The organism is Leucobacter musarum subsp. musarum (assembly GCF_001273845.1).
GTDB classification, from domain to species: Bacteria; Actinomycetota; Actinomycetes; order Actinomycetales; family Microbacteriaceae; genus Leucobacter; species Leucobacter musarum.
This window is the reverse complement of record NZ_JHBW01000068.1, coordinates 1-115343: the sequence shown is the minus strand read 5'-3', so window position 1 is coordinate 115343 and position 115343 is coordinate 1. Positions and strand designations below refer to the sequence as shown.

The 115343-nt window shown below is 67.0% G+C and carries 88 protein-coding genes, 1 tRNA gene and 1 riboswitch (1 of these 90 running past the window's edge); of the genes, 43 read left to right on the top strand and 46 right to left on the bottom strand.

Annotated features, from left to right (window positions below; all coding sequences use genetic code 11):
* Together CH42_RS06545 and CH42_RS06540 are read left to right on the top strand one after the other, a co-directional pair.
* Nucleotides 1–172, top strand: the 3' portion of a protein-coding gene (locus tag CH42_RS06545; RefSeq protein WP_075205273.1) for a YkoF family thiamine/hydroxymethylpyrimidine-binding protein. It extends 578 nt beyond the left edge of the window; the window shows 172 of its 750 coding nt (coding positions 579–750); its start codon lies beyond the left edge, outside the window; its stop codon occupies nucleotides 170–172.
* A complete protein-coding gene (locus tag CH42_RS06540) occupies nucleotides 169–1509 on the top strand; it encodes an NtaA/DmoA family FMN-dependent monooxygenase (RefSeq protein WP_239683969.1) in 1341 nt (446 codons plus the stop codon). The genes CH42_RS06545 and CH42_RS06540 overlap by 4 nt, the downstream gene beginning before the upstream one ends.
* Nucleotides 1510–1549: 40 nt before the next feature.
* Here the strand turns inward: CH42_RS06540 and CH42_RS06535 are convergent, their stop codons facing one another.
* The 8 genes from CH42_RS06535 to CH42_RS06500 all read right to left on the bottom strand — a co-directional run bounded on the left by CH42_RS06535 (nucleotide 1550) and on the right by CH42_RS06500 (nucleotide 8000).
* Nucleotides 1550–2464 (bottom strand): MurR/RpiR family transcriptional regulator, encoded by a 915-nt coding sequence (locus CH42_RS06535; RefSeq protein ID WP_053352405.1) that lies wholly within the window; start codon nucleotides 2462–2464, stop codon nucleotides 1550–1552.
* 2 nt (nucleotides 2465–2466) lie between these two features.
* A complete protein-coding gene (phnE, locus tag CH42_RS06530) occupies nucleotides 2467–3312 on the bottom strand; it encodes a phosphonate ABC transporter, permease protein PhnE (protein WP_156322489.1) in 846 nt (281 codons plus the stop codon).
* On the bottom strand, nucleotides 3309–4121 hold the full coding sequence (gene phnE, locus CH42_RS06525) for a phosphonate ABC transporter, permease protein PhnE (protein WP_053352404.1): 813 nt from the start codon (nucleotides 4119–4121) through the stop codon (nucleotides 3309–3311). Before phnE (CH42_RS06525) ends, phnE (CH42_RS06530) begins: the two co-directional genes overlap by 4 nt.
* A complete protein-coding gene (phnC, locus tag CH42_RS06520) occupies nucleotides 4118–4969 on the bottom strand; it encodes a phosphonate ABC transporter ATP-binding protein (RefSeq protein WP_053352403.1) in 852 nt (283 codons plus the stop codon). Before phnC ends, phnE (CH42_RS06525) begins: the two co-directional genes overlap by 4 nt.
* Nucleotides 4970–5019: 50 nt before the next feature.
* The gene (gene phnD, locus CH42_RS06515) at nucleotides 5020–6033 is read right to left on the bottom strand and encodes a phosphate/phosphite/phosphonate ABC transporter substrate-binding protein (protein WP_053352402.1); all 1014 of its coding nucleotides are present in this window, start codon (nucleotides 6031–6033) and stop codon (nucleotides 5020–5022) included.
* An 8-nt stretch (nucleotides 6034–6041) separates the two neighbouring features.
* Entirely contained in the window at nucleotides 6042–6743 is a 702-nt protein-coding gene (locus tag CH42_RS06510) for an HAD family hydrolase (protein WP_156322488.1), read from the bottom strand.
* An 83-nt stretch (nucleotides 6744–6826) separates the two neighbouring features.
* Nucleotides 6827–7549, bottom strand: coding sequence for a hypothetical protein (locus CH42_RS06505; protein ID WP_053352400.1), 723 nt, complete (start codon nucleotides 7547–7549; stop codon nucleotides 6827–6829).
* A gap of 64 nt (nucleotides 7550–7613) precedes the next feature.
* Nucleotides 7614–8000, bottom strand: coding sequence for a hypothetical protein (locus CH42_RS06500; protein ID WP_053352399.1), 387 nt, complete (start codon nucleotides 7998–8000; stop codon nucleotides 7614–7616).
* Between the two features lie 31 nt (nucleotides 8001–8031).
* Nucleotides 8032–8148: riboswitch (SAM riboswitch) on the bottom strand.
* A gap of 113 nt (nucleotides 8149–8261) precedes the next feature.
* On the opposite strand from CH42_RS06500, the gene CH42_RS06495 reads away from it, so the two are divergent.
* Complete coding sequence (locus CH42_RS06495) at nucleotides 8262–8846, top strand: HPP family protein (RefSeq protein WP_053352398.1); 585 nt, start codon at nucleotides 8262–8264, stop codon at nucleotides 8844–8846.
* Here CH42_RS06495 and CH42_RS06490 read toward each other — a convergent pair.
* Entirely contained in the window at nucleotides 8843–9664 is an 822-nt protein-coding gene (locus tag CH42_RS06490; protein WP_053352454.1) for a glycerophosphodiester phosphodiesterase family protein, read from the bottom strand. The two genes, CH42_RS06495 and CH42_RS06490, sit on opposite strands and share 4 nt — an antisense overlap.
* A 64-nt stretch (nucleotides 9665–9728) precedes the next feature.
* Here CH42_RS06490 and CH42_RS06485 point away from each other — a divergent pair, with 64 nt between their 5' ends.
* From CH42_RS06485 to CH42_RS06465, 5 genes are all read left to right on the top strand, one after another.
* On the top strand, nucleotides 9729–10577 hold the full coding sequence (locus CH42_RS06485; RefSeq protein ID WP_053352397.1) for a helix-turn-helix transcriptional regulator: 849 nt from the start codon (nucleotides 9729–9731) through the stop codon (nucleotides 10575–10577).
* Between the two features lie 246 nt (nucleotides 10578–10823).
* Nucleotides 10824–11891, top strand: coding sequence for an iron-siderophore ABC transporter substrate-binding protein (locus CH42_RS06480; RefSeq protein ID WP_053352396.1), 1068 nt, complete (start codon nucleotides 10824–10826; stop codon nucleotides 11889–11891).
* Entirely contained in the window at nucleotides 11892–12944 is a 1053-nt protein-coding gene (locus CH42_RS06475) for a FecCD family ABC transporter permease (RefSeq protein ID WP_239683968.1), read from the top strand. It begins immediately after the preceding gene.
* Nucleotides 12941–13975 (top strand): FecCD family ABC transporter permease, encoded by a 1035-nt coding sequence (locus CH42_RS06470; protein ID WP_053352395.1) that lies wholly within the window; start codon nucleotides 12941–12943, stop codon nucleotides 13973–13975. The genes CH42_RS06475 and CH42_RS06470 overlap by 4 nt, the downstream gene beginning before the upstream one ends.
* The gene (locus CH42_RS06465; RefSeq protein ID WP_082309328.1) at nucleotides 13972–14868 is read left to right on the top strand and encodes an ABC transporter ATP-binding protein; all 897 of its coding nucleotides are present in this window, start codon (nucleotides 13972–13974) and stop codon (nucleotides 14866–14868) included. The genes CH42_RS06470 and CH42_RS06465 overlap by 4 nt, the downstream gene beginning before the upstream one ends.
* Before the next feature lie 63 nt (nucleotides 14869–14931).
* On the opposite strand, the gene CH42_RS06460 is transcribed toward CH42_RS06465, so the two are convergent.
* The gene (locus CH42_RS06460; RefSeq protein WP_053352394.1) at nucleotides 14932–21510 is read right to left on the bottom strand and encodes a beta strand repeat-containing protein; all 6579 of its coding nucleotides are present in this window, start codon (nucleotides 21508–21510) and stop codon (nucleotides 14932–14934) included.
* Nucleotides 21511–21793: 283 nt separating this feature from the next.
* Between CH42_RS06460 and CH42_RS06455 the strand changes: the two genes are divergently transcribed.
* The 5 genes from CH42_RS06455 to CH42_RS06435 are packed head-to-tail and all read left to right on the top strand — an operon-like array spanning nucleotide 21794 to nucleotide 26711.
* The gene (locus CH42_RS06455) at nucleotides 21794–22741 is read left to right on the top strand and encodes an ABC transporter substrate-binding protein (protein ID WP_053352393.1); all 948 of its coding nucleotides are present in this window, start codon (nucleotides 21794–21796) and stop codon (nucleotides 22739–22741) included.
* Nucleotides 22738–23817 carry a FecCD family ABC transporter permease gene (locus tag CH42_RS06450; RefSeq protein ID WP_239683967.1) on the top strand — a complete coding sequence of 360 codons (1080 nt, stop codon included), beginning with the start codon at nucleotides 22738–22740 and terminating at the stop codon, nucleotides 23815–23817. Before CH42_RS06455 ends, CH42_RS06450 begins: the two co-directional genes overlap by 4 nt.
* Nucleotides 23814–24878, top strand: a complete 1065-nt coding sequence (locus CH42_RS06445) for a FecCD family ABC transporter permease (protein WP_239683966.1) — start codon at nucleotides 23814–23816, stop codon at nucleotides 24876–24878. The genes CH42_RS06450 and CH42_RS06445 overlap by 4 nt, the downstream gene beginning before the upstream one ends.
* On the top strand, nucleotides 24871–25767 hold the full coding sequence (locus CH42_RS06440) for an ABC transporter ATP-binding protein (RefSeq protein ID WP_053352392.1): 897 nt from the start codon (nucleotides 24871–24873) through the stop codon (nucleotides 25765–25767). The genes CH42_RS06445 and CH42_RS06440 overlap by 8 nt, the downstream gene beginning before the upstream one ends.
* On the top strand, nucleotides 25764–26711 hold the full coding sequence (locus CH42_RS06435; protein ID WP_053352391.1) for a siderophore-interacting protein: 948 nt from the start codon (nucleotides 25764–25766) through the stop codon (nucleotides 26709–26711). Before CH42_RS06440 ends, CH42_RS06435 begins: the two co-directional genes overlap by 4 nt.
* A 56-nt stretch (nucleotides 26712–26767) precedes the next feature.
* Here the strand turns inward: CH42_RS06435 and CH42_RS06430 are convergent, their stop codons facing one another.
* Nucleotides 26768–27499, bottom strand: coding sequence for an AraC family transcriptional regulator (locus CH42_RS06430; protein WP_053352390.1), 732 nt, complete (start codon nucleotides 27497–27499; stop codon nucleotides 26768–26770).
* 212 nt (nucleotides 27500–27711) lie between these two features.
* On the opposite strand from CH42_RS06430, the gene CH42_RS06425 reads away from it, so the two are divergent.
* Genes CH42_RS06425 through CH42_RS16900 form a run of 7 tightly spaced genes read left to right on the top strand, consistent with a single transcriptional unit; the run spans nucleotide 27712 to nucleotide 35858 of the window.
* A complete protein-coding gene (locus tag CH42_RS06425; protein WP_053352389.1) occupies nucleotides 27712–28758 on the top strand; it encodes an ABC transporter substrate-binding protein in 1047 nt (348 codons plus the stop codon).
* 15 nt (nucleotides 28759–28773) lie between these two features.
* Nucleotides 28774–30711, top strand: coding sequence for a siderophore-interacting protein (locus CH42_RS06420; RefSeq protein ID WP_053352388.1), 1938 nt, complete (start codon nucleotides 28774–28776; stop codon nucleotides 30709–30711).
* A gap of 9 nt (nucleotides 30712–30720) precedes the next feature.
* Nucleotides 30721–31824: an ABC transporter substrate-binding protein gene (locus CH42_RS06415; RefSeq protein WP_053352387.1), complete on the top strand. Its 1104-nt coding sequence runs from the start codon at nucleotides 30721–30723 to the stop codon at nucleotides 31822–31824.
* Nucleotides 31776–32894, top strand: coding sequence for a FecCD family ABC transporter permease (locus CH42_RS16705; RefSeq protein ID WP_162231070.1), 1119 nt, complete (start codon nucleotides 31776–31778; stop codon nucleotides 32892–32894). Before CH42_RS06415 ends, CH42_RS16705 begins: the two co-directional genes overlap by 49 nt.
* Entirely contained in the window at nucleotides 32891–34030 is a 1140-nt protein-coding gene (locus CH42_RS06405; protein ID WP_156322487.1) for a FecCD family ABC transporter permease, read from the top strand. The genes CH42_RS16705 and CH42_RS06405 overlap by 4 nt, the downstream gene beginning before the upstream one ends.
* Before the next feature lie 50 nt (nucleotides 34031–34080).
* The gene (locus CH42_RS06400; RefSeq protein ID WP_053352386.1) at nucleotides 34081–34644 is read left to right on the top strand and encodes a SixA phosphatase family protein; all 564 of its coding nucleotides are present in this window, start codon (nucleotides 34081–34083) and stop codon (nucleotides 34642–34644) included.
* 50 nt (nucleotides 34645–34694) lie between these two features.
* Nucleotides 34695–35858, top strand: coding sequence for a DUF4031 domain-containing protein (locus tag CH42_RS16900; RefSeq protein WP_053352385.1), 1164 nt, complete (start codon nucleotides 34695–34697; stop codon nucleotides 35856–35858).
* Between the two features lie 65 nt (nucleotides 35859–35923).
* Here the strand turns inward: CH42_RS16900 and CH42_RS06390 are convergent, their stop codons facing one another.
* Both CH42_RS06390 and CH42_RS06385 read right to left on the bottom strand, forming a co-directional pair.
* A complete protein-coding gene (locus tag CH42_RS06390; RefSeq protein ID WP_053352384.1) occupies nucleotides 35924–37777 on the bottom strand; it encodes a DUF262 domain-containing protein in 1854 nt (617 codons plus the stop codon).
* A 150-nt stretch (nucleotides 37778–37927) separates the two neighbouring features.
* Nucleotides 37928–39544 carry an HNH endonuclease signature motif containing protein gene (locus CH42_RS06385; RefSeq protein WP_053352383.1) on the bottom strand — a complete coding sequence of 539 codons (1617 nt, stop codon included), beginning with the start codon at nucleotides 39542–39544 and terminating at the stop codon, nucleotides 37928–37930.
* A 190-nt stretch (nucleotides 39545–39734) separates the two neighbouring features.
* On the opposite strand from CH42_RS06385, the gene CH42_RS06380 reads away from it, so the two are divergent.
* The 3 genes from CH42_RS06380 to CH42_RS06370 all read left to right on the top strand — a co-directional run bounded on the left by CH42_RS06380 (nucleotide 39735) and on the right by CH42_RS06370 (nucleotide 42545).
* A complete protein-coding gene (locus tag CH42_RS06380) occupies nucleotides 39735–41030 on the top strand; it encodes a hypothetical protein (RefSeq protein WP_053352382.1) in 1296 nt (431 codons plus the stop codon).
* Between the two features lie 49 nt (nucleotides 41031–41079).
* Nucleotides 41080–41532: a DUF6389 family protein gene (locus tag CH42_RS06375; RefSeq protein ID WP_075205271.1), complete on the top strand. Its 453-nt coding sequence runs from the start codon at nucleotides 41080–41082 to the stop codon at nucleotides 41530–41532.
* Between the two features lie 74 nt (nucleotides 41533–41606).
* Nucleotides 41607–42545, top strand: a complete 939-nt coding sequence (locus CH42_RS06370; RefSeq protein WP_053352380.1) for a DUF6578 domain-containing protein — start codon at nucleotides 41607–41609, stop codon at nucleotides 42543–42545.
* Between the two features lie 427 nt (nucleotides 42546–42972).
* On the opposite strand, the gene brxL is transcribed toward CH42_RS06370, so the two are convergent.
* The 12 genes from brxL to CH42_RS06310 all read right to left on the bottom strand — a co-directional run bounded on the left by brxL (nucleotide 42973) and on the right by CH42_RS06310 (nucleotide 61860).
* A complete protein-coding gene (gene brxL / locus CH42_RS06365; protein WP_053352379.1) occupies nucleotides 42973–45102 on the bottom strand; it encodes a BREX system Lon protease-like protein BrxL in 2130 nt (709 codons plus the stop codon).
* Nucleotides 45102–47606 (bottom strand): BREX-1 system phosphatase PglZ type A, encoded by a 2505-nt coding sequence (pglZ, locus tag CH42_RS06360; protein WP_053352378.1) that lies wholly within the window; start codon nucleotides 47604–47606, stop codon nucleotides 45102–45104. Before pglZ ends, brxL begins: the two co-directional genes overlap by 1 nt.
* Before the next feature lie 81 nt (nucleotides 47607–47687).
* Nucleotides 47688–51221, bottom strand: coding sequence for a BREX-1 system adenine-specific DNA-methyltransferase PglX (gene pglX / locus CH42_RS06355; RefSeq protein WP_053352377.1), 3534 nt, complete (start codon nucleotides 51219–51221; stop codon nucleotides 47688–47690).
* A gap of 9 nt (nucleotides 51222–51230) precedes the next feature.
* On the bottom strand, nucleotides 51231–54779 hold the full coding sequence (gene brxC / locus CH42_RS06350) for a BREX system P-loop protein BrxC (RefSeq protein ID WP_053352376.1): 3549 nt from the start codon (nucleotides 54777–54779) through the stop codon (nucleotides 51231–51233).
* Complete coding sequence (locus CH42_RS06345) at nucleotides 54776–55384, bottom strand: DUF1788 domain-containing protein (RefSeq protein ID WP_053352375.1); 609 nt, start codon at nucleotides 55382–55384, stop codon at nucleotides 54776–54778. The genes brxC and CH42_RS06345 overlap by 4 nt, the downstream gene beginning before the upstream one ends.
* A complete protein-coding gene (locus tag CH42_RS06340; RefSeq protein WP_053352374.1) occupies nucleotides 55381–55998 on the bottom strand; it encodes a DUF1819 family protein in 618 nt (205 codons plus the stop codon). Before CH42_RS06340 ends, CH42_RS06345 begins: the two co-directional genes overlap by 4 nt.
* Before the next feature lie 76 nt (nucleotides 55999–56074).
* Nucleotides 56075–56272, bottom strand: a complete 198-nt coding sequence (locus CH42_RS06335; RefSeq protein ID WP_053352373.1) for a helix-turn-helix domain-containing protein — start codon at nucleotides 56270–56272, stop codon at nucleotides 56075–56077.
* A gap of 216 nt (nucleotides 56273–56488) precedes the next feature.
* Nucleotides 56489–56563, bottom strand: a tRNA-Gln gene (locus tag CH42_RS06330).
* Nucleotides 56564–56713: 150 nt separating this feature from the next.
* A complete protein-coding gene (lysA, locus tag CH42_RS06325) occupies nucleotides 56714–58066 on the bottom strand; it encodes a diaminopimelate decarboxylase (protein ID WP_053352372.1) in 1353 nt (450 codons plus the stop codon).
* Between the two features lie 235 nt (nucleotides 58067–58301).
* Nucleotides 58302–58502, bottom strand: a complete 201-nt coding sequence (locus CH42_RS06320; RefSeq protein ID WP_053352371.1) for a hypothetical protein — start codon at nucleotides 58500–58502, stop codon at nucleotides 58302–58304.
* Nucleotides 58503–58601: 99 nt separating this feature from the next.
* Nucleotides 58602–60152 carry an APC family permease gene (locus tag CH42_RS06315; RefSeq protein WP_053352370.1) on the bottom strand — a complete coding sequence of 517 codons (1551 nt, stop codon included), beginning with the start codon at nucleotides 60150–60152 and terminating at the stop codon, nucleotides 58602–58604.
* 169 nt (nucleotides 60153–60321) lie between these two features.
* Complete coding sequence (locus tag CH42_RS06310; protein WP_075205270.1) at nucleotides 60322–61860, bottom strand: aminotransferase class I/II-fold pyridoxal phosphate-dependent enzyme; 1539 nt, start codon at nucleotides 61858–61860, stop codon at nucleotides 60322–60324.
* Between the two features lie 122 nt (nucleotides 61861–61982).
* Between CH42_RS06310 and CH42_RS06305 the strand changes: the two genes are divergently transcribed.
* The gene (locus CH42_RS06305; RefSeq protein WP_053352369.1) at nucleotides 61983–62918 is read left to right on the top strand and encodes a LysR family transcriptional regulator; all 936 of its coding nucleotides are present in this window, start codon (nucleotides 61983–61985) and stop codon (nucleotides 62916–62918) included.
* A 19-nt stretch (nucleotides 62919–62937) separates the two neighbouring features.
* On the opposite strand, the gene CH42_RS06300 is transcribed toward CH42_RS06305, so the two are convergent.
* The 6 genes from CH42_RS06300 to CH42_RS06275 all read right to left on the bottom strand — a co-directional run bounded on the left by CH42_RS06300 (nucleotide 62938) and on the right by CH42_RS06275 (nucleotide 68507).
* A complete protein-coding gene (locus CH42_RS06300) occupies nucleotides 62938–63621 on the bottom strand; it encodes a cation transporter (RefSeq protein ID WP_053352368.1) in 684 nt (227 codons plus the stop codon).
* On the bottom strand, nucleotides 63618–63977 hold the full coding sequence (gene cmtR, locus CH42_RS06295; protein WP_053352367.1) for a Cd(II)/Pb(II)-sensing metalloregulatory transcriptional regulator CmtR: 360 nt from the start codon (nucleotides 63975–63977) through the stop codon (nucleotides 63618–63620). Before cmtR ends, CH42_RS06300 begins: the two co-directional genes overlap by 4 nt.
* A gap of 93 nt (nucleotides 63978–64070) precedes the next feature.
* Nucleotides 64071–65099: a TerC family protein gene (locus CH42_RS06290; RefSeq protein WP_053352366.1), complete on the bottom strand. Its 1029-nt coding sequence runs from the start codon at nucleotides 65097–65099 to the stop codon at nucleotides 64071–64073.
* A gap of 209 nt (nucleotides 65100–65308) precedes the next feature.
* Nucleotides 65309–66877 (bottom strand): hypothetical protein, encoded by a 1569-nt coding sequence (locus tag CH42_RS06285; protein ID WP_053352365.1) that lies wholly within the window; start codon nucleotides 66875–66877, stop codon nucleotides 65309–65311.
* Nucleotides 66874–67503 (bottom strand): ABC transporter ATP-binding protein, encoded by a 630-nt coding sequence (locus tag CH42_RS06280; RefSeq protein ID WP_053352364.1) that lies wholly within the window; start codon nucleotides 67501–67503, stop codon nucleotides 66874–66876. The genes CH42_RS06285 and CH42_RS06280 overlap by 4 nt, the downstream gene beginning before the upstream one ends.
* Before the next feature lie 50 nt (nucleotides 67504–67553).
* Nucleotides 67554–68507: a Ppx/GppA phosphatase family protein gene (locus CH42_RS06275; protein ID WP_053352363.1), complete on the bottom strand. Its 954-nt coding sequence runs from the start codon at nucleotides 68505–68507 to the stop codon at nucleotides 67554–67556.
* A 32-nt stretch (nucleotides 68508–68539) separates the two neighbouring features.
* Here CH42_RS06275 and CH42_RS06270 point away from each other — a divergent pair, with 32 nt between their 5' ends.
* Complete coding sequence (locus CH42_RS06270) at nucleotides 68540–68926, top strand: GntR family transcriptional regulator (protein WP_053352362.1); 387 nt, start codon at nucleotides 68540–68542, stop codon at nucleotides 68924–68926.
* Between the two features lie 12 nt (nucleotides 68927–68938).
* Here CH42_RS06270 and CH42_RS06265 read toward each other — a convergent pair whose 3' ends face one another.
* Nucleotides 68939–71305 carry a glycosyltransferase family 2 protein gene (locus CH42_RS06265; RefSeq protein ID WP_053352361.1) on the bottom strand — a complete coding sequence of 789 codons (2367 nt, stop codon included), beginning with the start codon at nucleotides 71303–71305 and terminating at the stop codon, nucleotides 68939–68941.
* Nucleotides 71306–71607: 302 nt separating this feature from the next.
* Here CH42_RS06265 and CH42_RS06260 point away from each other — a divergent pair, with 302 nt between their 5' ends.
* Nucleotides 71608–73224 (top strand): chitinase, encoded by a 1617-nt coding sequence (locus CH42_RS06260; protein ID WP_053352360.1) that lies wholly within the window; start codon nucleotides 71608–71610, stop codon nucleotides 73222–73224.
* Between the two features lie 60 nt (nucleotides 73225–73284).
* On the opposite strand, the gene CH42_RS06255 is transcribed toward CH42_RS06260, so the two are convergent.
* The 3 genes from CH42_RS06255 to CH42_RS06245 form a co-directional block, all read right to left on the bottom strand.
* On the bottom strand, nucleotides 73285–75876 hold the full coding sequence (locus tag CH42_RS06255) for a DEAD/DEAH box helicase (RefSeq protein ID WP_053352359.1): 2592 nt from the start codon (nucleotides 75874–75876) through the stop codon (nucleotides 73285–73287).
* On the bottom strand, nucleotides 75873–77309 hold the full coding sequence (locus tag CH42_RS06250; RefSeq protein ID WP_053352447.1) for a DUF2130 domain-containing protein: 1437 nt from the start codon (nucleotides 77307–77309) through the stop codon (nucleotides 75873–75875). The genes CH42_RS06255 and CH42_RS06250 overlap by 4 nt, the downstream gene beginning before the upstream one ends.
* Nucleotides 77310–77382: 73 nt before the next feature.
* Nucleotides 77383–79239, bottom strand: a complete 1857-nt coding sequence (locus tag CH42_RS06245) for an ABC transporter ATP-binding protein (RefSeq protein WP_053352358.1) — start codon at nucleotides 79237–79239, stop codon at nucleotides 77383–77385.
* Between the two features lie 125 nt (nucleotides 79240–79364).
* On the opposite strand from CH42_RS06245, the gene CH42_RS06240 reads away from it, so the two are divergent.
* Entirely contained in the window at nucleotides 79365–80450 is a 1086-nt protein-coding gene (locus CH42_RS06240) for an NADH:flavin oxidoreductase/NADH oxidase (RefSeq protein ID WP_053352357.1), read from the top strand.
* On the opposite strand, the gene CH42_RS06235 is transcribed toward CH42_RS06240, so the two are convergent.
* Entirely contained in the window at nucleotides 80447–81277 is an 831-nt protein-coding gene (locus CH42_RS06235) for an SDR family NAD(P)-dependent oxidoreductase (RefSeq protein ID WP_053352356.1), read from the bottom strand. The two genes, CH42_RS06240 and CH42_RS06235, sit on opposite strands and share 4 nt — an antisense overlap.
* Nucleotides 81278–81389: 112 nt before the next feature.
* On the opposite strand from CH42_RS06235, the gene CH42_RS06230 reads away from it, so the two are divergent.
* The 3 genes from CH42_RS06230 (at nucleotide 81390) to CH42_RS06220 (ending at nucleotide 85086) form a co-directional block, all read left to right on the top strand.
* Nucleotides 81390–81974: a dienelactone hydrolase family protein gene (locus CH42_RS06230; protein WP_053352355.1), complete on the top strand. Its 585-nt coding sequence runs from the start codon at nucleotides 81390–81392 to the stop codon at nucleotides 81972–81974.
* A gap of 65 nt (nucleotides 81975–82039) precedes the next feature.
* The gene (locus CH42_RS06225; RefSeq protein ID WP_053352446.1) at nucleotides 82040–83302 is read left to right on the top strand and encodes a winged helix DNA-binding domain-containing protein; all 1263 of its coding nucleotides are present in this window, start codon (nucleotides 82040–82042) and stop codon (nucleotides 83300–83302) included.
* Between the two features lie 50 nt (nucleotides 83303–83352).
* Nucleotides 83353–85086, top strand: a complete 1734-nt coding sequence (locus tag CH42_RS06220; RefSeq protein ID WP_053352354.1) for a cation:proton antiporter — start codon at nucleotides 83353–83355, stop codon at nucleotides 85084–85086.
* Here CH42_RS06220 and CH42_RS06215 read toward each other — a convergent pair.
* Together CH42_RS06215 and CH42_RS06210 are read right to left on the bottom strand one after the other, a co-directional pair.
* Nucleotides 85083–85652: a nicotinamidase gene (locus tag CH42_RS06215; RefSeq protein WP_053352353.1), complete on the bottom strand. Its 570-nt coding sequence runs from the start codon at nucleotides 85650–85652 to the stop codon at nucleotides 85083–85085. The genes CH42_RS06220 and CH42_RS06215 overlap by 4 nt on opposite strands.
* The gene (locus CH42_RS06210) at nucleotides 85649–86143 is read right to left on the bottom strand and encodes an Lrp/AsnC family transcriptional regulator (protein ID WP_082309324.1); all 495 of its coding nucleotides are present in this window, start codon (nucleotides 86141–86143) and stop codon (nucleotides 85649–85651) included. Before CH42_RS06210 ends, CH42_RS06215 begins: the two co-directional genes overlap by 4 nt.
* A 186-nt stretch (nucleotides 86144–86329) precedes the next feature.
* Here CH42_RS06210 and ald point away from each other — a divergent pair, with 186 nt between their 5' ends.
* Entirely contained in the window at nucleotides 86330–87454 is a 1125-nt protein-coding gene (gene ald, locus CH42_RS06205) for an alanine dehydrogenase (RefSeq protein ID WP_053352351.1), read from the top strand.
* Nucleotides 87455–87471: 17 nt separating this feature from the next.
* Nucleotides 87472–87927, top strand: a complete 456-nt coding sequence (locus tag CH42_RS06200; RefSeq protein ID WP_053352350.1) for a hypothetical protein — start codon at nucleotides 87472–87474, stop codon at nucleotides 87925–87927.
* A 34-nt stretch (nucleotides 87928–87961) separates the two neighbouring features.
* Here the strand turns inward: CH42_RS06200 and CH42_RS06195 are convergent, their stop codons facing one another.
* The 3 genes from CH42_RS06195 to CH42_RS06185 all read right to left on the bottom strand — a co-directional run bounded on the left by CH42_RS06195 (nucleotide 87962) and on the right by CH42_RS06185 (nucleotide 93983).
* A complete protein-coding gene (locus tag CH42_RS06195) occupies nucleotides 87962–89143 on the bottom strand; it encodes an aminotransferase class I/II-fold pyridoxal phosphate-dependent enzyme (protein ID WP_053352445.1) in 1182 nt (393 codons plus the stop codon).
* 119 nt (nucleotides 89144–89262) lie between these two features.
* Complete coding sequence (locus CH42_RS06190) at nucleotides 89263–92937, bottom strand: TM0106 family RecB-like putative nuclease (RefSeq protein ID WP_193392075.1); 3675 nt, start codon at nucleotides 92935–92937, stop codon at nucleotides 89263–89265.
* Nucleotides 92938–93014: 77 nt separating this feature from the next.
* Nucleotides 93015–93983 (bottom strand): IclR family transcriptional regulator, encoded by a 969-nt coding sequence (locus tag CH42_RS06185; protein ID WP_082309322.1) that lies wholly within the window; start codon nucleotides 93981–93983, stop codon nucleotides 93015–93017.
* Nucleotides 93984–94170: 187 nt separating this feature from the next.
* Between CH42_RS06185 and fae the strand changes: the two genes are divergently transcribed.
* The 4 genes from fae to CH42_RS06165 all read left to right on the top strand — a co-directional run bounded on the left by fae (nucleotide 94171) and on the right by CH42_RS06165 (nucleotide 98588).
* Nucleotides 94171–94701 carry a formaldehyde-activating enzyme gene (gene fae, locus CH42_RS06180; protein ID WP_053352349.1) on the top strand — a complete coding sequence of 177 codons (531 nt, stop codon included), beginning with the start codon at nucleotides 94171–94173 and terminating at the stop codon, nucleotides 94699–94701.
* Nucleotides 94688–95653, top strand: a complete 966-nt coding sequence (locus CH42_RS06175; RefSeq protein WP_075205269.1) for an NAD(P)-dependent oxidoreductase — start codon at nucleotides 94688–94690, stop codon at nucleotides 95651–95653. Before fae ends, CH42_RS06175 begins: the two co-directional genes overlap by 14 nt.
* Nucleotides 95650–97119, top strand: a complete 1470-nt coding sequence (locus tag CH42_RS06170) for an NAD-dependent succinate-semialdehyde dehydrogenase (protein ID WP_053352348.1) — start codon at nucleotides 95650–95652, stop codon at nucleotides 97117–97119. Before CH42_RS06175 ends, CH42_RS06170 begins: the two co-directional genes overlap by 4 nt.
* Nucleotides 97120–97199: 80 nt before the next feature.
* Entirely contained in the window at nucleotides 97200–98588 is a 1389-nt protein-coding gene (locus CH42_RS06165; protein ID WP_075205276.1) for an MFS transporter, read from the top strand.
* Here the strand turns inward: CH42_RS06165 and CH42_RS06160 are convergent.
* Nucleotides 98585–99877, bottom strand: a complete 1293-nt coding sequence (locus CH42_RS06160) for an ATP-binding protein (RefSeq protein WP_053352347.1) — start codon at nucleotides 99875–99877, stop codon at nucleotides 98585–98587. The two genes, CH42_RS06165 and CH42_RS06160, sit on opposite strands and share 4 nt — an antisense overlap.
* Nucleotides 99878–100215: 338 nt before the next feature.
* Here CH42_RS06160 and CH42_RS06155 point away from each other — a divergent pair, with 338 nt between their 5' ends.
* The 3 genes from CH42_RS06155 (at nucleotide 100216) to CH42_RS06145 (ending at nucleotide 104258) form a co-directional block, all read left to right on the top strand.
* Nucleotides 100216–101835 carry a DEAD/DEAH box helicase gene (locus CH42_RS06155; RefSeq protein WP_239683965.1) on the top strand — a complete coding sequence of 540 codons (1620 nt, stop codon included), beginning with the start codon at nucleotides 100216–100218 and terminating at the stop codon, nucleotides 101833–101835.
* A gap of 209 nt (nucleotides 101836–102044) precedes the next feature.
* Entirely contained in the window at nucleotides 102045–103268 is a 1224-nt protein-coding gene (locus CH42_RS06150) for an MFS transporter (protein WP_053352441.1), read from the top strand.
* Between the two features lie 102 nt (nucleotides 103269–103370).
* Nucleotides 103371–104258, top strand: a complete 888-nt coding sequence (locus tag CH42_RS06145; RefSeq protein ID WP_239683972.1) for a DUF4349 domain-containing protein — start codon at nucleotides 103371–103373, stop codon at nucleotides 104256–104258.
* Nucleotides 104259–104262: 4 nt separating this feature from the next.
* Here the strand turns inward: CH42_RS06145 and CH42_RS06140 are convergent, their stop codons facing one another.
* From CH42_RS06140 to CH42_RS06130, 3 genes are all read right to left on the bottom strand, one after another.
* Complete coding sequence (locus tag CH42_RS06140) at nucleotides 104263–105627, bottom strand: flavin monoamine oxidase family protein (RefSeq protein ID WP_053352344.1); 1365 nt, start codon at nucleotides 105625–105627, stop codon at nucleotides 104263–104265.
* A 62-nt stretch (nucleotides 105628–105689) separates the two neighbouring features.
* Complete coding sequence (locus CH42_RS06135; RefSeq protein WP_053352343.1) at nucleotides 105690–106031, bottom strand: hypothetical protein; 342 nt, start codon at nucleotides 106029–106031, stop codon at nucleotides 105690–105692.
* A gap of 92 nt (nucleotides 106032–106123) precedes the next feature.
* A complete protein-coding gene (locus CH42_RS06130) occupies nucleotides 106124–107644 on the bottom strand; it encodes an APC family permease (protein WP_053352342.1) in 1521 nt (506 codons plus the stop codon).
* Nucleotides 107645–107762: 118 nt separating this feature from the next.
* Here CH42_RS06130 and CH42_RS06125 point away from each other — a divergent pair, with 118 nt between their 5' ends.
* Both CH42_RS06125 and CH42_RS06120 read left to right on the top strand, forming a co-directional pair.
* The gene (locus CH42_RS06125; protein ID WP_075205268.1) at nucleotides 107763–108668 is read left to right on the top strand and encodes an alpha/beta hydrolase fold domain-containing protein; all 906 of its coding nucleotides are present in this window, start codon (nucleotides 107763–107765) and stop codon (nucleotides 108666–108668) included.
* Nucleotides 108669–108856: 188 nt separating this feature from the next.
* Nucleotides 108857–110215: an NAD-dependent succinate-semialdehyde dehydrogenase gene (locus tag CH42_RS06120; RefSeq protein WP_053352340.1), complete on the top strand. Its 1359-nt coding sequence runs from the start codon at nucleotides 108857–108859 to the stop codon at nucleotides 110213–110215.
* Nucleotides 110216–110328: 113 nt separating this feature from the next.
* Here CH42_RS06120 and CH42_RS06115 read toward each other — a convergent pair whose 3' ends face one another.
* Nucleotides 110329–112233 carry an FAD-dependent monooxygenase gene (locus CH42_RS06115; protein WP_053352339.1) on the bottom strand — a complete coding sequence of 635 codons (1905 nt, stop codon included), beginning with the start codon at nucleotides 112231–112233 and terminating at the stop codon, nucleotides 110329–110331.
* Between the two features lie 143 nt (nucleotides 112234–112376).
* Here CH42_RS06115 and CH42_RS06110 point away from each other — a divergent pair, with 143 nt between their 5' ends.
* Nucleotides 112377–113153, top strand: a complete 777-nt coding sequence (locus CH42_RS06110) for an IclR family transcriptional regulator (protein ID WP_053352338.1) — start codon at nucleotides 112377–112379, stop codon at nucleotides 113151–113153.
* A gap of 215 nt (nucleotides 113154–113368) precedes the next feature.
* Nucleotides 113369–115258 (top strand): thiamine pyrophosphate-binding protein, encoded by a 1890-nt coding sequence (locus CH42_RS06105; protein WP_053352337.1) that lies wholly within the window; start codon nucleotides 113369–113371, stop codon nucleotides 115256–115258.
* Nucleotides 115259–115343: the final 85 nt, after the last annotated feature.

Here is a 115343-nt window from a genome sequence, read left to right as displayed (position 1 = left end):
CTCCGACCACTACGCCACCCGGCTCGACGGCGACCTCTCGGCGGTGCTCGAGACGGCCGCAAACGCGTGGATCGGCGTGGGCGCCACGGTGCAGCACGTCGTGACGCACCTTACGGTCTCGATCAATAGCCCGTCGATCGCGGGCATCCCGGCTCCCGAGCCCACGGTATGACCAGCACCGGCACCCGCACCGACACCAGCATCGGCCGCGGCATGCACCTGGTCGGCATGGTGAACCCGCCGACGAGCCAGTACTCCGAAAACTGGCGCAACCCGCTGGGTCGCACCGACTGGCTGAGCGGGGCGTTCTACGCCGACCTCGGGCGCACGCTGGAGCGCGGCTGCTTCGACATGATCTTCTTCGCGGATGCATTGGCGGTGCCCGAAGACGGTGCGGGCGAGTTCGCGACGACGCTGCGCACCGCGGGCAAGGGTGCCATCTATCTCGACCCGATCACGAAGGTGTCGCTCGTCGCGGGGGCCACCTCGCGCATCGGCTTGGGGGCGACCGTATCGACGAGCTTCATACCGCCGTACACGGTCGCCCGGCAACTGCTCTCCGTCGATCACCTGTCGGGTGGCCGCGCCGCCTGGAACATCGTCACCTCGACCACCGACGCCGAGGCGCGCAACCATGGGCACGACGGCATCGCTCCCCCGGCCGATCGCTACGATCGCGCCGACGCGGTGGTCGACACCGTGGTCGAGCTCTGGCGCAGTTGGGCACCCGAAGCACTGGTGCACGATCAGGCGACCGGCGAGTTCGCCGATGCCACCCGTGTGCACCGCGTCGCGGGGTCGCTCTCACGCGGTCCGCTGACCCTGCCGCAGAGCCCACAGGGGTTTCCGGTGCTCATGCAGGCGGGGTCGTCGCCGCGCGGCCGGGCGTTCGCGGCTCGGTGGGCCGAGGTGGTGTTCGCGATCGGCGACTCCCCCGAGGCGATGCGTGAGCTGCGCACCGAGATTCGGGATCGCGCGCGCCTCGACCACGGCAGAGACCCTGACGCGATCCGCGTGCTGCAGGGCGTGCAGCCGGTGGTCGGGTGGACCGATGCCGAGGCGCAGGCGAAGCTCGCGGCCCTCGTCGCCCAGATCGACCTGCCCGGCGCCCTCGAAAAGCTCGGTCGACTGCTGCACGCGGAGTCGCTCGACCCCGCGGCCCGGGCGACCGAGGTGCTCGCCGCCCACCGCGGGGCGACCGGCAGCGTCGGGTTCGAAGACATGCTCGCCGCAGTCAGCGAGCGGCGCGGGTTCACGGTGGCGGATCTCGCGATCGAGCAGGCGCTGAATCAGTTGCACCCGCAACTCGTCGGCTCGCCCGCAACGATCGCCGACGAACTGCAGTACCTGTTCGAGAGCGACGCCGCCGACGGTTTCATCATCATGCCGGCGCTCTATCACTCGTCGTTCGAGGACTTCGTGAATGGCGTGGTCCCTGAGCTGCAGCGACGCGGCATCTTCCGCACCGACTACTCGGGCGTCACGCTTCGGGATCACCTCGGCGGGTAGCGGCGCGCGCCCGGGGTCAGTCCGCGCTCCCCGCTCTGAGCTACTCCTCGAGCGCGCCCGCGAGCACGTCGAGCACCGCCGACCGCGCCGCCTGCCCGCGTTCGCCCCGCAGCTCGACGAACGCGTCGACGAGGTGCTCGGTGAGCAGCATGAGCGCGGCGCGCGAGGTGTGGATGAGTTCGTCGTGGAAGCTGCCGCCCACGGGCGGTACGACGAGCGAGACGTCGGCACCGCGGTCGACGGCGGAGCGCGCGAACGAGGTAATGGCGAGCACTTGGGCGCCGCTCCGCTTCGCGGCATCCATCGATTCGAGGGTGGCGCGGTTCGCGCCCGACCCCGAGAACACGACGCAGACCGAGCCCGCGCCGAGCTGACGCGCGGCGATCTGCTGCGCCATGGGGTCGGCGAATTGCTCGACCGAGCGGCCTGCCGAGTTCAGGCGCATGGCGAAGTCGAGCCCGAGCGGGCTCGAGAGCCCGTTCGCGATCACGAGCAGTCGGTCGGCGCGGTCGAGGGCGTGCACGAAGGCGTCGACCCCCTCGACGGTGAGTGCCGCCAGGGTGTCGTCGAGCCGTGCGGCGAGGCGGCCGATGCGCGAGCGCAGCGCACCGAGGATCGTGGCGTCGCCCGCCGCTGATCCGGCACCATCGCCCCCGCCCGAGCCGCCGCCGAAACCACCGGCGGACTCGGCCGCCGCGCCCTCGAGCGCGAGCTCTTGCACGAGCGCGACGCGCAGCTGCGGGTACCCCTCGTAGCCGAGCGATTGCGCGGCGCGGATCACGGTGGTGCGCCCCACCTCCACCCACTCGGCGAGCGACTGCGCGGTGCAGGCGACGGCGCGCTCGCGGTCGGCGGCGATCGCCTCGACCACGCGGCGCTCGGTGCGCTGCAGCGAGGGGGCGAGCGAGGCGATGCGTGCGCTGGGGCGCGCGTCGGGGGCTCCGTGCCAGGCCACCGTTACCTGCTTCCGTTCATGATCCGGCGCCGAATCGCGCCCGAGATCGTATCCATGAGCATCGTCGCCACGATGACGACGATCAAGAGCATTCCCACCGTGTCCCACTGCCGATAGTTGGTGTAGTTCGACAGCATACTTCCGATGCCGCCCGCCCCGACGAGACCGAGCACGGCGGAGGTGCGGATGTTGATCTCGAAGCGGTACAGCGCGAATGAGAGCAGCGCCGGAGCGACGGGGGGCCAAATCGCCCAGCGGGTCACCTCGGCGGTCGACCCGCCCGCGGCACGCACCGCTTCGGACGCCCCCTCGTGCGCCGACTCGACCGTCTCGTACACCCACTTGCCCTGGGTGCCGATGCCGGCGATGCCGAGCGCGAGTGCGCCGGTGAGCGGCGTGAGTCCGGTCACGGTGAGCAGTACGAGGGCGATGATCACCTCGGGCACCGCACGGATCACCGCGAACACCCCGCGCAGCAGCGCGCGCAGCCAGGCCGGGCCGACGGCGCGCGCGGCGAGCATGCCGAGCGGCACCGACACGATGACGCAGAGCATGGCGCCCATCCACGCCATCGAGATCGACCGCCAGGTCTCGAAAAGCGCCCGCGGCAGCTTCTCCCAGTTGGGCGACGCGAACATGAGTTCGAGGTAGTGCGCGATCTGCCCCGGCACGGCGGGGAGGTCGCTCCAGGTGATCTGCAGCGTGCCCCCGGCGACGAGGATCACCAGCCCCGCGACCACCGCCCACGCCGTGGGTGCGAGACGCGACGGTCGGGCCGGCAACTGCAGCGGCGCGTACGCCTGCATGGCAGGGCTTGCCTTGGGCCGAGTGTCGAGCGATGCGGTCATACGAGCCTCCGGCGGATGAGGTTGGAGAGCACTTCGATGGCGATCACGACGACGAGGATCTCGAGGATGATGACCGAGACATCGGAGTAGGCGTAGAACCCGCGGCGCTCGTCGAGCAGCCGCCCGATGCCGCCCGCGCCGACGATGCCGAGAATGGCCGAGATGCGCACATTGAGTTCGAGCGCGTAGAGCCACTGGTTCGCGAACAGCGGCCACGCCTGCGGAAGTGCTGTGGCGCGGTTGATCTGGAACTGCGTGCCGCCCGCGGCGCGTCCGGCCTCCATGTAGCGGTGATCCGCCGCATCGATCGCCTCAGAGACGAGCTTCACGACGATGCCGATGTTGAACAGGAAGAGCGTCACCACACCGGGCAGCGCGCCGACCCCGACCATCGCCACGAGCACGGTGGCGAAGACGAGGTCGGGCACCGCGCGATTGATGTTGTTGAGGGTGCGCACCAGCCCGCGAGTGACCCGGTTCGGGTTCGTGGGAGCCGCAGCCCAGAGGGTGAGCGGGATCGAGCACACCGCCGCAGCGGCCGCTCCCACGAGGGCCATCTGCAGCGTTTCGACGAGCGGCGCCCACGTGCGCGGCAGGAACCCGAAGTTGGGCTGCGCCAGCTGCACGAGCTTCGTCACGCCGTTGCGCCAGTTCTTCGCAATCGCGGCGAGGTCGAGCTCGATGCCGCCGATCGCCGGCAGACAGGTGAGCACGGTGAAGCCGACCACGGCTGCGATGATCAGCGCCGTGCGGAGCGTGTGGCGCGGGCGCGTCGGCAGGTCGAGGCGCGTTTCCACAGCGCTCGTCATGCCTGAGACCCCAGTCGGTCGCGGGGTTGAATCGGCCGGCCGTAGATCTGCTCGAAATCGGCGTCGGTGGCCGATGCCGCAGGCCCGTCGTAGACGACGCGGCCGTCGCGCAGCCCGATCATGCGGGTCGTGTATTGGCGGGCAAGATCCATGAGGTGGATGTTCACGAGCACGGTGAGGCCGCGCTCCGCGTTGATGCGCTCGAGGTCGGCCATGACGGCGTGCGCGGTGGGCGGGTCGAGGCTCGCGACGGGTTCGTCGGCGAGCATGACACTCGGCTGCTGCGACAGCGCGCGGGCGATCGCGACACGCTGCTTTTGCCCGCCCGAGAGCGAACCGGCGCGCACCCACACCTTGTCGAGGATGCCGACCGAGTCGAGCGCCCGCAGCGCGATGTCGCGATCCTCGGCGCTCGGCAGCCCGAGCAGCGTGCGATACGCGGGCGAGTGCGCAAAACGACCGACGAGGGTGTTGCGGTACACGCTCGTGCGCTCGGCGAGATTGAACGCCTGGAAGATCATGCCGATGTGCCCGCGCGCCTCGCGCAGCGCGCGACCGCGCAGCTCGGAGATGCGGTGCGGGCCGACGGTGACGCTGCCGGTGGTGGCGGTGCCGCCGGTGGTGCCGACGAGACCGTTGATCGTGCGAATCAGTGTGGACTTGCCCGATCCGGAGAGCCCGACGATCGAGACCATCTCGCCGGGCTCGATGGTCAACGACACATCGTGCAGGGCACGGGTACCGTTCGGATAGGTGACGGAGACCCCGTCGAGGGCGATGCGCCACGAGGCGGCGGCCGGCGTCTGCCGACCGCTCGCCCCGCGGTGCTCATCGAGTGAGTGTGTCATCGAAGTGCTTCGTGCTCCTGCGTGTGGTGGGGTGCCGCGCTGCCGCGACGTCAGTTCGCGAACTGCGTGAGGATCTCGCCGTAGCGCGAGATCTCGTCGTCAGCCGTCTCGCTGGTCCAGTCCGAGAGGCCGACGAGGTCGAACATCACGGTCTTCGCCTCGTCCGAGGAGTCGGCGTAGTCGTCCATCAGCTTCGTCAGCTGCTCGACGAGGTCAGCGGGGAGGGTGTTCGCGACCGCGACGCCACCGTTCGGAATCATCTCGGTGTACGCGAACGCGGTCACCGTGTCGGCGACGTCGGGCGCCTCGGCGGTGACCGTGGTGCGCGCGTCCCAGTAGCCGAAGCTGACCTCGGCGTCGCCATTCGCCACCGCGAGCACGGCGTTGTTGTTGCCCTCGACCGGCACCTGCGAGATGTCGGCGTCGGTGTCGATGCCCGCGTCGCGCATGGCGACGACCGGGTACTGGTAGCCCGCGGGCGACGTCGCGGCCTGCAGTGCGACCTTCGTACCCTTCGAGATCTTCTTCAGCGCGTCGATGCCGGCTTCGCCCTGGCCGGTCGCGTTCTTCCCGGCTTCTTCGATGCCGTTGCAGTACGAGAGCTCGATGTTGCTGGCGGCATACGTCGCCTTGACCGGGGCGGTCTCGCAGTACTTGTCGGGGTTATTGGTGTACGCGACCGAGGCATACGAGGTCGCCCCGAAGCGCACATCGCGCAGCACGAGTTGGGCGTCGTACTGGTTCATGGCCTGGTAGAGCGAGCCGGCGTCGGTGATGACGACCTGGGCCTGGTCGGCGCCGAGCGCCTCGACCGTCGCGGCGTAGTCGCTCGCGACGACGCCCTCGACCTCGATGCCGAGACCGTCGGAGAGGTACGTCGTCAGCGGGTCGAGCGCCTCAGCGAGATCTTCGCCCTCGACCGAGGGAACGAGCGACACCGTGATGGAGTCGGGCCAGGCCTGCGCTTCGTCGGTGGCCGACGCCGAGGAGTCGCTGGCGCTGCAGCCCGCGAGACCGAGCGCGGCGACGGTGAGGGCGCCGATTGCGAGAACGGATGAACGCATGGGTGGGGTTACCTTTCGATGCCGGATCCCGCGCCGAGCGGCGCGGAGGTGCTGGAAGCCGCGAGCGCGGCCCAGGTTTCGATCTCGGCGCGCAGCTGCGCGAGCGAGGCTCCGCGCAGCGTCACCGGAACAGTGGAGGTCGCCGCGGTCGCGCCCACCAGCGCGGTATCCGCGCCGAGGGTGATCGCCGGAACGAGGTCGTATTCGGCGATGTCGCCGATCGCGAGCACCGGGCCGTCAGCGAGGAGTCGCTCGACGAGCGGCGCGAGCCCGGCAGGCTTGCCGACGGTGAAGTGGCGCTCGTCGAAACGGTGCTGCACGCCCCACGACGCGAGCACGCGGCCGATGCCGGGCTCAGGAGCATTCGTTGCGAGAATCAGACGCGCCGAACGCCCCAGCGTTTCGAGCATGTCATCGAGTCCGTCAGCGGCGTCGACGGGTGCGCTCGCGGTACCGAGCAATTCCCGGCTCTCGGCGTACGCGCGCTGCGTTGCCTCTGCGGTGACGCCGTCGGCGACTGCGAGCGATCCGACGATGTCGTACCCGTCACGGAAGGCGCTGTCACCCGCGTCGTAGCGAGCGAGCTCGGCTTCGACCCGATCGAGGTACCCGGCTGCGGCGGCCGCGGCGACGCAGTGCGCATACGCGCGCACCGGGCCGTGACCGACAGCGAGGGTGCCGTCGAAGTCGAATACGATGCTCGGTGCCATGTGCGCTCCTTGAGTGTTTGGACGATGCATCCAAAGTTACGGAGCGATATGGACGAAACGGCCATCGGCACATGAACAGACCGTTACGAGTCGATGGCGGCATTCCAACGCGCGGTGGGTTCGCCCTCGAATTCGGCGATCAGCGCCGCGACGTCTCCCCCGAACGGGAACGCCGTGATGAGTTGCAGGGGCGCGCCCACGGTCGGTGCGATGCCGTAGATGAGCGCCGGCGATCCGCCGCTGGTGAGCCCAGCCGCATCCGCGAAGCCAGCCGCCCCCGAGGCGCCGACAGGCTTCGCGGCGTCACCAGCGACCTGCGCGAACACGACACGACTCGCACGGTCGCCGATGAGGGCGTTTCCCTCCGGTGTGCCCGGAGCAGGCGAGCGCAGCGCCGGCAGCGCGACCCGCGACAGGCGTTGCAGCGGGGTCGAGCCGTCGTCGGCTCCGCGCGTGAGGTGGAATGCCTCAGACGCGAGCCCGAATGCCTGCGCTACCTCGCCGTGCAGCCAGCGGTCGCGCTTGAACCCGAACGGGGTCGGCACCTCCGAGAACCAGTACCCGTAGACGTGCATGACGCCGGCGTTGCCGACCGGGAACTCCGCCGAAATGCCCGCTGCGGTGTGCAGCACCTCGAAGAGTCCCCGGTCGAACGAGGCCACGCCGGTGTGCTCATCGATGACCGTCGATCGCCCCCAATCGGCGAAGCGCCCGGCCGCCGCATCGTCGCTCACGCAGGCGAGCACGAAGTCGAGATCGGACGGGGCTTGCTGCGCATCCGGTGGGGTCTGGCGGCGTTCAATCACCCCACGATGATGTCACGCACGTCCAGCCTCAACCGCACGTCCGGCCTCAACCGCACAGCCAGCCTCAGCCACGCCGCACGTCGCCCGGGCTGAACGTGCGCGACCCGAGCGCCTTCCGCAGCTCGCGGTACGACGTAGGCGTGACGCCGTTGCCCTCGAGTTCGCGGGCGCGCGCCGGGTAGCCGAAGACCGCGGGTAGGCCGCCCGCTTCGAGCTGCAACCAGGCGCGCACGCGCACCTCCGATCCGGGATGCACGAAGCCGTGCGGCTCGTATTGGAAGAGGTTCCAGCACCACGCGATGGCACGCCCGCGCGTGAACCCTTCCCACGGGCCGTCGGTGATGCGGAGTTCGGCGTCGATCGACGCGGCCGCGCCGGCCACGCGAGCATCGACCAGGGCGACGCGATCCGGCGCCGCCGCAGTGAACTCAGGAAATGTTGCCGTTGACATGGGGATGATCCCCTCTCTGGGGCACGCCACCCCATCGATCTTGCACCGCGAGATCTCGCGGGCCCGTTCTTCCCCTGGGACACCCGGGAATCGATGGATTCGGGTTGTCGTGCGGCCAGCCAGGTACCTACGGCCGCAACTCGTGAACGTGCTGCCAGCATAGCCGCGCACTCAGACATTCGTGGCGTGTGACCGCGGATGACCTGGCGGCAGCCATGATCCTCGGCCGCAACTCGCCGAACGGTACAGTGAGTGCTACTTATGCTCCGATCATTCTTCGTCCGTTCGCAGGCGCGCGTCTCGTGGCTGCGCATCGGGTTTGGTGCGCTGACCGGCGCTGCGGTGGTCGCGCTCATCAGTGTCTATGGCGGTACTCTCGGGCACCCGTTGCTCGTCGCAGCGTTCGGCTCATCGTGCGTACTCGTGTTTACGCTGCCCGACTCCCCGCTTTCTCAGCCAATCAACGTGCTGGGCGGCCACATCGTCGCTGCCGCTGTGGGCATCGGCGCGAGCTTAGTGATGCCGATCGCCCCGTGGAGCCTCGGAGTCGCCGTCGGCGTCGCGTTGGCGGCAATGGCGGCGTTGCGCATGACGCATCCGCCTGCCGGCGGTACCCCTATCGCCATCATGCTCGCCAATGAGCAGTGGTGGCAGTTAGTTCCGCTCATCTTGGGCGGCGCCGGCATCATTGCGCTCGGTGGAGCGCTGTACCGGGCTGCGTTCTCAGCGATCGCTCGCCACCGCGATCGTGCCCTGGTGCGCGCCGAGGCAGAGCGCAAGCGCGCCGCTGCCGAGGCCGAAGAGGACGCACAGATTTCTGCGGCCGTCACCGTCCCCGAGAACTAGCCGCCCCGCAGCGCCGCGACGGCGACGTCCGTGCGATCCGACACCACGCCGTCGACCCCGAGTGCCGCCAGCCGCCGCATCGTCGCGGCATCGTTGATCGTCCAGACGTGCACCTCGACGCCGTTCGCGTGCGCTGCGGCGATGAGGCGCGGGCTCAGCACGCGAATCGGCCCCTGCCGCTCGGGAATCTGCAGCGCATCGAAGCCCACGAGCGCACGCGCGGTGAGGCGTCGCGAACCGAGCGCCACCGCGAGCAGCACACGGATGAGTGCACCTCGACCCGGCGACGTGGCAGGCAGGGTGGCGGGCAGCGTCGCGGGCCGTTCCAAGCCCGCCGCCTCGATCGCCGCACGACGAAACGTCTCAGAGAAGCTGGTGACCAGCACGCGTTGGGCGTGCGGGGCGACGATACGCCCGAGCGGCACCGCGACGGCGGCCGCCTTAACGTCGATATTCCAGTGCGCGTTGGGGAACTCGGCGAGCGCCTGCTCGAGCGTGAGCAGGCCGCCGCGGTCGGCAAAGATGTCCGCGAGCTCGGCGACATCAACCTCGGTGATCAGGCGTGGATCGCCCGCGACGCGACCGAGGTCGGCGTCGTGGGCGAGCACGACGACACCGTCGCGGGTGATGTGGCAGTCGGTTTCGAGCAGGTCGGCCCCGGCGGCGAGCGCGGCAGCGAATGCGGCACGGGTGTTCTCGGCGATGCCCTGCGTGGCGAGCTCGGTCGACACGAACCCCCGGTGGGCGATCACGCGCGGATGCCGCGCCCCGTCGAAGTAGGGGTGCGGGTCGCGCGGGTGCGGCGTCGAGTGCGGCATGGGTTCACCGTACCCGCTCACGCCCGCACCTCCCTATCAACGCCGCGTTTGGTAACGTCGCTGCGTGACCACCAGCTCCCCTCGCCCGATCGGCTCGCGCTCACCGCGCACGGCGGCCGCGATCGAGCGCCGCGAGCTGCCGAGTTTCGCCGCGGGCGAGCTGAGTATCCCGTTCGAGCACTACGGCATGACCGAGGCGCTGACCGCAGACACCTACTGGGAGCCGCACTCGCATCCGACGCACGAGATCCTTTGGAACGACCGCGGCATGTCGGTGGCGACCGTCGACGGCAGCAGTTGGACCATCGGGCAGCAGGTCGGGCTGTGGATTCCGGCCGGCACCCTGCATACGGGGCACGCGCCGAGCGGCACCGTGTACCGCACCGCGCACTTCGACATCAGCGCGTTCGCTGCGTATGCCGCGCACCCCGAGGCGATCGCATTGACGCCCCTGCTACGCCTGCTGCTCGAGCGGCTGGCCGACAGCACGACCGCGGGTTCGACCCTGAGCCCCGAGTCGCGCCGGCTCACCGAGGCGATGGTGCGCGATGTGCTCGCCCCGGCGCGCGCGAGTCTGACCGTGCACATTCCGACGAGCGCGCTGCTCGCGCCGATCGCGCGCGCAGTGCTCGATGCTCCGGGCGAGGCACCGGCACTCGGTACGTGGGCAGCTGACCTCGGGGTCAGCGAGCGCACGATCGCCCGCGCGTTCCTCGCCGAAACCGGCCACGGCTACACCGCCTGGCTGGCTTCGGTGCGGGCGCAGTGGGCGATGCTGCTGCTGAGCGACGGCCTCCCGGTCGATGAGGTGGCGGATCGCGCGGGCTACGCCTCGGTCAGCGCATTCGGGGCCGCATTCCGTCGCACCACGGGCATCACGCCCAGTCAGGCGCGCGGGTTCGTCGGCGACTGACGGCGGCAGCGCGCGCACCCGTGTCCATTTTGCGCGATCCCGCGTCACTTTCTCGCGATTGCGCCACCTGCCCACGAGTTCATATGATGAAGTCAAGCCTTCCCTCAGCAGCTCGGATCGCCCCGGCATTCGCCCGTCACGCACGCATGCGCCCGACTCCGGGCGCCGTGCACCGCGAAGTGCTCGGGCAGCGCGCCGGGCCGGAGGGCATCGTCATGTCCCCCATCGAAAGCGGGTTTCCCACCCATGTCTGCTTCACCCCGTCGACTTCTCACGGCCGCCGCCCTCGCCGGCGCGGCGCTGCTCGCGCTCACCTCGTGCGCATCCGGCTCATCGGCCACCGATGCGGCGTCGGATTCCGTCATCGAAGCCCCCACGCCGACGAACGAATTCCCGCTCACCATCGAGCACGCGCTCGGCACGATCACCCTCGACGAGGCTCCGGAGCGCGTCGCGACCGTCAACTGGGCCAATCAGGAAGTTCCGCTCGCGCTCGGCGTCGTGCCCGTGGGCATGGCCAGCGCCGACTGGGGCGATGACGACGGCAACGGCGTGCTGCCCTGGGTCGAGGATCGCCTGGAGGAGCTCGGCGCCGACACCCCGGTACTCTTCGACGAAACCGATGGCATCGACTTCGAAGCTGTCGCCGACACGAACCCCGACGTTATTCTCGCCGCGTACTCCGGCCTGACGCAGGAGGACTACGACACCCTCAGCGAGATCGCGCCGGTCGTCGCCTACCCTGAGGCACCCTGGTCGACGTCATGGAAGGACGTCATCCGCTACAACGCACTCGGCATGGGACTCGAAGAAGCCGGCGATGAACTCATCACCTCGCTCGAGAACGAGATCGACGAGACGGTCGCGAAGCATCCCGACCTGGCCGGTGCCTCGACGATGTTCGTGACGCACGTCGACACGACCGATCTCAGCACGGTCAACTTCTACACCTCGAACGACACCCGAGCGGCATTCTTCACCGATCTCGGACTCACCGAGCCCGCGGCCGTCGTCGAAGCATCGAAGTCGGGCGAGTTCTCGGGCAGCATCAGCGCCGAGCAGGTCGACCGCTTCGACGATGTCGACCTCATCGTGACCTATGGAGACCAGGAACTGGTCGATACCCTCGAGGCCGACCCGCTGCTGTCGCAGATGCCCGCGGTCAAGAACGGCGCGATCGTCTTCCTCGACGGATCCGGCCCGATGGGCACCGCGGCGAACCCGGCCCCGCTCTCGATCTCGTGGGTGCTCGACGACTACGTCACGCAGCTCGACGACGCGCTCGCGGGCAAGACCGCGAAGTCTGCCGAGTAATTGAGCGTTCTCACACGCGGCCCGCAGGGCCCCGGTTCGGCCGTCGCCATCGTGCGGCGGCCGAACCGCGTTCGCGTGCTCTGGCTCGTCGCGGCGATTGCGGTGCTGGCGGGCCTCGCCGTGCTCTCAGTGGTCGTGGGCTCGCGTGCGGTGAGCCTCGATGACATTCGCGCGGCGTTCACCGGTTCGGTCGACGGGCTCGGCGCCGCGGCGGTATCGAAGCGCATCGCGCGCACCGCGCTCGCGATCCTCGTCGGTGCCGCACTCGGTCTCGCCGGCGCTGCGATGCAGGGCGTGACGCGCAACCCGCTCGCAGACCCGGGGCTGCTCGGCGTCAATATGGGGGCCTCCCTCGCCGTCGTCATTGGCATGGCCTGGTTCGCGATGTACCAGTTCACCGCGTTCATCTGGGTCGCGATTCTCGGGGCGGCAGTCGCGGCGACCTTCGTGTACATCGTCGGATCGCTCGGCCGCGGCGGCGCCACTCCCCTGAAGCTGGCGCTCGCCGGGGCTGCGACCTCCGCCACGGCCGCCTCGTTCATCGGCGCGGTCGTGCTGCCCCGCGGCGACATCGCGGGCGGCGTGCGATCCTGGCAGATCGGCGGTGTCGGCGGTGCGAGTTTCGAGCCGATCATGCAAGTTCTCCCCTTCCTCGCGGTCGGCGCGCTCATCTGCATCCTCTCGGCCCGCTCGTTTAACGCGCTCGCGCTCGGCGATGAGCTCGCCTCCGGTCTCGGGGAACGCGTCGCCGTGATCCGCGGCGTCGGCGCACTCGGTGCCGTGCTGCTCTGCGGCGCTGCCACGGCCGTCGCGGGCCCCATCGGCTTCGTCGGGCTCGTCGTGCCGCACGCCTGCCGCCTGCTCGTCGGCGTCGACTATCGCTGGCTCGTGCCGTTCTCCGCCGTCGTCGGCGCCGCGCTGCTCACCGCCGCCGACGTTGTCGGCCGCGTCATCGCCCGACCCGACGAGATCGACGTCGGCATCATCACCGCACTCATCGGCGCCCCCGTCTTCATCTGGATCGTGCGCCGGCAAAGGATTCGAGAGCTATGAGCACGAGTGCCATCACCGCGGTCGCGACGCAGCGCCGCACGCGGAGCCACCGTCGCGGCCTGGTCATCGCCGTCCTGGCGATCCTGATCGCCGCCGTCTTCGTCGTGAGCCTGCACCTCGGCCGCACCGCCTACTCCACGCCCGACGTGCTCGGCGTGCTGCTCGGGCACGATGTGCCGGGTGCGTCGTTCACGGTCGGGCGCCTGCGCCTGCCGCGCGCCGTGCTCGCCCTCATCGCGGGGCTCTGCTTCGGGCTCGGCGGCGTCACGTTCCAGACGATGCTGCGCAACCCGCTCGCAAGCCCCGACATCATCGGCATCACCGCGGGCGCCGGCGCGGCCGCCGCGTTCGCCATCATCATCCTCGGGTTCACGGGCGCACGGGTATCGACGTTCGCGATCGCGGTCGGTCTGATCGTCGCGCTCACCATTTACCTGCTCGCGTTTCGGCGCGGGGTGGCGGGCACCCGACTCATCCTGATCGGCATCGGGATCGCCGCAATGCTCGATTCGGTGACGTCGTACGTGCTCGAGAAGGCGCCGCAGTGGGAGCTGCAGGAGGCCATGCGCTGGCTGTCGGGCAGCCTGAACGGCGCGCGCTGGCAAGATGTCTCGCCCGTGCTCATCGCGTTCGTCGTGCTCACACCGCTGCTCTACGCCCAGGCCCGCAACCTGTCGCTGCTGCAGCTCGGCGACGACACCGCATCGGCGCTCGGCGTGCGCAGCGAGCGCACCCGCATTCTGCTCATCGTCGCGGCCGTGGGGCTCATCGCGTTCGCGACTGCCGCGGCGGGCCCTATCGCCTTCGTCGCATTCCTCGCCGGGCCGATCGCCGTGCGCATCATCGGGCCGTACGGGTCGCCATTGATTCCTGCTGGGCTCGTCGGCGCGCTGCTCGTGCTCGTCGCCGACTTCGTGGGTCAGTTCGCATTCGACACGCGCTACCCCGTGGGCGTCATCACCGGCGCGCTGGGCGCCCCCTATCTCGTCTATCTCATCATCCGCACCAACCGCGCAGGAGGATCGCTGTGACGATCGACCACACTCTCGACGTCGACGCCGTTTCGCTGGGCTACCGAGACTGCGAGGTCATCACCGGCCTCAGTCTGACCGTGCCGCCCGGCGAGATCACCGTGATCGTCGGCGCCAACGCGAGCGGCAAGTCGACACTGCTGCGCGCGATGTCGCGACTGCTCGCGCCGCGCGAGGGCCAGGTGCTGCTCGACGGCGCCTCCGTGCACCGGATGCGCGCCAAGGAGCTCGCGCGCGCACTCGGGCTGCTGCCGCAGTCGCCGATCGCACCCGAGGGCATCACGGTCTCCGACCTCGTCGGCCGCGGCCGCAACCCGCACCAGAGTCGTTTCGCCCGGTGGAGTCACGACGACGACTCCGCCGTCGCCGAAGCACTCGAGGCCACCGACACGCTTTCGCTCGCCGACCGCGCCGTCGACGAGCTCTCGGGCGGGCAGCGGCAGCGCGTGTGGATCGCGATGGCGCTCGCGCAGCGCACCGACGTGCTGCTACTCGACGAACCGACCACGTTTCTCGATGTCTCGCACCAGGTCGAGGTGCTCGACCTGCTCACCGATCTGAACCGATCGCGCGGCACGACCGTCGTCATGGTGCTGCACGATCTCAACCTCGCCGCACGGTACGCCGACCACCTCGTCGCGATCGCCGACGGCACCGTGCACGCAGCCGGCTCGCCCGATGAGGTACTCACCGAGGCACTCGTCGCGTCGGTGTTCGGCATGCCGAGCACGATCGTCACCGACCCCGTCTCAGGGCGGCCGCTGATGCTGCCGCGCGGGCGGCACCACGTGCGCGACGGGGTGCCGGTCGACAGCGCAGTGGTCGTCGGCCCCGCGAGCACTGAGACCGCAGCAGTCGCCGACACGAGAACCGAGACCGGCACGCTCAGCTGACGCCCACAACGCACGCGGCCCGCGCGTCCGTTCAGGATCCGCGTGCCGCGTGCGATTCAGCGATCAGTGCACGCGCCGCCGTCGAACGACGAGCACGGCACCGGCTGCGAGCAGCAGCGCGCCGAGCGCGACACCACCCATCACGCCCGATCCGCCGGTTGCGGTGAGGCCACCCGTGCCCGCTCCGCCGGCGGATCCCGATGCTCCGGTCGAGCCGCCTGCGCCCGAACCCGATGCACCCGCGCCGCCATCCGAGCCCGAACCCGCAGCCGTGCCGCTGCCCGTCGCATCGTTCGACCCGTCGGTTCCTGCCCCGGCACCGCCTTCAGTATCGGCATCGGCATCAGCTTCAGCACTCGCACCAGCACCGGCTTCGGCCGGCAGCGCCGAACCGGTGACCTCGGCGGTCGCCACCGCGATGTCGGCGTTGAATGACGAGACGACGATCGTCGCGGATTCGCTTGGCTCGAGCCCGGAGACTCTGACGAGCGCACCCGAGCGATCGAGCTGCGGCACCGTGGCGGCAGCAGTGGCGCGTGGGGCTTCGGCTGCCGCCGTCGGCGTGTTCGCACCGTTTGCCGCGACGCGCGCCGCACGATCGAGCTCGATGCCCGCGGGCGCGACGGTGTACTCGAGCGATTCGTCATAGTTCTCGATGCGGAACTCGAACCCGTCGACGAGCGACTGCGTCGTCGTCAGAATCGGCGCATAACCGCGCTCCTGAGCACGCCCCTGGGCGGTGCTGCTTGCACTGGTCGAATCATCGCGCATGACCGCAACGGCAACGTCTGCCGTTGCGCCCGCCTGTAGGCCACTGACAATGAGCAGCGAACCGTCCAGTCGCGCCGACACTCCTTCGACACCCTCGACGGCGTCGACCCGGTACTGGGCGTCGGCGTCGAAGTTGCTGATCTGCGCCGTGTAGCCGTCGGGCGTGCGCACCGCAGTGCCGAACTCGGGGGCGATGCCTGCGAGCAGCGCGGCCCCCGTCACTGACGCCGTGGCCGGCGCGGAGCCCGAGAGCTCGACGGTGACGGCGATCTCCGCGCCTTCGCCCGCGGCGAGGCCCGTGACCGACAGCTGCGAACCGTCGAGTGCTGCGTGCACCCCATCGGGCAGCTGCGCGTCATCGACGGCGTAGCTGGCCGCCGCGTCGAAGTTCGTGATTTCGACCGTGTAGCCGTCCGGCGTGCGCACTGCGGCACCGAACTCGGGCGAGATCCCCGCGAGCAGCGCGACGCCGGTCACCGACGCCGTCGCCTCCGTCGAACCTGCGAGCTGCACGCTGACGGGCACTGTGAGGCGTTCCCCAGGCTGCAGACCGGTGACGGTGATGACCGACCCGTTCCGCACCACCCGAACCGCGGCGTCGAGCGCCGTCGTGTCGAAGGCATAGCTGCCGGCGTCGACGAAGTTGGTCACCTCGACGGTAAAGCCATCGATAGTGCGCACGACCTCACCGAACTGCGGCGCACTGCCGGTCGACAGCGCCGACGCCGTGAACGTCTCGCTTCCGACCGCGTGATCGGCCTGGTTCGCTTCGATCAGCACCGTCGCGGTTGCGCCCGCCGGAAGCCCGGTCACCGTCACCGTGCCGGTCTCGGCGTCGAATACGACCCGAGCACCTTCTGGCGCATCAGTGAACGAGACGACGTAGTGAACCCGGGGGTCGAGATCTTCGAGCGTGACCACGTACCCGTCCACGGTGCGCGTCTCAGGCCCGAAACGTACCTCGGGCGCCGCCTCGAGCGCCGAGCCGGTCGCCGTCGCAAGAGCATCGGTCGAACCGGCGCGCGACACGGTGACGACGGCACTGCCCTGCGCACCAGCGTCGAGCCCGCGAACGGTGAGCGTCGCTCCGTTCAGAATCACCTCCGCCTGCGGGCTGAGCACGGTCGGCAGCACGGTGTACACGGCGTCGGCGTCGAAGTTCTCGATGTCGACGGAGAAACCGTCATCTGTTCGCGTGACGGAGCCGAACGTCGGAGCGACTCCCGTCGCCAGCGACCGGCCCGAGAGATCTGCGCGGGCGGCAACCGCACCGTCTCGGTGCACGGTGACGGGCACGGTCGCCGAGGCGTCAGGTGCGAGTCCGGTGACCACGACGGTGTCGCCGTCGAGCACGGCTGCGGCGCCGCTCGGCAGCCCGACCAGTTCGAGGTCGTAGCGGGCGGCGGCGTCGAAGTCGCTGATCACGGCGCTGAACCCGTCGACGGTGCGCTCGGGATCACCGAACGTGGGCGCGATCCCCGCGTCGAGGGCGGTGCCGGTCAACCGGCTCGAAGCCGGAGTGGCTCCCGACTTCGCCACGCCCAGAGTCACCTCGAGAGAGACGCCCGGCTGCAATCCGGTGACGCGCAACTTCCCGTTGTCGATGCGCGCGTTGATCGATGCATCGGAACCCGGCCACGTCACCGTGTACGTCGCTCCCGCGTCGAGGTTGGTGATCGCGGCTTCGAAACCGTCTGCGAGACGCACGACTTCCCCGAAGACTGGGGCGATACCCGCGTCGAGTGCGGTGCCCTGCACCGTCGCCGTCGCATCGAGCGCCCCTGAGCGCGTGACCCGCACTTCGACCGAGGCGGGAGTGCCGGAGGCAACGCCGGTGACCGTGAGCAGACCGCTCGCGTCGACCGTACCCGACACGTCGCCGCTCGCGGTCACCGCGTACTGCGCGGTCGAAGCGAAGTTCGTGATCGGCACCTGGAACCCGTTCGCCGTGCGCGTCACCGCGCCGAAGGTCGGCGCCGTGCCCGCGACCGCGGGCGTGACGGCGACGCGCGGGTTCGAGCGCTCGGAGTAGAGCTTGTCGGTCACTCCGGTCTGCGTCGCCTCGGTCTGCAGCGAGACGTAGTACGTGGTGCCGTTCGTCAGACCCGAGATCGTGCAGCTCGTGTTCGCGGAGGAGCAGGTCTGCACGGTCGCTCCGCCCGAGACCGCGTTGAAGGCCGTTGCGAAGTAGTTCGAAATCGCGTTGCCGTTCAAGTCGGCAGGTTGCCAGCTCACGACGGCGCTGTTCGTTCCGGGAGCGACGGAGATGCCGGTGGGCACCTTCGGGTATCCGTACGGGGTCGCTGTCACCGTGTTTGACGCTGCGCCGGCGCCGGCGATGGTCAGGGCGCGCATCTGCACCGAGGTGGCGGTGCCGTTCGTGAGCCCTGAGATCGTCTTCGACGTACCGATACCGGGCGACGCCTGCCACGTGGTGCCACCGTCGACGGTGTACTCGTACCCGGTGATCGTCTGGCCGTTGCCACTCCCCGCGGTCAACGTCAGACGCAGGAGACCGTCACCGCGCGCCGCGAGGGCGATGGTCGGTGCGGCGGCGCGGGCGAGCGGCGTGACGGCGGGGCGCGGTGACGACTCCGGGCCGGCGCCCGCCGCATTTGTCGCGGTCACGGAGACCGTGTAGGTCTCGCCATTGGTGAGCGCGGTGACGGTGAACGGCCCCGTGTTCGCAATACCGCGGTGCTGCGCGGCACTGCCATCGGCCGAGGTGATCGTGACCGTGTAGTCGGTGATCGGGCTTCCGCCATCGAACTCCGGGGCCTCCCAGCGCACGGTGGCCGTTGCGGATCCGCCAACCACCGACACGTTGCGGGGTGCCCCGGGCACCGTGCGCGGCGTCGACGTGCGCATGGCCGCATCGCCCGCGCCGATCGCGTTGACCGCGCGCACCGCGACGGTCACGGGAGTGCCGTTCGGCAGGCCGGTGATCAGTGCTTCACCTGACAGACTGCGCGTATCGATCCAGGTCTGCCCGCCGTCGATCGAGTACTCAATGGCGGTGAGTGGCGCACCGCCGTCGCCTGAGAACTCCGCGTGGACGCCGACGGTGCCATCGCCCGGAACGAGCGTCACGGCCGGTGCGGGCGGTGCCGATGCCGGCGCTGCAGTGAGCACATTCGACGCACTGCTGGTGCCCGCCGCGTTCACGGCGCGCGCTTGCACCGTGTAGGCCGTGCCGTTCTCGAGCCCGCTGATCGTGAATGATCCGGCCACGACCTCCACCCCGTGCCACGTCGCGCCGCCGTCGACGCTGGCCTCGATCGCGGTCACGGTCGATCCCCCGTCATTTGCGACCGAGAAGTCGACCGAGAGCGACCCGTTCGCCCGCGCCACGCGGGTGAGGTCGGGGGCGCTCGGCGCGGATGCCGGCGTCGCCGACACTGCGGCAGACGGAGCGCCCTCGCCCTGCGAATTCACCGCGCGCACCCGCACGTCCACGGCGACACCATCCGCGAGTTCGGTGATGACGAAGCTGGGGGTCAGGCTCGGCGTGCGCTGCCAGGTCGCCCCCGAATCGAGTGAGTACTCGTAGTAGTCAACGGGCACGCTGCCGCGATCGGCGGGCGTGAAGTCGACCTGCACCGCTCCGGGTCGCGACACGACCTGATCGATCACCGGAGCCCCTGGAAGCGCGACGGGAACCGGCCCGTTGCGCGTAGCACCGGCCGAAGCGGGGCCGGAACCGACCTCGTTCACCGCACGGATGACGAAGGTGTATTCGACGTCGGCGTCGAGCGTTGCCCCCGAGCTCGACTCGGTCAGTTCTGCGGGCGACTCGGTCGCGCCGAGTGCGCGCCAGGTGAGCCCACCATCGGTGGTGTAGTCGTATGCGGTGATCGGTGCGCCGCCGTTCGAGGCGGGCGCCGCGAACGCGAGTTCAAGCTCACCCGTACCGGTGTCACGCACGCGGGTGATGGCGGGGGCACCGGGCACTCCGGCCGGAGCGGCCGTCACCTCGACTGCTTCGCTCGCCCCGATCGCGTTGACCGCGCGCAGCAGAATGCGCTGCTCGGTGCCATTTTCAAGACCGCTGATGCTCTGCGGCGCGCTCGGCGAGAACGTCTCCCAGCGCGCTCCCTCGTCGAGCGAGTACTCGACCGAGGTGATGGGTGCACCACCCGAGGCTCCGAGTTGCCATGACACGACGATCGAGCCGTCACGGCGTTCGGCGGCGGCATCGATCAGCGCTGCCGGCACACCGGGCGCGCTGACGATGATGGGTGAGGAAGCCGCACCGGGGCCCGCAGCATTGACGGCGCGAAGCTCGATCGAGGCCTGCGATCCTGCCGCAATGCCCGCCACCGCGACCGGGCTGGTCGTCGATCCCGTCGATGCCCACATGCCGCCGTCGACGCGCACCTGGTAGTCGGTGATCGCCGTGCCTCCGTCGAATCCTTCGGTGAACGCGATCGCCGCGGAGCCGCCCTCGACTGCGGCACTCGTGACCGTGGGCGCACCCGGCACCGCACGCGGCGTCGCCGTGGCCGGGTCACTCGTCTCGCCGATGCCGACAGCGCTCGTCGCGCGGATCTCGATGCGCGCCGAGACGCCGTTGGTCAACCCTGAGATCACCGCGGGGCGTGCCGTGGTGTCGAGCTGCACCCACGAACCGCCGTCGACGCGGTACTGGTAGCCGGTCGCCGCAGCACCCGACTCGGGAGCCGCGAACGTGACAGCGAGCCCGCCATCCCGCGCTTCGAGCTGCTCGATGCGCGGCGCCGACGGAACCGCGAGCGGCGTGACCGTATTCGAGAGCGTCGAGTACGTGCCGATGCCGGCCGGGGTCACCGCTGCGACCTCGAACCGGTAGGCAGTGCCGTTCGTCAGGCCGGGCACGGTGACGACGGTGTCGGTCGACCCGGTGAGGATCGGCTCGGTCCATGCAGTGCCGCCAACGGGGGTGACGCGCACGGCGTAGCCTTCGAGCGGCCCCTGACCAACGCTGGTCGGAGCCGTCCAGCTGAGCGCGGCGCTGCCCGAGCCGGCGACGGCCTGCGGCGCCGTCGGCGCACTCGCAGTGCCGGTCGTGTACGAGATCTTGATCGAGCCGTTCGCCGAGTTCGATGCGACGTACTCGATGGACTCCGTGAGTCCCGGCTGCGACGCCGTGGAGTTCTGTCCGAGCGAGCCGCCGTACCCGAACCACTCGTTCGAGGTGCCGGCACCGAACTCGATCGCTCCGTGCTTGCCGCCGATCGCGCCGCCGCCGCCCGCGCCGCCGCCGCCGCCGTCGTCGTTGTTGCAGGTCGACGCCGCGCAGGCGTCTGCGGCATTCTGCCCGCCCTGCCCGTCGGTGGAGGTCGGGTCGACCGTGCGCGCGACGAAGACGCTGTCCGCAGCACGCCCGCGCGTCGGTGCGTACTGGCCCGAGCCGCCGTTGCCGCCGCCACCACCGGCGACGATGTCGATGTCGCCGATACGCAGCACACTGGCAGCGCCACCGGCACCACCCTGCCCTGACGAACCACGCGATCCTGCGTTGCCGCCGCGGCCACCGTTGTAGCCGTCGAGGGGGTTGTTGCCGCCGACCGCGGCGGCCGTCGACGCGTTCGTGGTGCTGGCGCCGGTCGCGCCGCCCTGGCCGGGAACGACGGTCAGTGTCGAGCCCGGCACGACGTCAACGGTGCCGGTCACCAGTCCGCGAAACGTACCGATATCGGGAGCGGGCGTGGCATCTTTGCCGCCATTGCCGCCCTCGCCGCCGCGGATCTCGACGTCGATCGACGTCACCCCGGCCGGTACGACCCACGACTGCGCAGTCGCCGAGTACGCGAACGAGACGACCTGCGTCTGCGGAGCACTGTTGCCGGCCGCGGCACTCGCGATGAGCGCCCCTCCGACCAACGCGACCACTGCCGAACCTGCGAGTATGCGCTTTCCGCGCACGCCTGTACTACCCACCCTTGTGACACCCCTCCAGTGCTCCAAGGCCGTCCCCAGGCAGGCGCCTCGGACTCGGAGAGTTACATGCAGAACGATCTAACACTAGTGGGACGCCGTTCCGTTCTGCACCGTGTTCACGAAAATGTCGTCTGACGAATCGCGCACACTTCACTTCGCGCCTTCATCTGATCTTTGTTAGGGTCGGATCGGTGCGCCGGGGGAACGGCGCACGTCTCGACCGAAAGGCCTCTTCATGCCCTCGATTCGTACGCGCCGCGCTGCCGCCGTCACCGCCGCAGCCGCTGCCGCCGTTCTGCTCGTCTCCGGTTGCGCCGCTTCCGGAAACGCCGATGCATCGGGTGCGGGGGACGCATCCGACACCGCCGCCGGAACACACGCGATCACACACGCTCGCGGCACCACCGAGGTGCCCGACGCCCCGCAACGCGTCGTCACCCTCGAACCGCTCGAGCTCGATACCGCCGTCGCACTTGGCGTCACTCCCGTCGGCGCTGCAGTCGCCAGCAACGTGGCCGGCGTTCCGGAGTACCTGGGCGTCGACGGCGTCGAGCCGGTCGGCACCGTGCCCGAACCCAACCTCGAGGCCATCGCCGCGCTGCAGCCCGACCTCATTCTCGGCACCGAATCACGGCATTCAAGCCTGTACGACCAGCTCGAGAGCATCGCCCCCACCGTCTTCATCGGCACCCAGGCGGATCCCTGGCGCGACAACGCCGAGCTCATCGGCGAGGCGCTCGGCCAGCAGGCCGAGGTCACCGCGCTCATCGACGACGTCGACACCCGCTGCACCGCGATCGGCGACGAGTACGACGTCGACGGCGCCACCGCGCAGATCGTGCGCCCGCGCGACGAGACCACGCTCAGCCTGTATGGCCCTGTATCGTTCGCCGGCAGCCTCATCGAGTGCGCCGGCTACATGATTCCCGACCGGGAATGGGAAGACGGGTTGCAGGCCGACATCTCCCCCGAGAACATCGTCGACGCCGCGGCCGATGAGGTCTTCGTCACCACGGCCGACGTCGACGACCAGTCGACCATTCCCGGCGCCATCACTGAAAACGCCGACGCGTTCCCGTCGGTCACCCTCGTCGACACCAGCACCTGGGTCGCGGGCGTCGGCCCGAAGGGCGCGCAGGTCGTGCTCGATGACATCGAGAAGTTCCTCGCCGCGGCACAGTGATCCGCCGCAGTTCGGTGGGCGACCGCACCGGCACGATCCACCACCGACCAGCTCCCGACCGACGACCGACGACCTCCCGGTATTCCTCGCGAGCGGCGTGGGGCGCGATCGCGCTGCTCGCCGCCCTCGCGCTGGCGGTCGTGCTCTCGCTGGCCGTCGGCGCGAATGCCCTCTCACCACGAACGGTACTCGAGGCCCTGCGGGGTGACGGCACGACCGAAACCTCATACGTCGTGTTCACGCTCCGCGTTCCGCGCACAGTTGCCGGCGTGCTCGCGGGCGCCGCGCTCGGCGTCGCCGGCGCGCTGATCCAGGCGTTCACCCGCAACCCGCTCGCCGATCCCGGCATTCTCGGAGTCAACGCGGGCGCCGCGCTTGCCGTGGCGATCGGCGTCGCGTTCCTCGGGCTGCAGGGCGCCGCCTCATTCGTCTGGCTCGCGTTCTTCGGCGCACTCGTGGTCACGGTGTCGGTCTACCTCATCGGTTCCTCGGGACGGGGCGCGGCCGATCCGATTCGTCTCACGCTCGCAGGGGTCGCACTCGGCGCGGTGTTCTCGGGAATCACCACGGGCATGACCCTCAGCAACCCTGATGCGTTCGACCAGATGCGCAGCTGGAATGCGGGATCGCTGCTCGGTCGCGGCTTCGACGTCTCGGGCCCGATTGCGCCATTCATCGTCGTCGGGCTCCTGCTCGCTCTGCTGCTCACCCCGGGACTCAACGCGCTCGCGCTCGGCGACGACGTCGCGAAGTCGCAGGGCGCGAATGTCACGGCGATTCGCATCGGCGTCATCGCAGCCGTCACGCTGCTCGCCGGTGCCGCCACGGCGCTCGCCGGTCCCATCGCGTTCGTCGGGCTCATGGTGCCGCACATCGTGCGCTGGACCTTCGGCGTCGACCAGCGCATCATCGTGCCACTCTCAGCCCTGCTGGCACCGGTGCTCGTGCTCTTCGCCGACGTGCTCGGACGCATCATCATTGCTCCGGCGGAGGTGCCCGTCGGCATCGTGACCGCCGTGATCGGTGCACCCGTGCTGATCGCACTCGCGCGCCGCAGAAACGCGAGCGCACTGTGAGCGGGGCAAGGCACGACCGTTCGATCGACATCGGATACCGCCGCATCGTGCTGCAGGCCGGGCCATTCGCGGCGACGGTGCGCACACGCGGTCTCGTCGTGGGCGCGCTCGCGGTGGGAGTCATCGCGGTACTGCTCGTGCTCGCACTCGGCCTCGGCACGTTCGCGGTCGCTCCCGCCGACGTCGTGCGCACGCTGTTCGGCGGCGGCAGCCCGCTCGAGCGCACCGTCGTGCTTGAGTGGCGGTTGCCTCGCGCCCTCGCCGCGATCACGATGGGCGCGCTGCTCGCGATCGCCGGCGCGCTCTTCCAGACCGTCACGCGCAATCCGCTCGCGAGCCCCGACATTCTTGGCCTCTCGAACGGCGCGTTCACCGGCATGCTGCTCGCGCTCGTGTTCGTGTCGAGCGGCTGGCCCGCGCTCACCGTCGGTGCACTCGTCGGCGGCATCGCCACGGCCGCGATCGTCTGGACACTGTCGCTCCGGGGCGGGGTCCAGGGCTTCCGCTTGATCGTGGTGGGCATCGGCGTCTCGGCGATCCTCGCTTCGATCAATACGTGGATGCTGCTGCAGATCGAACTCGAGACCGCGATGTTCGCGTCGTCGTGGGGCGCCGGATCGCTCAACGGAGTCACCGCCCCACCCCTCGCGGGCGCGGTGCTCGCCGCGGTGCCGTTCGTGGCCGCCGCTGCGCTGCTCACTCCCCAACTGCGGCAACTCGATCTCGGCGACGACATGGCGGCGGCGTCGGGGGTGCGCCCGAATACGGTGCGCACCGCCGCACTCGTCATCGGCGTCGCTCTCGTCGCGGCGGCGACCACGGTCGCCGGTCCGGTCGCGTTCGTCGCCCTCGCGGCACCCCAGATCGCCCGGCGCCTTACCGGCACCCCATACCTGTCGCTCACCGCGTCGGCGCTCATCGGCGCCCTGCTGCTCCTCGGCTCCGACCTCGTCGCACAGCACGTGCTGCCGGTCGCGCTGCCCGTCGGCGTCGTCACCGTGTCGGTCGGCGGCGCCTACCTCGTCCTCATGATCATTCTGGAGATTCGCCGCCGTGCCTGATTTCACTCCGCCCCTCCCCGATTCGTCGCGCCCCGCTTCCTCGCGCCTCAAGGCCGACGCCATCACGCTCGGCTACGACCGCACCCCGATCGTCACCGACCTCAGCGTCGCGATCCTCCCAGGGTCGTTCACCGTAATTCTCGGCCCGAACGCCTGCGGCAAATCCACGCTGCTGCGCGGTCTCTCGCGCCTGCTCGCTCCGAGCAGCGGCCGCGTGGTGCTCGACGGGCGGGCGATCTCGGAGTACCCCGCGAAAGAAGTTGCGCGGCGCCTCGGGCTGCTGCCGCAGAGCGCGTCGGCTCCCGACGGCATCACCGTGGCCGATCTCGTGGCGCGCGGCCGGTTTCCGCATCAGAAATTCATTCGGCAGTGGTCCGATGCCGACGAGCGCGCCGTGCACGAGGCGCTCGAGGCCACCGGCACACTCGATCTCGCACCGCGCCCGGTCGACGCGCTCTCGGGCGGGCAGCGGCAGCGTGTGTGGGTGGCGATGGTGCTCGCGCAACAGACCGACCTGCTGCTGCTCGACGAACCGACGACCTTCCTCGACGTCGCCCACCAGGTCGAACTCATGGAGCTGTTCGCCGAACTCAATGCTGACGGGCGCACCGTCGTGGCAGTGCTGCACGACCTGAACCATGCGGCCAGGTACGCGAGCCACATCATCGCGATGCGCGACGGCGCGATCGTGGCCGAGGGCTCCCCCGCCGAGGTCATCACGAGCGAGCGCGTGCACGAGGTGTACGGCCTGCCGAACATGGTGATCGAAGATCCGGTGACGGGCGGGCCGCTCGTCGTGCCACTGCGCGGGAGCGCGGTGCGCAGCGGCCGGGGCACAGGCACAGGCACAGGCCCGGGAGCAGAACCGAGCGTGGGAGCGCACGCGTGAGCAGCCCGCAGCCGCCGCTCGGCGAGCGCCCGTGGGCCTACAGCGCGTTCCCCGTGACAGTGGGGGCGATCCGGCGCCTCAGCCCAAATTTTTTGCGCGTCACGTTCTTCGGCGAAGCGCTGCAGCACTTCGCTCCGTGGGGTCTCGACCAGCGCATCAAGCTGGTGCTCCCCCTGCCCGGAGACGCGCCGCGCGACTTTCGGCTGGCCGAGTTCGGGCTGCTCGAGCAGCCCACACCCCACCCGTCCGACTGGTATCAGCGCTGGCGCCTGCTGCCCGAGGGCGAGCGCAATGTACTGCGGACCTACACCCCCGCGGCGACCCGCCCCAAGGTGCGCGAGCTCGACGTCGACGTATTCATCCACGAGCCCGCCGGCCCGGCTTCGGCGTGGGCGCTCGCCGCTCGGCCCGGGGATCACCTCGTCATCACCGGCCCAGATGCGCGTAACGGCTGGACGGGGTACGGCATCCACTGGCAGCCCGATGCGCACGATCGCTTTCTCATCGTCGCCGACGAAACCGCTTTCCCGGCCGCCCGCAACATCGTCGCGTCGCTGGCGCCGGGGGCCGAGGCCGACCTGCTACTCGACATCGACGACGCCGCCGATGATCTAGTCTCAGGCGATCTCGCGGTGGCCGGCGCTGTATCTGCTTTAGGGAGCACCGAAACCACCACCCCTGCTGCCACCGTGCGCCTCGTCGTCGCCGAGCGCGGCACGACCACGGGGCCCGATGATCTCATCGGTGTCGAGCGGGCCGTTCGTCGCTGGGGCGCGGAACACGGCGCGGCCGCCCGAGACGACCCGCGCTGGTACGTCTGGCTCGCCGGCGAGTCAGGGGCGACGACCCGCATCCGCCGGTATCTCACCAGCGAACTCGGCATCGCGAAGGATCGCATCGCGTTTCTCGGCTACTGGCGCATCGGCGGGGCGCTCGTCGGGTAGCGCGCGTGGTCGGCGGGTAGCACGGGTGACGCTGCGTGCTCGTCGGGTGACGCTGGTCACACGGCGTGCGGCACCGCTTCACCGAGGCCGGCACGGTACTTCGCCGGCGTCGCTCCGAAGTGCGCTTTAAACACCCGCCGAAACGCGCTCACGTCGGTATAGCCGACACGATGCGCAATGGTCTCGATGCGCTGAACGGAGCTCAGCAGCGTCGCGGCGGACTCCATACGGTTGCGGATCCGCCACTCGCGCAGGGTGACGCCGGTCTCGCGCACGAACGCCCGTTCGATCGTGCGCAGCGAGACGTGCGCGGCTGCGGCGAGCGCCGCGGCCGGTCGCCGGTCGCCGGGATTGGCGCGCAGCGCCGAGGCGACCGCCGCGGCTTCGGGCGTGCGCGGCATGGTGAGGGCGCTGGTGATCGCGGGCTGCAGCTCGATGAGCGCGAGCAGCTGCCGGCTGAGGTCGATGTCGGGTTGAAGCGCAGTCTGCTGCGCCTGGATGCACGCGAGAAACAGGGTGGAGAGATCGTCGTCGACGCGAAACACCGTGACGCGCTGCAACGTGGTCTCGGTGTCTTCGAGCCCGAAGAACATGGGCAGCAGCACCGAGTTCTCGTGCACCTGCAGCGCGTGTCGCGTGCCCACCGGCACCCAGACGGCGGTGCCCTCGGTGAGTACGTGGCGTTCGGTGCCGGCACGCACATCCGAGCTGCCGCGCGCTTGCCACAGCAGCAGGTGGTCGCCGTGGTGCACGCGCGCCGTCAGCCGCACCGCAGGTATCTGCACCATGGGGCGTGTGGTCGCGCGACGACGTGCACCTTCCGTTCTCATTCGTCACTCTCCTCCCAACTCCATGCCTGTGCGCACTGCCGCAGCCCGCACATGTGGTGACGTATCCGGCACCAATGGTGTCGTATTCTGCACCATGCAGAAGTTTAGTGTTTCCTAACCTAGATCACACGTATGCTGGCCCGTCGTGGGCCGCGTCCCCGAAAGGCACCGTGAAACTTCTCCCCGCAACCCGCACCATCGCGCTGCTCGCACTGAGCGCACTCGCGCTCACCGCCTGCGCCGGTCAGGCCGATGCCGCACAGAGCACGTCTGCACAGAGTGATGCCGTGCTCCTTCCCGCCGCCGAGGGAGACACCGCGTATCCGCTGACGCTCGACACCGAATACGGCAGCTCGACGCTCGACGAGCGCCCGCAGCGCATCGCCGTGATCGGCGGGCTCGGCGACCAGGAGTCGACCCTCGCGCTCGACATCGCACCCGTAGTCACGTCAGACAACGACGGCTACTTCTGGAACGACGGCACGCGGCTCGACGAGGTCGAGACGTTCATCGACCCGTGGGCCGACAGCTTCGCCTTCGAGAAGCTGCTCGCCGCGAAGCCCGACCTCATCGTGGCAAGCACGTACGGCAATCTCGAGAACGACTACGAGCGGCTGTCGAGCATCGCCCCGGTACTCGCCGTCGCACCGAGCGGCGATTTCGCCTGGGATTGGCGCGAACTCGTGCGCGGCGTCGGCGAGGCCACCGACCTCTCCGAGCGCGCCGAGCAGCAGATCGACGAGACCGAGAGCCGCATCACGCAAGCGGCGCAGGATCACCCGGAGTTCAGCGGCAAGACCGTCGGCATCGTGATCAACCGTGGGCAGGAGACCGGCCTCCAGTTCGTGAACATCGACGGATCGCCCGCCGAGGAGCTCCTCGACGAACTCGGGTTCGCGAAGCACCCGCACGTCGAGGAGCTGAGCAGCTTCGACTGGGGCGAGATCAGCCTCGAAAACATCGGGCTCGTCGATGCCGACGGCTTGCTCATCGCTCGCCACGGCGGCGAGGGCACCGTTGCGGAGGCGACCACCTGGCTCGAGAGCAATCAGCTCTACCAGCAGCTGGGCGCCGTGCAGGCGGGCAAGGTTGCATTCGTCGATCCGAATCCCGAGACCGACGGCCTCGACCTCGCGTGGGCCTTCGCCTACCCGAACGTGCTGGCCAATCGGTGGACGGTCGATCAGCTGACCGACGCGTTCGCCGATCTCTACTGAGCAGAAGGTACCTTCATGGCTCACTCGATACGCCCCCTGTCGATCTATCCGATTACCACGCGCACGCTCGAAGTGCTGCGCGTCGCCGACGTCACCCCAGGCATGCGCCGAGTGACGCTGGGCGGCGCCGACCTCGCCGCGCACACTGCCAATAACGGGTTTCCCGTCGCCGCATTTCGCTCGGACGGGTTCGACGACGAGTTCAAAGTGCTGCTGCCTCACCCCGATGCCGCCGAGATCGTCGGGCCGACCCAGGCCGACGGCGTCTTGAACTGGCCCCGCGGCGACGAGCACCTCGTGCTGCGCACCTACACGGTGCGCCGGTGGGATCCGGAGGCCGGCGAGCTCGACGTCGACTTCGTCGTGCACGGCACCGGCGCCGCCTCCACCTGGGCCGTCGAGGCACAGGTCGGTGACCGCCTGCAGATCGCGGGCCCCAAGATGTCGGCGCCGCACCCCGTGGGAGCCGACTGGACGCTGATCGTCGGCGACGAGACCGCGCTCCCCGCGATCGCCCGCTGGCTCGACGAGTGGCCGACCGGTGCTCGCGCGCAGATCTTCATCGAGGTCGCCGTCGAGGCGCACCGCCAGCCGCTGCCGTGCCCCGACGGCGTCGAGATCACCTGGCTCAGTCGTGACGGTGCCGAGCCTGGCACGACGTCGCTGCTGTTCGACGCGATCCGCGCCGCCGAGTGGTGGCCGGGCACCCCGTTCGCCTGGGTCGCCGGCGAAACGCTCACGCTGATTCCGATTCGTCGCTGGCTGCGCGGCGAGCGCGGTCTCGCGAAGGCGCAGGTCGAAGTGACCGGGTACTGGCGGCGGCAGTCGGGGGCAGTTGAGCACACCGTGGCTGGTGCCTCGGCGCAGGTCGCGGTCGACCGCGAGACCGCACCGTCTCCCGGAGCAGCCGCCACTCTTGAGACTGACACTGCCGATACCGCAGACACGCTCGCGGATGCGCTCGATCCAAGCGACCGCTTCCACGAGCTCACCGAGCTGCTGCCGGCTTTCGCGGTGAGGATCGCCGCAACCATCGGGCTGCCCGCCGCGTTCGGCGGCGCCGTGCGCACCCTCGAAGCGCTCGCGGGGCGCACCGGAGCCCACCCGCACGGGCTCGCCAAACTGCTGCGCTACCTGGAAGCGCTCGAGCTCATCGAGACGGTGGAGCCCGGAACGACCTACCGCCTCACCGAGCTCGGCAGCGAACTCGACGACGAAGACACTGTCGAAGATCTCGATCTCGATGGTCTGCGCGCGCAGCGGGAACTCGGCGGCGCACTCGCGCTGCTCTCGGCGGTGCGTACCGGCACCGGTGATTTCACGGGCTGGTTCGGCACCGACTGGCGATCTCACGCGTCGCGGCCGGGCACCGCGCTCGACGACCGCGTCGCGGGTGAGGCGCAGGAGGCCGATTACGTGGCCAGCGCACTCGCGGAGTCGCCAGCGTTCGACGACTGCTCGAGCGCCGCGCTCATCGGCCCCGGCACCGGCGTGCTCGCCGCGGCCCTGGTGGCGCACCACGCAGAGCTGCGGGTGACCGTGCTCGCGGCGCCCTCCGAGATCGCCGTGCTGCAGCGTCTGCACGACGCCCACGACCGCATCGCCTACGAGCCCGCCGGCAGCTTCGCGACACCCGCGAACCCCGCCGACCGGGTGCTGCTCGCGACGGTGCTGGCTCCGCTCGCCGATGCCGACGCCGAGTTGACGCTGCAGCGGGCCGCCGCCGCGGTCACCCCTGGGGGCGCGCTGCTCGTGCTCGAGGAGCCGCTCGATCTGGACCTCGCCGACGAGCACGAGTTCGAAGACGATCTCATCGACTTCGCACTCACGGGCGGCGGTGCGCGCACCGATCCCGAACTGCGCGCACGGTTCGCCTCGGCGGCGCTCCCGGCTCCCGACCGACGCACGGTCGGCTGGGGCGCCGCGCTCTACTCCATCGCTCTTCCCCAATAAGGATCCAACATGCTGCACCACTCACCGATCAATGCCCCGGGTACCGCGTCGCCCGTCGCGCCCCGCACCGCGCGACGCAGACGGGGCTTTGCCGGTCTCGCCGCCGTCGCCGCGGCAACGCTCCTGCTCGTCGGGTGCGCCGGGGCCGCATCGAGCGACACCGGCGCTGGCTCTGGCTCCGGCGCGCCCGATGCCCCGTTGCTCCCCGCAGCCGAGGGCACGACCGAGTACCCGCTCACGCTCGACACACCGTTCGGCGAAACCGTGCTCGAGCAGCGCCCCGAGCGCATCGCGATCGTCACAGCATCCACGATCGACACCGATGCGCTCATTGCGCTCGGGGGTACTCCGGTGTTCGCGCCGTCCACGGTGGAGCGCAACGCCTGGATCTCTCCCGAGACCATCGAGGGCATCGAAACCCTCTGGGATTCGGAGGCCGGTGCCGAGGTGTCGGCTGAGCAGGTCGCCGCCAGCGATCCCGATCTCATCGTGGCGCTCTACGCCACTGATGCGGTCGACCGCACCCGATTCAAGCAGTTGAGCGCCATCGCGCCGGTGCTGTACGCCGAAAGCGACTCGCTGTCGTGGCAGCAGACCACCGCCGAGCTCGGAGCCGCGCTCGACCTGTCGCAGGCGGCCACGGATGCGGTCGACGCAGCCGAAGACGCCGTCACATCAGCACGTGCCGAGCACCCTGAGTTCGCCGGGAAGACCGCGACGCACGTCATCGTCTACGAAGAGGAGTACGGCGTCGCGTACGCCAGCGCTCCCGGAACCGACACCGCCGCGCTCTTCGAGCAGCTCGGCTTCGCACTGCCCGAGCCGGCGGCACGCTTCGTCGACAACGATGTGGTGAGTGGCGAGCTCATCTCGCTGATCGACGCCGGCTTCTTGCTCGTCAGCACGTTCGACGCGGGCACCGAGACGTACGTCACCGAGTCGCCACTGTTTACCGCCGTTCCCGCCGTCGCCGAGGGGCGGGCCGTATTCGATGCGGCAGACCCCGACACCGGCACAAATGCGTTCGCGTGGGGCCTGAACGTGCAGAGCGCGCTGAGCGTGCCGTGGCTCATCGACCGCCTCACCGGGTTCGCGGAACAGGCCGTCTCCTGAGCTCCGAAACCACTCCTGCGCGAGCATCAGCGCAGGCCCCCGCTGCTCCCGAGGCGCCCGCACCAGCACGGCAGCGCGTCGGCGGCCGCCTGCTCGCGCTGCTCGTCACCGTCGGCGCGCTCATCGTCGTCGTGCTGCTCAGCCTCGCCGTGGGCGCGAACCCGCTCGGGCTGCCCGAGGTCTGGCGCGGGCTCTGGCATCCTGACTCGAGCGAGGCCTCGATCATCGTGTGGACCCTCCGCATTCCGCGCACCGTCGTCGGCATCGCCGCGGGCGCCGCGTTCGGGCTCGCGGGCGCGCTGATTCAGGCGCTCACGCGCAATCCCCTCGCTGACCCGGGCATTCTCGGCGTCAATGCCGGGGCTGGGTTCGCGGTGACGCTCGGCGTCGGCGTCTTCGGCGTCTCAAGCATCTCGGGCTACATCTGGTTCGCGTTTCTCGGCGCCATCGCTGCGACGGTGCTGGTCTCGCTCATCGGCGGCACCGCACGCGGCGGCGGCTCGCCCGTCACCCTGGTGCTCGCCGGGGTCGCGCTCTCGGCGGTACTCACCGGCATCTCCACGTTTCTCACCCTCATCGACGAAGACACGTTCCGCGCGATCCGCTCGTGGGGCGTCGGATCAATTGCACGCACAAGCCTCGACGACGCCCTGCTCGTGCTCCCCTTCCTCGGGGCCGGGTTGCTCGTCGCGGCAATCGTGGCGGGGCCGCTCAACGCACTCGCCCTCGGCGACGACCTCGCTTCGTCGCTCGGCGCACACCCGCTGCGCACGCGGGCGCTCGGCATCGTCGCGGTGACGTTGCTCGCCGGTGGCGCGACCGCATTGACCGGCGGCATCGCGTTCGTCGGCCTGATGATCCCGCACATTGTGCGCTGGTTCACGGGCCCCGATCAGCGATGGATCCTGGCGATCACCCTCGTCGCAGCGCCCGTACTCGTACTGGCAGCCGACGTGCTGGGCCGCATCATCGCGCGCCCCGGCGAGGTCGAGGTCGGCATTGTCACCGCGGTGATCGGCGCACCGGCGCTCATCGCGCTCGTGCGGCGCGGAAAGACGAGCGGGCTGTGAGCGCGGAGTCGGCCTCGGCACGAGCCGCCTCGGTCCCGACGGCCCCGGCACCAGCCGCCCCGGCACTGTCGACCCAGACGCAGGCCATCGACCCCGGGTACGCCTACCGCGACCTCCGCTGGGGGCGCGTCGTGGCGCTGCGCGTGCGCACCCGCAGCATCGTGGTGCACAGCGTGCTCTTCGTCATCGCCGTGGTGCCCGCGGTACTCGCGATCGGGATCGGCGACTACCCGTTGTCGCCCGCGCAGGTCGTCGAGGGGCTGTTCGGCGGGGGCGAGGAGTTCACGCGCACGATCATCATCGAGTGGCGCCTGCCTGTAGCAATCGCGGCGGTGGCATTCGGCGCACTGCTCGGTGTGGGCGGCGCGATCTTTCAGTCGCTGACGCGCAACCCGCTCGGTTCCCCCGACGTCATCGGGTTCGACGCCGGCGCCTACACCGCTGTCGTCGTCACGATTCTCTGGATCGGCGCATCGGGCTACTGGATCGTCGCGGGCGCCGCGATCGTGGGCGGGCTGGCGACGGCGGTCGTCGTGTACGCGCTCGCGTTTCGGCGCGGGGTGCAAGGCTTCCGCCTAATCATCGTCGGCATCGCCGTGTCTGCGCTACTCGGGTCAATCAATGCGTACCTCATCACGCGCGCGGATCTCACCGACGCGATCTCCGTCGGGTTCTGGGGCGCCGGATCACTCACGCGCGTCACCTGGCCCAGCCTGGTGCCGTCGCTCGCCCTCGGGATCGTGATTCTCATCGGCGCGGGGGTGCTCTCGCCGGCGCTGCGGCAGCTCGAGCTCGGCGATGACGCCGCCCTCGCGCAGGGCGTCAGCGTGGGCCGGGCACGCGCGGGATTGCTGGTCGCCGGGGTCGCCACGTCGGCGCTCGTCACCGCTGCCGCCGGACCCATCGGATTCATCGCACTCGCCGCACCCCAACTCGCGCGGCGGCTCACCCGCAGCCCGGGCGTCTCGCTCATGGGGGCGGCGACTATGGGCGCGGCGCTCCTGTCGTCCGCGCATCTACTGTCACTGTCGCTCGCCCAGGTGTACCGTCCGGTTCCCGTCGGACTCATCACCGTGTGCGTCGGCGGGCTCTATCTCATCTGGCTGCTGTTCCGCGAGACCCGGCGCCGAGCGTAACTGGTGGTGTGCGCACTTCGCCACCCAGTGTTCCCCCGTATCCTGGCCGCATGGTCACGCTCATTCTCGTTCGTCACGCGAAGTCCGACTGGGGCGACCCGGGTCTGCCCGACCACGATCGCTCACTGAATGCCCGCGGGCAGCGCGATGCGCCGGTGATGGCGGATCGCCTGGCCTCACAGCTCCGCGCCCTCGGCGGGCCGGTGGATCGCCTGATCTCCAGCACCGCGCTGCGCGCCCGCACGACCGCCGCCGTGTTCGCCGACGCGCTCGACGTCGAACTCGAACTCGACCCGGAGCTCTACCTCGCCAGCCCCGAGACCCTCACCGGCGCGGCCGTCTCCGCTGGAACCGCGGCCGATCGCGGCGGCGACTCCCCCGCGTCGACCGTGCTGCTCGTCGCTCATGAACCCGGGCTCTCCGAGCTCGCCGCGCGCCTCACTGGGGGTGGCATCACCGAGATGCCGACGTGCGCGGTCGCCCGCATCACCTGGGGGCACGGGGCGGGTGCCGACGGGCACCCCGAACACCTCGAGCACGAATCCTGGACAACCGCCGTCTCGCGCGTCGCCGATGCGTGGGAGCTCGATACGCCGAAAACGCCCGCGGCGTAACCGGCCTATCGTCCGGCGATAGCCGCCCACCACCGCAGTACGCTGAACGCATGGCGATCCTCATCGACCCGCCGGCCTGGCCCGCGCACGGCACCATCTGGAGCCACCTCGTCTCTGACACCAGCTACGACGAGCTGCATGCGTTCGCCCGGCGGCTCGGGTTTCCGCGGCGCAGTTTCGACCTCGACCACTACGACGTGTCAGCCGCGAACTACGACCGTGCGGTAGCGCTGGGCGCGCTGCCGGTGTCGGGTCGCGAGGTGGTGCACCGCCTGCGCAACACCGGACTGCGCGTGCGGCAGGTCGACCGCGCCGCGGTGACCCCGGTGCGGCGGCAGCAGTACCTCCGCGACGAGTGGGCCCTGCTTGGCGAGTTGCTCACGCACGGAACCGAACACATACAGCGTGCGCAGGATCGCCCGGACGTACCTCCCCACCCCGCGTGGGCCGCACTCGGCGAGTCACTTCTGGCGCGCTGGAACGAGCCGCACCGCAGCTATCATTCAGAGCGCCATCTCGAAGACGTGCTCCTCGCACTTGATCATCTCGGGTCGCGCGGCGAGCACATCGCGCCCGAGACCCTGCTCGCGGCGTGGTTCCACGATGCGGTGTACACCGGAGCGGTGCCGGCTGCTTCATCTCAGACAGACGCGCCGCCGGCCGATGTTGCTCAGAACGGCGCTGCTCAGACTGGCGCGGCTCAGGCTGGCGCCGCTCAAACTGGTGGCACCCAGGTCCCCACAACTCAGACCGGCGAACCCCGTACTGACGAACAGCAGTCCGCCGACCTCGCCGTCACCGAGCTCACGCGACTCGCCACGGAACCGTCTTCCGCGCACACCGTGTTTTCCGCGTTCCCGGATCTCACTCCCGACGTCATCGAGTCCGTGCGCGCGCAGATCATCGCGACGACGCCCGTGGTCTCCGTTCCTGACACGGATGCCGCTGGCGATCCACTGCCGCCCCTCGCGCACCTGCTCGACGCCGACCTCTGGATCTTCGCATCTCATCCCACACGCTACGCCGAGTACGCGGCCGCTGTGCGGGTGGAGTACGCCCACGTGCCTGACGAGGCCTTCGCCCGCGGGCGTGCGGCGATCCTGGACACCTATCTCGCCCGCCCACACCTGTACGCCACCCAGGCCGCCCGTGATCTCTGGGAACATCGAGCCCGCGCGAATGTGGCACGCGAGATCGCCGCGCTTCGGGACTGACTCCGGGCATTGCAGAGACATGCCGCGACTCACACTCACCGCGGCGAAGCGCTGGTGCTGGACCGCTAGTTGATCGAGATATCGAGTTCCGACACCTCTTCAGCGACCCGCGATGGCTCGAATTGGGACGAGTCTTCCGCAGCCAGCCCGTCCTCGACATCTCGGGGCACGTTTTTACCCATCGCGGCCGCAACGAGATCGCACAACCGGGAACGCCGCACACTGAAAAACTTCGCGAAGTCGTCGGTTCGAAGCTCTCGGGCAGGAACCAGGTGAGCTTCAAGAAGCACATCGAGCCGATCGCTCTCGATCTGTGCTTTGCGTTCAATGTGAGAGAGGTAGATCGACGGCGCGACACCCCCGATCGTGCGGTTGGTAACTGCCGAAATCGCGGTCTTATTGACGATGCTTTCTCGATGTTCACTGTCAATGCCATGGTCGTCACACCAACGCTTCGGGAAGATGTGGTGAATGTCTACGGCGGCATTCGCATAGTGGGCTTGGTCGAGGGCTTTGTCCTCCATCCAATCACGCGCACGATTTCCCAAAAGCAGGGCGTAGATGGCCTTATAGGCTGCAGCGTTTCGGGTTCTTAGAGAGTGCAGTCGTGACTCAACAAAGGTCGCATCGTTGACCGTGTTGGGCGTGCCTGCGCCCGTGTCACCATTTGCCCAATTCGGCACTTGCTCGACGTCGCGAACGAACCGAGTTTCGATCGTGCTGCCGTAGAGCTCCCCGAGGATCCCGCACCAGAACCATCGCACGATCTTTTGCCGTGGTTCGATGAGATCGGCGTCTTTCCCCATGATGACGCGAATAACCGCCAACGGAACGAGCTGCTTCGGATATGGAAGAAAACGCGAATCGAATATGTGACGATCGGCCAAGAAGTTTGCTGCCCATTCGAATGCGTCACGCAGCGGCTGCACCCATTCCAAGTACTCTGCGAGCGAGAGTTTCAGCACGTCTTCGCGTTTCGCTGTGATTGCTGGACGGCGACTGCCAGTGTGCTCCATGTTGCGCTTGCGCGATGCGAGCAGTGTCACCGCTTGCAAGAAGTCCGTATTCTCAATTCCCGTAAGCACGGGATGAACGGCGAACATCTCTTGTGTGACTTTCCAATCGTCATTGAGACGAAAGTCTGTTCCGTGCTGAGCGAAATACTCGGCGTCGCCAGCGAAGGTCGCCGTGAGCAGTTCGAACACATTGAGAGGCAGCCCGCCAACGTTCACCTTCTCGAAGACTGTCGCAACCGCGGCTTTGCTCGTTTCTTGATCAAGCTCGATCGCGGGAATGTTGTAGGTGCCCACGGGCTTCACAATGAGATCGTTGAAGGCGATCAGTGCATCGCGGTCCGGATACGCGAGCAGCCAACTCATCGCGTCTCCGAAGAGCAGGCTGACCGGAAACAGTCCGGCTTCGCGTTCCTTTTCCGGAGTCGATACATCACGCACGACGTCACGATTGAAGTTCGTGCGCTCGACGCCGTCGCCCGGCAGCGAGAGCACCGCCTCATCGAGTCGTTCGTGGCCTTGGATTGCAGTCTGGATGTCAATGTAGTACTTGCGGTCCATGAGCTTTCCACGGCTGTCCATCGTTCGGACAACGCCTGACCCCGTCAGGGCTTGAGTCAGGGAAGTCAAACGCTGCTGACCGTCAAGAAGGAGCGTTTCAGGTGCTACCGTTGCTGTCGATTCAGCTCCCTCAACTGGCCGAGGCTTAAAGCGAATCTGATCGTTGCCCGTTTTCAGAAGCATCACGACACCAAGCGGGTGTCCACTCAGAACGGTGACGAGTAGCTGACGGATTCGTTCGTCTTCCCATTTGTATCCTCGTTGGAAATCAGGGAGTTGGATCTTGCCCGATGTTGTGCGCTTCAAATAGTCACTCAACTCATACAACGGAGCCTGGAAACCCACGGGATATCCCTCCAAACGGGAAATTTGAATCACAAACCAATACGCACATCGAGCTTACCGAAACACCAGTGTTCGCCGTCGTTTACCTATGTCGATCTGGGTCCCGGCTGCATGAAGGTGGCGCTCCTTTCCTTCGGCCGGAGTGCGTGGTCAAAAAGGATGCTGAGAATCCTGGCCGGTCACCCCGCCCGAGTTTTTCGAGGGCAAACCTGTCCACGGTCGTTCGCCTTGCAACGCACGTCTTGCTCCGCCCGCAGTTATCTGGGGGTTATCGTCCCCGTCATCGTCGTCTCCGCTTCGAACTCGCGCGAACCTCACCCGGCTCGGTGGCCGGTCGGGGATCTTGCGACCCGTCGGGCTCGTCCAGAGTAAGTCGCCGCCATCGCGCTGCTCCACGAGCCACCCGGTGTGATGTTTGAGCGTGTGATGCCCGCGGCACAGGTGCGCCAGGTTGTCGGTGGCGGTCGCCCCGCCCAGCGCCGCATCGACAGTGTGATCAAGATCGCAGCGAGAAAGCGGAACCCGGCACCCGGGGAACCGGCAGTGCTGGTCGCGGGCACCGAGTCGACGCCGCATCTCTTCGCTCGGACGGTATCGGTTGACCGAGAGAACGCTTCCGGTCGTGGACTCGACCGTGACTCGCTCCCAGACGGGCGTTTCGGCCGCAATTTCTCGAGCGCTGCCAACCGGCACGGGCCCCGCACCGATGAGCTCCGCGACGTCATGATCGCGCTCGGCGCCTCGCCCTTCACGACCGTTCGTCGCGAAGCTCGTTCCCAAGCCGGCACCAACTTCAGCCGCGACCCCTGCAAGCCCCTCGACCGGAACGATCACCTGCACGCGCGCACGCATCGACCCGGCGGTCGATTTCGAGCAGTCGACCTCCATCAGGTCAGAGTTGAGGAGCAGTGAGACGAAGACGTCGGCACGCACCTCATCGCGCCGCCGCACGGGTGCATCCGGCGCTTCGCCGACCTCATGCACCGAATCCTGCGCCTCACCGTCGACCCGCGCAGCTTCCACACGCTGCGCCTCACGAGCGATACGCGTCAGCCGATCGTGAATCGCGAATGCCTCAACGGTCGGCAGGTATGCGGTGAGGTCAGACATGCCATCTTCACGCTCGTGCACCATCACGCGCCGCTCGCGCGCGGCCTCGCGGTGTCGTTCGTCGAGAGATTCGACGGCATGCTGCTCAGCAATGCGGCGCGCGATCGGTCGTAACCGGTTCACAGATTCGACGCGCGCGTGCGTCAGCACTTCGGCTTCGTAAGCTGAGCGCCGCGCGACGACGTCGGGGGCGGATCCAGACCCGACGCGCACCCCAGCGTCGGCAATCACGCGCGCATGACCGACGGTGATCTCGCCGATTGCCAAGGCTTCGTGCACCGCGAGATAGTCGTGCCGCACACGCCAGGCAGTATCAAGTTGCGATTCGGCGGTACGCTCACTCGCGCCGAGCACGCCGGCGAGGTCGGCTCGCAGTGCCCGATACTCGAGCTCTCTGTTGCGCGAACCCGCATCGCAACGGGATGCATCGTTGCCAGCGCCCAAACCAGTCGCCGCTTCAAGTGCTGCGTTCAGCAGTTCGAGGCGGGCAGCGTCGAGGGCGCGCTGCTGCTGCTCGAGCCGCTCGATCCACCACATAATCTGCGTCACCGCACCCGAGCCAGCGCCCGCCCCGGAGGCGCCCGGAGCACCCGCAGCCGCGTCAGGCATCGCGCTCAGCGAGAGCGATGCAAGCGGTGCGATGGTGACGGATGCCATACGTTCACTCAACCAGCAGCCACCGACATTGAGCACACGTGCGAATAGAGCGGGACAGAAACGAAGAAAATACCTATCGCGGACGACGCATTCTGAGCGCGCTCCACGACCCGTCACACCTTGGAAGTTGCAACGTCAGCCCTTAACGTAGGTTCTGCGAGGTGTCTCCACCTCAGAGAGCAGAAGCAACGTGAGCCACGACATCGAGCTGGTCAGCGACGGCGATGGCGTCGCCCTCTTCGGCGACCCTCGCGAGGTCGAACGCTTCCTCTCTGCTGCAGGCGTGCCGTCGCGGGAATTGTCGTTCCGCGCGCCCGTGAGTTCTGCCCTGCATGCGAGTTCCAGTGTTGCGCAAGCGGGTTCTCAGATTGCGGCGAACTCGGGACGCTGGGTGAAACTGACCGAGGAATCCGCGAAAGCACTCAAACTCGGTACTGCGATGAAAGGCTCGACCGAAGGTATCAGCCGCGCCATCGTCACCACCAGCAAGGGTAAAGTCACGAAGATCCTGGAGTTCGTGAAGCCGGGCTCCGTTGGCTCGATGCTCACGAACCCGGCGATGCTCGCGGGTGCTGCTGGGATCATGGCGCAGCTGGCAATGCAGCAGACGATGGAAGAAATCACACAGTACTTGAAAATCATCGACGAGAAAGTCGACGATGTACTGCGCGCTCAGAAGGATGCGGCGCTGGCTGAAATGATCGGCGTCGGTCTCGTGATCGATGATGCGACGTTCAAGCGTGAACATGTTGGTCGAGTTTCCGAGGTGACCTGGTCCAGCTTGCACGGTGCTGCGCAGACCATCGCCACTACGCAGTCGTACGCGCTACGCCGCTTAGACGCCCTCGCCGAGAAGCTCGAAAAGAAGCGCAAGGTCGGCGAACTCGCCCGACTGACAGAGGATGCGGAACAGCAGGTCGAGGAATGGCTCGCGGTACTCGCGCGCTGCTTTCAACTTCAAGACGCTCTCGCGGTGCTTGAACTCGATCGTGTTCTGGACGCGTCCAGTGACGATTGGGACGGACACCGAGAAGCTATCCGCGCAGGTCGAGCGCGTCGCCGCGATCTCATTGCCACGACGACTGAACGTCTTCTAGAAAGGATGGATGCCGCCGCTGACGTCGCGAACACGCACGTGATTCTGCACCCGGTCGCGGCGAAGTCGGTCGTGCATGCCCGCAACGAAATCACTGAGGATGTTTCAGAGTTCAACGGGCGTATCGGCATCGAGATGAACCGGGAGGCGCTTGAAGCCAGGAGCTGGGGTGCAGCCGTGGGCGAAGCAAAGGATCGAGCGGTGGCAACCGGGGCCGGAGGCGCCTCCGCAGTCGGCAGGCTTGGCCGGACGTTGGTGCAGAACGCCGCGGCCGCTGCCGAAGAGGTCTCGCAGCGGGTTACCGGGCAACGATCACGATCGCAGGCCGAGTTACCGGAGGCCGAGTTGCCGGAATCAGGCAGCGAAAACGCCGAGCGTTCAGTTCACTGAGTTTCGCACGCACTTTCCACTCACCCCGGCCATCTCATACACTGCCCACATGCCACCAGCACCCACCCCAGCCCACTACCCCGCCGCTCTCCGCGAGGTGCTCGACACCATGGCCCCCGACGCGCAACGCAGACTCGCGATCGTCGCCGACGCCGCACGCGCGGCGGGCCTCACCGAGGTCGTGCTCGACGTGTTCGTCGACGACGACGCCGAGGGACCGTTCGACATCTGGGCCCGCTTCCCCGAAGAGTCGGTATTCGAAACCCAGCACCGCGTAGGCGACGAGCGCCAGATCATCGGCGTGGAGTGGACGGAAGACGGCTGGGATCCCGACGTCCCGCCATCGCCTCGCGGTTGGGGGCGCATCGAGCTCGAACACGCGGTGCTCACGGCGGTGACGGGGTGGATCGCTCAGCTGCTGCCCGAGGCCAGCGCCGACCAGCTGTGGACGCTCGAAACCCCCGACGGCGCCACCGACCCCATCGAGCTGCGCGCGCAGTGACGGGACGCAGGGCCCGCCGTGCCTGCACCCCCCCCACCCAGGCCACCACTCAACCCGTCCGTAGACTCGAACGCATGCGCATCGAAGTCATGGTCAGCGGGTGGGAGCAGGTCTGCTGCGGCGACGCGTTCGCGATCGGTGACGAGATGAGATGGAATCTTGTCGCGGCGGATCCGGCACACACCCCCGCGGGAGCTCTCCCCCGTTTCACCGACGAACGCCACGACGAGACCCCCGACGAGGTGCCGCACTGGTCGGTTGCCGGCACCGTGATTGCGATTCAGGGCATCACCTATCCGGATCTCGCGGTCCCCGGCGAACCGATGACATTCGAGCGCGACTCCGCACACCCGCGGGTGACGAGTCTCGTCAATGTCCCGGGGTCAGATGCAGATACGGCAGATCACCACCACTCCGAATACCTCGTCGAACTCGAAGTGCCCGACTCCACCGAGCTCCCCACCTACGTGGAAAGCACGAGCGCCCGCGAATGGCGAGAAGCCCAAGAACGCCACCGCGCCCGCGATCTCGCTCGGATGCTCGACCCCGTTGGCCAGATTCTCGAGCAGGCCGCGGACTTCGCCGAGGCAACCTTCGGTGACGTGACGACGATCAGGCGCGGCTCCGATCGCTCGGCGCTCTCGATCGTGCCGCATCGCGAGGGCGCGACCGCCGTGCACTGGGTACGCACGACGGGCGATTCCGACAGCATCGGACTGCACGTCGGCGACGGCGAGTGGTGGCGCGACGCCAACGTCGAGAACGCCGCACTTGCCCGCGAGTTCGTCGAAGCGGCGGCGGCCGGGCCGGTGTCAGAGTTGGTCGTCGATCACGGCGACGGGCGCGCGTACTTCGAGACTCAGGTGCGCTCGGCTGACGGCCGCGAATGTACCGCCCGAGAACACTTCACCCCGCTCGGCGCGAACGCCACCGGCACCGGAGTTGTCGTGATGGCGCGAATGGACCAGATCGAGCGCATGCAGCGCGGGGGGGTGCACTATCTGGCGTGGTAGTTTGAGCCGCCTACTCAGTGTCAGCCTTTGAGGTCACCCCAGCAACACCGGTGCCATTCCCTCGATGCCTGCACCAAGGGATATCGCGCACAGTCAAGAAAGCTTCATCCCTACAACTCACAGTCGGAAGTTCGCGAATGCTTTGCATTCTCTGGCATCGTCTCCTCGCTTGGAGGCATTCCGTTCCAGATCAGGAAATGCTGATTGATCTATTGAAAATCCTCCGGCCCCAGAAATCTAGCCACATAACGACTGCTGATGGAATTACCTTGGCAGAGGCCCAAGTACCAACTGTTTGTTGCCACTGTGGGCCGATTTTGGAGCTTCGGAAGACTACTCCAACGACCATTCTCGTGACACTAACCAGAGCTTATTCATGACTAGCCTTACAGGGGGCGACAATCACCTTTCACATAGGACTCCAGCATCAACTGTCCGTGCGAATGTAGGTCACACCGAAGGCTTTCACCTGGCGGAACTCCTGCCGCGTCGTCCCAAAGTCGAACCAGCCGCCGTCGGACTTCTGGAAGATGTCGAGTCCGCGGCCGAGGTTGATCCGCCAACCAGTGCCGGTACGGATCCATCTATCGTGTCCGCCGGGGTCTTTCCCAACGTCGACCTTGATACCCTGCTGCGCTGCGCCGTTCACGATCTCACTGAGCATCTGAAGTTGGCGCTTCTGGTACTCCGCGTCATCTTCGAGCAGGGTGAAGAGTTTGAACGTGACTTCGTCCGCGGGGTCTTTCGCCGCAGCAATCAGAGCCAGCAGCTCCACGAGGTTGCGACCCTGGTGAGGTTGGCGGATGTACGGATCATGGAACTCGATCTCGGCCGCACCTTGCAGGTAAGGCATCAACAGGTTCTCATAGGAGACGCCTCGCTGGTTCTCGACGAAGTCACGCTGCCCCTGGAACAGCTCCACTGGTATCGACTCCGGTGACGTCCCGCGGTCGGGCACGACCGCGGGAGCCTCTGCCGGGGGCTCAACACCAGCGACAACAGGCCGACCACGATAGTAGTGCGACGGGTACTCTTCCTCTTCCAGCGTCGTGACAGCGGTCCATCCCGAGGCTAGCGACATATACCCAAAGTTCACGACGGCCATCGTGTCGTCGATCCGGAGGATCTGGTCCTTGACGCGCTTTCGTCCCTCGATCGCGAAGCGCAGTATCTCCTCGATCTCTTCAGGCGTTGCCTGCTCATGCGGGTAGAGCAACTTCATGAGACCCGAGAAGGTCTTGTGGATGCCGTCGCGATCTCGGGTCGAGATATCCGAGCCGAGCGTGAAGTACTGCTGGTACCTATCGGAGTAGTCCAAGTTCCGCATCGACTTGAGCACTTCCGCGATGTAATCGACGACGAACCCGTAGCCGTTCGAGAACATCTCGCTGCGGATCGTGTCGACTTCCCATCCCGGGATGTAGAAGTGCAACCGATCGAGGAACGCCGAGTCGTGGTAGCTCTCAGGCAGCTCGTCGAACAGGTCGGAGTGCTTAAGCATGTAGGGCACCGTGTGTGACGTGTTGCCGACGAACACCATCGATGCTTCGGCGCCCAGCGTCTCGACGCCACGAGAGAACGACTTGTTGGCCATGTAGTTCTTCATGATGTCGACGAGCGCCTTATCGGTGCGCTTCTTCTTGCCCGCGAACTCGTCAAAGGCCACGACGTCCCAGTACCCGACAAGGCCGAGGCGACCGTTGGCGTTGTTGACGAACAGCTTGGGTACGGTGACCTCGCCGCCGGAGATCAGCATGCCGTGTGGCGAGAACTCCGAGTAGATGTGCGATTTGCCGGTGCCCTTCGGACCGAGCTCAACGAGGTTGTAGTTCCGCTCGACGAAAGGGATCAGACGGATGAGCTGCAGCAGCTTGGCACGTCGCCCGAACGTCTCAGGGTTGAAGCCGATCGACTGGATGAGCAAGTCGATCCACTCGTCGGTGGTGAACTTCGCACGGGACTCGAGGTAGCCCTGGTAGTCGAAGTTCGACATCTGGATAGGCTTCAGGCTCCCGAGAATCCACGGCACGACACGGGCATCTTCGTTGTGGGAGTACTCGATGTCGCAGAGGCCCCACACCCCACCAACCAAGAGCTTCTGATTCGCGTTGACGGTACTCGCCTCGACGATCACACCGCTGATGCCGAGGTTCGCGAACGACGCCTGGTAGACGTCGTCCTTCTCGTTCAGCGTGACGCTGACCTTGTCGATAATCCGGAATCGACCCTTCTCACGGATCTTCGACTTGACCAGTTCCGACTCGTTGCGATGCACGTAGTGCTGGGCGAGGATGCTCCGCACCTTATCGATGCCCGCTTGGATCGTCGCCTCGTCGTCGGATGCCGCGTATTGCCCGAGCAAGTATTCCAGCACGTACGACGGCACGATCGCGTTGCCTTTGACAGCCTTGACGAGATCCTTGCGAACAACGGCGCCAGCGAAATGCTCGTTGATCTTCCGGTCGAGTTCACTCTCCGGGACGATCTCCTGCGTGACCTCGCTATCGGCCGCGTCCGCTAGAGGCAGGGCTGCGGTCAGGTCGATGTCGTCGCTCATCAGAAATCCCATCCGTCGTCACTCGCGAAGGCGCGCTTCACCGTGTACGGCACACCTCGATACTTCTTCCACTGGTCGGTTCCTTCGATCGGTTCCGACAGCCGGAACTCAACACTCTGGTTATTTGCGCTGTCGGCGTCCTTACTCAGCAAGAGCGTCACACGTTGGAACCGGTCGCGTCCTTCCGCGCTGTCCGAGTCGAAAGTCATCTCCTGCTCGTTCGAAATCAGCTGCTCCCCGAAGTAGAGCCCAGCGCGCAGCCGCCGCGCGGGCCGGTTCGGCTCCACCTTGGTCGACTGGTACAGCTTCACCACGACCTGCCCGGTCGTGATCTTGTCAGACTCCGGATGGATATCAACGTTGACGGACTCGACTGTGTCGCTGCGACCCTTGTTGATTGAGATGACGGGCACGACGATCTCCTGCAGTGACGCTCCCCCATGCACGAACTGGAACCCGGCACCGGGCTGCACGATGCGCTGAATCGAGTTCGGAATCTGCACCTCTAGGTCGCTCGAAAGCCCGATCTGCTCCGGCTGGAATGTGCGCAATGCTGGATCTTGTTTCAGACCTCGTCCGAGCACGTAGCGTCGCTTCTCAGCCACGATCTTCTCACCCTGCGGCTTCACGGTGAGGTTGAACTGTGGCGCCAGCTTCGACCGCTGGTACAAGAAGCCGTGGTCTGCGGTCACGAAGATATTCGTCGCGTTCGCGCTCGCGAGCTTCTTGATGATGTCGAGCAGCTCGCGGATCGCGTCCGCTGCGGCAGCGAATGTGCGATGCTCCGACACCGCCTTGTCACCGGTGGCGTCGATCGTGTCGTGGTAGACGTAGAGCACCTGGTGGGATGCGTACAGATCTCGGCGCTCGCCCGGCTTCATCTCGATGAAGGTCTTAGCCTGGATCGCTGCTCCGCCAACAGAGCCAAGAATCTTCGTCCGGTTCGCAGTGCCGTCTGACTTCTGCCCGTCGACGAACACGGGATCGCCGTTTGGCGAATGTGCCAGCGTCTGGTTCGGCAGCAGAGACGCCATTCCCAACTGCGTATAGCTCGGAAGCACGCCCAGCATCGCTTCGATCTTGGCCTCGAACTTGTTCTCACCACGGATGCTCGAAGTGAGCTCTTCAGCGACCTCGTAACGCAGAGCATCCGAGACGACGACGACTGCCTTCTTACGACCTTTAAGGACCTTGGCTACGTAGTGCTCGTAGAACAATGATTGCGCAGGGACGTTCATAGCGCGCCAACGCTCGACCCCGTCGACCTGCGCCTGCCAGCTCGCGCCGAGCTTCGCCAGGAAGTCGGTAACGTACGCGTTCTCCACAAGGTCACCCAACGCTTCGAGCGGCTGTTTGAACTCCGCGGTCAGGTAAGCATGGGTGAACAGTCGGTAGAGCTGATCGATGCGAAACCACTCATCGCGATACCGCGTCAGCCCGTCGTCAAAGGATGCGACCTCGAGTTTCGCGGTTCGGATCGCAGGGATCAACTCTGCCGCGGCGCTCAGTCCGTCGTATAGCGTCGCGTAGTCGTCGGACCAGAAACTTTCGCGGCGTCGCGCGCTGATCGTGTCGAGGACGTCTCGCGTCGACATCCTCTGCGACACGATGCTCTCGACGAGACGGTGGATAACTTCACGCTCGGATGCCTCGAAGACATCTGAGTCTTGGAGCGTCTCCCAGGGCAGCTGCGTAGTGACGTCCTTGTAGCTGAGGTCGTCTTCAATCTTTCGCGCAAGTACCTTCATCGCGGGCGCGCTCCGCTTGGAATCACGGAAGCTGCGGAAGTCGATGGCAAGATTTCGTGCCTTGTTCGAGGAGGCGGTGTCAAAGCCCTCGGCAGCGCGCTGGAACATCCAAAGAGCGAAGCCCGCGATAGTCGGGGCCTCCGTTGCATAACCGTAGATGTGCTCGGCGCCGCCCCAATGGAAGTCAGCAAGCTCGTGCTTCCGAAGGGCATCGATCCCGGCAGCGCTACCGTCTGCGTACTGGATCAGTAGCGTGCGGGTGAGCTCGGAGAAGCTGTGCTCCTTCTGCCCTAGCAACGCCGCGCACATCTTCGCACGTACGACAGTCGGGTCATCTCCAGGCGAGAGCAGTGCGCGGAACCTTGACACCAACCTGCTGTCCCCGAAGAACCTGGAATGCTGCGCAACGAGCTCGACGGCACCCGGTCCAGTCAGGCCGAGGGTAGCCACCATAAGCGCGCTGCGGTCTGCGGTGAAGATCGGGCCGTTCGCGAGCTCAATGTCCAGCAGCCAGTTCCCCACGCCCTCGGGCACGCTGCCGGTGCGATAGATCAGGAACTTCGACACCTTGTCCTCGCGCAAGATTCGATGTTTGACGGCGAACTCGTTGCCGGCAACGCACAGCACCCTGACCCCGACGGGCAACTGACCTTCGAGCTCGTCAGTATAACTGCCGTCAGCGTCGTGCCATACAACGATGCGCGCGCCTTCGAAACGATCCGCGAGGTGATCAGCAATGGTTGGCGTCTTGCTCATTCGTCGTCCTCGTCGTCACGGCCAATACCGACTTCACGGTCTGTGACGTTCTCCGGCCGTTTCGTCTGGGCGCGCTCACAGTCACCCACCGCTCGCCTCCAGCGCTGCGATCTTCTTCACCGCTGGACGCAACTTCGGGTAATTCACTTTCACGCCATCATCAAGATCGATCGCAACCTGCTTAGTTGCGATCGGGTAGAGCACGTCATGCTCGTAGTCGCGCAGCTCGGCAAGCACCCTACGGAGTCGATCGGCCTCCTTCTGATCCTTGACTGACCCGCCACCGACGGCAGCCACTTCGGCCTGTTGAAGGGCGACCGTAAGCTTCGCTTCATACTCGCGCAGGTACTCGTTGAGCACCGTCGAGGCCGTCGACGGGGTGTAGCGGTGCAGGTAGATCAGTGCATTGAACGCCCCCTTTGGGCTAGAGAACATCCAGTAAATCGGTCGCTGCTTGTATCGCTGGACGTGATCGTCGTAGAATTTCGACTTGCCCGACTTCGTGATGAAGTAGTCGCGCATCGTCTTCACTCCCAACGACTCTTCCACGAAGCGCAGGTTCTCCTCGAAGTGTTCTGCACCAAACGCCGTCCGCAGGAACTCACGGAACCGTTCGACGATGTCATCTTCGAACCACCCATCATCAACGAACGGGATCACGTTGTCAGCATCCGGCCGGAACGATGGCGATGAAATCTTGGCGCGATAGTCCTGAAGCGTTGAACCCTGATCCGCGAGGATCAGACCGGGCACGTCGAGGCTGTAGCGACCGAACATGCAACCAATCGAGTACGCGACCAGATCAACCATCATCTCGTAGTGTCTGCGAGCTTCCAGAGCCGAAGGTGCCTTATCTCGTCCGAACCGAAATGCGTCATTTCCGTTGAGAGCAATTCGTTCCAATGGAACATCAATCTCGACTTCGCCTTCAAGCCGATAGTGTGACGCAACCAAGCCGTTAATGAGCCTCTCACTCGAACGCAGTTCATTAGTGCGCCTGAGCGCCTGATTCCGCGCCGCCGCGACGCTTGCCGCCAGATTTTCCGATCTAAAGGACGCAGTCACCAACTCGTTCTTTTGAAATCCAGGCGCCGTCTCAGTCATTTGCCAATCAGTCTCGGAGATTTCGACGCAATTGGTAACCAAATCCACTAGCTCTCCGTCAGCAAGACTCACATCGAACGGCAACTTGCCGATAGCACCCTCGCCGTAATCTATCGTGGACGATATCGCGGACAGGAGCGCAGAACTGACCGTGGAATTCAGGAATCCGAGAGCCGCCGCGGCCAAAGCAGGGCTCGCCGCGTATGCTATTGCCCCCTTCGATTCCGATATAGCACCAGGTCGGCTCAACCTAAACGAGCTTGGGCCCGACGAAATTGTGCCCCAAGTGACTCCTCCCTTGAAAAGCCAGCCAAGATTCTGTGGCCTTGAGCGCTGACGACCTGTAACGGGGTCACGGAAACCCTTGATCTCTTCACCGTCGCGTGCCCAATTGACCACATACTCGTCGTTCCCATACCAACGCCGGAACTGGCCGCCCTTCTGACAAGGGAACCATCTAAACGACGATTGCGCCGCGGAGTCTCTAGTGCAACCATCACCTATCGATGCCTTCGAAACTTCGAACCAGTAACGCAGGAAGCGATCATTGTCGCCTGTCTTGATGCCTTGCTTTGGCGGGACTGACCGGCTCAAAGCGGGGTACGCGCTGAACCCATCTCTCAAAGGCTCAGGCAGCCAGTAGGCGATAGGAGCGCCCGGAATCCTCGCAAGATCATTGGTCGAACATTCAAACCAAGCCGAGCTGCTCTCGCGAAGCCGCAAGGCCTCAAGCACCTGACGACCTTTTGCGTCGACTCCCGTCACCGACGTGCGTACGAACACGGCCTCCGATAGCGCAGCACCGGCAACTGTAAGCACGAAGGCCGAGTTTGCTCCAAATTTGGATGGCAGGTTACCTGAGTCCCGCACGTGAACCATGCTCGCGAATGATGCTCTCGCAATTAGGTCCGTACGCAGCTTCTCAAACGACTGCAGGAACATCCAAGTGTCTCCAGTCACCGCTGCGACGATGCCGTGCTCATGTGCAAAGTCCATTGATCTCCGCACAAAACAAGCATAGAGATCCTGCCGGTACTCCGGGTATTCAGCCTTTACAAACTCTGTCAGCGACGCACCCATATTGCCAGAGCCCATGTATGGCGGGTTTGCCACGACTGCAGCGAACTTTTGCGCAAGGAATCCCGCTTGCATTACGACGGTCTGAGCCTTCTCAAGAGTTGGACCCCATAGCAGGCCTGCTTCATCAGTCGTAGACTGCAGCCGATCAACCATGTCGGACGTGACGCCCGACTGTGCCCCAACTAGCGATCCGCGGGTGTCGGCTTCTTCAAAAATGGTCCAGAATGTTTCCCGCACATCCGCGCCACTGTCGAGCGTTGCCAAATGGTCGAGTTCGTCGGGTCGGAACGAAACCGGCTCAATCACGCAGATCTTCGCCTTCGTACCTCGGCCAAAGAACCGACGATCCTTGTCTCGCGCCTTCATTGTGAGAGCAAACGCAGCGAGCGCACCCGCACGTGGATCGATCTCAGCACCGCGGAGATTGTGAGACAGGATCAAGCTCGGGATCTCAGAGGGCGCATAGCCTGACTCCTCGTAGATCGCGTAGAGCAAATCGAATGCGTACGTGAGCATGTGGCCTGAACCGCAAGCGGGATCAAGAACAGTGAGTTCCTCTGGCCTCGAGATTTTCAAGAACTCGATCTCGTCACCGACGGGTGCAATGAAATAGTCCATGTGCTCTAGCAGTCTGGAAGACGGGTGATTGAGCACCCACAACCGGCCAATGGCGTTCTCGACGAGGTATCGGACGATCCAGTGCGGCGTGAAGAGTTGGGTGGCCGCGGGGATCTCCGCCGCCCCCGCGAGCTTCCGATCGTCGCCCTTAGCGCTAAACCCGTCGAACACTTCCTGCTTTCTTTCGGAGATGTAGAACTGGTAGAGCCAGCCGATGACCTCGACGTCGTCACAGACGTCTTCGGTGAGCACGTTACGGGCGCGGGCCACGATGCCGCCGTCGGCGAGCAGACCCGCGGGAACAAGTAACTCGGTGTAATCGCCTTCGCGCTCGAACATGAATGGCATGGACTTGTGCCAATATCGGCAGTACTCGGTGAGTAGCAGCGCGTACGCTTCGCCTTCCGCATCGGTGCTGCGGCGAGTGCCATCGAGCAGGCCGAGAATGGCGCCCCTCGCAGCGGAGCTCGTGACGACATCAGCATCGATGTCTCCGCGCTTCGCATCGGCGAGGATCTCGGGCTGTCCGTGTGCTTGGCCTTGCGCGGGCGAGACGATCCCCGCGCCTGTGTAGCCCTTCGCATCCATGAATCGCAGTGCTATGAGTCGGTTGAACCAGGTGTAGGCCACCTTGTCGATCACGTGCTCGTGGCCGTGCGCCGCTATCTCGGTTTCGAGTCGGCGCACTGTCTCCGCTCGTTCAGTCCGTGCGACGGATCCGAGGGCGAGCGCTGCCGACGCCTGCGCCGAGACCGCGGCGATCAGTTCGCGGCGTGCGGCTTTCGCGAAGCTCTCTAGGGGTTTCGTGTCCATGCCTGTTCCTTAGAGAGTAATGCGCTTGTTGTTGTGGATCGTGTTGACGAGCAGCGAGCGGAGCTCGTCGAGGTAGGTATCGATGTCGTCCTCGGTTTCGAGCAGTCCCCCGGCCATCGGAAGCGAGAGTTTCTTGATAGAGATGCTCTGTTTGAGTGGTTGCATCGGAGGGACGGTGCCGTGCGATGTCGGCTCAACGCCGGGTTCCGCTGAAGGGGCCGGGTCCGGCTGCGGCTGTCGCGTCGATTCCAGCTCGTCCAGGATGGCCGGGTAGGTCGTGTCGGCGAACTGCGCCGCGAGATTGCGGATCGCCGGGATCTGCGTCTCCTGCTGCACTCGCGCCCGCGCAGCGTCGGCCTTGCGTGCCACAGACCCACGTGCGGCCTCGGTCGCAGCCTCAAAAGCGGCGCTTACCGGCACCTGCTTCCAGTAGTCGTTGATCGATCCGATGGCAGCGTCTCGTTCCATGGAAACGATGCCGTTCAGCTGCGCCTGTAGTGCGGCAATCGCCGTTCCGAGCTGCGTCGTCCTGTTGCCTCGGAAGATATGTGGATCCTCGAGTGCGGTCTCGACTCCGTCCGAAACGCTCGCCGTAAGAAACGCAAGGTTCGTACGGTTGAGCTGCATGAACTTAGTCGCCCCGTCATAGATGCTGCGCTGGTTGCCGTTGAGGAATGCCTTGATCGGATCGATCGCGTTGTCCTTCGCATCAAGGAGCTCATTCGCAGTAGTGTCAGCCTCGTTGAAATGTTCCAGGTACCAGTCTGCATTGTTTGCCGTCAGTCCGCTCAGCAGTCGGATTGGCTCGTCCAACTGATCGATGAACGGATACGCGGCAGCACCGGACCTCAGTGCTTTCAGTTCGGCGAGCTTGGAATCGAGATGCTCCTTCCCGATACGGCCAAGCTCGGCAGTGTCCTTCGTGAGGCTTCCGTCGTCGGTGAACTCGATGACGAACTTGCGGAAAGCGTTTACGATCTTCTGGTCGTAGACCCGTTGTGGGGCGACGACGAGATTCGGGTATCGCTGCGTGTTGCGCAGCGTCCCGGTGATCTCGGTGCGGGCGAGCGTTTTGCCGTCGAGCTGCAGTTCGATCTTCGACTGTCCGGCGAGGTGTGCAACCACCGCCGCGATTGACCACTGGTCCCAACCAAAAGGCTTGGCGGAGTACCTATCGACGAGCTGCTTCATCGTGACCATCTCATGCCGCTTGCTACGCATCTCCAGGTGCCCGAGCACATCATCGGCGGGCACTTCCAGGATGCTGAGACTCTCGTCGAACATGCCGCCTGCTGGGTTTACCAGTCCGTTCAGACTCTGCTCGCTGAAAGTCTTGCCGCCCAGCATGTTCAGGTTGGTGTACGTGGCCGCAATGACCTTCGCGAAGCCGTCGTTGATTCGGGTCTGTGCATCGCTGGCGGTAACGTCGATCACTGCAGCGTTGTGGATCAGCGTCGCGCTGCCGACCGCGGTGCGGAGCCTTTCGATGATCTCCTTCTCGCGCTCGGCGTTCTGGGTGCCCTTCTCGCCGAGGATGCGGGTTTCGATCGCGGTGCGACTCGACCCCTGCGCACGCTTGACGTACTTCTCGGTCTTCAGCAGCAAACGAAGATCAGCGAGGATCCGATTCGTTTCGGCATGGAGAACAACGCGCAGTTCATCGAGGCCCGCGCTGTGCGCTTTGATCTGGTCCAGGCTGAACTCAGTCTCGGGGCTAGTGAAGTGCAGCGCCAGCTCGTGCTGCTTGCCATACGGGGTGCCATCAAGTTTGTACCCGAATGAGAAATTCTGACCGTTCTTCGCGACGGTCTTTGTTGCCTTCACGACCGACTCTGAAAGAAGCTTGTTAAGCTTCGCGGAGACTTCCGAGTTATCGATGTCGACATCCTTGATCTCCTGCTCGATCTTCTGCTCTTCGTTCGTCAGGTAGTCGTACAGGTCGCCGTTGCGCTGAATGTACGTCTGCGCTTCGAGTGCGTTGAGGGCTTCGTTGACGTCCTTGCCAAGCTGGATGAGATCTGTACCGAATCGGTCGTAGACCAAGACGGTGAGGTTGCGAGCTGTGGCCTTGAAGCTGTCGACGTACTTGACCAAAAACAGTGCTTTCAAGAGGCGCACTGCGAGCGCACTGAGCTTGCCGCTCCCGGTAGCGCTCTCGGCGTTGATAATCGCCCGCTGATTTGCAGACTTCAGTGAGGCACGGATGCCCTCGAACATCTGGTCAAACGATGCCAAGGATCCGAGCGGACGATCGGCAAGGTGAGTTGCGACCTGTTGCACGACGCCGAGCATCGACCGCTCACCGACGGAGCTGTTGCGTCCTTCGAAGATGTTGTGGTCGCTGATGCCCTCGATCGCGGCTTGAAAGAGCGGGAACTGGTACGTCACGAATGGGTACGTACCGACGAAGCGTGACTCGTCGCGATAGTTCGGGTAGTGGCGACCTTCGACGAAGTCGAAAAGTGTCTTGAAGTTCGCGTGCTCGGCGTCGTACACCGTAGCGACTTCACCGGCAGCGGCATCCGTCTTTGCGAGGAGACGCTTGCGGATGACCTCTTCGACGTCCTGGCTAGTGAGCTTGAGCCGGTTCTTGAAGCGAGCTTGAATCTTGGAGAAGTCGTTCGCCTGCTGCTTGGTCCGGTCACCGCCGACCTTCTCCATGTCTTCCTGCGAGGTTACGAAGATCCACGCGCGGCCGTTGCATTTCGTGGCAAGTGACTCGGCGATGGTTTGCAGGTTCAGCATGAGCTGCGTGTTCGTGCCAATGAACTGACCGACCTCGTCGACGAAGAAGTTCAGCCGGAATCCCGCTGGTTGCTCTTCAAGCCACGCCGCGACCTCTTCGGCGAAGTCATCGATCGACACTGAGTAGTTGGCACTGTACTGGCGGATGATACCTGAGCTCTCGGCGCCGTTCACTTCAGCGAAAGCCTTGTCGATATTTCCTGTTTCGAGCGCAGCCTGTTCGCGGCCTCGCGCCCAATCGATTCCCGCAGCGCGCGCGAACGCCGTTTTGAAGTCGTCATACTGGCCGCGCGAATCAAGGTCCCGCTCGAATCGAGCAATGTGACCCTGGTTGCCGTAGTACCCCCGCGCTTCGTCGAAGATCTTTACGAAGACCTTCAGCAAGGCGTCGTTCTGATCCTTGGAGATCAGGGTGGCCTTCTGATCGATGTTGAACAGGAGGCTGCGCGCCTGAATGCGATCGGCCTTCTCGATCAGGGCTGGCAGGAACCCGTCGTCAGCCTTGGAACGGAACTGCTCCGACACGAGGGCACGTGGATAATCATGGCCCTCAATGTTCCCGAGCAAATGCGCCAGCATCTTCAGCAGGTGCGATTTACCAGATCCGAAGAAGCCCGAGATCCACACGCCGTTAGCATTCGTGTAGTTCGTGTAGGCCTCGAGTACATGATCAAGGCCTTTGGCGGCTTCATTCGTGAGAACATACTCCTCGACCTCGGTCGCGAGGTGCGAGGTGTCATCCGCCTTGATAACGCCCTCAATCGCACGGCCGATCGGCTTCGCGAAGATCTCATTGATCACAGTTGCACTCATGCTTCTTGCTCCAGAATGTCTTTGGCCCGGTAGTAGCTGTCACTGGCGCTGAGATTCAGCGCGCGCAATTGATGGCCAGCCGTCTGTGTGAACTCGTACGTGCCAGGGAACCACGCAAGCATCGGCAGTCCCACCACAACGCTCTGCAAGTTCTCCAGCACCGTGTGAGTGCGGATGAAGGGGAAGACCTCACCAAGCCCGGCGAGGAAGACGATGTCGCTCGGATGGTTCTGCAAGCGAGCGCGAATGGCGGGTGCGATGTGATCATGCGGGTCGAGCATCCCCTGCAGTACTTCGCGGAACTCGTCCTTGTCCATCGTGGGTTCCAAGTCGATGACTCGCTCCCAGACGCCACGCTCAGTGAGGAGCTCAACGGCGAGATCGTACAAATCAATCTGGGCGACCGTGAGGCCGTCGTCGCTCTGGAGCTTCGTCCGCACCCGGTCGCGCATGCTCACAACATCGTGCGTCCACGCAGGTGGGAAGTGATAGATAAAGAAGGGGACCTCTTTCGAAAGCCCCTCCATCTTCAGGAATCGCTCACTCCGAAGCACGTCATAGACGTGCTTCTCGTCGCTCTGCACGCTGCGGTTCGTCTCTGTCATTGTTCGGCCCCTGCGGATGTTGTCGTCGGGAAGAATCGGATGTCACTTGGGGTGCGCCTACTCAAAACCTCAATGACACGTTCCGACATCACTGCAGGAACGAGCGTCCCGCTCTCCGCTCGGAGTCCGGCGTCTTGCAGCATCCGGAACACGTTCTGACGCAGTCTCTTACTCGTCGATGGCTTCAGCTCCTCCAGCTCGGGATGCCACAGGCTCTTGCCAATGAGGAAGCGGTCAAAGTCTTCAGTGCTCAGACTAGGGGTCATCAGCAGGAACCGTTCGCGAACGACCTCTTCGGCAAACTCCCCGATAAGGCTGTACCGACGGCATGCTGCGGCCCACATCAGCACCTGTCGCTCACTCGGGCCAGCGTCTGCGAGCAGAGTGATCTCGGCGCCTGTCAGCACGGATAGCCGCTGGACCGTCTCGCGGATCACCCGCATACTCGAGGAGGAAGTGCGCGCCTGCAGGACGTTTCGCTCGACGGCGATCTTACGCACCTGACCCCAGTCACGCTCTAAAAGATAAAGAGACGCAAGCACGGCGGCTTCGCGCGTAAGGAGACCACCGCTAGTGAACGACAGCGCGTAGCGTTCGGCTGGGTCAGCGACCACGGGGACCTCCTTTCGAATTTGGGCAGTGGATCAGGATACAGGCGATCACCGGCATGGTTGCGGACCGAACTGTTCGTCAGTGGGATTTGGCCTGGTCTGACACGGCAGCTCCATTGCGGCGAACCCATTCATCGATCTCGCTGGCCTGGAACTTCCAAAGGCGCCCGACCTTGTGGGCGGGCATGTTCTTCGCGGCGATCCAGGTGTAGACCGTGTCCTTGGTCACGCCTAGATGCGCGGCAATGTCGTCAGCCGACAGCCAAGGCTCAGTCATCCACGGTTCCCTTCGCCGGCCACCGCTGACCGTCCCTCAAATGATATCGACCGAGACCCCGTTGAGAAGGGTTTATCCCTACATGGCCGATTGAAGCCACGCAGGTGATCCGATCAGACCCTGCGCGAGGCTACCCACTCTCTTGGGCCTATAACCCAGAGCCGTAACGGTGACCAAAACAACAAAGCCCCCGGCGAAAAACCGGGGGCTCTAAAATGGCTGGGATACCAGGACTCGAACCTAGAATGACGGTACCAGAAACCGTAGTGTTGCCAATTACACCATATCCCAAAGCGGAAATCCGCGGCTCCGAGGAGCGCGGCACCGAGAGTTAACTCTACCTTGAAGCTCTCCTGAATTCAAAACGGGGCGGCCACACGCGCAACCCGCGCGCGTCGCCGCCCCGATCAGAGGCCGAAAGACCGGGATGCCCCGGCGAAACTAGCCGTCGAGCGCCGGCGCGTGCAGTGCCAGCAGCTCTTCGTACGTCTCGCGGCGTGCGACCAGGCGCGCCGCCCCGTCGCGCACGAACACGATCGCCGGCTTGAGCGCTCCGTTGTAGTTGTTCGCGAGGGTGTAGCCGTAGGCGCCGGTCGTCGCGACGACCGCCAGATCACCCACGCGAGCGTGCGGCAGCGGGGCGCGATCAACGAGCAGATCACCCGACTCGCACTGGCGCCCCACGAGCTGCGACGTCTCGGTCCAAGGGTCGAGCGCGCGGTTGGCGAGCAGCGCCTCAAAACGCTGCCCGGTGAGCGCGGCGTCCATCTGATCGGCGAGTCCACCGTCGACGGCCACGAAGGTGCGTCCCGTGCGCTTCACGGTGGTCACGCGGTACAGCGTCACGCCGGCGCGTGATACTAGCGCGCGTCCCGGTTCGATCATGATGCGTGCGCCCGCGGGCAGATGCTCGCGCGCGGCAGCGACGATCGTGTCGAGGTAGTCCGCAACCGACGGCGCGACCTCGTCGTACGTGTACTTCACGCCGAGCCCGCCGCCCACGTCGTAGACATCGAACTCGCCGGCGGTGGAGATCTTCGCGACGGCCTCGCCGAACTGCTCCACGTCGAGAATCTGCGACCCGATGTGCAGGTGCACGCCCTCGAACTCGAGCAGCGGGTGCACCCGCATGCGCTCGATCGCGGCCAGCGCCTGATCCATGGGTAGGCCGAACTTCGAATCGTCTCCCCCGGTCGCCTGCGACGCGTGCGTCTTCGCCTCGACACCCGGGATCACCCGCAGCAGCAGCTTCTGCGGCTTCGTGAGTAGGCGCTCCAGACGATCGAGCTCGTCAGTGTTGTCGACGATGATCGTGTCAATGCCCGCCTCGATCGCCATGCGCAGCTCGGCGTCGGTCTTCGCGTTTCCGTGAAAGTGCAGCTTCGACGGCGACACCCCGGCCGCGAGTGCGAGCCGCAGCTCTCCCCCGCCGGCGATGTCGACAGACAGACCTTCCTCGGCGGCGATGCGATACATGCCGACGGCCGGGAACGACTTCGAGGCGAACAGCACCTCGGAGTCGAGCCACCGCTCGCTCAGCCCATCGATGAAGCGGCGGATCTGCCGACGCAGGCCTGCCTCGTCATACACATACAGCGGCGTGCCGTACTGCTCGGCCAGCGCTTCGACGGACACTCCGCCGAGGTGCAGCACACCCTCGGTGTCGACGGCCGCTTCTTCGGGCAGGATCGACCACAGCTCATCGAGCCGGGTGCCCTCGGCAGCGGGCTGATTCAGCACAGGCGCAGCAGCAGAAGCCGAAGCAGCATCAGTTGTGGGCGTGGTGTCATTCATGGGTGGGTACTCCAAAGTTCGGGTCGCACGGCAAGAGCCGACGACCGCGCGAGCGCCAGGGCGCCGCAGATACGGGTGGGATGGGTGCAGCGGCTGCGCTACACGTATCCCGTCCACACCTGCAGCAGATCCACCGGAGGGTGCGTCGGGTGCTCACGAGTCACGACGCGCAACTCCCCCACCTCCTTGCTTCCCTGAATATTGGGTATCGAGTACTCAGTCTCGCCGAAAACCCCTACCCGCGATAGGGCGGCGGCTCGACCGGCGTGGACCGAGCCCCAGACTGCTCCTCGGAGTGCTTCCGCAGGGCTGACAGCACCGCTCCGCGAATAATCGCCCAGAGGATCCACAGACCGATGATCGTGAAGAACAACCACATCGCGATGTTGAATACCAGCGCCAACTTGGCTGCGCGATCCAGAGCTTCCATGTCCATGCAGCCAGCCTATCGATTGGCACGACACCGGCTCAGCCCACGCGCAGCACAGCAGGCGAGCACGGCGCTCACACGCCACGCTCGCCCGCTCGCACACGCTTAGTCGCGCGACGCTCCGCGATCCGCCGCGGTGCCGACCTGGGCAGAGTCAGACGCCGACTCCTCCAACTCCCCACCGTCGTACAGATCGCCGTCGGCAGAGCCGAGGCGGTACTTGCCGGGCCCGACGAGCACGATCATGCCGGTGTCGATGCGGCGCCCGAGCACCGAGTTCTTGCGGCCGGTGAAGGAGTACCAGACCAGCACGACGGCGGTCCAGATCACGAACACGATGATGGTGATGGGGCGCAGATCCTTGATGATCCAGAGGCAGCCGATGATCGACAGAATCGGAATCACGGGGTACAGCGGCACGCGGAACTTGCGCTCGAGGTCGGGCTCGCGGCGGCGCAGCACCATGACCGCGACCGACACGACGGTGAACGCGGCGAGCGTGCCGATCGAGGTCATCTCGGCGAGGAAGTTGATCGGAATCACGCCGGCGAGAATCGCGACGATGATCGACACGATGATCGTGTTGGCGATCGGGGTGCCGGTGCGCGGGTTGACCTTGCTGAAGATCTTCGGAGCCATGCCGTCGCGCGACATGGTGAAGAGGATACGGGTCTGGCCGTAGAGCACGACGAGCGTGACGCTGAAGATCGAGATCACGGCGCCCGCGGCGACGACGGTGCCGGGCCACGAGGCGCCGACGATGTTCTCGAGAATCGCCGAGAGCCCGGCGCTCTGCCCGTCGAACTCGTCGGTCGCCTGCGCACCGAGCGCGGTGACGGCGACGAGCACGTAGACGGTCGTGACGATGACGAGTGCCGCGATGAGCGCGATCGGCAGGTTGCGACGCGGGTTCTTCGCCTCGTCACCGGCGGTGGCGACGGCGTCGAGCCCGACGAACGAGAAGAAGATGAGCCCGGCACCGGTCATGACACCGGCGAAGCCGAAGGGCGCGAAGTTCGCGAAGTGATCGATGTTCCAGCCGGTGATGCCGACGGCCACGAAGAAGAGCAGCACGGCGATCTTGATGCCGACCATGATCGTGTTGGTGACGACCGAGTGCGAGGTGCCGCGAATGAGCAGCAAGCAGCAGAGGCCGATCAGGATCACCGCGGGCAGGTTGATGATGCCGCCCTCTTCGGGTGCGTAGAGCAGCTCATGCGGAAACTCGAAGCCGAACACGTTCTTGACGAGCTGGTTCACATACTGCGACCAGCCGACCGCCACCGCGGCGGTCGAGACGCCGTACTCGAGCAGCAGACAGGCCGCGACACCCATCGCCGGCAGCTCGCCGAGCGTGCTGTAGGCGTACGAGTAGGAGGATCCGGAGACCGGCACGGAACTCGCGAGCTCGGCGTAGCACAGCACCGACAGCCCGGCGACGAGGCCGGCGATGATGAACGACCATATGACTGCGGGGCCCGCGATCGGCACGGCCTCGGAGAGAATGAAGAAGATACCGGTGCCGATCGTGCCACCGACACCGATCATGGTCAGCGGCACGAGGCCGATGCTCCGCTTCAGCTGGCTCCCGCTCTCACCCCCGTCTTGCGGAACAGGCTTCACTCGGAAGAGCTGCTGTCGCAGAGTGCTCGCCATACGTGTGTCTCCAGACTTCGTTGTCGCAGGGCTCGAAGGCCCGGTTATTCGTCCCGAGTCGCATTGCGCGGCCGGGTGCCCGGTCTTCCGGGCGATGCCCGTACTTCGGGCAATCCGCGGCGGTGGGCCGCGAAGTCAGAGCGGCGCCGTCGCAGGCGCCGCAGGGCCGCTACCCCCGCAATACTCGGAAACGGTCGATCTTCGGATCGATCGCCCCGCGCACGTATCCGGTCGGAGAAGCCGCGACAGCCTGCAAAAAGGCTACCGCCTCTTCGGTGATCTCTTCGCCGGGCATCACGTTGGGGATGCCCGGCGGGTAGGCGGCGAGCGTGTCGGCGGAGACCCGGCCGATCGCTTCGGCCGCAGAGACGACCTCGGTCTCGCCGAAGAACCCGTCGCGCGGGCTGACCCGGTAGGCGCCGGGCTTCGGCAGGTTCGGGAAGTCGTGGGCGTCGCCCGTGGCCCGACGCTCAATGTCAGCCTCGGGCGACTCGACGCTCGCGACCATCGCGCGGTAGACGGCGTCGAAGTCGAACGACTTGCCCGCACCGATCACGGCGACGATCGAGGTCGCCGTCGACATCTCGAAGAAGATCTCGTGCTGCTCGATAAGGTGCTGACGCAGCCAGTGACCGGTGACGCCCGCGCCGCTCACGTCGATCGGCACCCGCAGTAGATCGGTGTCGACGATGTCGGCGAAGCGGTCGAAGGTGTCGCTCACGATACTGAAACGGGCATCTGCGCGCAGGATCTCGCGGAAGCGACGCGCTCCCGCGACCGATCGCCCGATGGCCTCCTCGCCCGTGGCGAGTGCGTGCCGAGCGATGTCGAGCGAGCCGCGCAGCAGCGCGCTCGTCGAGGTCGACGCGGTCATGCTGAAGGCGCGCTCGATGAGGGGCTCGAGGCGATCCGCGAACGGGCCGTGCCCGAGGTGCAGCATCGCCGACTGCGTCAGCGACCCCGCGAGCTTGTGCGTGCTCGAGATGACGACGTCGGCGCCGAGCCGGGCCGGCGACTCGGGCAGCTCGGGGTGGAAGCCGAAGTGCGGACCCCACGCGCCGTCGACGATGAGCGGGGCACCGTGCGCGTGCGCGACCTCCGAGAGCCCCCGCACGTCGGCGACCGACCCGAAGTAGCTCGGCGAGATGACGTACACGGCGTGCGCCGGCGTGCCCTGCTGCTCGGCTTCGGTGAGCGCCGCGTCGAGCGCTGCGGGCGAGACGCCGTGGGCCATGCCGTGCTCGGCATCGACGTTGGGCATGACGTAGCTCGGCGTGATGCCCGCGAGCAGAATGCCGTCGCTGAAGCTGGAGTGCGCGCTGCGCTGGGCGAGGATGCGGTCGCCGAGGCCGCGAGCTGCGAGCGCGATGGTGCGGTTCGCCTGCGAGGCGCCGTTTGTCAGGAACCAGGTGCGCTTGGCACCCCACGCGTCAGCCGCGAGCGCGAGCGCCTCATCGAGTGGGGTCACGGTCTGGCCGGGAGCGGCGAGGTCGACGCCGTCGATGAGCATCGGAATATCGAGGTGCAGCGCGCGCTCGCCGAGGAACTGGGCGAGGCGCCCGCTGAGGTCGTCTTCGGTGCCGCCGTGGCCGGGCACCATCAGCTGCACCGGGCCGCGCGCAACGTGCGCTTCGAGGGCGTCGGCATAGGGGGCACGGCTGTGGTCGAGAGCGAACCGGGGCGCGACGGTGAGAACGGAATGCAGCATGCCTCACATCGTGGCCCTCCGCGCTGCGCGGCGGAATCCCCGCAACGGCTGTGAGGTCACATACACTGTGTGTGACTCGATCCGAATTGCGTTCGAGATCACGACATGGCATAAGGGACATCATGATCGATCTGCGGCAGCTCCAGGCGCTCCGAGCCGTGCACCGGGAGGGTTCGGTGACGCAGGCCGGGCGATCCCTCGCCTGGAGCCAGCCCACCGTCGACTATCACCTGCGCAATCTCGAGCGCCTCATCGGCTCCCCCGTCATCGCACGGTCGAAGCGCGGTTCGACGCTCACCCCGGTCGGGGTGTTGGTGCTGGATCGCGGTGAAGAAATCTTGACCCTCACCGATCGGGCGCTGCGCGACGCCCGAGACCTCGCGCAGATGGGTCGCGCACGGCTCAGCTTCGGCACGTTTCCGACCGCGGCCGCAAAGCTGCTGCCCTCGATCGTGGCGCAGGTCGCCGACCTCGGCATCGAGATCGACGCGACCCTGCTCGAGGTCGGGCCGCTGGTCAGCGCGGTGAACGCTCGCACGATCGACGCCGCACTGCTGTATTCGGTTCCCGGGTACGAGGCGCCGCTGCGCCCCGAAATCATCACGACCGAGGTGCTGCGCGATCCGCTCATGCTCGCCCTGCCCGAGGAGCACCCGCTCGCCGCCCGCGCGACGATCGACCGCGACTCGCTCATGTCTTTGCGGGGCGAGCGCTGGCTGCTCGGCACGAGCCTCGACGACCCCATGGACACCGTGCTCGTCGACGCGTTCGCCGCGGAGGGGCACGAACTCGAGGTTGCGATTCGCACCGACGACTTCCAGGTGATGCTCGGCATGATCGCCGCCGGCATGGTCATCGGCCTCGTCGCCAAGCTCGCCGCCGGCCCCCTCCACCCGGGCGTCGTGCTGCGGCCCATCGACGACCCCGGCTTCGCCCGCTCAGTGCTGCTCGCCGCGCCCCGGGAAGGCACCAGCGACCAGCCCACGACGGCGGTGCGACAGCTCGCCCAGGCGATCCGCCACGCCGTCGCGCTCAGCGAGCACCCGGCGGCGGGGTAATCAGTTCAGCGTGAGCGGTTCACGACGCGCAGCACCCGTCTCGGCACGCTGACGCGCTGCCGCTCGCGGTGAGCTCGGAAACGGATGTCGCGCAGCACGCATCGCCACGCCACGCGTTGATACCCTCGCGCACCGCGAAGCCAGCGATCACCAGCGCGGCAATCGAGTCAGCCCACGCCCACCCGAACACGCTGTTGAGTACCAACCCGACGAGTAGTGCAGCGGAGAGATACGTGCAGATCAGCGTCTGCTTCGAATCCGCGACGGCCGACGCCGAACCGAGCTCGCGACCGGTGCGCCGCTCGAACCAGCTTAAGAACGGCATGACGATCAAGCTCAGCGCGGCCAAGACGATTCCCACCGTCGAGTGCTGTGGATCGCGCGCACTCGCGAGTGACAGCACCGCGTCAACCGACACGTAGGCAGCGAGCAGAAAGAACGAGATCGCGATGACGCGAAGCGCCGTGCGCTCTCGCCGCTGCGGGTCGGTCGCACTGAACTGCCACGCAACCGCCGCCGCCGAGAGCACCTCTACGATCGAGTCGAGGCCGAATCCGATGAGCGCTGCAGACGAGGCGGCCCCGCCGGCAATCAGCGCAATGATCGCCTCGATGACGTTCCAAGCGATGGTGAACGCTACGACCCACCGAATGCGGCGGCGCAAGATGTCTGGGCGGCTGCGCACCTGTGCGGTCGCGGTCATGACGCACCGCCCGGTTCGCAACAGCCCGGTACGCGGCACGAGGCGTCAATGCACGGCGCGGCCTCATCGACCGCGAGCGTCACATCGACCAGCGAGCTGAGCGCCGCGGTCAAGTGCGGGTCCGCGATCTCGTAGCGCGTCTGACGCCCCTCCGGCTCTGCCACGACGATGCCGCAGCCCCGCAGACAGGCGAGGTGATTCGACACGTTCGTGCGCGTGAGGTCGAGATCGCGCGCGAGTTGCGCCGGGTAGCCGGGGGCCTCGAGGAGCGCGAGCAAGATGCGCGATCGCGTCGCATCGGACATGGCCCGACCGAGTCGATTCATGGCGTCAAGGCGATGCGAAATGGTCAGCATGTGCTGACTATACAGCGATCAGTGACCTATTGGGAAGCGTGTCGCCCGCAGCCTTCAGCGGGCCGGCGCCACGACACCGACCCGCTCACAGGCTTAGCGCTGGTCGAGCTCGGCGCGATCCGACACCTGATCTTCGGCCGCGTGGGCACCAACGGCAGTGCGCTGCCCGCGCGTCCTCCGCAGGCTCAGCACCGTCGCGACTGTGATCGTGAGACCGATGAAACCGAGCGAGAACCAGATCGGAATCTCGGGCACCCAGAGGATCGGCTCGCCGCCGTTGATGAACGGCAACTCGTTGACGTGCAGGGCGTGGAAGACGAGCTTGACGCCGATGAACGCGAGAATGACAGCGAGACCCTGCGAAAGGTACACGAGACGCTCGAGCAGCCCACCGATCAAGAAGAACAGCTGACGCAGGCCCATGAGCGCGAAGGCGTTGGCGGTGAACACGATGTACGCCTCGTTCGTGAGGCCGTAGATCGCCGGGATCGAGTCGACCGCGAACACGAGGTCGATGAAGCCGATCGCGACGATCGTCAAGAACATCGGGGTGAAGAAGCGCTTGCCGTCGATCTTCGCCGTGAGCTTGTCGCCGTGGTAGTCGTCGGTGACGGGCAGCACGCGGCGCACGAGCTGCATGAAGCGGCCATTCGCCGGGTCGCTTTCGTGATTCGAGAACGCCTGCTTCCACGCGAGGAAGAGCAGGAGGGCACCGAATGCGTAGAAGATCCAGCTCAGGTTCTCGATAAGCGTCGCGCCGACCGCGATGAAGATGCCGCGCAAGATCAGCGCGATGATGATGCCCACCATCAGCACCTTCTGCTGGTACATCTTCGGCACCGCAAACGCACCCATCACAAGCAGGAAGACGAACAGGTTGTCGATCGACAGCGCCTTCTCGGTCAGGTAGCCGGCGAAGTACTCGCCGCCGAAGTTCCAGCCCGAGACGACACCGATGCCGACGCCGAAGACCAGCGCGAGGCCGATGTAGAACGCCGACCAGCGCGCCGACTCACCAATGGTGGGCTCGTGCGGCTTGCGCACGTGCGCGAAGAACTCGTAGACGAAGAAAGCGATCGTGACGAGGATCGTGATGATCCACACCAACGGCGTGATCTGCATGGGTGCTCCAAGGGTTCGGTGGTACTCACCAAGGTCTCCTCCGCTCTGCCCCTGCGAATGCAGTTCAGAGCCAGCGACCCGGGCTGCGACGACGCAACCGTAATGACGGGCACACTGCGAGCGGGAGTACTCCCCTTGCGGGCTCCACTGTAGCAGGCGAAGTGCCGATGTGCCTCAAAGTTGATTCGCGCGGCGGCGGCGGCGCGACGTCACCCCGCACGACGCCGGCGCCAGCGAGTCACGCAGACGAGCAGCATGCCGCCCACCGCCGCGATTGCCCACACCGGCGCGACCCCGGCGAGCACCACGGCGGCACCGGCCGCAGCGACCACGATGACCCCGTCGAGCGCCCACGCGAGCCGCACCAGCACGCTCACGTCGCCGACGGGCGTCGGAATCGGCGTGAGCATCGCAATCGACAGATGCCCCTTGAGCGCAGCGTTCACTCGGGCGAGCACCACGACGAGTGCCAGGCCCGCTGCAGCGAGCACCGGCACGAGCATGCTCAGTGTCAAAGCGTCGGAGCCGGTGCCGGTGTCCCCGAGCAAGATCACCGACACCGCGCCGACCAACGCCGCGACCAGCGCCGCCACGACCGCCGGAAACACCGCGTGCATCGCCACCAATCGCTCGTCGCTGACGCCGTAGAGCGGCAAGTCGGATGCGACGCTCGCCGCGTGCCGCAGCCCGTCGGTGAACGGGCCCACGCCCGCGAACATCAGCACTGCGGCCACGGCGCCGAGGCCCCAGATCGGGGTGGGCGCGGTGCAGGCGAGCACCACCAGCACGCTGCCCGCGGCGATGCCGAGCACCCCCGCGATGAGCCGCCCCGGGGTGCGCACCGCCCCCACAGCGTCGCGGCGCACGAACGTCGCGGTCAGCGAGCATGCCGGGCGCACGGCACGGAGCGACCGACCGAGCTTCGGGCGGGCGCCGTAGATCGAGATCGCCGCGGCGAAGTCCATGCCGTAGGCGTGCGCCGTCAGCGACTCCCAGCGTGCTGCCTGCGTCTCGAGCGCCGCGCTGTCGAGTCGTGCGAGCAGCATCGGGGCGCAGACGAGCAAGGCAACGGCGAGCAACGCGAGGGCGACGAGCGGCGTCAGCCCGGGAATCGCAAGCGCGGCGCTTGCCGTCGAGGCGCCGCCCGCCCATGCGGAGGCGATCCACCCCCACGGAGTGACATCGCTGAGCACAGCACCCGCGGGCGCGAGCAAGCCGATAGCGAGCAGGATCGCCACCCCGCCCGCACCCGCGAGCGCCGCACGCGGTGCGGCCTGACCCGCGAGCCAGGCGACGGTCGCGATCACGCCGGTGAGGGCGCCGAGCGCCACCAGCTCCCCTGCGTGCCCCGCGCTGATGAGCCCGTGGCTCGCGAATACCGCGGCGAGGAAGCCGGCGACGAGGGTGGTGGCGACCGTGAGTGCGGCACCGGCGAGCAGCACCGCGCCCCCGAACGTGCGGGCGCGCGGTGCATCGCTGCGGGCGAAGATCGTGGTGAGCAGCAGTGGCCGCAGCGCGGGGCCGCGGAATCCGCCGGCGACCAGCGCCAGCGCCCAGAGCGTGGCGGCGACGGCACCCACGGTTGAAGCCGTGCCGGGGGCCGTGAGCGCGGCGAGCGCCTCCGGGGTCGTGACGCCCAGCCAGAGCGCCCGCACGGCCGGAGCGACGCAGATGATCGCCACCATCACGATGAGGTAGGCGACGTAGCCGCGATCCGCCCCGCTACGCGGCCTCCGAGCCCGCCAGATCGCGAGTGCGCGACCCGCGCCCGAACTCATGCCGCCGCCGGCAGGCGCACCGCGCGGCCGTCGAGCCCGCGCTCAAGCGCGTCACTGTGCGTGGCGACGACGATGGCGGCCCCTCGGGCGCGACGCTTGCGCAGCGCCGCGACCACCAGCTGAATGCGATCGGCGTCGAGCCGCTGCTCAGGCTCGTCGAGCACCAGCGCGTCGAACGGTCGGGCGAGCACCAACGCGAGCCCGAACAGCTGCGTCTGCCCCGACGAGAGCTCGTGTGGGAAGCGCTCCCCGAGCGCCGCCAGCCCCAGTTCGTCGAGCACCTCTGCGGCCAGGCGCTCCGCGCTCGGCGCGTTGCCGGCCCAAGTCGTCGCGACGAGCCGCACGTGATCGCGCACGGTGAGATCGGGCGCCATCGGCGGAAGGCCGATCATCGCGGCAACGGTGCGGCGCAGCGCGCGGTGCTTCGCGGTAGCGCGCTTGCCGGCAATCGTGACCGAGCCGCGTGACGGCTCGCGCATGCCCGCGACCAGTCGCAGCAGGGTCGATTTGCCGGCGCCATTCGGCCCGCGCACGACGACGGCGTCGCCCGCCGCGGCGTGCAGGCTGGTCTCGGGGAGCAGCGTGACGGCCCCCTCGCTGACTACGGCTCGCTCGACCTCGATCATGCATCCATCCTCGCAAACACGCGGGGCAGACGCACGTCGAGGTGAGCTCGTCAGCCCCGCACCGGCTCCGCGCCGCGCCCGTCGAGCGCGTCGATGTAGCGCAGCACGATGCCCTCGCGCAGTGCCCAGGGTGAGATCGTGAGCGTCTCGACGCCGAACACCTTCATCGCGGTGCGCAGCACGACTGCGCCCGCCATGATCTGGTAGCCGCGCTCAGGCGTGATGCCCGGCAGGTACTCGCGCACGGCGCCCGGCATTTCGCGCAGCGACGGCTCCCACTCGCGCAGGCCGACGTAGTGCAGCTGCGCGAGGTCTCCGGTCACCGGGTCCGACGGGCCGCCCACGAGCCGGGCGAGCGAGCGGATCGTCTTCGACGTGCCCACCACGCGCTTCGGCCGCGGCCGGTCGGCGAAGAGGTCGTCGCGCACGCGCGTGAATTCTGCCCGGGCGTGCGCGCGCAAGCGCGAGACGGCTTCGCGGGGAGGCGGATCCTCCGCGAGAAAATTGATGGTGGATCGCCCAGCCCCCAGCGGCAGCGACACCTGCACATCGGGATACTCGTCGGCGCCCTGCGCAATCTCGAACGAGCCGCCGCCGATGTCGAACAGCAGCACCTCCCCCGCCGACCAACCGAGCCAACGACGCACGGCAAGCATCGTGATGCGCGCCTCGTCCTCCCCCGACAGCACCCGCAGCACCACGCCGGTCTCCCGCGTCACGCGCGCGAGCACCTCGTCGCCGTTCGTCGCCTCGCGAATCGCGCTCGTGGCGGTCGAGATGAGGTCGTCGACGCCGATCTCGCGGGCCGTTTCGGCGCTCTCGCGGATCGCCTCGACGATACGTACGACCCCCTCTTCCGAGATGGCCCCGTCGGCGTCGAGGTACCGCATCAACCGCAGCACCGAGCGCTGCGAATGGTAGGGCACCGGACTCGCGCCCGGGTGGGCATCGACAACCAGCAGGTGGACGGTGTTTGATCCGACGTCGATCACTCCGAGACGCATGGTGCGATTCTAGTGCGCGTTACGCTGACTGCATGAGCGACGCCGCACTCCACCTGTTCACGATCGATGCGGGATCGGCCCAGCCTCCATTCCGCCAACTGCACGACGCGGTGGTGCGCGCGGTATCCGACGGCTCCCTCGCACCGGGAGCGAAGCTGCCGACGGTGCGCGGTCTCGCGACGCATCTCGGCGTGGCGGCGAACACCGTGGCCTCCGCTTACCGCGCGCTCGAAGAGAGCGGCGTCATCGAGGGGCGCGGCCGCGCCGGCACGTTCGTGTCGCTCGGCGACGACCCCATCGAGGCCGCCGCACGCGGCATCGCCCTCGCAGCCGTCGCACAGCTCGCCGAGATCGGCGTCGTCGGTGAGCGCGCCGAAACGCTGCTCACCGACGCCGTGCGGCGTGCCGCGGCCGGGTGATCCGGCGCGACCCTACTTGCGGTACCAGTCGGGCGATGTCGCCTTGTCACCGTTCGGCGTGATGATCGGGCCGACGTCGGTCGAGTTGGTCGGCGCCGCAAGCGTCACCTCGTTGACCTCGACGCGCGGGGCACCGGCGCTGAGCTCGGCCACCGCTTTGACCTCTTTGCGCACGCCGCCGAGGCGACGACGACGGTCGCTTGAGCGGGTGAGATCGCGGCGCAGACGACGGTCGCCGTGGTACAAAATCGCTTGCCAGTTAACCTCGGCATCGGGGTCGACCAGGCTCTTGGCCTTCTGCTTCTTGGGCTTCGGAGCCACGTAGAGCCAGCCGACGACACCGAGCACCGCGTCGACGATCGCCGCGCGCACGCCAATGTACGAGACCGCGGCCCAGGTGGCCATGATCGCGTTGAAGCCGGCGAAGATGAAGTTGCCCCAGTTGCCGAGCATGAAGTCGCGGTAGGCGGTGATCACCGAGAACGCGATGATCACGAAGGGCAGAATCACGTAGATCGCGGGCGATGCCGTGCGACCCGTGACCTTCGGGGTACGCGCGAACGGAATCTTCTCACCCGTGACGCCCTGCTGCATCGACTTCAGCACACCCGCCAAGTTCACCGGCAGCAGCACCAGGTTGAAGCCGTAGATGCGGAAGATATCGCTCAGTCGGTGGCCGCTTGCCCGGAGGTCGAGCGCCTGCGAGATGAAGTACGGCAGCGCGGCGGCCACGACGAGCGGGCTCAAGAGGCGCGAGTCGAACGGGAAGAAGAGCAGGAAGATCAGGCCAAAGCTCGCCCATGCCAGCGACGACATGTAGTTGGTGCGCAGCAGCTTCTCGGTGAGACGCACGCGCGCCGGGGTGCCCTTGCGGATGCGGATCATCTCGAACATCTTCGGCATGATCAGCAGACCGCCGTTCGCCCAGCGGCGGCGCTGCACGATGAGCGAGCCGAAGTCGGGCGGCGTGGCGCTGTAGCTCAGGCGCTCCGGGTAGTTCTCGAGCGACCAGCCGTGGGCGCCGAGGTCGATGCTCGACTCGGTGTCCTCGATGACCGTACGGTCTTGCACGTACGTCGTGATCTCGAACCCGCCCACGGTTTCGGTGACCGCGATATCGGCGAGCGCCTCCTTGCGGATCACCGCGTTCGCGCCCACCCAGAAGGTAGCGTTGAAGTAGGTGAGGCCCTGGTGCTGAATGTGCTGGAGGTCGGTCGTCGCGCCCGCGATGCGCTCGATGCGCGTCGGGGCGCCACGGAACGACGAGTACGGCGTCTGCGTCACCGCGACGCGCTCATTCTCGGGCTGCTCGAGCAAGTAGACGAGTCGCACGCAGTAATCGCGCAAGAGCTGCGAGTCGGCGTCGAGCGTGAGCAGGTAACGGCTGTCCGGGATCACGAGGTCGGGTTCGACCTCGTCGCGTTCGCGGATCGGCTCGAGCAACTGCACCCCGGTCTCGTCGGCGATGCGGTAGCGGCCGCCCATCAACGAGATGTACGAGTTCAGGTTCATCGCCTTATTCGGCTCCTGCGAGAGCGAGGCGTACTTCTTGCGCTCGAAGAAGCTCATGTCGGCGCTGAAGATCCAGATCAAGCGGCGGTAGAGCTGCTCGAGGCGCTCGCGATCGGGCGATCCACCCTGTTCGAACGCAGCATGCAGCGCCAGGCGTGTGAGACGGAGGTCGTTCGACAGCCCCAGCAGCACCTGTTCGGCGAAGAACTCGGCCATGTGGTCTTCGATCTTCTCCGCCGCAGCGAACTCGTCGAACCAGGTCGCGGCGGCCGCGTACGCCTCGGCGGCGCGCTTGGCGTCTTCGGGTCCGGGAACCTCAGGGGTCTCCTCCTGGAACCGGCGCATCGCCTCGAGCGCGTCGTGCAGCGGCGACTCGAGTGCCTCCTGAATGTCGCCCAGCAGCCCGCGGGTCTGGTTCAGGCGCGCGAGCGCTTCGCCTTCAAGCCCCTTCTCCTTGTCGTCGATGAGGAGGACCACGCGCACCGACGGAAACTCCTGCAGCGCCGCCGACCACAGCGTGTAGCGCACCACCTCCGGTTCCTCGTCGTAGCTCGGGATCAGCACGGTGACGTCGGAGTCGGACTCCGCGAAGTGCTGATCGATGAGCGCGCGCTCGACACGGCGATGCTCGCGGAAGCGCACCAGGGCGCCATATCGCGCCGTGAGATACATCAACGCCGAGAAGGTCAGCGCTGTCACCGTCAGCCCATAGACCCACGTCTGCACGTGGAAGATGAACGACTCCGTCGGCCCCTCGATCACCATGCGCACGATCGTGGTAATCATGTAGAAGAACCACGCCAGCACCGTGACGACAATGGCCGCCCGCGCCCACACGACGGCACCGCCACTCGGGCGCGAGTGCATGATCGCGAGCGGCTCCGACCGCCGCTCCGCACCCCACTGCCGTCTCCGCGCGTTCGCGCTCGCCTCTGTCTGCTTCGCCACCCTTGAAACCCCCTGAAGAACCGGTCGTCCACGCGTCGGTCCTACCGAGGGTGTGTCGAAACACACGGTCGTCTCTTCGCGGGTTTTCTTACGAACACTCATAAAATCACCGAGTATTTGTAAAGATTCGTGTTATCGCTCGTATAGCATAGCTGACGGAAACAGCCGGTAGAGGGTGCATCCCAGACCCGTCGGGCGAGGGCGCGGGTGAAGGGGCAGCAATGGCGAAGTGGTATCCCGGGAGAAAACTGTCGTGGGCGAGGCTCAGCGTCGTAGTCGTCGTGATTGCGGGACTCATTGGTGGCGGCGTCTACGCGTGGACGCGCGTGCAAGACGTCGCGGTCGCCACGGAGCGCACTCCGTGGTTTGACTCGTACGTCGATGTCACCGCGACCCCGACCTTCCCCTTCGAATCGCCGGGCGAAGAGGGGCAGAAGAATGTTGTGCTGTCGTTCATCGTCGCTTCGCCCGACGACGTTTGCAGCCCCTCATGGGGCGGCTACTACGGTCTCGATGAAGCCGAGAACTCGCTCGACCTCGACCGCAAGCTGCAGCGCCTGCGCAACCTCGGCGGTTCGGCCATGGTGTCGTTCGGCGGTCAGGCGAACCACGACATCGCCTACGAGTGCACCGACGAGGCGAAGCTGGTCGAGGGGTACACGAGCGTTGTCGACCGCTACGAACTCGCCAGCGTCGATATGGATATCGAGGGTGCGTTCCTCTCTGACGAGGCCGGCATCGCACGTCAGGCCGCAGCCATTCGCACGGTGCAGGATGCACAGAAGGACGGGCTCGATGTCTGGCTGACGCTGCCGGTCGCGCCCGATGGACTGACGTTCGAGGGCCTTCAGGCGATCCGCGCCTACCTCAAGGCCGGTGTCGACCTCGCGGGCGTCAACGTCATGACGATGAACTACAACTCCGAGAAGGAGAAAGACTTCTACCCGGCCGTCGAGAGTAGCCTCGACGCGACGCAGTCGCAGCTGCGCTCGCTCTACCAGGAGATCGGCGCTCCCATCGGCGAGGCCACCGCGTGGAGCCGCGTCTCGGCGACCCCGATGATCGGCCAGAACGATACGCGCAAGGATCTCTTCACCCTCGAAGACGCCCAGAAGCTGTCGACGTTCGCCGACGAGCGCGGCATGGCCCGCATGTCGATGTGGTCGCTGAACCGCGACCAGCAGTGCGATGCGAACTGGCCCGATCCGAAGACCGTCTCGGATTCGTGCAGCGGTGTGACGCAGGAGAAGGGCGACTTCACGAAGATTCTGCGCGAGCACCGCTCGGGCGCGATCGCTCAGGTCGCGGAAGAGGTCGACACCGACGGCCCGGTCGAGCTCGTCGAAGACGACCCCGAGACCAGCCCGTACCCGATCTGGAACGAGACGACGGCGTACCCGGCAGAGACGAAGGTCGTCTGGCACCGCAATGTGTACGAGGCGAAGTGGTGGACCGAGGGCGATCAGCCCGATCAGGCTGCCGAGAACGGCTCACAGCCGTGGCGTTTGCTCGGCCCAGTGCTCGACGGCGAGAAGCCGATCGAACGGCCGAAGTTGCCCGCGGGCGCCTACGCCGATTGGGATAAGACGAAGGAGTACCGCCGCGGCGACCGCGTCATGTTCGATGGCGACGGGTACGAGGCGAAGTGGTATTCGCTGGGCGACAGCCCGGACGCCGCGCTGGTGCAACCGCAGGACTCGCCGTGGCGGGTGCTCACCGATGCTGAGATCGCGGAGGTGACCGGTTCGTCGAACGAGGCGGCCACGGGTGCGAACGGGTCGGGCGCCGCAGTGCAGGCTGACGCATCGAGCGACACGGCGGGTGACGCAGGGAGCTAATCCCAGGTACCGGGAGACGCGGGATCGCCCGGCGCGCTGGAGCGCCGGGCACCCGGCACTCTATCCTTCGAAGGCCCCGACGCGTTCGACCCGAACGATCGGCTCGCCCTCCGCTTCCGACTCAGCCAGGTCGACCGAACCCTCAATTGCCCAGTCGTGGTCGCCGGCGGGGTCGAGCAGCACCTGACGGAATCGCCAGAACCCTTCGGAGGCGCTCGATCGGTCGATCTCGAGCAGCCCGGCTGCGCGAGCATCGGCATCGACGCGAATGTCGTCGTACTCGCTGTAGTAGTCGGCAAGCGCATCGCGCCAGCGCTGTTCGCCGAAGCCGCGCGAGCCATCGAGCTCGGCGAGCTCGGCATAGCGTTCGAATGATGCCGCCTGCACACGGCGGAACAGTGCGTTGCGGAGCATCACGAGGAACGCACGCTGATTCGTCAGCACCGAGCGGGTCGGCGGCGCGAGCGCGGCCGCAGCATCGGCGCCGTCGGCGTCGAGCCCGAGCAGCTCGCGCGCTTTGCGGTGCGCCTCGACGTCGGGATTCGAGAGCTGCTCCCACTCGTCGATGAGGCTCGAGTCGACCTGCCGCACGAGTTCACCGAGCCAGTCGAGCAGCTCTTCGAGTTCGGGAGTCTTCGCTCGCTCAGGCACGGTTCGTTCGATGGCTCGGAACGCGTCGCTGAGATATCGCAGTACGCCGCCTTCAGAACGCCCCAGCTGGTAGAACGACACCAGGTCTCGGAACCCGAAGGCCCGCTCGATCATGTCGCGCACCACCGATTTTGGCCGGAGCGCAAAGTCACGGGCCCACGGCACTTCTTTCGTGTACTCGCCGAATGCTTCGTCGAGGAGCTCTTTCAGCGGTTGCGGATGCGTGACGGCTTCGAGCAGTTCCATGCGCTCGTCGTACTCGATGCCTTCGGCTTTCATCGCGGCGACGGCTTCACCCCGCGCTTTGTGCTCTTGCGCACGCAGAATCGCGCGTGGGTCTTCGAGCGTCGCCTCGATGATCGAGATGACGTCGAGCGGGTACTCGGTCGATTCGGGATCGAGCAGCTCGATGGCAGCGAGGGCGAACGGTGAGAGGGGCTGGTTGAGCGCGAAGTTGGCTTGGAGCTCAACCGTCAGGCGCAACAGCTGCTGCCCGCGCCCATCGGTGTGCACTTCGACGATGCCGCCTTGACGCAGAGTGCGGAAGATCGCGAGTGCGGTGCGAGCGTGCGCGAACTGCGCGGAGCGCGGTTCGTGGCTGTCGAACACGAGGGTGCGCATGGTGTCGAGCGCCTCCCCCTCTCGGGTTTCTCCGCGTCCGATGACGCCGAGCACCATCGAGTGCGTGACGCGCATGCGACTGACGAGCGCTTCGGGCTGCGACCCGACGAGCTTCTCGAGCGTGGCTTCGCTCCAAGCGACGAAGCCTTGGGGCGGAGACTTCTTCTTTGCCGGCTTCGCCTTCTTGCCGCCAGTCGCCTTCGCAGCCGCTTTGGCGGCGGCCTTGGCATTCTCGACCTCGTGCTCGGGCGCGAGTGCGATCACGTCGCCCTCGGTGTCGAAGCCCGCGCGGCCGGCGCGACCCGCGATCTGATGAAACTCGCGCGCCGACAATCGGCGCATCTTCTCGCCATCGAACTTGGTGAGCGCCGTGATGACTACCGTGCGGATCGGCACGTTGATGCCGACGCCGAGAGTGTCGGTGCCGCAGATCACGCACAGCAGTCCGCGTTGCGCGAGTTGCTCGACCAGGCGGCGATACCGGGGCAGCATGCCCGCATGGTGCACCCCGATGCCCGACCGCACCAGGCGCGAGAGCGTCGAGCCGAATCCGGTCGAGAACCGGAAGTCACCGATCGCGGCGGCAATCTCATCGCGACCTACGCGGTCGACGATACGAATGCTTGAGAGGGCCTGCGCTTGCTCGACCGCGTGCGATTGATTGAAGTGCACAAGATAGGCGGGCACCTGTCGATCTTCGAGCAGTTGCTCGACGACCTCGTGCGCCGGAGCGACCTCGTACGTGAACGAGAGCGGCACCGGCCGTTCGACACCGGTGACGAGCGCCGTGTCGCGATCGGTGCGACGCGAGAGATCACCGGCGAGCTCGGTGACGTCGCCGAGCGTGGCCGACATGAGCAGGAATTGCGCATCGCGCATCAGCAGGAGCGGCACCTGCCAAGCCCACCCGCGATCGGGCTCTGCGTAGTAATGGAATTCATCCATGACCACCTGCGTGATGCCGCCCGCGGTGCGGTCGCGAATCGCGAGGTTGGCGAGGATCTCTGCGGTGCAGCACAGAATCGGCGCGTCCGGGTTGATCGAGCTGTCACCGGTCACCATGCCGACGCGATCGGCACCGAACACATCGACGAGGTCGAAGAACTTCTCACTGACGAGCGCTTTGATCGGCGCGGTGTAGACCGTGCGACGCTGTTCAGACAGTGCGATGAAGTGGGCGCCGAGCGCGACCAAAGATTTTCCGGTACCGGTCGGCGTCGCCAGAATGACGTTGCTGCCGAGGGCGATGCCGAGCACGGCCTCCTCTTGCGCGGGGTACAGTCGGAGCGCGCGTTGCTCCCACGCCCACTCCTCGAACGCTGAGAACGCGTCATCGGAGGATTCGAAACGGGTGGAGTCGAGTATCGATCCCAAATTCATGAGTGTTCGGGCTCCTGTCGCGCCTCGGCGCCGGGGGTAATATCGCCGCGTTCGAGTTCGGCAAACTTGGTCTGCATCGTCGGGTTGCCGCGGGTGAGCTTCTTGATGGTCACGCCTTGCGCCTTGTCGTTCGCGAGGCGCAGGTTGTTCTCCGATTTCAGCAGATTGTCTTTCACCTTCTGCATTTCCGCGATCGAGGTGTCAATGCGTTTGATCGCCTCTTGGAACTGACGCGACGCCAGTTCGTAGTTCTTCCCGAACGCGTTTTTGAAGGTGTCGAGCTCGGCTTCGAAATGGGTGATATCGATGTTCTGCGACTTCACCTGTTCGAGCTCCGCCTTGTACTTCAGCGAGTTCAGGGCAGCATTGCGCAGCAGGGTGATGAGCGGAATGAAGAACTGCGGTCGAATCACATACATCTTCGGGTACCGGTGCGAGACGTCGACGATGCCGCTGTTGTACAGTTCGCTTTCGGGTTCGAGCAGACTGACGAGCACGGCGTACTCGCACCCCTTCTCGCGCCGATCTTTGTCGAGCTCCTTCAAGAAGTCTTCGTGCTTGTGTTTCGTCGCCGTCGTGTCGGCCTCGTTCTTCATCTCGAACATGATCGAGACGATCTCGATGCCCGAGACATCGAGGTCTTTGAAGATGTAGTCGCCCTTGCTGCCGGAGCGGGCGTCGTTGTCTTTCTCGAAGTACGCGTTGGGAAACGCCGTCGCACGAATCTGGTTGAACGTCGTCTCGCAGTGCTGCTCAAGCGTCTCGCCGATCATTTTCGTCGACAACCGGGCCTTGAAATCTTTCAACCGCTCGATCTCGCCGTCGCGATCGCGCAACTGCACCGCATGGAACTCTTTGAGCGAGCGCTCGGCGAGCTCTTTCTCAAGCGCCGCGCGCTCGAGGCCGCTGCGCAATTCATCGCGCTCGCGCTCGACCGCACTGACGGCCTCGGTGATCTCGAGCTTGCGGGCCAACTCGATCGAGTCAAGTTTCGCGCGCAACTGCTGCACTTCAGCCTGCTGTGCAGCTGCCTGTTCATGCAGTTCGCGTGCGCGCTGCGCCTCGGCGAGCTCACCCGCGGCCTGCTGGTCTCGCTTCGCCTGCGCGAGGTCGTTGACCAGCGCGTCGCGCTCTCGCTCGACCGCGCTGAGGGCTTCGGCGACCGCGAGCTTCTGCGCCGTGGCTCCGGCATCGAGCCGCGCCGTGAGCTGCTGAATCTCGGCGTCTTTCGCGGAAGTAGCCCGCTGCAACTCGCCCGCAGCGGCGGCCTCAGCCAGCTCGAGTGCTCGGGCTTGGTCGCGCTCGGCGAGTTGCAGGCGCTCGTGCAGTTGCGCGTCGAAGTCGCGGTCGCGCACCTGCTTCAGAATGTCGGCGTACCCGGCTTCGTCGACGGTGAACGCCGTATGGCAGTGAGGGCACTGGATCTCGTGCACGGTGCCTCCTTCAGAGTCGTCGGGGATGCCTACCCACAACACTGGCACAGACCGCCGACAATGCAGCGCTCGATCAGCCGAAGACCTCGAAAACACGCAGTCGCTTGCGGTCGTCGCGCGTCGACGACGACTGCAGCTCGAGCAGTTCGGCATAGATGCCGCCCGATCGAGCGAGCTCTGCGGGGGTGCCGATCTCATCGACTCGACCGTCGCGCAGCGTGACGATGCGATCGACCTCGGCGATCGTCGAGAGCCGGTGGGCGATGATCAGGCTGGTGCGCCCCCGCATCAGGTCTTCGAGGCCGGCTTGCACGAGCCGCTCCGATTTGGTGTCGAGCGCCGACGTGGCCTCGTCGAGCACAAGAATCGGCGCGTCTTTGAGCATGGCTCGGGCGACCGCGATGCGCTGGCGCTGGCCACCCGAGAGCTTGACGCCGCGCTCACCGATCAGCGTGTCGTAGCCGCGGGGGAATCGACGCACGAACACGTCGACCGCAGCGCGCTGCGCCGCCGCTCCGATCTGCTCGCGGGTCGCGTCGGGCTGCCCGTAGGCGATGTTTTCGGCAATGGTGCCGGAGAACAGCGCGGGATCCTGAAACACGACCCCGATGCTGCGTCGGAGGTCGTCGATGCTGTCGCCCGCGCCAGCTACCTCGATGGTTCCCGAACGCACGCCGTACAGCCCCATCAACAAGCTCGTGAGTGTCGTCTTCCCGCCGCCCGACTCTCCGACGAAGGCCACGCGCTCCCCCGGCGCCACGTCGAACGAGATGTCGGTCAGCACGTCGTCATCGGCGTCGTACCCGAAGTGCACGCCGCGGAACGCGACCGCGGCACCCCCGGCGCGCCCATCCGCTGACGCACTCGGTGACGCGTCAGCCGGCGCCGCATTGACAGGCCGCGAGCCACCGCCGTCGACGACGACCGGGTCGAGATCCATGACCGCGAAGTACGACTGCGAGCCCGCAATCGCTCGCTGCGCGGTGTCAACGACCCAGCTGAGGCTCGTCACCGGCTGTCGCGCCATGGCCATCAGCTGCACCAGCATGACCATCTCGCCGATCGTGAAGTAGCCCAGCACCGTCCGCGCGAAGATGATGGCGTACAGCCCGAAGAAGATCAGGTGGAGCACCCCCTGGCGCAGTGCATCCATGCGGTGCCAGTGACGTGATTGCTCGGCGGTGAGCGTTTCGGTGGCATCGAAACGCTCACGAAACGCGCGGAGCTCACGGGTTTCGCCGACGAACGACTTCACCACGCGCATCTGGCCGACGACCTCGGCGAAACGGCCGGAGGCGACATCGACATGCTCGTTCTTCTCACCTTCGATGCGCTGCCAGCGGCGGCTCGTGAGTGCGGTGAGCCAAAGGTAGACCGGATACGCAACGGCGAGCAGCACGGCGAGGGGCCAGTAGTACCAGGCGCTGATCGCGAGCACCGAGATCGTGGTGAGCAGCAGCGTCACAAAGAGGTTCGAGAACGACTTCATGAAGTTGGTGATCTCGGAAATTGAGCGGTTGAGCCGTGCCACGATCGTGCCGGTCAACTCGGTGTCGTAGTAGCGCTGCGGCAGAGCGAGCAGCTGGGCGAAGTATCGGGTCGACAGAATCGTGCGCATCTTCGCACTCATCACGTCGCCCCAGTAGCCGCCGATGTTGCCGATGACGGCTTCGATCAGGCTGACCGCGAGCAGTGCTGCGGCGAGCGCGAGCACGGTCGCGATGGTGCGCCCGGGATCGGTGGCCACGGGTGCGGCGCCATCCCCGCTCGCGGCACCGCCGAGTGCCGCGACGATGACGTCGGTCGCGCGGCCGGTGATGAACGGGACGGCCAGACCTGCGGCTGTGACGACCGCCGCGGCGATCATGATGCCGATGTAGTACGGCGTCAGGCTGCGGGTGAATTTCAGGATGCGCATCAGCGTGCCCATGGTTCGGCCTCCTCTGCGGTGTACGTCATGGCATGCAACGTACCAGCGACCTCCCCCATTCCTGTCGCTGGGTCGGCTCGGGCGAGGGGCGCGCGCGAAACATCGCCGGAGTAGGCTCGGGAGCTATGGCCGATCCTCACCTGTTCCGCTCGTTCACCATTCGTGATCTCGAGGTGCGCAATCGCCTCTGGGTCGCTCCCATGTGCCAGTACTCGGTCGACACCGAAGACGGCGTGGTCTCCGACTGGCACCTGCAGCATTTGGGAGGGCTCGCCCGAGGCGGGGCGGGTGTGGTGTTCATGGAGGCGACAGCAGTCGCTCCGGAGGGTCGCATCAGCCCGCGCTGCCCGGGCATCTGGAGCGAGGAGCAGGTGGCACCGTTGCAGCGCATCACGCGCGCCGCGCACGCCCATGGCGCCGCGATCGGCATCCAGTTGGCCCACGCCGGACGCAAGGGATCGACCTACCCGTCGCTGCCGGGATTCGCCGATGGCAGCGTGCCCCTCGATGAGGGCGGTTGGCAAACCGTTGCCCCGTCGGCGGTTGCGTTCGGAGCATTCGCGGTTCCCCGAGCCTTGGAGGTCGACGAGCTGGCCGAGGTCGTCGAGGCTTTCGTCGCCGCGGCCGATCGTGCCGTGCGTGCCGGTTTCGACCTGGTCGAGATCCACGCCGCACACGGCTACCTGCTGCACGAGTTCCTTTCGCCGATCTCGAATCAGCGCACCGACGCCTATGGTGGGTCGCTCGCGCACCGCGCTCGACTGCTCCGCGAGACCGTGCAAGCGATCCGCGCGGCGCACCCCGGTCTGCCGATCGTGGTGCGGGTGTCGGCCTCCGAGTGGGTCGATGGCGGGTTCGACGTCGCCGAGGCTGCTCAGGTCGCCGCGTGGTTGCGCGCAGACGGGGCCGACCTCGTCGATGCGTCGAGCGGCGGCAACGTGCCCGATGCGCGCATTCCAGTGGGGCCGTCGTATCAAGTGCCGCTTGCGGCGCATCTGCGCGCGGCTGACGCACTGCCCGTGAGCGCCGTCGGGCTCATCACGAGCGCCGCGCAGGCCGAGGGCATTCTGGCGTCGGGTCAGGCCGACATCATCACACTCGGCAGGCCGCTGCTCGCCGACCCGCATCTGCCGATCGCCTGGGCGCACGAACTCCGGGCTCCGGGTGCCGCTGACCTCGTCCCCCCGCAGTACGCGCGCGCACGCTTCTAGACGCCGCCGCGCAGCATCTCCGCCGACCGCTCCCAGAGGGCGCGCGCGATCCAGGGGTCGTGCACCTCGGGGCTCACGCGGTTCGGGATCGCCCGCGACTCGTAGTACGCACCCGGCGCGAACGTGCGTCCGGGTTCGCCCTCGGCCAGCCAGACCAGTTGATCGGCGCCGCGCTCCGGGCTGACCGTGAAGAGGCGCTGCAGGGGCCCGTGATACAGCCAGCGCATCACATGAGTGGTATCGCTCGCGAACCCGGTACCCACGATGCCCGGGTGGAATGCCGCGGCCGAAATGCCTGCGTCGCCGAAGCGGCGCTGCAGTTCGACGGTGAAGAGAATGTTGGCGAGCTTCGCGTTACCGTAGGCCCGCTGCGGGGCGTAGTTACGGGCGTTCTGCAGATCCTCGATATCGAAGCGGCTGAACACGCGTGCGGCGAGGCTCGCCGTCTGAATCACCGTGGCCCGCCCCGCAATGAGCGCCGGCATCAGATCCGTTGTGAGCGCAAGCGGGGCGAGATGGTTGACCTGGAAGGTGCGCTCGAAACCGTCGACGGTCTCGGCACGCTCCCCCATGATGCCGCCGGCATTGTTCGCGAGCACGTCGATCCGGGGGTATGCGTCAGCGAGCGCTGCGGCGAGCGCGCGCACCTGCGCGAGATCAGCGAAGTCGGCCGTGAACCAGTGCGCGCCGATCGGGTCGGCGATCGCCGCGGTCTTCTCGGCCGACCTCCCGACGAGCACCACGGTGTGCCCATCGCGGTGCAACCGGCGGGCCGCGGCGGCCCCGATGCCGTCGCTTGCTCCGGTGATGACGATCGTCTTGCCCATGCCGTGCTCCGATCTGCGGTCGACGAGCCCCGGCGCTTGCCGCCCGTGAGCCGTACGCGTACGGTATCAGCAGCGACGCCGCACCGGGCGTTGCCTGCGCCGGAGGTGCGTGATGGTCGATGTCGTGATGTTCCACCATATTCAGGGACTGACTGCGGGCGTGCGCGATCTGGCCGAGCGCATCGGCGGGTCTCGGCATCGGGTGCACACGCCAGATCTCTACGCCGGGCGCACCTTCGACTCGATCGAAGACGGGTTCGCGTTCGCCCAGACGCTGGACTCCGGCGACGTGCAGCACGCGATCGGCGACGCGCTCGCTCCCCTCCCCGATCGCCTGGTCTACGCCGGGATCTCGTGGGGCGTGACACACGCGCAGCGCCTCGCGCAGACGCGCGCGAATGCCGCGGGTGCCCTGCTGCTCGAGGCGTGCCTGCCGGTCAGCGGGGACTGGGCCATCGGCGCCTGGCCCGCCGGTCTGCCTGCGCAGATTCACGGTCACGATGGCGATGAGTTCTTCGCGCTCGAGGGCGATATCGAGTCGGCGCGGCAACTCGTGGTGCAATCGGGCGGTGCGGCGCAGCTCTACAGCTATGTCGGCGACAGTCACCTCTTCTGCGATCGATCACTCCCCGGCTTCGACGCCGAGGCCACGGATCTGCTCGTGACGCGCGTGCGCGCCTGGCTCGATCAGGTGTGAGCGGTGCTGGATCGCGCGTCGGCCCTCGCCCGCGCGATGTCGGCGGCGCGGCCTACACTGAGCGCATGCCTCACGATCTCACACCGCGCGACCAATTGCGTCTCCGCATGCGGGCGCAGGGCTTAGCGCTGCACGGCCAGGGTTCGACCGCTGCGGTACACAGCCTGGCACCGGGCACAACGGCTGCCGCACGCGCAGGCACAGCACGCACCGGCGCCAAGCGCATCGCCGATGTCGCTCGCGGCATGTTGGCGGTACAGGGGCAGGACTGGCGTTCGGCTCGCTGGGCGCTGGGAGTTCGGGCCCCGGAAACGACCGTCGCCGACGTCGAAGCGGCCTTCGCCGAGCACCGCATCGTGCGCTCATGGCCGATGCGCGGCACGGTGCACCTCGTCGCCGCCGAAGACATCGGCTGGATGCAGCGCGCAACGAATCACCGGGTACTCGCCGGCGCCCCCAAACGACGCGAGATGCTCGGCATGAGCGACGCCGTGCTGGAGCACTTGGTCGAGACGTCGCTCGCCGCGATCGACAACGCACGGCACGACACAGCCAGCCCCGGGCTGGATCGCGAAGCACTGGCCGAGGCCTGGACGGCTGCGGGCATCGACTGGCAGAGCTCGTGGAGATATCACCTCATCTGGTGGATCTGCCAAAACGGGTGGGCCACGTTCGGGCCGGTCGGCGCGACGGGGGAACCGCTGCTCGTGCGCTCGAGCGACTGGATCACGACCCCCCGCGAGCTCGCAGGCGACGAGGCGCTCGCAGAGCTCGCCACGCGATACGCCGCAGCGCGCGGCCCGGTGCGCGACAAAGACTTTGCGTGGTGGACGGGCTTGACGGTGACCGAGGCCCGCACCGGCATTGCGGCCGCCGCAGAATCGGGCGCCCTGGTCGAAGCGCGTGCACTGGACAACGCGGGCGACCCCGTGCGCGGCGTCGCCGGCAAGCTCTGGGTCGATCCCGCACTCCTCGATTCGATGTCAGCTTCCGACGCCGATGCCAACGTCAACACCGACGCCGATCTCGCCGAATGGCAGCTGCTCGCGGCATTCGATGAGCACCTGCTCGGCTACCAGAACCGTGACGCACAACTCGATCCGGAGCACTTCGAGCGCATCGTGCCCGGCCGCAACGGCATGTTCCTCGCGACCGTCGTCAACCGGGGGCGCGTCGTTGGCACGTGGAAGCGCGGGCGCACCAAGGCCGGCGGAATCGAGGTGACCCCCTTCCCCGGAGCACGCATCGACACCGCGGCGCTCGAGGTCGCGAACCAGAGCTGGTCCGAATTCCACGGGGTTTCCGCGGGTGGCGTAATCGTGCGCTGAGGCATACCCCAGACCCGTATTCACCGAGGCGACCCCGGTACCATTGGGTCATGGAACTCGGCCTGATCGCAGTCGCCGCCGTCGTCGTACTCGTCGGCACCTCGATCCTGGGCGGGCGCATCGGCGTCGCGGCTCCGCTCATCCTCGTCGTCGTCGGCATCGGCGCTGGGTATCTGCCGTTCGTGCCCCGCGTCGAGATCGACCCCGAGATCATTCTGCTCGGCGTGCTCCCGCCGCTGCTCTACTCGGCCGCCGTCAACGTGCCGCTGGTCGACTTCCGCCGCAATTTCAGACCGGTGGTCGGCCTGTCGGTGCTGCTCGTCATCATCTCGGCCGTGATCGTCGGCTTCGTGATTCACCTGCTCGTTCCACCGATTCCCCTGGCGGTCGGCATCGCCCTCGGCGCGGTGATCAGCCCGACCGACGCGGTCGCCGCCACCTCGATCGGCAAGCGGCTCGGCATGCCCGATCGACTCGTCTCGATCCTTGAGGGCGAAAGCCTCGTCAACGACGCGACCTCCCTGGTGCTCTTGAAAACCGCACTCGCCGCCATCGCCGGCAGCTTCGTCTTCTGGGACGCCGCCGGCTCGTTCGGTTACTCCGTGATCGCGGCAATTGCGATCGGCATCGTGATGGGCGTCATCACGGTCTGGGTGCGCTCGAAACTGCACAATCCGGTCCACGACACCATCATCTCCTTCGTCGTTCCGTTCGTCGCGTTCATGCCCGCGGAAGAGATCGGCGCCTCGGGCGTGCTCGCCGTCGTCGTCACCGGCCTGTACACCGGCCACCACGCGGCGAAGCGCTTCAGCCCGCAAGCCCGCATGAACGAGCGCCTCAATTGGCGCACCGTGCAGTTCGCGCTCGAGAACGGCGTCTTCCTGATCATGGGCCTGCAGTTGCACACCCTGCTCGACGAGGTCGACGACACCGAACTGCAACTCGCACATGTCGCCCTCATCGCGGTCGGGCTCGTCGTCATCCTCATCCTGCTGCGCGGCGCGTTCATGGTGCCCATGATCTGGACGATGCGCGGTGACGAGGGGCGCATACAGCAGCGCAGCGACGGATTCACACGCATTCTGTCGCGCGCGCGGCGAGCCGACACCGACTCCCGCAAGCTGCGCAAGCTCGAAATTCTGGAGCAGCGATCGCGCGCCGACCTCGCCCACGAGCAGGAACAGCAGCTGGGCTGGCGAGACGGCGTGCTGCTGTCATGGAGCGGAATGCGCGGCGTGGTCACGCTCGCCGCCGCGCAATCCATCTCGACCGATGTGCCGTATCGCCCCCAGTTGATCCTCATCGCGTTTCTCGTCGCCGTACTGACCCTGTTGCTCCACGGGCTCACGCTGCCGCTCTTCATTCGCAAGCTTTGGCCCGAGGGCGCGAACACGGGCTCGAACAGTGGCGAATTGCAGTCGCTCAGCCGCGACCTCTTCGATGCGGCAAACACGGCGCTCGAAGACGAACTCGAAATCGACGAAGACAACGACGAAGGTCACGTGCTGCCCACGGAAGACGTCCTCAAACGTGTGCGGTTGAACGCGAAGAGCGCACTCGCCCCGATCTCGTTCCTGAACGCGCCGGTGACCGGGCCGCTTCCGCACCAGTCCCAGGAAACGCAGGCGGCATGCTTCCGCAGACTGACTCGGGTCGCCCTCGATGCGCAGCGTGAGGCGCTGCTCGAAGAACGCGCAATCGGCCGCTACAGCTCGCACACCCTGCGCGCCGCAGAGCTCGCACTCGATGCGCACGAAGCACGTATCAATCCCAACGCCTTCTAGACGAACTCGACCCCGGCTTCGGCGAGCTCGCGGAGCGCGGCAGCCGACGATTCGGGGGCCACACCCGCGATCAGGTCGGTGAGCACCCGCACCTCGAAGCCCGCCGCGACCGCGTCCAATGCCGACGCCCGCACGCAGTAATCGGTGGCGATGCCAGCGATATCGATTGCCTCGATTCCGGCGGCTCGCAACACCTCTGCGAGGCCGCGTCCGTCGGTCGTGCGACCCTCAAACGCTGAGTACGCCGGCTCGCCCATGCCCTTGCGCACGTGCACGTCGATGCGATCCAGCGGCATCGCGGGATGGAATTCGGCGCCGTCACTCCCCTGCACGCAGTGCACCGGCCAGGTCGTGATGAAGTCGGGATCGACGCCCGGCGCCGCAAAGTGACCGCCGTTCGAGCCGTCGGCCTCGTGCCAATCTCGGGAGGCGACGACGAGCGCATACGACGACGTCTCGAGCAGTGCGGCGATTCCGATCGCGACGGCCGATCCGCCGATCACCCCGAGCGCACCGCCCTCGGTGAAGTCGTTCTGCACGTCGACGGCGAGCAGCGCCCGGGTCACGATGCCTCCATGCGGATCGGATTCTGATGGTGACTGAAGACGATGCTCGTGCGCGTCGACGACACCGCCGGATGCGCCGAGAGGTGCTCGACGACGAAATCGCGCACATGATCGGAATCTCGCACGGCGAGATGAATAATGAAGTCCTCGACACCGCCGAGGAAGAAGAGTTGCATCACCTCGGGGAGGCCGCGCAACTCGTCGCTGAGTTCGGTGATGCGCTGACGCGCCCCCGAGCGAACGGTGACGCTCACGAGCACCTCGAGATCGAGCCCGATCGCGCGCGGATTCACCGACGCCGTGAACCCCGTGATGATCTTGCGCGCCACCAGACTGCGGACGCGGGCGATACAGGTCGACGCGGCAACCCCCACGCGCTCGGCGAGCTCCGCGTTCGTCATGCGCCCGTTCGCCTGCAGCTCGTCGACGATCTTGCGATCCACATCGTCAAGCTCGATCACACCGCGCAGATTCTTCGAGGTTTCGGCCACTGCAACCCGTCTTTCGCTTATATCTCGATCACATCAACAAAAATTGCCGAAGAGAATTCAGGCCAAGTGTACAGCGGGCGAACATACTGCACAATGAGAGGGTTCGACCGCAATGGATCGCGCCGTACCCGGCTCATCCGCGGTCTGGCACCGCATCACTCACCGCAGATTCCATTGGAGCATCTCATGCGCGTCGGCATCCCCACCGAAATCAAGAACAACGAGAACCGCGTCGCCATCACGCAGGCCGGCGTCGTCGAGCTCACCCGTCGTGGTCACGAAGTCTTCGTGCAGGCCGGCGCTGGCGTCGGTTCGGCAATCACCGACGCCGAGTACGCTGCAGCCGGCGCGAAGATCATCGAGGGCGCTGACGACGTGTGGGCACAGGCCGACATGATCCTCAAGGTCAAGGAGCCGATCGCGGCCGAGTACGACAAGCTGCGCAAGGGCCAGGTGCTCTTCACCTACCTGCACCTCGCCGCCGACAAGACGCTCACCGAGAAGGTGCTCGAGTCGGGCACCACCGCCATTGCGTACGAGACGGTGCAGGCCGGCCGCGCACTGCCGCTGCTCGCCCCCATGTCTGAGGTCGCCGGTCGACTCTCCGCTCAGGTCGGCGCGTACTCGCTGATGAAAGCCAACGGCGGCCGCGGCGTGCTGCTCGGCGGCGTCACCGCAACCCGTCGCGGCAAGGTCGTCGTTATCGGCGGCGGCGCTGCCGGCGAGCAGGCCGCGCGCATCGCGTACGGCATGGGCGCCGAGGTCACCGTCATCGACATTGCAATCCCCCGCCTCAAGCAGCTCGAAGACGAGTTCAACGGTCGCATTCAGACCCGTACCTCGAACGCGCACAACATCACCGAGGCGCTCAAGGACGCGGATCTCGTCATCGGCTCCGTGCTGATCCCGGGCGAGAAGGCACCAAAGCTCGTCACCGACGAGATGGTCGCGCAGATGAAGCCGGGCTCGGTGCTCGTCGACATCGCGATCGACCAGGGCGGCTGCTTCGAGAACTCGCGCCCCACCACGCACGACGACCCCACCTTCCAGGTGCACAACTCGATCTACTACTGCGTGGCGAACATGCCGGGCGCGGTCCCCGAAACCTCGACGGCTGCCCTCACCAACGCCACCCTCCCCTACGTCGTCGCACTCGCCGACAAGGGCTGGGTGGCCGCGCTGAACGCTGACGAGTCGCTTGCCAAGGGCCTGAACGCTCACGAGGGCGTGCTGACGTTCAAGGGTGTCTCCGACGCGTTCCCCGAGCTCGCCTACTCGAGCGTCGACGAGGTCCTCGCAGCCAACGCCTAAGGCGTACGCTGGATCCCATGGATCTGAAGTTCTCATTCGGAGGGGCGTCGCCCGATCATCACCACGGTGATGACGGCGGCGCCCCTTCGGGCATTCCCCTCCCCTTTACCACGGTCGCACCCGGTTCATCCAGCACCGTCCTCGACGCCTCGGTGCGCCGCGACGGAGCTCTGGTCATCGGCGAGATCATCACCGGCGACGGCGTGACCTACGCTCGGGCTGAAGTCGGAACCGCTGCGGATGCCGATGGAGCGATGCTCGGCAAGGCGGTGCGGTCGGCACTGGCCCGCGCCGTGGCGACGCTCGAAGGGCCGCTCGCCGAGTCGGTGACCGCCGTCATCATCGACCTCGGGCCGATGGGTGCCGATGCGCTCGCTTCACTCGGCATCGACACGGAGCAGCCCGTGGTCACCGATCAGTTGCAGAGCCGGATCGGCATCGCGACCGGCACGCCGATCCGCCTGGCTGCCTAACCCGCGTCTCGATCCCCTCACCCCACCGCCGATGTCAGCCGCGCTGGAAGCGGAGGATGCGCTCGAGCGCTTCCGCGACGGCTGATTCTCCGGCCGCATAGGAGAGCCGGATCGATCGCGACCCCCCGATCGGGTCGAAATCGACGCCGGGAACGACCGCGACGTCAGCACCGCTCAGCAGTTCACGGGCGTAGGTCACCGAGTCCGTGAAACGATCGAGCTGCGGCCCGAGCTCGGAGTAGTAGTAGAACGCTCCGTCTGATGGCGCGGCAACGCCCCAGTCGAGGCTCGACTCGGCGTCGAGAATCAGTTGGCGCGCTCGACCGAACCCGGCGACGATCGCATCGCGCTCCGCGTAGCTTTCGGGCGTGAACGCGGTGAGGGCGAGCTCCTGTGCGGGAGCGGGGGGCGACAGCGCGAAGTTCGATGCGAGCGCTTCGAACGGCGCGATTAGCGAGTCGGGCAGCAACGCCCAGCCGAGTCGCCACCCGGTCATGCCCCAGTACTTCGAGAACGAGTTGATAACGATCGCTTCCGCGTCGAGTTGACGGGCGGTCACGCCGCGCGCATCCGCGCTTCCGGGTTCGGCGAACGTGATGCCGTGATAGATCTCGTCGCTGACGAGTCTGACGCCGCGCAGCGAGCACCAGGCCACGAGCGCGGTCAGCGCCTGGCGATCGAGCATGGTGCCGGTCGGGTTGGCGGGAGACGCCAGAATCAGCCCGGCGAGGTCGCCGTGCTCCGCGACCGCCTGGTCGAGGAGCACGGGGGTCGGTTGGTACCGCGCCTCCGGGCCCGCCGGAATCTCGATGACCTCGACGCCCAAGGCCGTCAGGATGTTGCGGTAGGCCGGGTACCCGGGGCTCGCGAGCGCCACCCGGTCACCGGGATCGAAGGCCGCGAGGAACGCGAGCTGGAAGGCTCCCGAAGACCCGGTCGTGATCGCGACCGAAGCCGGGTCGACGTCGACTCCGTACCACTCCCGGTAGTGCCCGGCCACGGCTTCGCGTAGCGGTGCCGTACCCAGGGGGCCGGTATATCCGGCCGGGCGCAGCGTGCCGGGTACCGGTCGTGCGCTGGGCTCACCAGCGCACAGCGACACGACGTCGCGCCCCTCGGCGCGGCGCTGGGCGATCTGCTCAGTGATGCGCATGACTTCGAACGCGGGAATGGCAGACCGGCGAGACACGCTCGGGGGTGCCGCGACCCGGCGCATGCCGCCTGCGGCGAGTCCGTCGGCGTCGGCGGTGGCCCGACCGACCTCGGCCGCTGCACCGTCGGCAGGCAGCGGGGGCAGTCCGCGTGACGGCGGTGTCTTGATGGGACCTCCGGGATTCACCATGCCTCCACGTTAGCGGCGTGCGCGCGTTCCACAAGACGGAGATACCCCGACAGAGCGGTCACGCCTTCGGCGCTTGTCGGCAGCCCGTCGCCGAGGCGGTCAGATGACACGAGATGAGCGGACCATTGCGCGCGGCTGATTGCCACATTGAGTCGGTTGCGCATGAGGAGAAACTCCAGGCCGCGCGGCACGTCTGCGGCGCTCGACGCCGCGAGCGTGACAATCGCGATCACCGCTTCCTGCCCTTGGAACTTGTCGACCGTGCCAACGCGCACGTCACCCAGGCCATGGGAGCGCAGCGCATCGCTCACGCACTCAACTTGCGCGTTGTAGGCGGCGACGACGATGAGGTCGGCAGCGGTCAGCGGCCGTTCCGGCCCCCCGGCTTCGCGCAACCGACCCGCCAACGCCGCTCGCACGGTCGCGACAACGGTCTCGGCTTCTTCCGGTGATGAGGTCGCGTTACCGAAGTGCCGCACCGGGTGCCAATGCAGCCCGGCAGGGCCGACGCCCGTCACTTCGCGCCGCGATGCGCTGGGATGCGCGCGGAGACGCCCCTCGTACGCGAGTTCGGACACCACGTCAGCGAGTTCGGGCCGCATGCGCCGCGTCTCGGCGAGGAAGTACCCGAGCTGCTCGGGGAGCGTCTCGTGATCACCGACGAGCCAGCCGAGTGCCGAGGTGTCGACGGGCTCGGGGTGGGAACCCTGCGAGACCTGCGGCAGCTGCTGCGGGTCTCCGAGCAGGAGGAGTCGCCTCGCGGCGACGGATGCCGCGATCGTCGGCGCAAGGGAGAACTGGCCGGCTTCATCGACGACGAGCAGGTCGAGCTGATGCCGGCCCACGCGGTCTGCGTTGCTGAAGTCCCATGCGGTGCCACCGATGACCGCTCCGCGACCCGCCCGCTGGTGCCCGGCGAGAAACGCGGCCTGCCCCCCGCTTCGCAGCGCGGTGAACGGCAGTGCGGCGATGTCTGCGGCAGATGCGCCGCGCTGCGTCGCCTTGCCGACGAGCCCGGCCGGCAACCCCGCCGACACCACACCGCTCAACACATTTTCGACGACCCGATGAGATTGGGCGACGACCCCGATCAACCAGCCGTGATGCTCGACGAGGTGCGCAATGACCCGCGCAGCAAGATACGTCTTACCCGTGCCGGGCGGCCCCTGCACGGCGAGCGCCGAGCGGTCGAGCGCGCGCACGGAGGCGATGACGGCCCCGATGCGGCCCGCTTCGGCGTCACCGCCCATGAGCGCGATCGCCTCAGCTGAATGTTCAGAGACGAGTTCGTCGCCTCCACGCAGACGCGGCGGCTGGCGACGCAGGAGATCGACTACGGGGTCGGCGGGGAAAGCTCCGGCGTCGAGCGAACGCGCCAGGCCCGCACCCCACTCCTCGATCGCGCCCTTCTGCGCACCCGCTCGAGGCGGAGGGCCCGGGGTGAGCGCCACGGGCAGGTCAGCAAACGGCTCGACGCCCGCGGGCACCGTTTCTCGGATCACCGCACCGTCATCGTGGCCCTCGATCACCGTCACCTGACGGGCGCCTCGCGACCCGGGCGCAGCACCGTACTGCGGGAACGGCGCCGGGTAGGCGTACACGGCGAACGCGTCACCGTCGTCGCGGAAGCGCGACCCGGGTGCTGCAGCACCGGCGAGTTGCACGTGCCTGCGTTCGCTGCGGGCGCGCGGAGACGTGTGCCAGGCTTCGACGACCCGGCTCCGTTGCGGGTCAACGACGAGCACATCTCGCGTGTCGGCCCAATCTTCGACCGGGTCGATCAACCGAGCGAAGTGCGCCCACCAGAACGACTTCTGCTCACGCTCGTGATAGTCGATCGCGCTGGCGGCGATGGCTGCCGCTGTGCGGTCGCCGGGCTGCCCGTCGCTCGCGAGACGTTCCGCGTGCGCGGCGAGCGCCACTCCGGTCGCGCTGAGGTCGAGCTGCGGGCCGCCGGCCTCGGCGAGCGGTGCGGGTGTATACGGTGTGACGGCGTGAGCCTGAGCAATCTCGAGCAACCAGTCGCGCAGGTGCAGTGTCGAGACGCAATCGTATGCGTTGTAGTCGCCGATGGCGTCCATGCGGCGCTGGCCCTCGGCACGAATGTCACTATCGGCCGAGCCCAACTGAGCACTCGCTTCGGCGTATTCGGTGACTGATTGAGCGCCCGACGTGACCCCGTCGGCATCGCGGAGCGCGTCGCCCATGTAGAGCGGTTCGAGCTTCTTGATGGAGTACGAGCTTGTACCAATGCGCAGCGCTGCGCGCACAATCGGGTAGAGATCGACCAGCACATGGTCTCGGAACAGTGCGTCGACTTCAGCCTCGCCGACGCCGTGCCGGGCGGCGATTGAAGCCAGGTGCGTTCGCTCGTAGGCGGCGTAATGGTAGATGTGCATACCCGGGAACCGACGCCGCCGGTCGGCGACCAGCTCGAGAAACTGCTCGAGCGCCTCGCGCTCTGCGTCGAGGTCGTGCGCCCAGAGCGCGGTGAACTGCTCGTCGACGTCGACCATGCCGAACAAGTAGTCGATGCCCCAGCGGGCGGTGCCGTCGGGGCCCGGAGCACGGTACAGCGGATCGCCCTCGAAATCGAAGAAGAGATCGCCGGCATCGGCGGCGGGGATCGCGGCGAGCGCCGCCGCGTCGACGACAGCAACCGGAGGCGGCGCATCTGCGGTGACTTCGCACTGCAGACGCGCCTGCTGGGCGAGACGGTGCAGCACCGGTGCCGCTACCCCGGGTACCACGGTTTCGGAACTCGGATCAGACACGGTGAGCGCCGCGACGCGCTCGAGCGAATCGAAGCCCGCCGCGACGAGCGCGTCGCGCTGCGCCGCGCGAATGCCTGCGATGAGCAGCGGATCTCGGGTGCGTTCGATCTCGGGCTCGCACACCTCGCACCGACCGCAAGCGACGATATCGAGCGACCCCCAGGCCACCGGTGGCGCCGATCCGATCGCACCGTCACTCCCGCGCGCGATTGCGCGCTCCGCGATGAGTGCGTGCAACCGCTGGCGGCGCGCGCGGAACACCGGGGCGATGTCGGCGATGCGATGACGCGACTCGGCGCCGTCGCCCAGAATGAGCACTGCGCTGTCATGCACGGGCACCCCGACCCGTTCGAGCTGCTCGGCATATGCCGCGAGCTGCATCAGGGCCGTCACCTTTGCGCGCCGAGCGAGTTTCGTGTCTTGCACCTCGAATCGGCCATCGGGGCGTCGCCTGAGGAAGTCGGCGAACCCCACGAAGCCGATCTCGGGTACATCGTCGCGGGCGGGCCGTTGCGCGGGGTCGAAGAAGGTGGCCTGAAAGACGACATCGGCACCGCCGAGCAGCGCGTTGACGGTCGCGAAGGCGACCTCGGAGAGGTGCTGCGCCGACATCGACGTCGGGCGCGGAATCTCGACGACGCCGCCCGGCTCCCCAACGGAACCAGGCCCCAGCTCGGCAAAATACGCCTGCAGCACGCGTGCTTCGTGCGCGTCGCCCAGCTGGGCGGCTCGGCGCAGCATCGGGTCGTCGTCGGGCGGCACGACCACATCGCGCCCGAGCTTGGCGTCGAGTCGACGCAGGAACGCGAACTCGCAGTTGCTCGCTGCGGTGAGGTCGCTGGCGCTGGTGACCAGCCGATAGCCCGACCCGTCAGGGTGCTGCTGCACGAACACGCGCGCTCCTCTCGTCGATCACGCATCCGCTAACAGACGCGAGGCGCACCCAGAACTCGGGGCCGCTGCACTCGACGCTACCGCGCACCACCGACATTCGTGCGCACTGCCCCATCGCCGCCGCCGAGCGTCTGCGAGAGCGCCGCCCCGGCTTGCCGCACGACGGCTCCGAGCGCGTCGAGCTTGTCGCCGAGCCGCTCTTTTGGCCCACTGACGTTGACCGCGGCGATGATGCGTCCGGTGTGATCGCGCACCGGTGCAGAGACCCCGACGATGCCGGTTTCAAGCTCCTCGTCAAGCAGTGCGTACCCGCACCCCCGAATGCGGTCGATCTCGGCCTGCAGACCTGCGTAGTCGGAGATGCGAGAGAGCGCTGGGGGCTCGTCGAGCAGGAAGAACGGGTTCGCCTCGCGCCCGAAGACCTGGTCATCGATGACGGTGCGATCCTGCCCGTGCGCCCGGTACCAGGCATGCAGCGAGGGCTCGTCCCAGTCACTGACGAGTACGCGGCCCGACGAGGTGCGCCACGCCGCGGTGACCGTGCCTTCCCACCCCGCTGACCGGAGCTCGTGCGGACTGAGCTCGCTTGCCAGCGTGAGTACGTTGCCGTGCGCGAGCACGCAGAGGTGCGCGGTCTCGTGGGTGGCGCGCACGAGACCGCGGAGCACCGGGCGTCCGCTCGCGACAAGTTGCGCTTCTGATGATCGTGCGGCGAGCGCGAAGAGTCTCGGGCCGACGGAATACCGACCCGTGCGGGCGTCGCGAGCCGCGAGCCCCGACTCGGCGAGTGTGGCGAGCGCGCGAGATACCACCGTTTTGCTGCGTCCGGTGAGGCGGGCGAGGTCAGTCACCCCGTACCCGCCGACGCGAGTGGAGCCGTCACTCGCGAGCAATTCGAGCAGACGAATGTCTCGGCCGAGCCCTGCGGAATTGGTGCGCCGCGCATCGGCGCCGGTTGGGGCGGCGGCCTCGAGGGGTTCCGGATCAGCGGACGTCGATGCGCTGGCCGACGACGCTCGTGGCGCCGTCGCAGTGGGCTCAGTCACGTCGCCCTCCTCTCATTCTGCACCTCAGCATGCCCCACGGTACCGATATGCGCAACCAAGTTTGCGCATATCGGCGACGGCTTCTTATCGTCATCCTCACTGCCGCACGCTCGGCAGGCGAGATCGAAGCGCAGGGCCTCGGCACCTGCGCGTCCACACCACCCGAATCCCAGACAGCGAGGTCCCCATGGACACGGTTCAGCTCGGCGAATGCTTCGTCGGCAGCGGCGTCAATGCCGCACACATCAACACGGTCTTCGGCGACCGTCGCGGCGCAGTCGGCACCGCATGGGCGACCGCGCTCGCGTCACCGAGCGCCGGCTTCGTTCCGTTCGTCGCGGTCATGCAGCCGTCCGTTCCGGTCAAGCCCATGACCCTGTTCGTCTCCAAGGCCGCCCCCGAGGGCGACTTCCACGGCACCGCGATCTGGGGCCCGGCGCAGGCGGGAGTCGCGGCAGGCGTCGCCGACGCCGTCGCCGAGGGGGTGATCTCGCAGGAGTTCGCCGACTCCCACGCGCTCATCGTCGCCGTCTGGGTGAACCCGGGCACCGATGACCACGACGAGATCTACCGCAACAACCGCGAGGCCACCCGCAAGGCGCTGATCGCGGGTGCCGAGAACACCCCGCGCCCGGCCGAGGTCGTCGCACTCCGCAATTCCACGTCAAATCCCTTCTACACCCCCAGCGAGGAGGTGGCGAACAGTGTCGCACGCTGATCTTCACACCACTGAGAACACCATCGTCGGCTTCATCGGCCTCGGCAACATGGGGTCGGGCATGACCCGCAACCTGCTGACGTCCGGGTTCCGTCTCGTCGTCACCGACGTACGCCGCGAAGCCGCTGCCGAGCAGCTCGCCGCCGGAGCCGAGTGGGCCGACACTGCCGCTGACGTCGCCCGTCGCAGCGACGTCGTCATCACGATGCTGCCGACGCCGCGCATCATCGAGGCCGCACTGCAGGGCACCGACGGACTGCTCGCCGGGCTCTCGCAGGGCAAGACCTGGATCGACATGTCGACCTCCGTGCCCGACGTCGCGAATCACGTGCGCGCCGAGGCGGCCGAACGCGGCATCGAGATCGTCGATGCTCCGGTGAGCGGCATGTCCGTCGGTGCGGCGAACGGCGCCCTGCAGATCTTCGTCGGTGCGACTGACGATCAGTTCGCCTCTCTGTTCCCGGTCTTCGAGGCAATGGGTGATCCCAAGCGCATTCTGCACGTCGGCCGCCCCGGCGCCGGCTACGCCGTCAAGCTCATGATCAACCAGCTTTGGTTCTCGCATCTTGTGGCGACCGCAGAGGTTCTGGCGATTGGCACGGCAGCCGGAGTCGAGCTCGATGTGCTGCGCCGCTCACTCATCGCAAGCCCCGCGAATAGCAACTTCTTGGAGCACGACGTGCGGTCGATTCTCGACCACGGCGACTACGACGAAGGGTTCGCCATCGCCCTCGCTTGCAAAGACCTGGGTCTCTCGATCGACCTCTCGCGATCGGTGGGCATTCCCGCGGAGCTGTCGTCGCTCGTCGAGCAGATCTATCGCCGCGCGAAGCGCAGCTACGGCGATCGCGCCGGCGAGATGACCCCGTTCAAGCTGTATGAAGATCTGCTCGGCACCGAGCTGCGGCTGCCCGCCGAGGCCGACGTCGCTTCGGCTGAGGCCGCCGCGTGAGCGCGGCCCAGCTCCCCGAGGGCACGCCGACGCAGTTGCTCATCGGCGGCGAATGGCGCGACGCGAGTTCGGGATCGACCATCACCGTGGTGAACCCGGCCACCGGGGCAGCGCTCGCCTCGGTCGCCGACGCCAGCGTGGCCGACGGAGCCGCGGCGCTCGATGCCGCGGTTGCGGCGCAGGAATCCTGGGCCGCGAAGCCGCCGCGCGAGCGCGGTGAGATTCTGCGCCGCGCCTGGGAGCTCACCATCGCGCGCCGCGACGAACTCGCCCGCATCATCACGCTTGAGATGGGCAAGCCGCTCGCCGAATCGCTCGGCGAGGTCGCGTACGGAGCCGAGTTCCTGCGCTGGTTCTCGGAGGAGGCGGTGCGCATAGATGGCCGCTACACGCTCTCCCCCGACGGCCGCAGCCGCCTGCTCGTGCTGCACCGCCCGGTCGGCCCGAGCCTCTTCATCACCCCGTGGAACTTCCCGCTGGCGATGGCGACGCGCAAGATCGCTCCGGCGCTCGCGGCCGGCTGCACCTCGGTGCTGAAGCCCGCGTCGCAGACGCCGCTCACGGCGCTCGCCTTCGCGGCGATCCTGCTCGAAGCCGGCGTCCCTGCGGGAGTCGTCAACGTCATTCCGACGTCGCAGGCGGGAGCGGTCACGGGCCCGCTCATCACCGACGATCGACTGCGCAAGCTCTCGTTCACCGGCTCCACCCCGACCGGCAAGCGTCTCATCCGCGACTCGGCCGATCAGGTGCTGCGCGTGTCGATGGAACTCGGGGGCAACGCCCCGTTCATCGTGTTCGAAGACGCCGACGTCGACGCGGCGGTCGAAGGAGCGCTCGTCGCCAAGCTGCGCAACGGCGGCGAGGCATGCGTCGCAGCCAACCGCATGCTCGTGCACGAGCGCGTCGCCGAGGAGTTCTCGCGCAAGCTCATTGCGCGCATGGCGGGGTACGTGCAGGGCGACGGTCTCGACGCCGAAGTCACTATCGGCCCGCTGATCGACGAGGCGACTCGCGCCAAGGTGTCGGGGCTCGTCGATGAGGCGGTCTCCGAAGGAGCGACCATCGCGCTCGGCGGGGCCGCGCCCGCGGATACGGCGGGGTACTTCTACCCGCCCACGGTGCTCACCGGGGTGCCCCAGCACGCGCGTATCTTGAGCGAAGAGATCTTCGGGCCGGTCGCGCCCATTGTGACCTTTGCCGACGAGTCGGAGGCGATCCGCCTCGCGAATGCCAGCGAGTACGGGCTGGTCGCGTTCGCCTACACGCGGGACCTCAACCGAGCGCTGCGACTGGCAGAGCGTCTCGAGACCGGCATGTTCGGGCTCAACACCGGGCTCGTTTCGAACCCGGCTGCACCGTTCGGCGGTGTGAAGCAGTCGGGTCTCGGCCGCGAAGGCGGCGCTGAGGGCATCTGCGAATTCTTGGAGACCGTGTACGTCGGCATCGCGGATCCCCTCGCCTCGTAACTCCCCCATCATCTGACCGGCCCGGAAGCCCGCGCTCCCGGGCCGGTCGACTATCGTCAATGACGCCGAAAGCGAAGAACATGACTCAGACCACACCCACAGCGCAGACGCAGACCGTCGATTTCGATCATCTGCCGCTCAACCGATTCCACTTCCGCATCACCGCCCTGACCTTCGGCGCGCACTTCAACGACGGCTTCGCCGTGGGCATCATCGGCATGGCCATCGTGCTCATTGGCCAGCAGGGTGCCATGGAATTGAACGCCTGGTGGACGGGTGCGCTCGGCGCCGGGGCGCTCTTCGGTCTCTTCGCCGGGGCCATGCTCTTCGGCTCGGTCGCCGACCGGTTGGGCCGCCAGAAGATCTTCACAATCAGCTTCGTCGTCATCACCGTTGCGACGCTCGCGCAGTTCTGGGTGCAGGAACCCTGGCAGTTGCTCGCGTTGCGCATCATCCTCGGTCTCGGAATCGGCGGTGATTACGCCGTGGGCCACGCGATGCTCGCCGAGATCCTGCCGCAGAAGCGACGGGGCGAAATCCTGGGGTCGTTTTCGGTGATTTGGACGTTCGGGTACGTGCTCGCGACGATGCTCGGCATCTGGTTCATGCAGTCGGGTATCGAGGATGCATGGCGCTGGATGCTCATCGCGCCGGGCTTCATCGCCGCCATCGTGCTGATCGCCCGTATCGGCACCCCCGAGTCGCCGCGCTGGTTGCAGCGCGAGGGGCGCGATGCCGAGGCTCGCGCGATCCTCGACAAGCACTTCGGCACGAACGTCGTGATGCAGCGCGAGGTCGAAACCGAGGCCGGCGGCTTCTCGGCGCTCTTCAGCCGCAGGTATCTGCGGCGCACCCTCTTCAACTGCATCTTCTTCGCGTGCATCGTCATGCCCTACTTCGCGATCTACACGTTCTTGCCCAACATCCTCGACAGCATGGGCCTCTCGAACCTCGCGAGCACCGGCAGCGGCTACGCCGTCGAGGTGTACCTCAACGTCTTCCTGCTCGCCGGCGCGCTTGCCGGCATCTGGGCGACCGCCAAGTTCACACGTCGCGGGTTCCTCATCGGATCCCTCATCGTGCTGACCTGCTCACTGGTCGCGCTGGCGCTCGCGCCGACCGCTGCCACCGTCGTGTCGGTCGTGCTCTTCGCCGTCTTCACCTTCGTACTGTCGGCCGTCTCGAATCTCGTGGGCGTCTTCCCTGCGGAGAGCTTCCCGACGCCGGTGCGCTCTTCGGGCATCGGGTTCGCCACGGCGATCAGTCGACTGGGGTCGGTCATCAGCACCTTCCTGCTGCCCGTGCTCATGGCGTCGTTCGGCGTCGGCCCGACAATGCTCGTGCTCGCCGGCGTACTGGCAGTCGGGCTCATCGTGTCGGTGCTCTGGGCTCCCGAGACGAAGCATCAGTCGCTGAGCGACTCGGGTCTTGTCTCGCTCCCCGACCTTCGGGACGCCGACGCCCGTTAGAGCCGCGCGAGCGTGTCGATGTCTTCGAGGAACGCGGACTGCTGTTCCTCGGAGACCGTCGCGCGGGTCACGGCGAGCGCGGCGAGGTAGTCGTCACTCGTGAGGTCGGTGCGGGATCCGGTGGCCTGAGCCGCCCCCGCGCCGCCCCGGAGCACTCGCGCCAACGCGTCTTGCGAGGCGCGCCGAGCCGCATATTCGATGTCTGCGGGGGTGAGCCCGTCGCTCTCGTTGACCAGACGAGCGAAGTCGATCGCCTCCGCAACGCCGCTCGGCACGTACCTGCGCCAAATCGCCTCGCGCGCCTCGGCATCGGGCAGACCGATCGGCAGGACGTAGTCGAATCGGCCGTGACGCAGGAACGCGGCGTCGAGAGCGCGCACGAAGTTCGTCGCGCAGACGAGCAGCATGCCCTCGCGATCGCGGAAGTCGGCGACGATCTTCAGGAGTTCGTTCGTCACCCCCTGGGTCGGCGTCGGCGGGTCGCTGCGCTGCGACGCGATCTCTTCGACCTCGTCGATGAAGACGACGCCGTGCTCGAGTTCCGCGATGTGCTCGAAGACGCTGCGCAGCGATGACGCCATACTCGTGGAACCATCGCCGAGCCGAGACGGGAACACCTCGACGAATGGCCAGTCGAGCCGCGAGGCCACCGCTTTCGCAAACGTCGTCTTGCCGGTTCCGGGCGGCCCGAACAGCATCACCGCGTGGGGCGGCACCACGCCGTATCGATCGGCGAGGTCGGGCTGCGCGAGCGGCGCGACCAGGCGCTCTTCGAGCAGTTGCTTCTCGCGGCGCATACCCGCGACCTGCTCCCACAGGTGGCGCGGCAGCATGCGACCGCCCAGGTCTTTGAGCACCTCCAGTTCGCGCCGCTGCACCGGCATCTGCCGCTCAAGGTAACGGAGGTTGTGCTGCAGTTGGAATCCGTTCGCGGTGAGCAGATCGATGCGACTGCCCTCGGGCATGAGCACCGACAGCGTGCCCAGCCCGAGAGGCGCCATCTTGCGCTCGAGCGCGTCGAGCAGCGCCCCTGAGATGTTCTCCGTGCGCGCGTTCTCATCGACGCCGAAGAACACGATCCACCCCTGCGCGTGTGCGGCACGACCGACCGCCGCCGCGACAATGCGATCGTCTCGGACGGCGACCATCGCGTGGTCTTCCCGACACGACGCCGTGACCTCGGCGAGCGAGTAGACGGGCTGTTCCGATGTGGAGCGCGCCTCCCACCAGAGCCGAACAACGGCGTCGAGGTCGTCGTCGTGGAATTCGCGGATCGTGATACGAGTCATGCGCTCATGCTGGCAGAACCGTTCCGACCGCAACATGCGCTCTCGGCAACTTGTGGACGAAAGATCGCGGATATTTCCGCCTGTGGAAAGTTCTCGGCAGGATGACGGCTCAGGGTCGCCTCCGCTAGACTGGCGGTTGCGAGTCGGCCGTGCCGGCTCGTGCGTCGCTGATTCTCAGCAGGCGGCGGCCCGTGAGCGGCTGCCAGACCTCCGACTCTCCGCGGCGAACGGATGCGCAACCGCGCACTCGCCGACATTGCCGCGACGCTGCTCGTCTCGCCCACCGCACCGGTGCTGCGCGACTGATGCACGCTCGCGCCTGTGCACGAAAGGTCCCCGTGACCGAACAGACCACTCCTCAGACGCCCACGTTCCTCGAGCTCGGTGTCCCCGCCCCCATCGCTGACGCACTCGCGAAGAACGGCAAGTCCGCCCCCTTCCCGATCCAGCGCGATACCCTTCCCGATACCCTCGCCGGCCGCGACGTACTCGGCCGCGGCCGCACCGGCTCGGGCAAGACCATCGCATTCGGCATCCCCCTCGTCGCAAACCTGGCAGAGGGCGCCGCCCAGAAGCGTCGCCCGAACCGCCCGCGCGCCATCGTGCTGGCTCCCACGCGTGAGCTCGTGACGCAGATCGCCGAGACGGTCAAGATGCTCGCCGACCCGGTGGGCGTCAAGGTGACCACCATCTTCGGCGGCGTGCCGCAGCGTCGCCAGGAAGTCGCCCTCGAAGGCGGCATCGACATCGTCGTCGCCGCTCCCGGCCGTCTCGACGATCTCATGAAGCAGCGTCTCGTCGGCCTCAGCTGCGTCGAGATCACCGTGCTTGATGAGGCCGATCACATGGCCGACATGGGGTTCCTGCCCGTCGTCACCCGCATCCTGAACGCGACCCCCAAGCAGGGCCAGCGCCTCCTCTTCAGCGCGACGCTCGATAACGGCGTAGACAATGTGGTGAAGAAGTACCTCCACAATCCGATCCTGCACTCGGTCGATTCAGCCGAGTCGCCGGTGCCGCAGCTGACGCACCACGTCTTCGAGGTCGCCGGCAAGGAGCAGAAGGAAGCGCTCATCGAGGCACTCGCCTCGGGCACCGCGCGTCGCATCTTCTTCACCCGCATGAAGCACCAGGCGAAGAAGCTCGCGAAGCAGCTCACGGCCCGCGGCATCCCCGCAGTCGAGCTGCAGGGCAACTTGTCGCAGAACGCACGCGATCGCAACCTCGCCGAGTTCGTCAGCGGTGACGCCAAGGTGCTCGTCGCCACTGACGTCGCCGCCCGCGGTGTGCACGTCGACGGCGTCGATCTCGTCGTGCACATCGATCCCCCGGTCGAGCACAAGGCCTACCTGCACCGCTCCGGGCGTACGGCGCGAGCCGGCAACGAGGGCGATGTCGTCACGCTCGTGCTCCCCGAGCAGCGGGGCGAGATGCGCCAGATCATGCGTGCAGCGAAGATCAACGTCAAGCCCCGCTCGGTGAACCCGAACGCAGCAACCGTCGACCCCGAGGTACTCGAGCTGATCGGCGAGGTCGCGCCGCGCGTCGACGCGCGCGAGACCGAGCGCAAGCGCGCTGAGGCTCAGGCCGCGCAGCAGCGGGCCGCCGGCCACAACCCTGCTGGGCAGGGTTCGAGCACGGGTGCCAATGCAAAGCGCAAGCGCAGCCGCGGTGGCCGCGGCCGCGCGTCGGGTGCCGGCAGCGCCGGTGGTCAGGGCGGCCAGCAGCAGGGCCAATCGGGCGACGGACAGGGCCGTCGTTCGGGTGGCCAGGGCCAGGGCGGCCAGCGTCGCGGCCAGGGCGGGCAGCCGCAGGGCGAGCGCGGCGGCCAGCAGCGCAGCCAGGGCGGCCAGGGCCGCTCGGGCGAGCAGCGCGGCGGGGGCGACGGCGCACGTCGTCGCACCGGTCGTCGCGCTCAGGGCGGCGGCAGCAGCACGGTCTACTCCACCAGCAGTTGAAGCCGGTGCGGTGTCCCGCCGCACCGGTGATCTCGACGCCGGGCGAATCCTCTCGTGAGAAGATTCGCCCGGCGTCGTGCATTGCTCCACACACTTTCCGTCCCCGCAGGCACACTTCGCCTCGGATTCGCGTGATCTTCACCCACTCGACGCACGAAATCGGCGATCATCGGCTCGAATTGCGCGGATTTCACGCGTATACTCGCCTGATGGGCGTGTATCGTGATTTGGGGCGGAACCCGGGGGTGTTCCGCGTTTTGGGCTCGCAGCTGCTGGCTCGTTTTCCCTTCGGAATGCTGTCGATCATCGTGCTGCTTCACATTCAGCTCGCCTACGGTGACTACAGTTCTGCTGGGCTCGTGCTCGCGACGCAGAGCATCGGCCAAGCGATTTCTGGCCCGCTGAGCAGCCGTCTCATGGGGCGCTGGGGCATGCGCCCAGTGCTGACCGTCACCTCGATCGCCTGCGCCGTGCTGCTCGTGCTCATCGCCGTCGTGCATCTGCCGCTGGTCATCGTCACCGGCATCGCGCTGCTCGTCGGACTCTCGACCCCGCCGATCACGCCGGCCGTGCGCACCCTGTACCCGAAACTCGTTCCGGGCAAACAGCTCTCCGCGCTCTTCTCGCTCGACGCATCGGCACAAGAGATCATCTGGGTCGTCGGCCCCGTCGTCGCAGTGTTCGTCACCTCGCAGTTCTCAACGACCGCTGGGCTCTGCGTGGCCGCCGGCTTCATGCTGTTGGGCGGCGCGTGGTTCATTTCGAGCCCGGCTCTCGGCACGGTCGTGCTGCCGCCGTCGAAGCGCGGCCTCGGCGCGGTGCTGCGCTACCCCACCGTGGTCATCTCGACCGTCATCGGCTTCTTTCTTGTCGCCTCGTTCGCCGCGATCGAAGCCGGCATTGTCGCCGCCTTCGCGGGGCCGCACGGCGGTCACGGCAGCATGGAATCGGGCATCGTGCTCGCCGTGTTCGCCGGCGGTTCGCTCGTGGGCGGCCTGCTCATCGGCCATCGCGAGATGCGGCCCTGGTCGACTGCGCTGCGCCTGCTCGTCGTGCTCGTCGGTACGCTCGCGTGCCTCGTCAGCCTCAATATCTGGTGGCTCAGCGCGGTGCTCTTCATCGGCGGGCTCGGCACGGCACCGACCTTTGCGGCGATCTCGACCATCGTGAGCTCCACCGTGCGGTTCTCTGAGACTGCGGAGGCCTACGGGTGGATCGGCACCGGCCAGCTCGTCGGTGTGGCCATCGGTTCGGCGCTCGCCGGCGTAGCGATCGACGCGGCGCAGGCACAGGGCGCCATCCTCGTCTCAGCGACGCTGCTGCTTTGCGGCACGATTGTCGCGCTCGCGACGATGAAGTGGATGCCCGATCTGCGCGGCCGTTCGATCGAGCCGCCCACCGAGACCGGCACGCTCACGATTCCGCTCCCCTAACCCGACGGGGTCAGGGGACGCATCGGTAACGATACGGCCACGCGCAGTATTCACACAGCCGCGGACGCTCGACAGCGCGATATTCGCCTCTATCGTGTGACCATGCACCTCCGTCGATCACTGCCCGCGCTCGTCGCGGCCGCGCTCATCATTGCTCCGCTCACCGCATGCACGGCGTTCGGCTCGTCGAGCACCTCCGACGCCTCGGCCGCCGGCGGCTCCACGGCGCTCCTCGACCAGGCCCTGCCCGAGGCCGGAGTGCAGAGCGGCAAGCGAGGCGGCGAACCGAGCAGTGGTGCAGATGCCGCCGGTGAGTCCGTGATCGCGACCGGCGATCTCACGATTGAGATCGCCGACCCCGAAGACGTGGTGGATCGCGCACGCGCGGCAGTCGCAGAGGTCGGGGGCACGATCGAGTCGGAGAACCTGACGCGGGGCGGCGACGGCTTCTCGGAGAGCGCGAGCTTGACCGTACGCGTTCCCGCCGATCGCATGGATGATGCGTTCGAGGCGCTCACCGGCCTCGGCGAGGTCGTCTCGCAGAATCGCTCATCGGTCGACGTCACCGTTCAGCACGTCGACCTGCAGGCGCGGGTCGACGCGTTGCAGGATTCCGTCAAGCGGCTGACGCAGCTGATGCAGGGCGCGGCGTCGACGAGCGAGCTGATCGAAGCGGAGACCGCGCTGTCGCAGCGTCAGCAAGACCTCGATGGGCTGCAGGCGCAGCTCGATGCGCTCGAGGATCAGGTCGACCAGTCCACGATCTTCGTGACGCTGACCGCGCCGAGCACGCTGCCCGGCGGCGGGCCCCAGAACTTCTGGGAAGGCCTGGTCGCGGGGGTCGGCTCGCTCGGAGCCGCCGGTGCCGGCGCACTCGTGCTCATCGCCGTGCTGCTCCCCTGGCTCGTGCTCGGCGGCGCCGTTGCCGGCATCGCCTGGTGGATCGTGCGCTCGGTGCAGCGACGACGCGCACACAGGCGCGAGTCGTAGGAGGTTAGTCGGCGGTCGACGTCGGCACCTCGGGTGCGAGGGTCGCGAAGTCGAGTGCCCTCCCGAGAATGCGTTCGGCGGCACGGTGCCCTGACCGGAGTGCCGCAGTGACGGTCGCCGGATCCTCCGTCCAGGTCGCCTCGCCGGCGAGGTGCAGCACGGCACCGGCCCCCGTTGCGTCACCGATCGGAGTCGCGAGCAGATCGTGCTCCTCCGGTCGTGCCCCGGGCGTCATGAACGCGTATGATCCGCGTGCAAACGGATCGTCGCGCCAGCGCGACACGCGCACGACATCGGGGTCGGTGACGGCGACCCCGTAGATCTCACGCAACGAGGCGAGCACTGACGCAGCAATCTCGTCGTCGCTCCACTCGCGCGTCGCCTTCGCGGCAGGGCCGGCGGCGAACGTCAGCAGTGTCGGCACCCCGTGCAGCCCGGTGAGGTCGTACCAGGAATGCCACCACTCAGCCGCCGGCCCCTGTCGACGCACCGCATACACGCGTTCGTCCCAGAAGCGCTCTGAAAAGCGAAGGAACACCTTTTCGAAGTCGTTCATCTCGAGTCCGGCGAGCGCGTGCGCCACCGGTTCCGGGAGCGCCGGCTCGATGACGAACGCGTCTGATTTGAGCACGCCGACCGGCACGGTCACGACCGCACGGTCGGCGGTGAATTCGGCACGGCTCGTGGTGATCCTAACCCCGCCAGTCGACCAGTCGACGCGCTGCACCGCCTGCTCGAGCCTGATGTCGAGATTGGCGCTGAGACCATGCGCCAACCGGTCGTACCCGTCAGGAAAGACGACCTCGTCGCCGTCGACCTGATCATCGTCGAGCCCGTGCGCGTCCAGCCGCTCTGCCGACGCACCGTACTGCTCTTCAGAGCGGTGACGCAGAAACTCCCGCACGCGCGCGCCGCGTTCGTCGTCCCACTCAAGTGCGGCGAGGGTGCGGTCGATCGCGTCGGCGTAGCTGGCCCCGGCTTCGGCAGCCGCGATCGTCTCGGCGAGTCGCGCATCAGCTGCGTGCACATCCGCGATGAACGCGCTCGTTTCCGCCGCGGTGAGCGGAGCACCATCGACGCCGTAATAAACGATCGACCGGCCGCCCGGCTGATAGCTGCCGACCGTGAATTCGACCGCGCGCATCCCGAACGCGCGCACCACGTCGTAGAGCGGATTGTCATCGATGCCGTGAATCCACGAGGCTCCGACGTCGGTCGCGACCCCGTCGGCGCGCTCGCTCCACGTGCGTCCGCCGATGCGATCGCGCGCTTCGAGCACGACCACCCGCTGCCCGGCGAGCGCGAGAAACCGCGCCGCGGTCAGTCCGGAAACGCCGGCTCCGACAACCACCGTGTCGAATCGCTCCATTGTGACCTCCCGTGCTCCGCCGCGAGACGCCGCGCGCCCCGCTCCTTCGCGTGGTCCTCAGACTAGCGGTGAGCTGCGGGCGAGCGGGAGTGCCCGGGCGCGTCGACGAGCGAGACGGCAGCCAGTTCGCTCGCGAGCGCGTCGAGCCTGGCGCAGAGTTGCGCTTCGTGTTCGCGGTGCTCGGGTCGCCGACGCAGCCACGGAGCGAGCAGTCGAGTGACGGCCGGCATCATGACCAGGGTCATGATCGGCGCGACCACGGTCACCACGATCGCCGATCGAGCAGGAATCGCGACCCCGCCCCACCACGGCAGCATCGTGATGACCCACGACGTTGCCACGTTCACCGGGTACATGCCGATCCAGATCGACAAGACCTTCTTCATCTGCAGCCGCTCACCCATGCGTCTATTCCACGGGAAGTGCGTTACGGGGCCGTCACAGGTCGCGCGCGACTCCGTGAAGACCCCGTAACGGTTCAGGCGATCCGGCCGGCCTACTCGTCGGGAACGAGGATCGGGGTATCGCGGTTGAGGCTCTCGCGCCGGAAGTACGGCTTCGCGTTCGGCCGCAGCCACCAGATGCCGAGCAGCACGAAGCCGAGCAGAATCGCCCCGACGCCGATCACGAAGGCGCCGCCGATACCGAAGATGACGGTGTAGCTGTAATCGACGCTGATCATGTCGATGCACGACTGCACGAACGCGTAGGCGAGCAGGATGCCGCCGAGAGCCGGCAAGATGCCGCGCATCCACAGGTTGCGGGCACTGTCTCGCAGCGTGTCGCGGAAGTACCAGACACAGGCGAACGAGGTGATCGCGTAGTAGAGCGCGACCGCGAGGCCCATGGAGGTGAGCGAATCGGCGAGCATGTCTTCAGACAGAATCGACATGCCGACGTAGTAGACGATCGCCGCCGCCCCCATCACCGTGGTCGAGAACCACGGCGTCTTGAACTTCGGGTGCAGTTCGGCGAACTTCGCGGGCAGCGCCCGGTAGACCGCCATCGAGAGCGTGCCGCGCGCGGTGGGCAGAATGGTCGTCTGTGTCGACGAGGCCGCCGACAGCATCACGCCGAGCAGCAGGAACCAGCCCCACGGCCCGAAGAGCGCGCCGCCCAGCACGGTGAAGACGTCGTCGAGGTTCGCCTCGTTGGTGAGGCCGAAGCCCGTGTCACCGAACCCGGCAAACATCATCACGGCGATCGAGATGCCGACGTACAGCACGATGAGGATCACGATCGTCGAGATCGCCGCCCGCCCCGGGGTCTTCCGCGGGTTCTTCGTCTCCTCGTTCAGCGCGAGGCAGGTATCCCAGCCCCAGTAGATGAAGAGCGCGAGCAGCACGGCCTCCATGAAGCCCGACCACGATGTCAGCTCGCCCGGATTGAACCACTGCCAGTCGAAGGCGATCGACCCGGCGTTGCTGCCGTCGAGTGCGTGCCAGAGCGCCAGCCCGCCGAACAGCACCATCGCGACGATCTGGATCGTCATGAGCACCATTTGCAGGCGCTCGCCGATCTGCACGCCGATGGTGCTCACAAAGGTCATCAGCGCCATGAAGACCACCGAGGTCGCCACGACGATCACGCGGTTGTCGGCGAACTCCTCGTTGCCGAGCAGCAGCCAGAAGTACTTTCCGGTGATCTCCCCGACGTTGGCGAGCACCATCACCGCCGACACCGCGACCGCCCAGCCGCCGATCCACCCCGTGATCGGGCCGAACGCCTTGGCACCCCACACGAACGTCGTGCCGCAGTCGGGCATCTCGCGGTTGAGTTCCTGGTAGGCGAACGCCGCAAAGACCATCGGAATGCAGGCCACGACGAACACGAGCGGCGCCTGCGCGCCAACCGCGACGATCACGTAGCCGAGTGTGGCCGCGAGCGAGTAGAGCGGCGCGGTCGAGGCGAGCCCGATGATGGTCGAGCCGACGACGCCGAGCGCGCCCTGATTGAGTCCCTTGCCAACGTGGATGTGTCCGGTATCGGTGGCATTACTGAGCGTGTGCTTCGCCATTGCAGGCTCCTCCTCGATGAGGTTCGGTACGTCAGCGCTCATCCTATACGCGTCGCCGAAGCTGGCGGAGGGGCGGATGATCCTGCGAGGATGGCGGCAGCCAACCCGAGGAGCTCCGTTGATTCTTCCCGATGCCGCCGTCCCCCTGGTCTTGAAAGCGCTGCGCGCGAATCGCCCCTTCGTCACGGCGCAGGGCGCGCAGGATCGCATCGCCGAACGCGCCCTGCGCCCCGCAAGCTACGCACCGCCGCAGAAGCTGCCGCACGGGGTGCGGGTCGCCGTAGCCCGGTCGGCGGGTTGGCCCATCTATACGGTCTCACCGTCGACGAACGCTCGACCGAGCTCACCGCGTGCCGTCATCGCGTACGTGCACGGCGGCGGCTGGGTGAACGAAATCTCGGGATTCCACTGGCGCCTCATCGCGCAGCTCGCGCACGAGGTCGACGTCGACGTGGTCGTCCCCATCTATCCGCTCGTGCCATTCGGCACCGCGGCAGATTCGCACGACGGCGTCGTCGCGCTCGTCGAGCAGCTGCACGCCGAAGGTCGCACCGTGGGTCTCGTCGGCGACTCGGCAGGCGGGCAGATCGGGCTCTCGGCGGCGCTCACCCTGCGCGACCGCGGCGTCCGCCTGACGCACACCGCGCTCATCTCGCCCGCGCTCGATCTCACCTGGGCGAATCCGCGCATTCCCGAGGTGCAGCCCGACGACCCCTGGCTCGGGGTGCCGGGCGGCGAGGTGCTCGCCGAAGCCTGGCGGGGCGAACTGCCGCTCACCGACCCGATTGTGAGTCCGCTCTTCGGCGACCTCACCGGCCTCGGCCCCGTTAGCGTCTACTCGGGCACCCACGACGTGCTCAACCCCGACGCGCACGTGCTCATCGAGCGACTCGCAGCGGCGGGGGTGCCGCACACCCTGCACGAGGTCTCCGGCCAGGTGCACGTGTACCCGCTGCTGCCCACGCGCATCGGAGCCGCGGCTCGACACGACCTGGTGGCGGAGTTGCGCGCAGCGTTCCGGTGATCCGCCATTCGCCCGGTCACCAGTGACAACTGATTTCGCAGTTTCGAGGCACTTTGACGCGCGAAATGCTCAGCGAACCCCCGGCACATTCGCATGATTTCGACACGTCGGGCGGTAGTGCTCGGTGGTCAGGGTGTGCGAGACTGGGCGTGCACAAACCCCGACGATCACTAAGGAGTGAGTCACCTATGAGCACGTTCGCCGTCATCAATCCGGCTACGGGCGAGACAGTCGCCGAGTACCCCGACGCGACCGCAGAGGAGATCGAGGCCTCGCTCGCGTCGGCCCAGGAGGCCTACCAGAACTGGTCGCGTAAGACCACGGTCGCCGAGCGCGCCGCCCTCGCCAAGCGGGCCGCGGAGCTCTTCGACGAGCGCAAGGACGAGCTCGGCGCGATCATCAACCGCGAGATGGGCAAGCCCCTCGATCAGTCGATCGGCGAGGCCGAGTTCTCCGGCGCGATCACCGCAGCGTTCGCCGACAACGCCGAGAAGTGGCTGGCCGACGAGCAGCTCGAGGTCGAAGACGGCCTGAAGTCGTTCTTCCGCTTCCAGGGCACCGGCGTGATCCTCGGCATCATGCCATGGAACTACCCCTACTACCAGGTCGCCCGCTTCGCGGTACCGAACCTGATTCTGGGCAACACGATCGTACTCAAACACGCCGCGCAGTGCCCCGAGTCGGCACTCGCACTCGAGCAGCTCTTCCTCGACGCCGGGTTCCCGAAGGGCGCCTACGTCAACGTGTTCGCCACGCACGAGCAGCTCTCCGACATCATCGCCGACGACCGCGTGCAGGGCGTCTCGCTGACCGGTTCGGAGCGCGCCGGTGCGATCGTCGCCGCGCAGGCCGGCCAGCACCTCAAGAAGTGCGTGCTCGAGCTGGGCGGCTCTGACGTCTTCCTCGTGCTCGACACCGACGATCTCGACCACGCGGTCGAGCACGCCGTGGGCGGCCGCATGGAGAACACCGGGCAGGCCTGCAACGGTTCGAAGCGCATCGTCGTCATCGACTCGCTCTTCGACGCGTTCGCCGAGAAGTACAAGGCGGCCATCGGTGGCCAGTCGTACGAGGCAGGCGACTTCGGTCCGCTGTCGTCGGCGGCGGCGACCAGCACCCTGACGAAGCAGGTGCAGGGCGCGATCGATCAGGGCGCCGAGTTGCTCGTGGGCAACAACACCCCCGACGGCAACCTCTACACCCCGTCGATCATCACGAACATCACCCCGGCGATGGACGTATACAGCCAGGAGCTATTCGGCCCCGTTGCGCAGCTCTACAAGGTGTCGAGCGATCAGGAGGCGATCGATCTCGCCAACTCCTCGCCCTACGGCCTCGGCTCGGTCATCATCTGCGACGATCTCGATCGCGCGGAGCAGGTCGGTAACCAGCTCGACGTGGGCATGGTGTTCATCGGCGGCGCCGGCCTCGAGGGCGCAGACGTACCCTTCGGCGGCGTGAAGAAGTCGGGCTACGGCCGTGAGCTCGGCAAGGTCGGCATGCTTGAGTTCGCGAATAAGAAGCTCTTCCGCTTCGCCGCGAAGTAAGCCCTTCGGCTGCTGACTCGTGCAGCGGCCAGCTTGACTGAGGCCCCCGGATTCGATGCGATCCGGGGGCCTCAGTCATGTGCGCAGTGCGGTGCGGGCGAGCGCGGCGCGGGTCAGCGCTCGAGCAAGAACTCGGCGAAGTACGCCGCGACGCCCGCCGGATCGTCGAGCGGCAGAATCGCCGAGACGTACTGATCGGGGCGCACGATCACGACGGCGCCGTCACGGCTGATGCCTCGGGCGTCGAAGATGTCGTCGTCGGGATGCGCTGCGTAGACCTTCTCGTAATCGGTGAGCCCGAACGGGCCCGACGCGGGCAGGAAAAGCTTCGAGACGCGCTCGAGATCGACGCCGTGGTGGTGCTGCTGGTACACGGCTTTGACGTCGAAGATCGCGTCGATGTCGGCTGCTTCCGGCGTGAATCGGGCGAGCGGGGAGTCGGCGGAGTCGAGTATCCAGGCCGCCCAGTCATCGAGTCGCTCGCCGGTCGCGTCAGCGAAGGCGTAGACGCGGAAGCGGCCGTCGGCACGATGGTGATGGCCGAGGTGGATATCGACCGCGTCCGAGACCCGCGTCGTGAGCACGGACTTGAAGCGCTTGCCCAGCGTAAAGCCGCTCGCGAGCTCCTGGTGCACGTCGTTCCCGATGAGCATCGACTCGGTGTATTCGGTCATGAAGCCCGCCGGGAATTCGGCCGTGCGCACGTAGAACTCCTCGACCTCGCCGGGGTTCTCGAACTCCTCCGGCTTCTTCGCCATCAGCGTCGACCACTCGTGGTCGAAGTCGATGAGGTTCTTGGAGGTTACCCAGCGCTCGTCGGAGTACGTCTGCAGCAGCGAATCCGGGCTACGCCCTTCGAGCACGTAGCCGAGTTTCCAGCCCAGATTCCACCCATCTTGCATCGACACGTTCATGCCCTGCCCCGCCTTGGCGCTGTGCGTGTGGCAGGCGTCACCCATCAAGAAGACTCGGCCCTTGCCGTCGGGCGACGTCGCGGCGTCGTCGAACCGGTCGGTGAGCCGGTGCGCGACCTCGTACACGCTGTGCCAGGGCACGTCTTTCACATCGAGCGTGTAGGGGTGCAGGATCGCGTTCGCTCGGGCGATGACGTCTTCGAGGGCGGTGCCGCGCACCTTCCCCGCATCGTGCTCGTCGGTTTCGCCCAGGTCGACGTAGATGCGCGCGAGGTGGTTGCCCTCGCGCGGGATGTGCAGGATGCTTCCGGCCTGCGAGTGGATGATGCACTTCTTCCGGAAGTCGGGGAAGTCGGTGACGGCGAGCACGTCCATGACACCCCAGGCGTGCAGCGAGGTCGAGCCGGCGAGTGTGCCGCCGATGGCCCGGCGCACGCTGGAGCGGGCACCGTCGGCGCCGACCACATACTTCGCGTGCACGATAACGGTCTCACCCGCGTCGTCGTTGGTCTTCTCGGCGTTGATGCCGGCTCCGGTGTACCCCGTGATGCGACGCAGCATCACGGTGACCGGGTACTCCCCCTCGCCCGTCACTTCGAGGCCCACGAACTCGTATCCGTAGTCGACGTCGCCGCGGGCCGGCGCTCGACGCGCGTACTCGGCGAAGTAGTCGATCACCCGAGCCTGATTCACGATGAGGTGCGGAAACTCACTGATGCCCTTCGGGTCGTCGGGCGTGATCGAACTCCGCACGATGTTCCCCGGGTTTTCGGGATCAGGGCTCCAGAAATCGGTCTCCGTGATTCGGTAGGCCTCCTGCGTGATCTGCTGGGCGAACCCGAACGCCTGGAACGTCTCGACGCTGCGCGCCTGGATGCCGTCGGCCTGGCCCAGCACGAGTCGACCGTCGCGACGCTCGACCACTCGCGTCACGACGTTCGGGAACTGTGCGAGCTGCGCCGCCGTGACGATGCCGGCGGGGCCCGAACCGACGATCAGCACGTCGATGTTCTCGGGCAGATCTGCGGGGCGGTCGAGGCCGACACCGGCCGCGGGAAGAATGCGGGGGTCGGTGGACACGTAGCCGTGGTGGTGGAACTGCACTGTTTCTCCTCACTGCCCGACGGTGTAGCCGCCGGGAGCGTGTTCTATAATTGAACACGCAGTCTGAATACTGCACAGCAAGAATATGTGGCGACTGCGCCGTGCGCAACACGCGAACCCAAACGATCCGAGAGAATGGACGCATGACCCCTCAGAGCGACGCCGCACCCGAGACCGAGGCGAGCACCGCTCCGGGCACGACCGCCGGTGCGGCCGGCGGTACCGGCGGCACTGCCGGCTCGCAGACGCTCTCCCGGGGCCTCCGCGCGCTCGAATTGCTCGCCGAGGCCGGCACACCGATGTCGATTGCCGAACTTGCTTCCGGCCTCGGCGTGCACCGCTCGAACGCGTACCGGATCCTGCGGTCGCTCGAGGAGCGCCGATTCGTCGCACGCAACGAAGCCGGCCACATTCGGCTCGGCCCGAAGCTCATGGTGCTGGCGCGCGGAGTCGCCCCCGCGCTGCACACCGCCGCGATGCCCGTGATCACCGAAGTCGCCTATGAACTCGGCATGACCACATTCGTGACCGTGCTCGACGCCGACGAGGTCGTCACGCTCGTCACCGCCGAGCCGTCGAACGTCGCCGCGACTATCGCCCGCAACCCCGGCGTGCGCCACCCGCTGCATCGCGGCGCCCCCGGACACGCAATCGAGTCATCGTTGACGCGCGCCGAGCGCAAGGCGTACCTCGGCGAACCCGAGATGAGCAAGTCGGGCAGCGAGGCGCGGCGCAACGGCTACGCAATCAGTCGAGCCGAAGTGATCGATGACGTCACGGGCATCGCGGTGCCGCTGCGCATCGCCGGCGAACCTCCCGCAGCGATCGCCGTCGTGCACTTCAAAGTGCCCGATACGATCGGCGAGGTTGTCGATGCGCTCCAGGAAGCCGCCGAGCGCATCGCGCAGAGTTACCGCTAGGCACGGCGATCAGGGCCGCGAAACGCCGCTCTGCCATCGCGAGAACCACTGAGCACCGAACGCGATCCGCCAGTATGATGAGATCGTCCAGTTCGGTCGGTTCACCCCGACCCGGCCGGAGAAGGCGCTCGAAAAAGGGGCGCTGCTGCTGAGCGAAGCCGCCGGCGAGACATACACGGTTCCCTGTATTTCGTGTCCCTCCCGAAGGATCTGTGATGTCTGACACCACTCTGGTGCGCGCGCTCGCGACCGCACTCGCACCCCACTCCGCCGCCTCGTTCGGCCTCATGGGCAACGGCAACGCCCACCTCATCGAGCAGTTGAACGCGCTCGGCCTCCGATACGTCGCGGTGCGCCACGAGGCCGGCACCGTCGCCGCCGCCGATGCCTACACCCGCGTGAGCGGCAAGCTCGCGATCGCGACCACCACCTATGGCGCCGGCTTCACCAACGCGCTCACCGCACTCGCCGAGGCGGCGCAGGCGCACACCCCCATGCTCGTCGTCGTCGGCGACGCGCCCAGCACGGGCCCGCGCCCGTGGGACGTCGACCAAGAAATGCTCGCGGCCGCCCTCGGCATCCGCACGCACACCCTCTCGGTAACGAACATCGAACGCACGGTGGATCGCGCGGTCGCCTACGCGCTACGCGTGCGCCGGCCTGTGGTCCTCGCGATCCCCTACGATCTTGTCTCTTCGGCTGTCGCAGCACCTGCCGCACTCGTGACTTCCGTGGTATCCGGTGCGCCCGCCGTGCCGGCTCACGGCATCGACCTCGACGATCCCGCGGTCATTGCGGCACTCTCAGCATCGGTCGCAGGGTCGGCGGTGGCTGCAGCGTCCGCGTCCGCGTCGGGTTCGGGGCAGGCCTCAGCGGCGACTGCCTCCGGCTCCGGCTCCTCGAGCGCCCTCGCTACCGGCCCCGCAACATCGTCGACCTCGATCGTGCAGATGCGGCCCGCAGACCACCAGGTCGAGGCCGCCGTGCGCGCACTTCTGGGCGCCGAGCGCCCCCTCCTCATCGCCGGCCACGGCGCGCACCTGGCAGGCACCTCCGCTGCGCTCGGCAAACTGGCCGACGCGCTCGGTGCCATCACGTCCTCGACCGCACTCGGACGCGGGCATTTCCCGGCGTCGCAGTTCGATCTCGGCGTGACCGGCGGATTCGGCCAGCACGCCGCCATGGAGCTCGTCGAGACCGCAGACGTCGTACTCGTCGTCGGCGCCAGCCTCAACCAGTTCACGATGCGCTTCGGCGATCTCTTCGGCGCGGGCACCACCGTGCTGCGCGTCGACACGGAACAGGTTGCCGCCCCGAAGACCAACCGACCGATCACCCACCAGCTGCTCCAGGGCGACGCGCTCGAAACGGTCGAACGTATCCTCGCGGGCGTGACCGCGGTGCGCGGGGCCGGCGCTGGATGGCGCGACCGCGTCGCCGGGCTTGAGCCCGATGGGGCGCTGCGCGCGCGCAGCGCCGGCATCTCGAGCGGGCTGTGCGCCGATGGGCGCCTCGACCCCCGTGCAGTCGCTGCGCGCCTCGGGGAGCTTCTGCCCGCGGAGCGCCACGTGACCACCGATGGCGGGCACTTCCTCGGATGGGCGAACATGTACTGGCCGGTGGAGTCGCCCGAGCGCATGATCATGGTGGGCACGGCCTACCAAACGATCGGCCTGGGGTTCTCGACGGTGGCCGGTGTGGCCGCCGCAGCGCCCGGAACCACGACGGTGCTCAGCACGGGCGACGGCGGCGGCCTGATGGCGCTCGCCGACCTCGAGACGGCGATCCGCACGGCGTCGAGCTCCGTCATCGTGGTCTGGAACGATGGCGCGTACGGCGCCGAGGTGCACCTGTACGGCGCGATGGGTCTCGACGAGGGCCCCATGCTCATCCCCGATGTCGACTTCGCTGGGATGGCGTCGGCGCTCGGCGCGACCGGCGTGCGCGTGCGCGGCCTCGACGACCTCGATGCGCTGCGCACCTGGTCGGAGAACGGGGCGTACGGCACGATCCTGCTCGACTGCCGGGTCTCGCGCAGCGTCGTTGCCGAGTACCAGCGTGAGATCCAGCGCGTGAACGGCCTCGACATCCCCGACGCGGAGTAGGTACTGCGGCGTGGGGTGGGCAGACGCCCACCCCACGCCCCGCCCCCACCCCCCACCCCACCCCGACCTCTTCGCGACCCCACCC

Coding starts and splice junctions, on each gene's coding strand:
- CH42_RS06130 (WP_053352342.1), bottom strand. CDS start 107,644: ATGGCGAAGCACACGCTCAGTAATGCCACCGATACCGGACACATCCAC.
- CH42_RS06160 (WP_053352347.1), bottom strand. CDS start 99,877: ATGACTCGTATCACGATCCGCGAATTCCACGACGACGACCTCGACGCC.
- ald (WP_053352351.1), top strand. CDS start 86,330: ATGCGCGTCGGCATCCCCACCGAAATCAAGAACAACGAGAACCGCGTC.
- brxC (WP_053352376.1), bottom strand. CDS start 54,779: ATGAGTGCAACTGTGATCAATGAGATCTTCGCGAAGCCGATCGGCCGT.
- CH42_RS06375 (WP_075205271.1), top strand. CDS start 41,080: ATGCCACCAGCACCCACCCCAGCCCACTACCCCGCCGCTCTCCGCGAG.
- CH42_RS06255 (WP_053352359.1), bottom strand. CDS start 75,876: ATGAATTTGGGATCGATACTCGACTCCACCCGTTTCGAATCCTCCGAT.
- phnE (WP_156322489.1), bottom strand. CDS start 3,312: ATGACCGCATCGCTCGACACTCGGCCCAAGGCAAGCCCTGCCATGCAG.
- CH42_RS06280 (WP_053352364.1), bottom strand. CDS start 67,503: ATGATCGAGGTCGAGCGAGCCGTAGTCAGCGAGGGGGCCGTCACGCTG.
- CH42_RS06300 (WP_053352368.1), bottom strand. CDS start 63,621: ATGACCGCGACCGCACAGGTGCGCAGCCGCCCAGACATCTTGCGCCGC.
- CH42_RS06275 (WP_053352363.1), bottom strand. CDS start 68,507: ATGCGTCTCGGAGTGATCGACGTCGGATCAAACACCGTCCACCTGCTG.
- CH42_RS06495 (WP_053352398.1), top strand. CDS start 8,262: ATGCTCCGATCATTCTTCGTCCGTTCGCAGGCGCGCGTCTCGTGGCTG.
- CH42_RS06370 (WP_053352380.1), top strand. CDS start 41,607: ATGCGCATCGAAGTCATGGTCAGCGGGTGGGAGCAGGTCTGCTGCGGC.
- CH42_RS06245 (WP_053352358.1), bottom strand. CDS start 79,239: ATGGGCACGCTGATGCGCATCCTGAAATTCACCCGCAGCCTGACGCCG.
- CH42_RS06510 (WP_156322488.1), bottom strand. CDS start 6,743: ATGGCACCGAGCATCGTATTCGACTTCGACGGCACCCTCGCTGTCGGT.
- pglZ (WP_053352378.1), bottom strand. CDS start 47,606: ATGAGCAAGACGCCAACCATTGCTGATCACCTCGCGGATCGTTTCGAA.
- CH42_RS06110 (WP_053352338.1), top strand. CDS start 112,377: ATGACCCCTCAGAGCGACGCCGCACCCGAGACCGAGGCGAGCACCGCT.
- CH42_RS06490 (WP_053352454.1), bottom strand. CDS start 9,664: ATGCCGCACTCGACGCCGCACCCGCGCGACCCGCACCCCTACTTCGAC.
- CH42_RS16900 (WP_053352385.1), top strand. CDS start 34,695: ATGGCGATCCTCATCGACCCGCCGGCCTGGCCCGCGCACGGCACCATC.
- CH42_RS06420 (WP_053352388.1), top strand. CDS start 28,774: ATGGCTCACTCGATACGCCCCCTGTCGATCTATCCGATTACCACGCGC.
- CH42_RS06140 (WP_053352344.1), bottom strand. CDS start 105,627: ATGGAGCGATTCGACACGGTGGTTGTCGGAGCCGGCGTTTCCGGACTG.
- CH42_RS06415 (WP_053352387.1), top strand. CDS start 30,721: ATGCTGCACCACTCACCGATCAATGCCCCGGGTACCGCGTCGCCCGTC.
- CH42_RS06120 (WP_053352340.1), top strand. CDS start 108,857: ATGAGCACGTTCGCCGTCATCAATCCGGCTACGGGCGAGACAGTCGCC.
- CH42_RS06500 (WP_053352399.1), bottom strand. CDS start 8,000: ATGTCAACGGCAACATTTCCTGAGTTCACTGCGGCGGCGCCGGATCGC.
- CH42_RS06320 (WP_053352371.1), bottom strand. CDS start 58,502: ATGGACATGGAAGCTCTGGATCGCGCAGCCAAGTTGGCGCTGGTATTC.
- CH42_RS06265 (WP_053352361.1), bottom strand. CDS start 71,305: ATGCACTCGCGCCCGAGTGGCGGTGCCGTCGTGTGGGCGCGGGCGGCC.
- CH42_RS06290 (WP_053352366.1), bottom strand. CDS start 65,099: ATGCAGATCACGCCGTTGGTGTGGATCATCACGATCCTCGTCACGATC.
- CH42_RS06430 (WP_053352390.1), bottom strand. CDS start 27,499: ATGGTGCAGATACCTGCGGTGCGGCTGACGGCGCGCGTGCACCACGGC.
- CH42_RS06230 (WP_053352355.1), top strand. CDS start 81,390: ATGGTCGATGTCGTGATGTTCCACCATATTCAGGGACTGACTGCGGGC.
- phnE (WP_053352404.1), bottom strand. CDS start 4,121: ATGACGAGCGCTGTGGAAACGCGCCTCGACCTGCCGACGCGCCCGCGC.
- CH42_RS06480 (WP_053352396.1), top strand. CDS start 10,824: ATGTCTGCTTCACCCCGTCGACTTCTCACGGCCGCCGCCCTCGCCGGC.
- CH42_RS06315 (WP_053352370.1), bottom strand. CDS start 60,152: ATGGCGAGCACTCTGCGACAGCAGCTCTTCCGAGTGAAGCCTGTTCCG.
- CH42_RS06455 (WP_053352393.1), top strand. CDS start 21,794: ATGCCCTCGATTCGTACGCGCCGCGCTGCCGCCGTCACCGCCGCAGCC.
- CH42_RS06305 (WP_053352369.1), top strand. CDS start 61,983: ATGATCGATCTGCGGCAGCTCCAGGCGCTCCGAGCCGTGCACCGGGAG.
- phnC (WP_053352403.1), bottom strand. CDS start 4,969: ATGACACACTCACTCGATGAGCACCGCGGGGCGAGCGGTCGGCAGACG.
- brxL (WP_053352379.1), bottom strand. CDS start 45,102: ATGAGCGACGACATCGACCTGACCGCAGCCCTGCCTCTAGCGGACGCG.
- CH42_RS06270 (WP_053352362.1), top strand. CDS start 68,540: ATGAGCGACGCCGCACTCCACCTGTTCACGATCGATGCGGGATCGGCC.
- CH42_RS06105 (WP_053352337.1), top strand. CDS start 113,369: ATGTCTGACACCACTCTGGTGCGCGCGCTCGCGACCGCACTCGCACCC.
- CH42_RS06345 (WP_053352375.1), bottom strand. CDS start 55,384: ATGACAGAGACGAACCGCAGCGTGCAGAGCGACGAGAAGCACGTCTAT.
- CH42_RS06335 (WP_053352373.1), bottom strand. CDS start 56,272: ATGACTGAGCCTTGGCTGTCGGCTGACGACATTGCCGCGCATCTAGGC.
- fae (WP_053352349.1), top strand. CDS start 94,171: ATGGACACGGTTCAGCTCGGCGAATGCTTCGTCGGCAGCGGCGTCAAT.
- CH42_RS06260 (WP_053352360.1), top strand. CDS start 71,608: ATGGCGAAGTGGTATCCCGGGAGAAAACTGTCGTGGGCGAGGCTCAGC.
- CH42_RS06200 (WP_053352350.1), top strand. CDS start 87,472: ATGGATCTGAAGTTCTCATTCGGAGGGGCGTCGCCCGATCATCACCAC.
- CH42_RS06145 (WP_239683972.1), top strand. CDS start 103,371: ATGCACCTCCGTCGATCACTGCCCGCGCTCGTCGCGGCCGCGCTCATC.
- CH42_RS06240 (WP_053352357.1), top strand. CDS start 79,365: ATGGCCGATCCTCACCTGTTCCGCTCGTTCACCATTCGTGATCTCGAG.
- CH42_RS06220 (WP_053352354.1), top strand. CDS start 83,353: ATGGAACTCGGCCTGATCGCAGTCGCCGCCGTCGTCGTACTCGTCGGC.
- CH42_RS06470 (WP_053352395.1), top strand. CDS start 12,941: ATGAGCACGAGTGCCATCACCGCGGTCGCGACGCAGCGCCGCACGCGG.
- CH42_RS06285 (WP_053352365.1), bottom strand. CDS start 66,877: ATGAGTTCGGGCGCGGGTCGCGCACTCGCGATCTGGCGGGCTCGGAGG.
- CH42_RS06540 (WP_239683969.1), top strand. CDS start 169: ATGACCAGCACCGGCACCCGCACCGACACCAGCATCGGCCGCGGCATG.
- CH42_RS06225 (WP_053352446.1), top strand. CDS start 82,040: ATGCCTCACGATCTCACACCGCGCGACCAATTGCGTCTCCGCATGCGG.
- lysA (WP_053352372.1), bottom strand. CDS start 58,066: ATGAATGACACCACGCCCACAACTGATGCTGCTTCGGCTTCTGCTGCT.
- CH42_RS06135 (WP_053352343.1), bottom strand. CDS start 106,031: ATGGGTGAGCGGCTGCAGATGAAGAAGGTCTTGTCGATCTGGATCGGC.
- phnD (WP_053352402.1), bottom strand. CDS start 6,033: ATGCGTTCATCCGTTCTCGCAATCGGCGCCCTCACCGTCGCCGCGCTC.
- CH42_RS06400 (WP_053352386.1), top strand. CDS start 34,081: ATGGTCACGCTCATTCTCGTTCGTCACGCGAAGTCCGACTGGGGCGAC.
- CH42_RS06165 (WP_075205276.1), top strand. CDS start 97,200: ATGACTCAGACCACACCCACAGCGCAGACGCAGACCGTCGATTTCGAT.
- CH42_RS06150 (WP_053352441.1), top strand. CDS start 102,045: ATGGGCGTGTATCGTGATTTGGGGCGGAACCCGGGGGTGTTCCGCGTT.
- pglX (WP_053352377.1), bottom strand. CDS start 51,221: ATGGACACGAAACCCCTAGAGAGCTTCGCGAAAGCCGCACGCCGCGAA.
- CH42_RS06235 (WP_053352356.1), bottom strand. CDS start 81,277: ATGGGCAAGACGATCGTCATCACCGGAGCAAGCGACGGCATCGGGGCC.
- CH42_RS06310 (WP_075205270.1), bottom strand. CDS start 61,860: ATGCTGCATTCCGTTCTCACCGTCGCGCCCCGGTTCGCTCTCGACCAC.
- cmtR (WP_053352367.1), bottom strand. CDS start 63,977: ATGCTGACCATTTCGCATCGCCTTGACGCCATGAATCGACTCGGTCGG.
- CH42_RS06385 (WP_053352383.1), bottom strand. CDS start 39,544: ATGGCATCCGTCACCATCGCACCGCTTGCATCGCTCTCGCTGAGCGCG.
- CH42_RS06195 (WP_053352445.1), bottom strand. CDS start 89,143: ATGCGCCGGGTCGCGGCACCCCCGAGCGTGTCTCGCCGGTCTGCCATT.